At 68.4% G+C, this 109,727-nt stretch carries 113 protein-coding genes and 16 pseudogenes (1 of these 129 running past the window's edge); 56 read left to right on the forward strand and 73 right to left on the reverse strand.

Features of this window, described 5'->3' with window-relative positions; translation table 11 throughout:
• Positions 1–410 precede the first annotated feature (410 nt).
• Complete coding sequence (locus tag C7T91_RS23670) at positions 411–593, reverse strand: hypothetical protein (protein WP_108261772.1); 183 nt, start codon at positions 591–593, stop codon at positions 411–413.
• 59 nt (positions 594–652) lie between these two features.
• On the opposite strand from C7T91_RS23670, the pseudogene C7T91_RS38100 reads away from it, so the two are divergent.
• The 3 genes and pseudogenes from C7T91_RS38100 to C7T91_RS23680 form a co-directional block, all read left to right on the forward strand.
• Positions 653–757, forward strand: a pseudogene (locus C7T91_RS38100) (LacI family DNA-binding transcriptional regulator); the annotation flags it as partial.
• Positions 734–1,261 (forward strand): type 1 periplasmic-binding domain-containing protein, encoded by a 528-nt coding sequence (locus tag C7T91_RS23675; protein WP_269102507.1) that lies wholly within the window; start codon positions 734–736, stop codon positions 1,259–1,261. The pseudogene C7T91_RS38100 and the gene C7T91_RS23675, both read left to right, overlap by 24 nt.
• A gap of 289 nt (positions 1,262–1,550) precedes the next feature.
• A complete protein-coding gene (locus tag C7T91_RS23680; protein WP_145963001.1) occupies positions 1,551–1,970 on the forward strand; it encodes a hypothetical protein in 420 nt (139 codons plus the stop codon).
• 458 nt (positions 1,971–2,428) lie between these two features.
• On the opposite strand, the gene C7T91_RS23685 is transcribed toward C7T91_RS23680, so the two are convergent.
• Positions 2,429–3,022: an N-acetylmuramoyl-L-alanine amidase gene (locus tag C7T91_RS23685; protein ID WP_236638464.1), complete on the reverse strand. Its 594-nt coding sequence runs from the start codon at positions 3,020–3,022 to the stop codon at positions 2,429–2,431.
• Between C7T91_RS23685 and C7T91_RS23690 the strand changes: the two genes are divergently transcribed.
• Complete coding sequence (locus C7T91_RS23690) at positions 3,014–4,042, forward strand: anhydro-N-acetylmuramic acid kinase (RefSeq protein WP_236638465.1); 1,029 nt, start codon at positions 3,014–3,016, stop codon at positions 4,040–4,042. The two genes, C7T91_RS23685 and C7T91_RS23690, sit on opposite strands and share 9 nt — an antisense overlap.
• On the opposite strand, the pseudogene C7T91_RS23695 reads toward C7T91_RS23690, so the two are convergent.
• Positions 3,979–4,812 (reverse strand): annotated as a pseudogene (locus C7T91_RS23695) (PhzF family phenazine biosynthesis protein); the annotation flags it as partial. The gene C7T91_RS23690 and the pseudogene C7T91_RS23695 sit on opposite strands and share 64 nt — an antisense overlap.
• Positions 4,813–4,816: 4 nt before the next feature.
• Positions 4,817–5,518 (reverse strand): DUF533 domain-containing protein, encoded by a 702-nt coding sequence (locus tag C7T91_RS23700; RefSeq protein ID WP_108261782.1) that lies wholly within the window; start codon positions 5,516–5,518, stop codon positions 4,817–4,819.
• A gap of 445 nt (positions 5,519–5,963) precedes the next feature.
• On the opposite strand from C7T91_RS23700, the gene C7T91_RS40465 reads away from it, so the two are divergent.
• On the forward strand, positions 5,964–6,311 hold the full coding sequence (locus C7T91_RS40465) for a protein adenylyltransferase SelO family protein (RefSeq protein WP_456237860.1): 348 nt from the start codon (positions 5,964–5,966) through the stop codon (positions 6,309–6,311).
• 399 nt (positions 6,312–6,710) lie between these two features.
• On the opposite strand, the gene C7T91_RS23710 is transcribed toward C7T91_RS40465, so the two are convergent.
• Genes C7T91_RS23710 through C7T91_RS23720 form a run of 3 tightly spaced genes read right to left on the reverse strand, consistent with a single transcriptional unit; the run spans position 6,711 to position 8,643 of the window.
• Positions 6,711–7,334 carry a DMT family transporter gene (locus C7T91_RS23710; protein WP_108261786.1) on the reverse strand — a complete coding sequence of 208 codons (624 nt, stop codon included), beginning with the start codon at positions 7,332–7,334 and terminating at the stop codon, positions 6,711–6,713.
• Positions 7,335–7,373: 39 nt separating this feature from the next.
• Complete coding sequence (locus C7T91_RS23715; RefSeq protein WP_108261788.1) at positions 7,374–8,264, reverse strand: DMT family transporter; 891 nt, start codon at positions 8,262–8,264, stop codon at positions 7,374–7,376.
• 4 nt (positions 8,265–8,268) lie between these two features.
• Complete coding sequence (locus tag C7T91_RS23720; RefSeq protein WP_236638493.1) at positions 8,269–8,643, reverse strand: Fur family transcriptional regulator; 375 nt, start codon at positions 8,641–8,643, stop codon at positions 8,269–8,271.
• 168 nt (positions 8,644–8,811) lie between these two features.
• Between C7T91_RS23720 and fucP the strand changes: the two genes are divergently transcribed.
• Positions 8,812–10,107: an L-fucose:H+ symporter permease gene (fucP, locus tag C7T91_RS23725; protein ID WP_201742240.1), complete on the forward strand. Its 1,296-nt coding sequence runs from the start codon at positions 8,812–8,814 to the stop codon at positions 10,105–10,107.
• Between the two features lie 481 nt (positions 10,108–10,588).
• Here the strand turns inward: fucP and C7T91_RS23730 are convergent, their stop codons facing one another.
• The 4 genes from C7T91_RS23730 to C7T91_RS23745 form a co-directional block, all read right to left on the reverse strand.
• Positions 10,589–11,698 (reverse strand): MATE family efflux transporter, encoded by a 1,110-nt coding sequence (locus C7T91_RS23730; RefSeq protein ID WP_236638466.1) that lies wholly within the window; start codon positions 11,696–11,698, stop codon positions 10,589–10,591.
• Positions 11,699–11,817: 119 nt separating this feature from the next.
• Positions 11,818–12,942 (reverse strand): helix-turn-helix transcriptional regulator, encoded by a 1,125-nt coding sequence (locus tag C7T91_RS23735; protein WP_108261794.1) that lies wholly within the window; start codon positions 12,940–12,942, stop codon positions 11,818–11,820.
• A 473-nt stretch (positions 12,943–13,415) separates the two neighbouring features.
• Positions 13,416–14,519, reverse strand: coding sequence for an ester cyclase (locus tag C7T91_RS23740; protein WP_236638467.1), 1,104 nt, complete (start codon positions 14,517–14,519; stop codon positions 13,416–13,418).
• A gap of 48 nt (positions 14,520–14,567) precedes the next feature.
• Entirely contained in the window at positions 14,568–14,879 is a 312-nt protein-coding gene (locus C7T91_RS23745) for a hypothetical protein (RefSeq protein WP_145963003.1), read from the reverse strand.
• Positions 14,880–15,191: 312 nt separating this feature from the next.
• Here C7T91_RS23745 and C7T91_RS23750 point away from each other — a divergent pair, with 312 nt between their 5' ends.
• The 3 genes from C7T91_RS23750 (at position 15,192) to C7T91_RS23760 (ending at position 17,447) form a co-directional block, all read left to right on the forward strand.
• Positions 15,192–15,551, forward strand: coding sequence for a rhodanese-like domain-containing protein (locus tag C7T91_RS23750; RefSeq protein ID WP_108261798.1), 360 nt, complete (start codon positions 15,192–15,194; stop codon positions 15,549–15,551).
• A 125-nt stretch (positions 15,552–15,676) separates the two neighbouring features.
• Positions 15,677–16,198 (forward strand): peptidoglycan-associated lipoprotein Pal, encoded by a 522-nt coding sequence (gene pal, locus C7T91_RS23755; RefSeq protein WP_108261800.1) that lies wholly within the window; start codon positions 15,677–15,679, stop codon positions 16,196–16,198.
• A 1-nt stretch (position 16,199) separates the two neighbouring features.
• Positions 16,200–17,447 (forward strand): putative bifunctional diguanylate cyclase/phosphodiesterase, encoded by a 1,248-nt coding sequence (locus tag C7T91_RS23760; protein ID WP_108261802.1) that lies wholly within the window; start codon positions 16,200–16,202, stop codon positions 17,445–17,447.
• Between the two features lie 1,474 nt (positions 17,448–18,921).
• On the opposite strand, the gene C7T91_RS23765 is transcribed toward C7T91_RS23760, so the two are convergent.
• Positions 18,922–19,122 carry a CsbD family protein gene (locus tag C7T91_RS23765; RefSeq protein ID WP_108261804.1) on the reverse strand — a complete coding sequence of 67 codons (201 nt, stop codon included), beginning with the start codon at positions 19,120–19,122 and terminating at the stop codon, positions 18,922–18,924.
• A 588-nt stretch (positions 19,123–19,710) separates the two neighbouring features.
• Here C7T91_RS23765 and C7T91_RS23770 point away from each other — a divergent pair.
• The 3 genes from C7T91_RS23770 to C7T91_RS23780 all read left to right on the forward strand — a co-directional run bounded on the left by C7T91_RS23770 (position 19,711) and on the right by C7T91_RS23780 (position 22,108).
• Positions 19,711–21,093: an SLC13 family permease gene (locus C7T91_RS23770; RefSeq protein WP_108261806.1), complete on the forward strand. Its 1,383-nt coding sequence runs from the start codon at positions 19,711–19,713 to the stop codon at positions 21,091–21,093.
• A gap of 78 nt (positions 21,094–21,171) precedes the next feature.
• A complete protein-coding gene (locus tag C7T91_RS23775) occupies positions 21,172–21,762 on the forward strand; it encodes a hypothetical protein (RefSeq protein ID WP_108261808.1) in 591 nt (196 codons plus the stop codon).
• Positions 21,755–22,108: a cell division protein ZapA gene (locus C7T91_RS23780; RefSeq protein ID WP_108261810.1), complete on the forward strand. Its 354-nt coding sequence runs from the start codon at positions 21,755–21,757 to the stop codon at positions 22,106–22,108. The genes C7T91_RS23775 and C7T91_RS23780 overlap by 8 nt, the downstream gene beginning before the upstream one ends.
• Positions 22,109–22,212: 104 nt before the next feature.
• On the opposite strand, the gene C7T91_RS39935 is transcribed toward C7T91_RS23780, so the two are convergent.
• The 4 genes and pseudogenes from C7T91_RS39935 to meaB all read right to left on the reverse strand — a co-directional run.
• On the reverse strand, positions 22,213–22,872 hold the full coding sequence (locus tag C7T91_RS39935) for a transposase (RefSeq protein WP_407943336.1): 660 nt from the start codon (positions 22,870–22,872) through the stop codon (positions 22,213–22,215).
• An 86-nt stretch (positions 22,873–22,958) separates the two neighbouring features.
• A pseudogene (locus tag C7T91_RS36795) lies at positions 22,959–23,069 on the reverse strand (IS5/IS1182 family transposase); the annotation flags it as partial.
• Between the two features lie 234 nt (positions 23,070–23,303).
• Entirely contained in the window at positions 23,304–24,566 is a 1,263-nt protein-coding gene (locus C7T91_RS36800) for an ATP-binding protein (protein WP_330848887.1), read from the reverse strand.
• Between the two features lie 147 nt (positions 24,567–24,713).
• Positions 24,714–25,577: pseudogene (meaB, locus tag C7T91_RS36805) on the reverse strand (methylmalonyl Co-A mutase-associated GTPase MeaB); the annotation flags it as partial.
• Between the two features lie 106 nt (positions 25,578–25,683).
• Here meaB and C7T91_RS36810 point away from each other — a divergent pair.
• The 5 genes from C7T91_RS36810 to C7T91_RS39940 all read left to right on the forward strand — a co-directional run bounded on the left by C7T91_RS36810 (position 25,684) and on the right by C7T91_RS39940 (position 28,351).
• Entirely contained in the window at positions 25,684–26,394 is a 711-nt protein-coding gene (locus C7T91_RS36810) for a DUF3108 domain-containing protein (RefSeq protein WP_161556083.1), read from the forward strand.
• A 2-nt stretch (positions 26,395–26,396) separates the two neighbouring features.
• Positions 26,397–26,972 carry a PD-(D/E)XK nuclease family protein gene (locus C7T91_RS23805; protein WP_236638468.1) on the forward strand — a complete coding sequence of 192 codons (576 nt, stop codon included), beginning with the start codon at positions 26,397–26,399 and terminating at the stop codon, positions 26,970–26,972.
• Between the two features lie 62 nt (positions 26,973–27,034).
• Positions 27,035–27,355, forward strand: coding sequence for a thioredoxin (gene trxA / locus C7T91_RS23810; RefSeq protein WP_108261820.1), 321 nt, complete (start codon positions 27,035–27,037; stop codon positions 27,353–27,355).
• 4 nt (positions 27,356–27,359) lie between these two features.
• Positions 27,360–27,914: an ATP-dependent protease subunit HslV gene (gene hslV / locus C7T91_RS23815; protein WP_108261822.1), complete on the forward strand. Its 555-nt coding sequence runs from the start codon at positions 27,360–27,362 to the stop codon at positions 27,912–27,914.
• A 230-nt stretch (positions 27,915–28,144) separates the two neighbouring features.
• Entirely contained in the window at positions 28,145–28,351 is a 207-nt protein-coding gene (locus C7T91_RS39940; protein WP_161556084.1) for a hypothetical protein, read from the forward strand.
• Between the two features lie 79 nt (positions 28,352–28,430).
• Here the strand turns inward: C7T91_RS39940 and betI are convergent, their stop codons facing one another.
• Positions 28,431–29,006 (reverse strand): choline-binding transcriptional repressor BetI, encoded by a 576-nt coding sequence (gene betI / locus C7T91_RS23825; RefSeq protein ID WP_108261824.1) that lies wholly within the window; start codon positions 29,004–29,006, stop codon positions 28,431–28,433.
• A gap of 80 nt (positions 29,007–29,086) precedes the next feature.
• Here betI and C7T91_RS23830 point away from each other — a divergent pair, with 80 nt between their 5' ends.
• The gene (locus C7T91_RS23830) at positions 29,087–30,004 is read left to right on the forward strand and encodes a choline ABC transporter substrate-binding protein (RefSeq protein ID WP_108261826.1); all 918 of its coding nucleotides are present in this window, start codon (positions 29,087–29,089) and stop codon (positions 30,002–30,004) included.
• Between the two features lie 1,777 nt (positions 30,005–31,781).
• Here C7T91_RS23830 and C7T91_RS23840 read toward each other — a convergent pair.
• Positions 31,782–32,204 (reverse strand): helicase-related protein, encoded by a 423-nt coding sequence (locus C7T91_RS23840; RefSeq protein ID WP_108261830.1) that lies wholly within the window; start codon positions 32,202–32,204, stop codon positions 31,782–31,784.
• A 14-nt stretch (positions 32,205–32,218) separates the two neighbouring features.
• Between C7T91_RS23840 and C7T91_RS23845 the strand changes: the two are divergent.
• A pseudogene (locus C7T91_RS23845) lies at positions 32,219–32,639 on the forward strand (DEAD/DEAH box helicase); the annotation flags it as partial.
• Positions 32,584–32,730, forward strand: a pseudogene (locus C7T91_RS39945) (hypothetical protein); the annotation flags it as partial. The pseudogenes C7T91_RS23845 and C7T91_RS39945, both read left to right, overlap by 56 nt.
• On the opposite strand, the gene C7T91_RS23855 reads toward C7T91_RS39945, so the two are convergent.
• From C7T91_RS23855 to C7T91_RS23905, 11 genes are all read right to left on the reverse strand, one after another.
• Complete coding sequence (locus tag C7T91_RS23855; RefSeq protein ID WP_108261834.1) at positions 32,681–33,997, reverse strand: FAD-dependent oxidoreductase; 1,317 nt, start codon at positions 33,995–33,997, stop codon at positions 32,681–32,683. The pseudogene C7T91_RS39945 and the gene C7T91_RS23855 overlap by 50 nt on opposite strands.
• A complete protein-coding gene (locus C7T91_RS23860; protein ID WP_108261836.1) occupies positions 33,918–34,892 on the reverse strand; it encodes an amidohydrolase family protein in 975 nt (324 codons plus the stop codon). The genes C7T91_RS23855 and C7T91_RS23860 overlap by 80 nt, the downstream gene beginning before the upstream one ends.
• Positions 34,893–34,962: 70 nt before the next feature.
• Positions 34,963–36,246: a TRAP transporter large permease gene (locus tag C7T91_RS23865; protein ID WP_108261838.1), complete on the reverse strand. Its 1,284-nt coding sequence runs from the start codon at positions 36,244–36,246 to the stop codon at positions 34,963–34,965.
• The gene (locus C7T91_RS23870; RefSeq protein ID WP_108261840.1) at positions 36,243–36,746 is read right to left on the reverse strand and encodes a TRAP transporter small permease; all 504 of its coding nucleotides are present in this window, start codon (positions 36,744–36,746) and stop codon (positions 36,243–36,245) included. The genes C7T91_RS23865 and C7T91_RS23870 overlap by 4 nt, the downstream gene beginning before the upstream one ends.
• A gap of 22 nt (positions 36,747–36,768) precedes the next feature.
• A complete protein-coding gene (locus C7T91_RS23875; protein WP_108261842.1) occupies positions 36,769–37,779 on the reverse strand; it encodes a TRAP transporter substrate-binding protein in 1,011 nt (336 codons plus the stop codon).
• A gap of 77 nt (positions 37,780–37,856) precedes the next feature.
• Positions 37,857–39,068, reverse strand: a complete 1,212-nt coding sequence (locus C7T91_RS23880) for an ABC transporter substrate-binding protein (RefSeq protein ID WP_108261844.1) — start codon at positions 39,066–39,068, stop codon at positions 37,857–37,859.
• A 75-nt stretch (positions 39,069–39,143) separates the two neighbouring features.
• Positions 39,144–39,848, reverse strand: coding sequence for an ABC transporter ATP-binding protein (locus C7T91_RS23885; protein ID WP_108261846.1), 705 nt, complete (start codon positions 39,846–39,848; stop codon positions 39,144–39,146).
• Positions 39,838–40,611 (reverse strand): ABC transporter ATP-binding protein, encoded by a 774-nt coding sequence (locus tag C7T91_RS23890; RefSeq protein WP_108262218.1) that lies wholly within the window; start codon positions 40,609–40,611, stop codon positions 39,838–39,840. Before C7T91_RS23890 ends, C7T91_RS23885 begins: the two co-directional genes overlap by 11 nt.
• Complete coding sequence (locus C7T91_RS23895; RefSeq protein WP_108261848.1) at positions 40,608–41,528, reverse strand: branched-chain amino acid ABC transporter permease; 921 nt, start codon at positions 41,526–41,528, stop codon at positions 40,608–40,610. Before C7T91_RS23895 ends, C7T91_RS23890 begins: the two co-directional genes overlap by 4 nt.
• Entirely contained in the window at positions 41,525–42,391 is an 867-nt protein-coding gene (locus tag C7T91_RS23900) for a branched-chain amino acid ABC transporter permease (protein WP_108261850.1), read from the reverse strand. Before C7T91_RS23900 ends, C7T91_RS23895 begins: the two co-directional genes overlap by 4 nt.
• A gap of 268 nt (positions 42,392–42,659) precedes the next feature.
• Positions 42,660–43,175 (reverse strand): MarR family winged helix-turn-helix transcriptional regulator, encoded by a 516-nt coding sequence (locus C7T91_RS23905; RefSeq protein ID WP_108261852.1) that lies wholly within the window; start codon positions 43,173–43,175, stop codon positions 42,660–42,662.
• A 179-nt stretch (positions 43,176–43,354) separates the two neighbouring features.
• Here C7T91_RS23905 and C7T91_RS23910 point away from each other — a divergent pair, with 179 nt between their 5' ends.
• Genes C7T91_RS23910 through C7T91_RS23920 form a run of 3 tightly spaced genes read left to right on the forward strand, consistent with a single transcriptional unit; the run spans position 43,355 to position 47,339 of the window.
• Positions 43,355–45,700 (forward strand): xanthine dehydrogenase family protein molybdopterin-binding subunit, encoded by a 2,346-nt coding sequence (locus C7T91_RS23910; RefSeq protein WP_108261854.1) that lies wholly within the window; start codon positions 43,355–43,357, stop codon positions 45,698–45,700.
• Positions 45,697–46,518 (forward strand): FAD binding domain-containing protein, encoded by an 822-nt coding sequence (locus C7T91_RS23915; RefSeq protein ID WP_108261856.1) that lies wholly within the window; start codon positions 45,697–45,699, stop codon positions 46,516–46,518. Before C7T91_RS23910 ends, C7T91_RS23915 begins: the two co-directional genes overlap by 4 nt.
• The gene (locus tag C7T91_RS23920) at positions 46,515–47,339 is read left to right on the forward strand and encodes a (2Fe-2S)-binding protein (protein ID WP_108261858.1); all 825 of its coding nucleotides are present in this window, start codon (positions 46,515–46,517) and stop codon (positions 47,337–47,339) included. The genes C7T91_RS23915 and C7T91_RS23920 overlap by 4 nt, the downstream gene beginning before the upstream one ends.
• 296 nt (positions 47,340–47,635) lie before the next feature.
• Here C7T91_RS23920 and C7T91_RS23925 read toward each other — a convergent pair whose 3' ends face one another.
• The 7 genes from C7T91_RS23925 to C7T91_RS23955 form a co-directional block, all read right to left on the reverse strand.
• Complete coding sequence (locus C7T91_RS23925; RefSeq protein WP_108261860.1) at positions 47,636–49,186, reverse strand: GMC oxidoreductase; 1,551 nt, start codon at positions 49,184–49,186, stop codon at positions 47,636–47,638.
• A gap of 6 nt (positions 49,187–49,192) precedes the next feature.
• Positions 49,193–50,281, reverse strand: a complete 1,089-nt coding sequence (locus tag C7T91_RS23930; protein ID WP_108261862.1) for an ABC transporter ATP-binding protein — start codon at positions 50,279–50,281, stop codon at positions 49,193–49,195.
• Positions 50,282–50,285: 4 nt separating this feature from the next.
• Complete coding sequence (locus C7T91_RS23935; protein ID WP_108261864.1) at positions 50,286–51,158, reverse strand: carbohydrate ABC transporter permease; 873 nt, start codon at positions 51,156–51,158, stop codon at positions 50,286–50,288.
• Positions 51,148–51,987 (reverse strand): carbohydrate ABC transporter permease, encoded by an 840-nt coding sequence (locus C7T91_RS23940; RefSeq protein WP_236638495.1) that lies wholly within the window; start codon positions 51,985–51,987, stop codon positions 51,148–51,150. The genes C7T91_RS23935 and C7T91_RS23940 overlap by 11 nt, the downstream gene beginning before the upstream one ends.
• A 170-nt stretch (positions 51,988–52,157) precedes the next feature.
• Positions 52,158–53,411 carry an ABC transporter substrate-binding protein gene (locus C7T91_RS23945; protein WP_108261868.1) on the reverse strand — a complete coding sequence of 418 codons (1,254 nt, stop codon included), beginning with the start codon at positions 53,409–53,411 and terminating at the stop codon, positions 52,158–52,160.
• 67 nt (positions 53,412–53,478) lie between these two features.
• A complete protein-coding gene (gene hisD / locus C7T91_RS23950; protein ID WP_108261870.1) occupies positions 53,479–54,798 on the reverse strand; it encodes a histidinol dehydrogenase in 1,320 nt (439 codons plus the stop codon).
• 214 nt (positions 54,799–55,012) lie between these two features.
• On the reverse strand, positions 55,013–56,815 hold the full coding sequence (locus tag C7T91_RS23955; protein ID WP_108261872.1) for a thiamine pyrophosphate-binding protein: 1,803 nt from the start codon (positions 56,813–56,815) through the stop codon (positions 55,013–55,015).
• Positions 56,816–56,979: 164 nt separating this feature from the next.
• Between C7T91_RS23955 and C7T91_RS23960 the strand changes: the two genes are divergently transcribed.
• The 3 genes from C7T91_RS23960 to C7T91_RS23970 all read left to right on the forward strand — a co-directional run bounded on the left by C7T91_RS23960 (position 56,980) and on the right by C7T91_RS23970 (position 59,970).
• Positions 56,980–57,813, forward strand: coding sequence for a helix-turn-helix transcriptional regulator (locus C7T91_RS23960; protein WP_108261874.1), 834 nt, complete (start codon positions 56,980–56,982; stop codon positions 57,811–57,813).
• A 91-nt stretch (positions 57,814–57,904) separates the two neighbouring features.
• Positions 57,905–58,600 carry a hypothetical protein gene (locus tag C7T91_RS23965; RefSeq protein ID WP_108261876.1) on the forward strand — a complete coding sequence of 232 codons (696 nt, stop codon included), beginning with the start codon at positions 57,905–57,907 and terminating at the stop codon, positions 58,598–58,600.
• 2 nt (positions 58,601–58,602) lie between these two features.
• Positions 58,603–59,970, forward strand: coding sequence for an aspartate ammonia-lyase (locus C7T91_RS23970; RefSeq protein WP_108261878.1), 1,368 nt, complete (start codon positions 58,603–58,605; stop codon positions 59,968–59,970).
• A gap of 16 nt (positions 59,971–59,986) precedes the next feature.
• Here the strand turns inward: C7T91_RS23970 and C7T91_RS23975 are convergent, their stop codons facing one another.
• Positions 59,987–60,862: a sugar phosphate isomerase/epimerase family protein gene (locus C7T91_RS23975; RefSeq protein ID WP_108261880.1), complete on the reverse strand. Its 876-nt coding sequence runs from the start codon at positions 60,860–60,862 to the stop codon at positions 59,987–59,989.
• Between the two features lie 255 nt (positions 60,863–61,117).
• Here C7T91_RS23975 and C7T91_RS23980 point away from each other — a divergent pair, with 255 nt between their 5' ends.
• Together C7T91_RS23980 and C7T91_RS23985 are read left to right on the forward strand one after the other, a co-directional pair.
• A complete protein-coding gene (locus C7T91_RS23980; RefSeq protein ID WP_108261882.1) occupies positions 61,118–62,704 on the forward strand; it encodes a GMC family oxidoreductase in 1,587 nt (528 codons plus the stop codon).
• Between the two features lie 86 nt (positions 62,705–62,790).
• The gene (locus tag C7T91_RS23985) at positions 62,791–62,970 is read left to right on the forward strand and encodes a hypothetical protein (RefSeq protein WP_108261884.1); all 180 of its coding nucleotides are present in this window, start codon (positions 62,791–62,793) and stop codon (positions 62,968–62,970) included.
• Positions 62,971–63,415: 445 nt separating this feature from the next.
• Here the strand turns inward: C7T91_RS23985 and C7T91_RS23990 are convergent, their stop codons facing one another.
• Positions 63,416–63,835: a hypothetical protein gene (locus tag C7T91_RS23990; protein WP_108261886.1), complete on the reverse strand. Its 420-nt coding sequence runs from the start codon at positions 63,833–63,835 to the stop codon at positions 63,416–63,418.
• Positions 63,836–63,842: 7 nt separating this feature from the next.
• Positions 63,843–64,478 carry a hypothetical protein gene (locus C7T91_RS23995; protein WP_108261888.1) on the reverse strand — a complete coding sequence of 212 codons (636 nt, stop codon included), beginning with the start codon at positions 64,476–64,478 and terminating at the stop codon, positions 63,843–63,845.
• Between the two features lie 2 nt (positions 64,479–64,480).
• Between C7T91_RS23995 and C7T91_RS24000 the strand changes: the two genes are divergently transcribed.
• Together C7T91_RS24000 and C7T91_RS24005 are read left to right on the forward strand one after the other, a co-directional pair.
• Entirely contained in the window at positions 64,481–64,681 is a 201-nt protein-coding gene (locus C7T91_RS24000; RefSeq protein WP_108261890.1) for a hypothetical protein, read from the forward strand.
• A gap of 82 nt (positions 64,682–64,763) precedes the next feature.
• Positions 64,764–64,961, forward strand: a complete 198-nt coding sequence (locus C7T91_RS24005) for a hypothetical protein (RefSeq protein WP_108261892.1) — start codon at positions 64,764–64,766, stop codon at positions 64,959–64,961.
• On the opposite strand, the gene C7T91_RS36830 is transcribed toward C7T91_RS24005, so the two are convergent.
• Entirely contained in the window at positions 64,941–65,351 is a 411-nt protein-coding gene (locus C7T91_RS36830) for an EamA family transporter (RefSeq protein WP_236638471.1), read from the reverse strand. The two genes, C7T91_RS24005 and C7T91_RS36830, sit on opposite strands and share 21 nt — an antisense overlap.
• Before the next feature lie 435 nt (positions 65,352–65,786).
• Between C7T91_RS36830 and C7T91_RS24015 the strand changes: the two genes are divergently transcribed.
• From C7T91_RS24015 to C7T91_RS24035, 5 genes and pseudogenes are all read left to right on the forward strand, one after another.
• Positions 65,787–66,059, forward strand: coding sequence for a cupin domain-containing protein (locus C7T91_RS24015; RefSeq protein WP_145963004.1), 273 nt, complete (start codon positions 65,787–65,789; stop codon positions 66,057–66,059).
• 108 nt (positions 66,060–66,167) lie between these two features.
• Positions 66,168–66,380 (forward strand): annotated as a pseudogene (locus C7T91_RS24020) (heme exporter protein CcmB); the annotation flags it as partial.
• Positions 66,381–66,428: 48 nt separating this feature from the next.
• Positions 66,429–67,181, forward strand: a complete 753-nt coding sequence (locus C7T91_RS24025; protein WP_201742241.1) for a heme ABC transporter permease — start codon at positions 66,429–66,431, stop codon at positions 67,179–67,181.
• Positions 67,181–67,333 carry a heme exporter protein CcmD gene (ccmD, locus tag C7T91_RS24030; protein ID WP_108262222.1) on the forward strand — a complete coding sequence of 51 codons (153 nt, stop codon included), beginning with the start codon at positions 67,181–67,183 and terminating at the stop codon, positions 67,331–67,333. The genes C7T91_RS24025 and ccmD overlap by 1 nt, the downstream gene beginning before the upstream one ends.
• A complete protein-coding gene (locus C7T91_RS24035; protein WP_108261898.1) occupies positions 67,326–67,862 on the forward strand; it encodes a DsbE family thiol:disulfide interchange protein in 537 nt (178 codons plus the stop codon). Before ccmD ends, C7T91_RS24035 begins: the two co-directional genes overlap by 8 nt.
• 58 nt (positions 67,863–67,920) lie before the next feature.
• Here C7T91_RS24035 and C7T91_RS24040 read toward each other — a convergent pair whose 3' ends face one another.
• Positions 67,921–68,346 (reverse strand): cupin domain-containing protein, encoded by a 426-nt coding sequence (locus C7T91_RS24040; RefSeq protein ID WP_108261900.1) that lies wholly within the window; start codon positions 68,344–68,346, stop codon positions 67,921–67,923.
• Between the two features lie 2 nt (positions 68,347–68,348).
• Entirely contained in the window at positions 68,349–69,308 is a 960-nt protein-coding gene (locus C7T91_RS32885; protein WP_161556086.1) for a glycosyltransferase family 2 protein, read from the reverse strand.
• Between the two features lie 156 nt (positions 69,309–69,464).
• Between C7T91_RS32885 and C7T91_RS32890 the strand changes: the two genes are divergently transcribed.
• The 5 genes and pseudogenes from C7T91_RS32890 to C7T91_RS36845 all read left to right on the forward strand — a co-directional run bounded on the left by C7T91_RS32890 (position 69,465) and on the right by C7T91_RS36845 (position 72,787).
• A complete protein-coding gene (locus C7T91_RS32890; RefSeq protein WP_161556087.1) occupies positions 69,465–69,893 on the forward strand; it encodes a PRC-barrel domain-containing protein in 429 nt (142 codons plus the stop codon).
• Between the two features lie 88 nt (positions 69,894–69,981).
• The gene (gene eno / locus C7T91_RS24055; protein ID WP_108261906.1) at positions 69,982–71,262 is read left to right on the forward strand and encodes a phosphopyruvate hydratase; all 1,281 of its coding nucleotides are present in this window, start codon (positions 69,982–69,984) and stop codon (positions 71,260–71,262) included.
• A gap of 78 nt (positions 71,263–71,340) precedes the next feature.
• Positions 71,341–71,640, forward strand: a pseudogene (locus tag C7T91_RS38105) (exopolysaccharide biosynthesis protein); the annotation flags it as partial.
• 22 nt (positions 71,641–71,662) lie between these two features.
• Entirely contained in the window at positions 71,663–71,899 is a 237-nt protein-coding gene (locus C7T91_RS36840; protein WP_236638472.1) for a hypothetical protein, read from the forward strand.
• Positions 71,900–72,499: 600 nt separating this feature from the next.
• Positions 72,500–72,787 carry a hypothetical protein gene (locus C7T91_RS36845; RefSeq protein WP_407943340.1) on the forward strand — a complete coding sequence of 96 codons (288 nt, stop codon included), beginning with the start codon at positions 72,500–72,502 and terminating at the stop codon, positions 72,785–72,787.
• Positions 72,788–72,968: 181 nt separating this feature from the next.
• On the opposite strand, the gene C7T91_RS24065 is transcribed toward C7T91_RS36845, so the two are convergent.
• A complete protein-coding gene (locus C7T91_RS24065; protein WP_108261908.1) occupies positions 72,969–73,895 on the reverse strand; it encodes a LysR family transcriptional regulator in 927 nt (308 codons plus the stop codon).
• 161 nt (positions 73,896–74,056) lie between these two features.
• Here C7T91_RS24065 and C7T91_RS36850 point away from each other — a divergent pair.
• The 3 genes and pseudogenes from C7T91_RS36850 to C7T91_RS24085 all read left to right on the forward strand — a co-directional run bounded on the left by C7T91_RS36850 (position 74,057) and on the right by C7T91_RS24085 (position 77,573).
• Positions 74,057–74,548, forward strand: a pseudogene (locus C7T91_RS36850) (sugar dehydrogenase complex small subunit).
• A 23-nt stretch (positions 74,549–74,571) separates the two neighbouring features.
• A complete protein-coding gene (locus C7T91_RS24080; protein WP_108261914.1) occupies positions 74,572–76,191 on the forward strand; it encodes a GMC family oxidoreductase in 1,620 nt (539 codons plus the stop codon).
• Complete coding sequence (locus C7T91_RS24085) at positions 76,191–77,573, forward strand: cytochrome c (protein WP_108261916.1); 1,383 nt, start codon at positions 76,191–76,193, stop codon at positions 77,571–77,573. Before C7T91_RS24080 ends, C7T91_RS24085 begins: the two co-directional genes overlap by 1 nt.
• A gap of 374 nt (positions 77,574–77,947) precedes the next feature.
• Here C7T91_RS24085 and C7T91_RS24090 read toward each other — a convergent pair whose 3' ends face one another.
• The 11 genes and pseudogenes from C7T91_RS24090 to C7T91_RS36860 form a co-directional block, all read right to left on the reverse strand.
• Entirely contained in the window at positions 77,948–78,730 is a 783-nt protein-coding gene (locus C7T91_RS24090; RefSeq protein ID WP_108261918.1) for a TIM barrel protein, read from the reverse strand.
• Positions 78,731–78,742: 12 nt separating this feature from the next.
• Positions 78,743–79,672, reverse strand: coding sequence for a TIM barrel protein (locus tag C7T91_RS24095; protein ID WP_108261920.1), 930 nt, complete (start codon positions 79,670–79,672; stop codon positions 78,743–78,745).
• Positions 79,665–79,949 carry a putative quinol monooxygenase gene (locus tag C7T91_RS24100; protein ID WP_108261922.1) on the reverse strand — a complete coding sequence of 95 codons (285 nt, stop codon included), beginning with the start codon at positions 79,947–79,949 and terminating at the stop codon, positions 79,665–79,667. The genes C7T91_RS24095 and C7T91_RS24100 overlap by 8 nt, the downstream gene beginning before the upstream one ends.
• Before the next feature lie 55 nt (positions 79,950–80,004).
• Entirely contained in the window at positions 80,005–80,946 is a 942-nt protein-coding gene (locus C7T91_RS24105) for a sugar phosphate isomerase/epimerase family protein (RefSeq protein WP_108261924.1), read from the reverse strand.
• 11 nt (positions 80,947–80,957) lie between these two features.
• On the reverse strand, positions 80,958–82,157 hold the full coding sequence (locus C7T91_RS24110; protein ID WP_108261926.1) for a Gfo/Idh/MocA family protein: 1,200 nt from the start codon (positions 82,155–82,157) through the stop codon (positions 80,958–80,960).
• A 76-nt stretch (positions 82,158–82,233) separates the two neighbouring features.
• Positions 82,234–83,256, reverse strand: coding sequence for a Gfo/Idh/MocA family oxidoreductase (locus tag C7T91_RS24115; protein ID WP_108261928.1), 1,023 nt, complete (start codon positions 83,254–83,256; stop codon positions 82,234–82,236).
• Entirely contained in the window at positions 83,253–84,158 is a 906-nt protein-coding gene (locus tag C7T91_RS24120) for a sugar phosphate isomerase/epimerase family protein (protein ID WP_108261930.1), read from the reverse strand. Before C7T91_RS24120 ends, C7T91_RS24115 begins: the two co-directional genes overlap by 4 nt.
• Before the next feature lie 59 nt (positions 84,159–84,217).
• Positions 84,218–85,060, reverse strand: a complete 843-nt coding sequence (locus tag C7T91_RS24125; protein ID WP_108261932.1) for an ATP-binding cassette domain-containing protein — start codon at positions 85,058–85,060, stop codon at positions 84,218–84,220.
• A 10-nt stretch (positions 85,061–85,070) separates the two neighbouring features.
• Complete coding sequence (locus C7T91_RS24130; RefSeq protein ID WP_108261934.1) at positions 85,071–86,075, reverse strand: ABC transporter permease; 1,005 nt, start codon at positions 86,073–86,075, stop codon at positions 85,071–85,073.
• A gap of 4 nt (positions 86,076–86,079) precedes the next feature.
• Positions 86,080–86,988 (reverse strand): ABC transporter permease, encoded by a 909-nt coding sequence (locus C7T91_RS36855; protein WP_407943337.1) that lies wholly within the window; start codon positions 86,986–86,988, stop codon positions 86,080–86,082.
• Between the two features lie 6 nt (positions 86,989–86,994).
• Positions 86,995–87,549 (reverse strand): annotated as a pseudogene (locus tag C7T91_RS36860) (nicotinate-nucleotide adenylyltransferase); the annotation flags it as partial.
• Positions 87,550–87,721: 172 nt separating this feature from the next.
• Between C7T91_RS36860 and parA the strand changes: the two are divergent.
• A complete protein-coding gene (parA, locus tag C7T91_RS24140; RefSeq protein WP_108261938.1) occupies positions 87,722–88,360 on the forward strand; it encodes a ParA family partition ATPase in 639 nt (212 codons plus the stop codon).
• Positions 88,361–88,460: 100 nt separating this feature from the next.
• Positions 88,461–88,631 (forward strand): hypothetical protein, encoded by a 171-nt coding sequence (locus C7T91_RS32895; RefSeq protein WP_161556088.1) that lies wholly within the window; start codon positions 88,461–88,463, stop codon positions 88,629–88,631.
• Between the two features lie 103 nt (positions 88,632–88,734).
• On the opposite strand, the gene C7T91_RS24145 is transcribed toward C7T91_RS32895, so the two are convergent.
• The 3 genes from C7T91_RS24145 to C7T91_RS24155 all read right to left on the reverse strand — a co-directional run bounded on the left by C7T91_RS24145 (position 88,735) and on the right by C7T91_RS24155 (position 90,994).
• Positions 88,735–88,941: a cold-shock protein gene (locus C7T91_RS24145; RefSeq protein ID WP_108261940.1), complete on the reverse strand. Its 207-nt coding sequence runs from the start codon at positions 88,939–88,941 to the stop codon at positions 88,735–88,737.
• A gap of 605 nt (positions 88,942–89,546) precedes the next feature.
• Positions 89,547–89,825, reverse strand: coding sequence for a hypothetical protein (locus tag C7T91_RS24150; RefSeq protein WP_108261942.1), 279 nt, complete (start codon positions 89,823–89,825; stop codon positions 89,547–89,549).
• Positions 89,826–89,932: 107 nt separating this feature from the next.
• Positions 89,933–90,994, reverse strand: a complete 1,062-nt coding sequence (locus tag C7T91_RS24155; protein ID WP_108261944.1) for an AI-2E family transporter — start codon at positions 90,992–90,994, stop codon at positions 89,933–89,935.
• Between the two features lie 327 nt (positions 90,995–91,321).
• Between C7T91_RS24155 and C7T91_RS36865 the strand changes: the two genes are divergently transcribed.
• Entirely contained in the window at positions 91,322–92,530 is a 1,209-nt protein-coding gene (locus tag C7T91_RS36865) for a S8 family peptidase (protein ID WP_330848889.1), read from the forward strand.
• On the opposite strand, the pseudogene C7T91_RS24165 reads toward C7T91_RS36865, so the two are convergent.
• Positions 92,500–93,072: pseudogene (locus C7T91_RS24165) on the reverse strand (LysR family transcriptional regulator); the annotation flags it as partial. The gene C7T91_RS36865 and the pseudogene C7T91_RS24165 overlap by 31 nt on opposite strands.
• A gap of 64 nt (positions 93,073–93,136) precedes the next feature.
• Between C7T91_RS24165 and C7T91_RS24170 the strand changes: the two are divergent.
• Together C7T91_RS24170 and C7T91_RS24175 are read left to right on the forward strand one after the other, a co-directional pair.
• On the forward strand, positions 93,137–93,445 hold the full coding sequence (locus C7T91_RS24170; protein ID WP_108261950.1) for a putative quinol monooxygenase: 309 nt from the start codon (positions 93,137–93,139) through the stop codon (positions 93,443–93,445).
• Entirely contained in the window at positions 93,442–93,681 is a 240-nt protein-coding gene (locus C7T91_RS24175) for a DUF2798 domain-containing protein (protein WP_108261953.1), read from the forward strand. The genes C7T91_RS24170 and C7T91_RS24175 overlap by 4 nt, the downstream gene beginning before the upstream one ends.
• A 57-nt stretch (positions 93,682–93,738) precedes the next feature.
• Here the strand turns inward: C7T91_RS24175 and C7T91_RS39950 are convergent, their stop codons facing one another.
• On the reverse strand, positions 93,739–94,053 hold the full coding sequence (locus C7T91_RS39950) for a nucleoside hydrolase (protein ID WP_407943338.1): 315 nt from the start codon (positions 94,051–94,053) through the stop codon (positions 93,739–93,741).
• Between the two features lie 61 nt (positions 94,054–94,114).
• Positions 94,115–94,601: pseudogene (locus C7T91_RS39955) on the reverse strand (nucleoside hydrolase); the annotation flags it as partial.
• A gap of 18 nt (positions 94,602–94,619) precedes the next feature.
• Between C7T91_RS39955 and C7T91_RS33895 the strand changes: the two are divergent.
• Both C7T91_RS33895 and C7T91_RS24185 read left to right on the forward strand, forming a co-directional pair.
• The gene (locus tag C7T91_RS33895; RefSeq protein ID WP_269102509.1) at positions 94,620–95,024 is read left to right on the forward strand and encodes an IclR family transcriptional regulator domain-containing protein; all 405 of its coding nucleotides are present in this window, start codon (positions 94,620–94,622) and stop codon (positions 95,022–95,024) included.
• A 91-nt stretch (positions 95,025–95,115) separates the two neighbouring features.
• Complete coding sequence (locus tag C7T91_RS24185) at positions 95,116–95,862, forward strand: SDR family NAD(P)-dependent oxidoreductase (protein WP_108261955.1); 747 nt, start codon at positions 95,116–95,118, stop codon at positions 95,860–95,862.
• Positions 95,863–95,915: 53 nt separating this feature from the next.
• Here C7T91_RS24185 and C7T91_RS24190 read toward each other — a convergent pair whose 3' ends face one another.
• Positions 95,916–96,611 (reverse strand): EthD domain-containing protein, encoded by a 696-nt coding sequence (locus C7T91_RS24190; RefSeq protein WP_108261957.1) that lies wholly within the window; start codon positions 96,609–96,611, stop codon positions 95,916–95,918.
• Between the two features lie 74 nt (positions 96,612–96,685).
• Between C7T91_RS24190 and C7T91_RS38695 the strand changes: the two are divergent.
• Positions 96,686–96,817, forward strand: a pseudogene (locus C7T91_RS38695) (hypothetical protein); the annotation flags it as partial.
• 1,219 nt (positions 96,818–98,036) lie between these two features.
• Here C7T91_RS38695 and C7T91_RS24200 read toward each other — a convergent pair.
• The 3 genes from C7T91_RS24200 to C7T91_RS24210 are packed head-to-tail and all read right to left on the reverse strand — an operon-like array spanning position 98,037 to position 99,658.
• A complete protein-coding gene (locus tag C7T91_RS24200; protein ID WP_108261959.1) occupies positions 98,037–98,693 on the reverse strand; it encodes an SDR family NAD(P)-dependent oxidoreductase in 657 nt (218 codons plus the stop codon).
• Positions 98,694–98,703: 10 nt separating this feature from the next.
• Positions 98,704–99,165 (reverse strand): DUF1178 family protein, encoded by a 462-nt coding sequence (locus C7T91_RS24205; RefSeq protein WP_108261961.1) that lies wholly within the window; start codon positions 99,163–99,165, stop codon positions 98,704–98,706.
• A gap of 55 nt (positions 99,166–99,220) precedes the next feature.
• Positions 99,221–99,658, reverse strand: coding sequence for an NUDIX hydrolase (locus tag C7T91_RS24210; protein ID WP_236638474.1), 438 nt, complete (start codon positions 99,656–99,658; stop codon positions 99,221–99,223).
• A 210-nt stretch (positions 99,659–99,868) separates the two neighbouring features.
• Between C7T91_RS24210 and C7T91_RS24215 the strand changes: the two genes are divergently transcribed.
• Together C7T91_RS24215 and C7T91_RS24220 are read left to right on the forward strand one after the other, a co-directional pair.
• Complete coding sequence (locus C7T91_RS24215) at positions 99,869–100,390, forward strand: glutathione peroxidase (protein WP_108261965.1); 522 nt, start codon at positions 99,869–99,871, stop codon at positions 100,388–100,390.
• 71 nt (positions 100,391–100,461) lie between these two features.
• Positions 100,462–101,292 (forward strand): annotated as a pseudogene (locus tag C7T91_RS24220) (acetoin utilization protein AcuC); the annotation flags it as partial.
• Positions 101,293–101,552: 260 nt separating this feature from the next.
• Here the strand turns inward: C7T91_RS24220 and C7T91_RS24225 are convergent.
• A pseudogene (locus C7T91_RS24225) lies at positions 101,553–101,892 on the reverse strand (MazG nucleotide pyrophosphohydrolase domain-containing protein); the annotation flags it as partial.
• Between the two features lie 385 nt (positions 101,893–102,277).
• On the opposite strand from C7T91_RS24225, the gene C7T91_RS24230 reads away from it, so the two are divergent.
• Both C7T91_RS24230 and prfA read left to right on the forward strand, forming a co-directional pair.
• Positions 102,278–102,529 carry a DUF1499 domain-containing protein gene (locus C7T91_RS24230; protein ID WP_108261967.1) on the forward strand — a complete coding sequence of 84 codons (252 nt, stop codon included), beginning with the start codon at positions 102,278–102,280 and terminating at the stop codon, positions 102,527–102,529.
• A 44-nt stretch (positions 102,530–102,573) separates the two neighbouring features.
• Positions 102,574–103,476: pseudogene (gene prfA / locus C7T91_RS24235) on the forward strand (peptide chain release factor 1); the annotation flags it as partial.
• A gap of 53 nt (positions 103,477–103,529) precedes the next feature.
• Here prfA and C7T91_RS31840 read toward each other — a convergent pair.
• From C7T91_RS31840 to C7T91_RS33905, 8 genes are all read right to left on the reverse strand, one after another.
• Complete coding sequence (locus C7T91_RS31840) at positions 103,530–103,982, reverse strand: hypothetical protein (protein WP_145963007.1); 453 nt, start codon at positions 103,980–103,982, stop codon at positions 103,530–103,532.
• Between the two features lie 262 nt (positions 103,983–104,244).
• A complete protein-coding gene (locus tag C7T91_RS24245; RefSeq protein ID WP_108261971.1) occupies positions 104,245–105,021 on the reverse strand; it encodes a transglutaminase-like domain-containing protein in 777 nt (258 codons plus the stop codon).
• Positions 105,022–105,146: 125 nt separating this feature from the next.
• Positions 105,147–105,368, reverse strand: a complete 222-nt coding sequence (rpmE, locus tag C7T91_RS24250) for a 50S ribosomal protein L31 (protein WP_108261973.1) — start codon at positions 105,366–105,368, stop codon at positions 105,147–105,149.
• Positions 105,369–105,379: 11 nt separating this feature from the next.
• Positions 105,380–105,772 (reverse strand): 50S ribosomal protein L19, encoded by a 393-nt coding sequence (gene rplS, locus C7T91_RS24255; RefSeq protein ID WP_108261975.1) that lies wholly within the window; start codon positions 105,770–105,772, stop codon positions 105,380–105,382.
• Positions 105,773–106,040: 268 nt separating this feature from the next.
• A complete protein-coding gene (locus C7T91_RS38700; RefSeq protein WP_330848883.1) occupies positions 106,041–106,649 on the reverse strand; it encodes a hypothetical protein in 609 nt (202 codons plus the stop codon).
• A 40-nt stretch (positions 106,650–106,689) separates the two neighbouring features.
• Complete coding sequence (locus C7T91_RS36890) at positions 106,690–107,829, reverse strand: capsular polysaccharide export protein, LipB/KpsS family (RefSeq protein WP_108261979.1); 1,140 nt, start codon at positions 107,827–107,829, stop codon at positions 106,690–106,692.
• A gap of 68 nt (positions 107,830–107,897) precedes the next feature.
• Positions 107,898–108,350 carry an NAD(P)H-binding protein gene (locus tag C7T91_RS24270; RefSeq protein WP_201742244.1) on the reverse strand — a complete coding sequence of 151 codons (453 nt, stop codon included), beginning with the start codon at positions 108,348–108,350 and terminating at the stop codon, positions 107,898–107,900.
• Positions 108,296–108,766, reverse strand: a complete 471-nt coding sequence (locus tag C7T91_RS33905; RefSeq protein ID WP_269102472.1) for an NAD(P)-binding domain-containing protein — start codon at positions 108,764–108,766, stop codon at positions 108,296–108,298. The genes C7T91_RS24270 and C7T91_RS33905 overlap by 55 nt, the downstream gene beginning before the upstream one ends.
• 270 nt (positions 108,767–109,036) lie before the next feature.
• Between C7T91_RS33905 and C7T91_RS24275 the strand changes: the two genes are divergently transcribed.
• A protein-coding gene (locus C7T91_RS24275) for a 2-hydroxyacid dehydrogenase (protein WP_456237857.1) crosses the window boundary here: on the forward strand, positions 109,037–109,727 show its 5' portion. 395 nt of this gene lie beyond the right edge of the window; only the first 691 of its 1,086 coding nucleotides appear in the window; its start codon is at positions 109,037–109,039; the stop codon falls past the right edge of the window.

The following is a 109,727-nucleotide window of genomic DNA, read 5'->3' on the forward strand; positions in this document are numbered from 1 at the left end:
GGACTTTCGCCCGGCGGCACGGCTGCGCTGCGGCTCTCCCTGAAGCAGCCGCTCAGCCGTAGCCGCAGCATCCTCGCGCCACCGAATTCACCCTTCGCGCACTTAACGGTCCTTCAACCGTGCAACATTTTCTTGCTGTTGACGCCAAGTGGCCGACGGACGCCGGACGGAGAGGGTTTCCGCACCGCAGCAGTTTTCCCGGTAGCAGACACGCGCAGCTCCCTGCCGATCGCTGTCGTGACGACCAGAAAACCCGACACGTAAAAAGCCGGCTTCCTGCGATGAAGCCAAGGCCTAGTACGGCCTCCTGCACCACCCGAAGGAGCACGATCCCCCACGATCGGCGTCATGCGCGAGCCAGTTGGCTCGAAAGGACCGACGCCTCTATCTCACGCCGGCAACCAGCGTTTTCACGCAGCCAAGCGGTGTTTTTCCCTATGCTCGGCTTCCGCGCGGATCCAGTCGCGCCATGTCTCCGCGAAATCCTGGGCCTGTTCCGCAAGGGAAAACCGTACCGAACCGAGCGATTCGTCCTCTTCGCCGAGATGCCTCACGAGAAAGGCGCCGCCGTCCCGAATGATATCGACCGTCATATGCCTGCTCCGGTTCCGGCTGAGACGCTGCGTTTTCCTCCGCCGCCGAAGTCGCGCGGCTCGCGGGCGTGTCGCGCTCGGCCGTGTCGCGCACCTTCACCGACGGGGCGAGCGTGTCGGACCGCACCCGCGCCAAGGTCATGGCCGCGGCGAAGGAGTTGAACTACCACGTCAACCACCTGGCCCGCGGCATTTCCAAGGACGAGAGCCGGCCGGTCTGCCTCTTGGCCTCGAACATGACCAAGCCCTATCACGGGATGCTGCTCGACGCGCTGACCCGGCGGCTGCAGGCGGCAGGGCGGATGGCGATGGTGATCAATGTCACTGCCGATCCCGAAAGCGCGCAGGAGGCGCTGGAGCGCGCTCTGAGCTACCGCGCCTCGGCCAGCATCGTGATGTCGGGCACGCCGCCCGGACAGATGGTGCAAAGCTGCGTCGACGCCGGACAGAAGGTGATCCTGATCAACCGCGGCGAGGCCGGGCCGGGCGTGCACCAGGTCCGCATCGACTACCGAGACGCGATGGCGGACGCGCTGCACATGCTCCTCCGCGCGGGCTGCCGCCGGATCGGGCTGGCGGGGTCGTCGAAGGGCACGCCGAGCCTTGCGTCGCGCGAACGGATGTTCCTCGGGGCGGCCGCGGCAAGCGGACTGGATCCGGCGGTCTGACAGCGCGGCGCTTTCCGGCGCAGCCCGGTCCCCGACACAGGCTGCACAGCTTGCGTGATCCATCGCCATGGCCGCCGCCGGAGCAGCCGGCAGGAGCCCCGCAACGAGCAGGACCGCAAGGATGGCGAGGCGGATGGCGTTCACGGGCTCTCCTTTTCAGGCCCGGCATATCGCAGGCGGAGCGGCGCTGCGTCAAGCCCGGCGGCGCCTGACGGCAAACGATGCCGCAGGCACGCGAATCCCGTTGCCATTGCCCGGCGTTTGCGCTCTGATCCCCGCCATGCGCCGGATGACCTGGACCAGAGCCTGCCGTTTCGTGGCCGCGCGGATCGTCTCCGCCGCGCTGGTCTTGGCCGTGCTGCTGCAATCCGTGCCGATGGCCCATGCAGCGCCGCATGGCGAGGCTGCGCCGATGGCGGAGATGCACGCGGAAATGCACCATGGCGGCCATGCGATGCACGCCTCCGGCCCGGACGCGGCCGCGCTGCCGTCGAAGAACCTGCCGGGCTGCGCCGGAACCGTCTGCTGTGCGGGCTGCAGCTTCGTGCTTGCGCCCGCCGAGGGGCCGGTCTCCTGGATCGCCTTCGCCTATTGGGTGCCAGAGCCGGTCCCGCATGTTCCCGGCCCGCCCGGACCGGCCGCCGCTCCGCTTCGGAACCGGCGGGCAGGTGCCGGAGATGCGGGGGAGGCTTTGGCAGCGATGGCGTGAGCGGCCCGACGCTGCCGGTCCGGCGCGCGGCGGCCCCGAACCGCTCCACGGCCTCCCGGTCGCCAGACCAGAAGGAGACCAGCGCCAAGAGCAAGGCGAATGCCGGAGATCAACTGGCCTGCCCACGACACCCCGCTGGCCTGGCGACGGGAAAACCCCATCCCTGCGGTCTCCGCACCGAAGATGCCCCCGGGGACAGGCCCGTCCGGACGGCGAGGCCGGCCTGCGGTCCGTGGAACAGCATGGACAGCTTGCCGGTCCGGCCGGAGGCGGGGCCAATGCCGGGCCTCGCGACGCGGCCGGTCGCCGGATGACCGGCCTCAAAGGCGGCTGGTCCGCCCGTACGCCCCCGCAGCCATCGCGGATTGCAGCCCCTTCACTCCCAACCTCGACAGCTGATCCGTTAAGTAATTGATATTATTTACACCGAAATGGCGTTTGTGTGACTGCACGAAGGCTCAGGCGGGTTTTGGAAGGCTCAATGCATCGAAAAGCTCCAGTTGCTCCGGGATGGTCCTGCTGGTGCCGTTGAAGCTGCGCTTGTCGATACGGGCTGTTTGAAGCCCCTTCCGCGCCAGGCGCGGCCAGGGGAAATACCGCCCCGGATCCTGCTTGCGCCCGGGCGCCATGTCCTGGTGGCCGATCACCCGCTCGGGCGGGATCGACCAGCGCGCCAGGATCTCCGCCAGCAGCCGCTCCAGCGCCTCGAGCTGCGCCACCGCGAAGCTGCCCTTGCCGCGGTTGTCGAGCTCGATGCCGATCGAACGGGAATTGACGTCTGCGGCCCCGCCCCAGCTGCCCTGCCCGGCATGCCAGGCGCGCGCCTCCTCGGCCACCAGCTGCCACAGCGTGCCGTCGGCGCCGATCAGGTAATGGCTCGACACCTCGTGCGGCGGCGAGCAGAGCCGCTCCAGCGCCTCCCCGGCGCTTTCCATGGCGGTGTAGTGCAATACGACCATGTCGGGCACGGCGCCGCCGCGGCGCGGCCCGAAATTCGGCGAGGGATGCCAGATGGCCCCCTCCGCCTCGGGGAGATCACCCTCTTGCGGCACGGCGGTAGGGCTCGGGATCGAAGCCGCAGGCAAAGCCGTCGCCATCCGGGTCGACGCCCAGACGGTCGGATTGCGGCCCGCCGGCCTGCAGGAAGGCCTGCTGCGCCGCCACGCCGGAGCTGTAGCGGCCGCAGGCGCCGGAGGCGGCCCGAAAGCGGCAGGCCGTGCAGCGCCCGCACCGGGGGCGAGGGCGCGCCGCTGGCGCCGGTCTTCCACTGGGCGCTGGCGCGCTGGATCAAGGCGGAACGGCCTGTCGCCTTCCTCAATCTCGGCGGCGTCGGCAACCTGACCTGGGTCGACCCCTCCGCCGGGGATCCCTTCGCGCCGGGGGCACTGCTGGCCTTCGATACCGGACCCGCCAATGCGCCGGTCAACGACCTGGTCGCCCGGCGGCTCGGCTGGAGCCAGGACCGCGACGGCGCGCTCGCGGCATCGGGGCGGGCGCATGTCAACACGGTGGTCGACATGCTGGCGCACCGCTTCTTCCAGCGCACGCCGCCGAAGAGCCTCGACCGCGACGCCTTCCCCGATCTCGCCGACCGGGTGATGGGGATGAGCGATGCCGATGCCGCCGCGACGCTGGTGCGGATCGCTGCCGAAGCGGTGGCGGCGGGGATCACCTGGTGCCCCTCGGTGCCTGCGCAGCTGCTGGTCACCGGCGGCGGGCGGCACAACAAGGCGATGATGGCCGCGCTGTCCGAGCTTCTGCCCTGCGAGGTGGTGCCGGTCGAGGCGGTCGGGCTCGACGGCGACATGCTGGAGGCGCAGGCTTTCGCCTATCTCGAGCGCGCGATGATCCCGTCCGCCATCTTCCGTCCGTCCGTTCGAATGCCCACCGGTTCTAGTCCATTGCGGCTGATACGGCCAGACGGTTCGGGTTTGCAACCGCCTCAGAGGATTGCGAATTGCCCGTGCATCACGGCCCGGGCGCTTCCGCCGACCGTGACCCGTGACCGGCCCGGACCGGGAGCCTCGGCCGTCGCGCGGATCAGGCTCGGGCGTCCCATGGCGACGCCTTGAGAAATCTCCAAGCTTTGCGGTTGGCCGGTCAGGTCGCAGAGGAAAGCGGCGAGCGCGGCTGCGGCGCTGCCGGTCGCGGGATCTTCGGGAATGCCGTCGAGCGGCGCGAACATCCGCATCTCGATCTGTCCCGGCCCGCGGTTGCAATATGCAACCAGCGCGAAATCCCCTTCGCAGTCCGGATGCCGCGCAGCCGCCTCGGCAAAGGCTCCGGCATCGGGCGCGATTGCCTCGAGGGCCGCGGTCCCGTCGATCTCCGCCAAGGCGAAAAGCAGACCCTTCGAGGCCAGGCGCGGCGGGTGGTTGCAAAGCGCAACCTCCTCGGGCTCCAGCCCGAGGCAGCGCGCGACCAATTCCGGATCGACCACCGTGCCCAGATGCAGCGGCACCTCCGTTGCCAGTTCCGCGCAAAGCATTCCGTCCTGCCGCCCGATCCGGCAGGGGATCGGGCCGACGGCTTCCTCGAGGACAATCTCCGCAGGCAGGGGCTCCCCGCGTTCCAGCGCCATTTCCGCCAGGCAAACCGCCGTTCCGATGGTCGGGTGCCCGGCAAAGGGCACCTCGCGGCCGGGCGTGAAGATCCGGAGCTTCGCCGTGCCGCCGCGCTCCGGAGGAAGGACGAAAACGGTTTCCGAGTAGTTGAACTCGCGGGCAATGGCCTGCATTTGCGCGTCGGCGAGCGGGCCGGACGGGAACACCACGGCCAAGGGGTTGCCCCCGAAAAGCCGGTCGGTGAAGACGTCATAGGTGCGGAATTCCGGCCCGGCCATGTGTTCAGCCCTGGTTCACGCCCATCCGGGCATGGATCGCGTCCCGGGTGGCGGGATCAAGCCGCAGTGCGGCGGCCAGCGTGTCGAGATACTGGGTCTCGGCCTTGCTGTCGACGGTGATCGCCATCAGCGACATGGCATAGACCTGCGCGCGGCTCTGTTCCGACGCGTCGCGGGCCAGCCCCATCGGGTCCACCGGTGCGGCCAGCTGTTCCTTTACGAAGGCGACCTCCTCGGGCGTGGCATCGCCCAGATGCTCCATGATCTTCGCCTGTTCCTCGGCATCGATCTCGCCATCGGCCTTGGCCGCCTGGATCATCGCGCGGATCATCAGCTTGGCATTGTCCTCGGCCAGCTGGCCCGCGGGCGTGCCCTGGGCCATGGTCGCGAACATGTCCGCCGCCGTGCCGCCGGTCGCCGCGGCCATGCCGGAGAAGGCATTCATCATGCCCCCCAGTCCGGCCATCTCGGCCGGGTTCTTCCGGGCGGCGACGCCGAAGCGGGACATCATGTCCTCGACTGCCTTGCCGCCGCCGGGCAGCCCCATCTTCTCGGCCATGACCGACATCTGCGTCGCCATGTCCGAGCCGGATTTCTCCATCGCTTTGCGCACCCCATCCATGCCGCCCATGGTCTGGTACTTGCTCAGCCCCTTGGCGGCCGCGAAGCCGATCCCGACGCTGACCAGGGTTTTCATGAAGCTCATGACCTCTCTCCCGTCCTGAACCCGGTTGCAGGATGCAACCGGGCACCTCCCGCACAGGGTTGCACTTTGAAACCGGGGTTTCCAAGGAAAAACGCGGGCCTGCGCAGCCTTGACTTGCCCGGCGAAACAGCCTCTGGGGGAACACGTATAGACATAAGGGGGCAGGGCGATGCGCAGGGACCGGATGGACATGGCAGGGGCAGCGGGGCTGGTCCTGTTCGCCGCGATCTTCGCGCTGAACCAGGTGGTCATCAAGATCACCAATGGCGGCTTCCAGCCGATCTTCGGCGCCGGGCTGCGCGGCCTTGGCGCAGCCGCCTGCCTGATGCTGTGGATCTGGTGGCGCAAGATCCCGATCCGGCTGCCGCGCGAGGCCAGGCTGGGCGCGGTGCTGATCGGACTGTGCTTCACCACCGAATTCCTCTGCCTCTTCCTGTCGCTCGACATGACCAGCGTGTCGCGCTCGGTGGTCGGCTTCATCCATGGCGTGATGAATACCGACAACTGCCATGTCGGCGGGGAAACCATCGACTATGGCCCCTGCGCCTTCATGGACACGTTCAAGTCCGGCATGGTCTATTCCTCGATCGACCATTACGGACGCTACGCCTATGACGCCCAGCCCGGCATCGCCGCCTGGAACCTCGCGCAATTCGCCACCTGCCTGCTGCCGCTGATCGACGAGGACCGCGACCGTGCGGTGGAGCTGGCGACCGAGGCGGTGCACNCGGTTCCCGCCGCTCTACGAAGGCGCNGTTCCTCGACCGGTTCCGCGCCAAGCTGGGGCTGGTGACCGAGGAAGACGGGGACTGGCAGCTGGTCCTAGATCTGCTCGATGCGCTCGAGGCGGGCCAGGCCGATTTCACCAATGCCTTCCGCGCGCTGAGCNCGCGGCCGGGCGCAGGACTGGTTCACCGACCGCGCGCCCTTCGAGGCTTGGGAGCCGCGCTATGCCGCACGGCTGGAGCGCCAGGNGCGGTGCCGACACGGGCTTGATGGAGCGTANCCAATCCGGCGGTCATCCCGCGCAACCACCAGGTCGAGGCCGCCATCGTCGCGGCGACCGCAGGCGACCTCGCGCCCTTCGAGGCGCNTGCTGGNCCGCGGTCACCGATCCCTATGTGCAACCGCCCGCCGGTTTCGATCTGCCACCGGAGCCGGATCAGGTGGTTGCCCGGACATTCTGCGGCACCTAGGCGGTGCGCACCCCGCGGACGGGCCGGTTGATCAGCAACAGCCCGGCCGCGACCAGCACCAGCGCGACGAAGATCTCCGGCCCCAGCCGCTCGCCCAGGATCGCCCAGCCGAGGAGCACGCCGAAGACCGGCGTCAGGAAGCTGAAGCTGGCGACCGAGCCGGCCGGATAGATCGACAGCACCCAGAGCCAGAACAGGAAGCCGCCCGAGGCGACGATCACCGCCTGGAAGCCCAGCCCCCAGAGATGGATCGGCGCCAGGTCGCGCAGGAAGGGGCCGAAGAGCGGCGACAGCGCCAGCAGGATCACGGTCGAGATGGAGAGCTGGCAGAGCAGCTGCACCTCGGGCGCCACCTCGCGCAGCTTGGTCACCCGCGCGCAGAGCGCGATGCCGGTCCAGCCGAGCGCGGCACCGAGCGCCAGCAGGTCGCCCAGGAGGCTCGTCTGCCCGCCCGAGCGGTTCGCCAGCGCAATCCCGACCCCCGCCACGGCGCAGGCCAGGCCGAGCGCCTTGGTGCGGGTGATGCGCTCGCCAGGGATCAGGAAATGCCCCGCGAGCGTCAGCCAGACCGGCATGGAATAGAAGATCACCCGGCCGATGATGTCGATGATCGTGCTCATGGTGCTGCTCCCTCTCGGAAAAACCTGTCCGCGACCCTGTTAGCTTGCCTTCAGGGCCGAGGAAAGTGGGCGACTGCGCGCATGCCGCTCGCGATGCAGGGTGTAGAGCCCCGAAGCGAGGATCAGCCCGGCCCCCGCCAGCATGGGCAGGTCCGGCCTTTCTCCGAAAACCAGGAAGCCCAGGGCGATTGCAAACAGCAACCGGGTGTAGCGGAAGGGCGTGACAACGGCGACCTCGCCGATGCGCATCGCCTGCGTGATCGCGAAATAGCCGCAGATGCCGCAGCAGGCCGCAAGCCCGAGAAACACGAGGCTGCGCGGCGCCAGATCGGTCGCGGCGCCGAGGAAAGGCACGAGGATCGCCCCGGCCACCGCCATGGCACCGAAACCGTAGAAGGCAATCAGCAGCGACGGCACCTCGCGCGGGATGGCGCGGGTGGCCAGGTCGCGGCTGCTCATGCAGACCGTGGCCGCCAAGGCGAGGAGCGAAACCGGCTGGAACCCGTCCAAGCCGGGGCGGATGATTACGAGGACGCCGGCAAACCCGGTCGCAAGCGCCAACCAGCGCCGCCAGCCGAACACCGCGCCGAAGAACAGCACGGCACCGAAGCCGACGATCAGCGGCGCGGCCTGCATGATCGCGGAGGCGGTGGACAGCGGCATGTTGACGATGGCCGCGACCATGAAGCCGGTGCCGGCCACCTCGGCCAGGTTGCGCAGAACCAGCGCGCGGCTGAAGAAGACCGGCGAGAGCACGCGGATGCGCCGCGCCCGGCAGATCGCGCCGAAAACCGCCAGCCCGCAGAGCCCGACGAAGATCATGACATAGCCGATCGGCATCGCCGCCGCGAGCGTTTTGACCAGCGCGTCTTCGAGCGCGAAGCTTGCCATGGCCAGGATCATGAAGCCGATCCCGCGCAGATTTTCCAAGATGTTACGCCTTCGGTTTCTTGACGGGCACGCCGTAGAGTTCCAGCCGGTGGCCCTTTAGCCGATAGCCCAGCTTCGCCGCGATCTTCTCCTGCAGCGCCTCGATCTCGGCATCGACGAATTCGATGACTTCGCCGGTATTCAGGTCGATCAGGTGGTCGTGATGGTCGCGGTCCGCCGGTTCGTAGCGGGCGCGTCCGTCGCCGAATTCGCGCTTCTCGAGGATGCCTGCTTCCTCGAAGAGCTTCACCGTGCGGTAGACCGTGGCGATCGAGATGTTCGAATCGACCGACTGGGCGCGGGCATAGAGCTCCTCGACATCGGGATGGTCCTGCGTGTCCTGCAGCACCATCGCAATGATCCGCCGCTGTTCCGTCATGCGCAGGCCCTTGGCCTCGCCTTCGGTGGCTTTCCCCAGAATATGTGACGCAGATATCCCGGCGCTTCGGCGCAGCGGGATTTTTTGCGTCTGCATTCATCTTTCCTCGAGGGTTGCGGGTGTCGTCCCCATTAGTCTACAAAGTTGACTAATTGAGGGAGGGGATGCATGCCGCAGGAATCCGCAATTGCCATGGGCCGCCCGGCGGCGAAGGCCGGGGGAGGCAGGCTGGCCTTTGTCCTGGTCGTCATCTGCTTTGCCGCTTGGGGCGTGGCCGCGAACATGACCGACCCGCTGGTGCAGGTCTTCAGCCGGATTTTCTCGATGGGAACGCTGCAGGCCTCGCTGGTGCAGTTCGCCTATTACGGGGCGTATTTCTGCCTGGCGCTGCCTGCCGCCTTCATCAACCGCCGCTTCTCCTACAAGACCGGGCTGCTGACCGGGCTGGGCTGCGCGATCGCGGGGGCGGTGATGTTCTGGCCGGCAAGCCTCGCCATGACCTACGGCACCTTCCTGGCCGCGCTCTTCCTGCTGGCCGGGGGGCTGTCGATTCTCGAGACCTCGGCCAATCCGCTGGTGATCGCCATGGGCCCGGCAGAGACCGCGACGCGGCGGCTGAACCTGGCGCAGGCCTTCAACCCGGTGGGCACCAATATCGGCGTCTTCCTCTCGGCGGCGCTGATCCTGCCGCATCTGGACCCGGCCACCGCCGAGGACCGCGCCCGGCTGGGGCAGGAGGCCCTGCTTGCGATGCAGTCGGCCGAGCTGCAGGCGGTGATGCTGCCCTATGTCGGCTTCGCCGCGGTGCTGGGAGCGATCTGGATCGCCATTGCGCTCTGCCCGATGCCCGCCTCCGGCGAAAGCACCGCCGCCCGCGACCACGAGGTGCATTTCGCCGCCACGCTGAAGCGCCTCGCGGCCAACCGCCATTACGTTTTCGGCGTGGCGGCGCAGTTCTTCAATGTCGGCGCCCAGACCTGCGTCTGGACCTTCACCATCCCCTATGTGATCGCCGCGGTCGGCGGCACCGAGGCCCGGGCGGGCTGGGTGCTGCAGGCCAGCCTCGCGGTCTTCCTCGTCTCCCGCTTCGCCATGACCTGGGCGATGGGGCGGGTGCGGCCCGCCGGCCTGCTGGCGGCGATGGCGCTTTTCGGCGCCGGGCTCTGCGCGGTGGCGGTGCTGCTGCCGGGCTGGACCGGCATTGCCGCAGTGGTGCTCTGCTCTGCGGCGCTGTCGCTGATGTTCCCGACGATCTACGGCATTGCGCTCGACGGCCTGGGCGAGGACACGAAATTCGGCTCGGCCGGGCTGGTCATGGCGATTCTCGGCGGCGCGCTGATGCCGCTGGCCTTCGGGGCGGTCTCGGACGCGGCGGGGCCGGTGGCGGGCTATGCCGTGCCGGGGCTCTGCTTCCTGATGGTCGCCGCCTATGGGGCCTTCGACCTGCGCGCGGCGCGGCGCTGAGAATTTTTCGCGCCTGCCGCAGCGAAAGCTCTTGCCCGCTCCGCCGGGCAGGGGGGGACGGGGCGGAGAGGTGGCGGACGATCACCACGGAGCCCGGGCTTCGCTGTCCTCCCTGAGAGGCGCGCTTTCCGCGCCGCCGCCCTCCGGGTCCGGCGGAAGCTGCTGTCCGCCGCCCCGCCCTGTTCCGGCTTGCAGTCCTCGGGCACGATGTTGTCCGCCAAGGCGGCGGCGACCGCCACCGACAGGGAGCCCGAAGCGGCATAGGTGAACGAACTGCCGGTGACGTCAGCGTTGCGGTCGCCGAGCGTCGGAGCTTCGGCGAATTCCGCCGTGAATGCTGGGGGCCGGCAGCCGCTCGTCACGTTCCGATCCTCGGAATCTGTCTTGTCACACACGGGTCCCGGCCCGCAGCGGCAACCTGCCGGGACAAGACGGGATCCACGCTACCGGCACGGACAATGTATTTCGGTTCAAAAACGGTTCAGCGCCAGCCGGCCGCCGCCCGCTCCAGCGCCGGATAGCGCGCGCCCAGCGTCGCGGCCCGCGCGGCATAGGACACGCAGAGCGCCGCCCAGAGCCCGTGATTGCCGAAGGCCGGGATCAGCGCGAAGGCGGCGGCGAAATAGATCGCCGTGGCGATGACCATCATGTTGCGCATGTCCCGCCCGCGCGTCGCGCCGATGAAGATGCCGTCGAGCATCCAGGGCGCCACGCCCAGAAGCGGCACCGCCACCATCCAGGGCAGGTAGGCCCGCGCCTCGTCCCGCACCAGCGGCGCCGTCGCCATGAGGTCGATCACCGTGCCGCCGAAGACGCCGAAAACCAGCGACAGCGCCAGCCCCGCCACCAACCCCCAGAAGCTGCACATCAGCGCCGCGCGCCGGATCCGCAGCGGATCGCGCGCGCCCATCGCCTGGCCGACCAGCGCCTCGACCGCGAAGGCCAGACCGTCGAGCGCGAAGGCCGTGATGGTGATGAACTGCATCAGGATCTGGTTCGCCGCCAGGGGCACCTCGCCGAAGGCGGGCGAGAAGAAGAACGCGAAGCTCAGCACGACTGAGAGCATCAGCACCGAGCGGATCATGATGTCGCCGTTCACCGAAGCCATGTTGGCCAGGCGCGCCCGGTCGAAGACCCGCGCCCGGTCCCGCCAGGCGGTGCCGCGGAACGCGTCGCGGCAGAACCAGAGCCCCGCCGCCAGCCCGCACCATTCGGCGGCGAAGGTCGCCCAGGCCACGCCCTCGACGCCCCAGCCGAGGCCCAGCACGAACCACAGGTCGAGGAGGATGTTGACCGCGTTCACCGCGATCTGGGAGATCAGCACCGCGGTGGCGCGCTCGTTGGCGATCAGCCAGCCGATGATGCCGTAGCTGGCGATCATCGCCGGCGCCGACCAGATGCGGATCGCGACATAGCCGCGGGCCAGGTCCTGCACCTCCGCCCCCGCCGTCGAGACGCCGAAGGCCAGATGGAACAGCGGCAGCTGCAGCGCAATCAGCGCCAGCCCGGCCAGGCCGCCGATCAGCAGCGCGCGGCTGAGCAACGCGACCAGCTCGGCCCGGTCGCCCGCCCCGAGCACCGCCCGCCGCAAAGCCAGGCGCCGAGGCGGTGCCTCCGGTCGGCCTCCGGATGGCGGACGGTCAAGCAAGGGCGGCAGCGCGGGAGGATATGCTCCGGGGTGCTGCGCAGCACGCCGCGCCTGTCGCCGGTTCAGCGCCTGACCACGCCGAGTCCCGCCAGCATCCGCGCCAGCTCGGCTTGGCGGGCTGCTCCGGTCTTTGCGAAAAGCGCTTTCAACTGGGTGCGTGCCGTGTTCAGGCTGACCCGGCGCGCCGCGGAGAACTGTGCCAGGGTCAGCCCGCGGCCGAGGGCCAGGGCCAGCTCCGCTTCGGCCGGGCTCAGATCGAAGAGCGAGCGCAGGAGGCTGCCATCGGCCGCTGCCGGACCGCGGCCGTCCCGCAGGACAATCAGGGACAGCCTTTCCCTCTGGGGATAGCCCAGAGCCGCCGCACGCGCCTCGGGCAGCGGAGAGGCAAGCAGCCAGGTGCCCCACGGACCAGCTGTTCCGAGGGCCGCGCTGGCGCCGATGCCACGCGCCAGACTGTCGAACACCGTGTTCAGCCGGCCGCGGTCGGCGGGGTCGTGCGCCGCCAGCTTGCCGAAGGACAGCATCAGCTGCGGCGAATCGTGCAACGCCTCCTCTCCGGACCGGTTGGCATGGATGAGGCGGCGGGCTGCATCAACGACGAGCAGCGGCAGGGCCAGATGGTCCAGCGCATCCTCGAAAAGGTCCGCGCGCGCCCGTGCTCCCTCGACCATGGCCCGCAGCTTCACCGCCCGGCGCAGATGCGGCGAGAGAATGCCGGCGACCCGGCGCGACCGGCTGCCGTGGCATCCGTCCTCGCCGGGCCGGAAGAAGGCGAGCGACGATATCCCGCCGCGGTCCCGGACGAACAGGATGCCGAGGCACTGGTGCAGCCCCGCAGGTTTCCAGACCTCTTCGTACAATTCGAGGCCACGCCAATCCTCGCGGCGGATCAGATCAATGTCGCAGACCGGGTCATCGACCTGCACCAGGTGCATGCGCTGCGCAAGCAGGTTCTGGTGCATGAACCGTGCCATCGGCACGTCATAGGCCGGGTCTATGCCCCAGCTCATTTCCACCCCGCTGCCGTCGGCGCCGCGCTGGCAGAGGATCGCGCTCCGGCTCGCAGTCATGCGGCTCATCAGCTCGAGCAGGCGGGGCATGCCCTCCTCGGCAAAGGCAAGGTCGTAAATTTCTCCAATGACGTCTTCAAGCCCCGGAAACGGGGACAGGTCGGGACGGAAAGCCATGCGGGTCTGCCTTTTCCGGTGGCGCGTGCGATCGGGCCGCGCGGGGCGCGGCAGCAGTGGCCACAGGGTACCCCGAGTCGCCCTTCCGGCAAAGCGCGCCGTCCCTTGCGGCATCACCCGGCCGGGTGATGCGGACCAGATGGCATCGCGGCAGGCTGGATCCCGTTCCGCAGCAAGGAGGCAGCAAGACATGGACCATCGCGATGATTTGCGGCCAGCCACCGCCGATGCCGCGCCCCGGAGGACCGCCCGCCGCGGCGGGGCCGCGGCATGACCCGCGAAATGCCGATCGAGCGCGTTGCCTGGCCTTAGCTGGCGAATGGCCGATCCCGTCCTGAGACCGGCTACTGCAGAAATGCCGGTTCGATGCGCAGCGTGCCGCCGCGCTCGGGAACCGTGTGAGGGGCATGACCCGCTTCGCCGCGCGCTGCAGTTGCCGCATGAGCGTGTTGGCCCAGCGCGGACTTCTGCCGTCAACCGCTCTGCGCAACGGCACCGTCCGTCGCCAAGAGCAGCTGTTTCCAGATCGCGACCTCGTCGATCAGCGTCCATTCCCGGCGCAGCCCGCGCGGGCCGAACTCGGCATGGGTGATCCCCATCACATAGGCGAAGCACCCCGTCGGCGCGCCGAAAATGCCCGGGCCGTCATGCTTGCCGTAGAGCGACCAGCGCAGCGCGGCGCGGGGCATTTGGCCGTCTTCCTCCATGCCGCTGACATGCTCCACCCGGAAGGCCGCCGACGGAAAGGCCGAGCGGAGCCCCAGCCAGAACCGGTCGGCCGCCGCATGGCCCTGGCGGATGTCGCCTCCGGGATAGGCCAGCTCGCAGGCCCGGTCATAGCGGTCGGGAATGACCGAGAAGGCGCCGTTCATCAGTTCGCGCAGCAGATCCTCCAGCTCGGCGCCCGGCGCACTCTTGTTGCCGCGCGCGTAATAGGGGCCCTCGGGGTCGTTGTCCGGGGTCAGCGGCGGCACGCAGCGCTCCGGCCCGCCCTCCGCCACGATCAGCCGCTCGGCCACCGCCCGCGGCGTCAGCCCGGTCTGCAGCGCCAGCGCAGCGCTGTCCTCGACCCGCCAGATGTCGTGGATGCGGTTCTCGCCGCACCACATGTCGGTCAGCACCCGCGCATGGGTGCGTTTGCCGCTGCCGCTGCCATGCGGCCCCTCGCCCATATGGGTGCCGCGCGCATGGCTGCGCAGCGAGGCGTGGAAGCCCGCGGTGATGTCCTGGCCCAACGGCGTTTCGTGCCAGATCACGTCCTCGCCCAAGAGCTCCCGGTCGGGGAACTCGGCCAGCGAGGACAGCGCGTCCGACAGGATTTCGCGCGCCCCCGACAGCACCCGGGCCGGGCTGCGCAGCAGGGCGGCCTCGCCGTAATGGTCGAGGATCGAGGCGACCCCGCGACCTTCGCAGGTTTCCCAGCACACTCCGAGGACAAATTCGGGGACGCTGTCCCAATGATGGGAAAAGCCGGGCGCGATCGCGCCGGGAATATGGGAAATCTCTGCCATGGGCGTCCCTTTCTGGATACGCGGAACCGCCAGCCCGACCGGGTCGCCCGAGTCGGTCCTGGCCACCCATCCTTGCTAGGGCGGCATGGTTAACATCGCGCTACGTCCCGCCGGTCACGGCGCCAGCCACCGCCCTGCCCAGCCATCTCTGGCCGCGAAGACCGCGCGGCGGTGCAGATCCGCCCCAAGATGCAGCACCTCCAGCTCCGAGAGGTCGCACAGCAGCGCGAGATGCCGCGAGATCACAGGTGCCGCGCGCCACTCCCCCGGGTCCGCCAAAGCGGTGCCGGGCGGCGGCGTGCCGCCATAGGCCGCGCGGGCAAGCCCGGGGACCTGGGTCACCATCGGCGCGGCGGCCGGGTCGGCGTGGGTCATGTGGGCGGCCATCGCGCCGGTGACGGCGATGGCGAGAGCGAGTTTCTTCATGGCGGCCTCCAATGCCGGTTACTCTGGACATGGACCGCCGCTGCGGACCGGCACGGGCAGCCGGTCCGCAGCGGCGGTCTCCGTCGCGGAAGGTGCGCGCCGCGTCCTCAACAGGGCGTAAACACCGGGCCGGGCAGCGGCAGCGGCGGCCAGGGAAGTAGATGGCATTTTAACCATCTTTGCCGCGATCAAGCCGGACCCGGCCGGTCCGGGGCGCGACAGCTTGCACCTGTGCAGCCCGCGCCACGCGTCCTATCTGGGAGGCATCGCCGCCGCCGCGCGGGCGGCAGCGCCAAGCGGAAAGGAAGTCCCATGTCCCAGCTGGAAAACTGGAGCCCGGCCCAGGTCAAGGCGGCGCTCGATGCACAGGAGATCGTGCTGATCGACGTGCGCACCCCGGCCGAATACGCGCTCGAGCATGTCGAGGGCGCGTTCCTCATGCCGATGGCCTATTTCGTCCCCGGCGCGCTGCCGACGCAGGACGGCAAGCGGATCGTGCTGCATTGCGGTTCGGGCATGCGTTCGGGCAAGGTCGCGGCCAGGTGCATGGCGGCGGGCATCGCGCCGCTGGCGCATATGGAGGGCGGATTCGGCGCCTGGAAGGCGGCGGGGCTGCCCTATATCGGCACCGACATGGCCACGGGCGGGCCGCAGCGCATGCCGGGCGCCTGAGAGCGGGCGGAACCGGCGGAAAGGCGCCGCGGTCAAGCCATCGTGACGCATTCCGGCAGTGGTGGGCCTTCCGGGGATCTGCTAAACAGCGTGTTAATACGAGCAGTGGAATTAAGGGTCCATTCATGAATCGCATCGCTTCCCTGGGCCTGGTCGCAGCCCTGGCCCTGACGGCCGCCTGCAGCAACCGCGCCGACAACCTGGCCGGCGGCACGGGCCTGAACGGCGACCGCTACGGCTATGGCAGCGGCAGCGGCGCGGACGGCGTGTCGAACCCGGCCTCGCCCGCCTATTTCCAGGCCCGCGTCGGCGACCGGGTGCTGTTCCCGGTCGACCAGTCGGGGCTGACCTCCGAGGCGCGCGGCATCCTCGACGGCCAGGCGCGGTGGCTGGCGTCCAACCCGTCCTTCTCGGCGGTGATCGAGGGCCATGCCGACGAGCAGGGCACCCGCGAATACAACCTCGCGCTCGGCGCGCGCCGCGCAAGCGCGGTCTATGACTACCTGATCTCGAAAGGCGTGTCCTCGTCGCGCCTGCGCACCGTCAGCTACGGCAAGGAGCGCCCGATCGAGGTCTGCTCGGAAGAGAGCTGCTATGCCAAGAACCGGCGCGCGGTGACCTCCGTCTCCTCCGGCGCGGGGGTCTGACATGCGCCGCGCGCTGCTGCTGACCGTCCTGCTCCTGCCCTCTGCGCTGATGGCGCAGGACCGCACCGCGACCCTGGCCGATATCCGGCTGCAGCTGCGGGCGCTGAGCACCGAGATCCAGGGCCTCAAGCGCGAGCTGGAGCCCCGCCTGCGCGAGGTCGCGCCGCCCGGCGCGCTGGTCGCCCGGATCGGCGGCGACGAATTCGCGATGATCATCGAGGAACGCGCGCTGGGAGAACGCTCCTCGGAAATCGCCGAGGCCTGCATCGAGGCCGCGAGCCGGCCGATCGAGTTCCACGGCATGAAGCTCGCCGTCGGCGCCAGCGTCGGCATCGCCCACCTGTCCGCCCAGAGCCAGGGCCAGGATGCCGACCGCCTGCTGGCCGATGCCGACATCGCGCTCTACCAGGCCAAGGAAGCCGGGCGCGGCCGCCTGGCGCTGTTCGACGGCGAGGCCCGCGACTCGCTGGAAAAGCAGGCCGATCTGGAATTCGAGCTGGCGCTCGGCCTCGAATACGGCGAATTCGTTCCCTTCCTGCAGCCCCAGGTCGATGCCGTGACCGGCGAGGTGATCGGCGCCGAGGTGCTGGCGCGCTGGATGAGCCCGTCGCGCGGCCTGCTGACGCCCGGGGCGTTCCTGCAATCGCTGCGCAACCCGGAGCTCGAGGAACGCATCACCTATGCGGTGCGGGCGGCGGCGCTCGACTGGATGAGCCGGTCCGAGGCCGGACGCCCTCCGGCGATCAGCATCAACCTCTCCTCGACCGAGCTGACCCGCGTGGACTGCGCCAGCGACATGGACTGGGAGCTGACGATGCGCGGCCTCTCGGCCCGCAAAGTGTCGATCGAAGTCCTCGAAGACGTGGTGATCCACGAGAATGACACCGAAATGGAGCGCACGATCTCGGCCCTGCGCGCCGCCGGACATCCCTTGGAGCTGGACGATTTCGGCACCGGGAATTCCGGTCTGGCGAACCTGGTGCGGCTGTCCGTCGAGCAGCTGAAAATCGACCGCAGCTTCATCTCCGGCATCGATGCCGACCGCTCCCGCCAGGCCATCGTGCAGGCGATGATCGGCATCGGTCAGGCGCTCAACATCAAGGTGCTCGCGGAGGGCGTCGAAACCGATGCGGAGCGCAAGATGCTGGTCTCGCTCGGCTGCACGCGCATGCAGGGCTTCCATTTCGCGCGCCCCATGGACACGGGCTCCTTCGAACGCTGGATGGCCAGCCGCAGCGCCGCAGCCTGATCCCGCCCGCACCGCAAGGCACATCGGCGTCCGGAAGCTGGCGGATGACGCTTGCATGGACGCCAACATCCGACGCGCGCCCGGGAAGACCGGATCGCCGCTGCCATCGGCATGTGCCGTGGCTTCTGCGGATGCCGAACGGGATCGCGCGGCGCCGGCGATGGACATGCGGGCCGCCGTGCCGGGACGGCAAATGGGGCGGCGACACCGCGTTCGGACCGGAGGAGCGGGCGGATTGGATCGAGCACCCGACCCTGCAACGGAGGAGCCTCCGGCGCAGCAGGCACGGCTCGGCATCCGACCGAAAGGCCGCTTCGCCGCCGACCATGCAGGCAGCGTCGGCACGGCGCCCCTGCCCTTCTGCCCTGCCCGTCTGCCGGGCCCGGGGCCGAAATCGCTGCCCGAACGGCGTTGTTGGACAAATCAGCTGGCGACGGCAGTCCCCCTTTCCCCGGACAGACCTATCCCATTCCTCTCCTCGGGACACGATCGGGCGATGGAAGCGCATCGCCTCTTTAGGTTGCATCGAACCGGCACGAAGCCAGCGGGGACGAGCGCTCCGGCGAAGCTGCGCCCGTCGGGGCAGATGGGTCCGGTCTGCGGGATGGCCGGACCTGAATCGGCAAAGAGGTCCGGCAAAGACCGCAGCCGGGGGCGGTTTGCGGCAGGGCGGGCGCGCCGCCCATTTCCTGCGGAGCCGCTGCGATGATGCAAGCTGAACTGATGTCAAACCTGCGCTGGACGGCAGAACACGGGCTGCTCATCCGGGAGGGCCGCGTCGCTGCCTTTGCGCTGTCGCCCGGCTTCGTTCCGCACCGGTCTCGGCAGACTGGCCGGGCCTGAGGAGAGCCTCGGGGGAATCCGCAAAGCGGGGCCGACCGGACAAGCCTGAATGAAACCCGGACACGATTCCTGCCCGGTGCCGTGGCAGCTGCCGTGCAATTCCCCTTGGCGGTCCCGCATCTCGCGCCTGTTCGGCCGGGCTGCCCTTCGCCCTTGGCGCCGAACTCCGGCCAAACTCAGGAATGCCGCCGTCTCTGCCGGCGAGGGCGCAAAATCCGGGGGGCGGGCGCCCGCGGGGGCCGCCATCCGGGGTTGCCGAGGTTGCCGTTGCCGCTGCCAAGGCGCTCGGGCGATCCGCGATTGCGATGCGCCGGGATGCCGGAGGACGCCTGCTCCGAATTTTTCGGAAACCGGCGGAACTTTCTCCGGACCGGGAGGTTGTGCAGGGGTGACCACGGCGGCGGGCGGACGGTGTCCCCCGAAAGCTCCTGCCCGCTGCCGGGTTCACATCTCCCCTCGCGCCTCGTTCCGCCCTGGTCCCCGCCAGGGCGGATGCGCTGCGGCGAAGGCCGCGCGGAGGTCTTCGGGCCCGGTCCCGGAACGTCTGGCCGGCCGCGGGCATGGGCGCGGAAACGCAGCCGCGCGCGGAGCGGGCTGCTCCGCGCGCGGGTCTGTCATGGCCGTCCGGAGATCACGAGGCCTTGGCGAGGAATTCGTCGATCTTGGTCTCGGCCTCGTCCTTGGCCAAGCCGTATTTTTGCTGCAGAAGGCCCTTGAGCTCCTCGCGGTCGCCCTTGGCACGGGTCAACTCGTCATCGGTGAGCTTGCCCCATTCCTGCATGACTTTGCCCTTCCACTGGCCCCAGTTGCCTTCGATGATATCCCAGTTCATCGCTGTCTCCTTCCGTTGCTGTTTCATGTAGACAACGCTGCCGGGCGCGCCACGTTCCGCAGCGCACGAATTCGTCAACTGCCCGGATTTCCGGCAACGGCGGCGTGTCCGTCCCCAACCTTTCCGGGAATTGGATCGGGACCAAGGCTGCCCTGCCAATCCAGCTGGCTCCATCAGGCAACAGCCGCATTTCCGAATGGTCCCGACATGGAGCTGGGAAATCGCGATGCCATCGGCCGCAGGGGCCCGCCCGGCGAGGCCGGACGGGGATGCCGGGGACGGGCGGTCTGCCTCCTGCCGCTGCCGGGCAGCGGACGGCTGGCGGTCGAGAAGATGGAGCGCCGCCCGATCGAGACGGGATTCATCGAGGGGGTCGAGGGGCGTTGTTGCACAAAGATGCTCCGGGACCGCGGCCGCCGGAAGCAGGAGCGGCCGTGGCGCTTGGCTTGTCCGGATGCGCCATCGCCTTGCCGTCCCTGCGCCCCGGACGCCCATCCGTCAGCCCCCCGGCCCCGCAATCCTGCCGCCGCACTTCCGCATCGGCGGCTGCTTGGCTATCCAGTCCAGACAGAAGACGGGGAAGAGTGCATGAGTTTCGGAACATACGGCAGACAGGCCTTGATGGCCGCCATCGCTGCGGGGGCGGCGCTCCTGGCGCTCTGGCCGCCCGCCCCGCTCGAGCCGCAGCAGGCGCGGACCCTCGCAGTGGTGATCGTGACGCTCGGCTTCTGGGCCACCTCGCTGCTGCCGCCCTTCCTGACCGCGATGGGGTTCTTCGCGGCGCTGCTGATCTCGGGGCTGGCCCCGCCCGACCTGGTGTTCTCCGGATTCACCTCGGCGGCGATCTGGCTGATCACCGCCGGTTTCGTGATCGGCAAGGCGATCCAGGTCACCGGCCTCGGCCAGCGCTTGGCCGAGGCGGTCGCACCGCACCTGTCGCGCAGCTATCCGATGCTGATCGGCGGGCTGATGCTGATGGGCGCGGGTCTGAGCTTCCTGATGCCCTCCTCGGTCGGGCGGGCGATGCTGCTGGTGCCGATCGGCATGGCGCTGGCCGACACTCTGGGGCTGACGCCCGGCAGCAGGGGGCGCACCGGCGTCGCCGTCTGCGTGGCCTTCGCCGCCAATGTCCCGGGCTTCGCCGTTCTGCCCGCCAACCTGCCCAACATGGTCCTGACCGGGGCGGCGGACAGCATCCTCGGCATCCATTTCGGCTATGCCGACTACCTGCTGCTGCATTTTCCGATCCTCGGGCTGGTCCGCTGCGCCCTGCTGGTCGTGCTGATCCTGCGGATCTTCCCGGCAGAGGCGCCCGAGCTGGGCCGCGCAGCCGCCGCCGCGCCCGAGCCCGGCGGGCGGCAGCTCTGGCTGATGGCGATCCTTCTGGCCACGCTGGCGCTGTGGACCACCGACCGGCTGCACGGGATCAACCCGGCCTGGGTCGGGCTGGGGGCGGCCGTGCTGATCCTGCTGCCGCGCATCGGCTTCGTTTCGCCGCCGCAATTCCGCGAGTCGGCCGATTTCCCGACGCTCCTGCTGGTCGCGGGCGTGCTCGGCCTCGGCGCGGTGGTCAGCCATGCCGGGCTGGGCGTCGTGCTGGCCGATCTGGTCAGCGGCGTGCTGCCGATGGCGCCGGGGCAGGATTTCGCGAATTTCGTCTCGCTGTCGCTGCTGGCGACGCTGACCGCGGTGATTTCCACCATGCCGGGCGTGCCGGCCGTGCTGACGCCCCTGGCCGAGCAGCTGGCCGCGCAGACCGGCCTGCCGGTGGAGACGGTGCTGATGACCCAGGTGATCGGCTTCTCGACCGTGCTGCTGCCCTATCAGGCGCCGCCGGTGCTGATCGCGCTGGGGCTGGCGAAGGAGCCGCCGCGTGTGATCGTCAAGATGCTGCTGATCCTCGCGGCGGTGACGTTCCTCGTGCTGGTGCCGCTCGACTTCCTGTGGTGGCGGATGCTCGGCTGGATCTGAGCCGGACGGTCGACCCTCCGGCGCCAAGCCCCCCGGAGACGCTCCAGCCCGCGCCCGGAAAACGCTGCGCCCGGGCGCTTGCCGGCCTCCCGCCGGGCTGCCCTGCGCACGGCCCGGCATTACGGGGCGCAGGCCCAGACCGAGCGGCTTGCCAGCGAAGTCCAGCAATGGAGCGCCGAGGCCGAGCAGGTCACCGAGGAACTCGAGCGGCTGCGCGCCGAGGGCGAAGCGCTGGCCGCGCTGAGCGCCGAGCTCGACGAGCTGAAGCCCGAGCTTGGTTCGGCACGGGCGCGGGCGGAGCAGGCCGAGGCCAATCTTGCCGCAGCTCAGGAAGAAGCCGCGGAGCTGGCTGCCCAGCTTGCCGAAGCGAAATCCGGCGACAAGGCGCTGTCGATGGCCTCGCGCGCCGAAGCCGAGGCGCTGCAGGCGGTGCTGACGCGCACCGAGGCGGCGGTGGCCGAATTGCAGCGGGTGAATGCCCAGCTCAGGACCAACAATGCGGCGCTGCGCGGCGCGATCGAGGCCGGGCTCTCCGAGGCGGCGCTGGTCGACGAGGCGCTCAGGGCCGACCTGCAGGCGCTGGAGGCGGCCCGCGCCGCCGACCGCGCCGAACTCGACAGCATTCTCGCCGCGCTGGCGCCTGCGCTGAAGGAAGACGGACATGCCTGAAGTTACCATTTCCATCGGCGGCCGCGGCTTCGACGTCGCCTGCCAGGAGGGCGAACAGCCCTTTCTCGAAACCGCCGCGCGGCTCCTGGATGCGGAGGCGCAGATCCTGGCCGAGCAGATGGGGCGCATGCCCGAGCTTCGGATGCTGCTGATGGCCGGGCTGATGCTGGCCGACAAGACCGCAGGTCTCGAGGACGAAGTCGCCGAGCTGGCCGGCAAGCTCGCCAGCCAGGAAGCGCTGATCGAGGAGCTGCGCGCCCGTGCGGCCGAGCCGGGACCGCTGAGCGACGACATGGCGGTCCGGCTCGAGGCGCTGGCCTCCCGGGCGGAGGCCTTGGCAGACTAGCCCGGAATGCCGTCCCGCCGCAGGGCGGGGCCGCCGCCGTGTTTCGGCGCACATGTCAGGATGCCCCCTCGATGCAAGGGGCTCCTGCGTTTCAGGGCGGCGGATCAAAGCTGCGGGCGATCCCGTGCCGGATCATGGCCATCATTTGCGCCTGCTGGTCGCCGTCCGCCTCGCATCGCCGCCAATGCGGCGGCTGCGGTCAGGAGAGCCCGCCGGCCGGATCCCGGCATTCTCCATTGCGCGGAAGCATGGGCCCGGAGGTTCCGGGCGGCCTTGGGTGCCAAGGCGATGTCGGCCCGCATGCGCGGCTTGCGTGTCAGCATGCACGCAGGCCAGCTCCCGGGCCTGCCGCCGTTCCGGCCCCGCCAATGCATGACAGACATTGCCCCTGCGATCAGCAGGCGCCGGAGGTGCCAGTGGTTGCGCCACCGGTCCAAGCGGCCATTGGCGACGCGCTGTGCCGTCCAGGACGTTTTGGACGTTCGGCCGAGCTTCTGCCTGCCGCCCGTGGCATGCGGGCGGGAAACATGCCCGCTCCAGGCTGCGACATCCCGGCCGCGCGCGACTGGACCCATGGCAGGTGCGAAGGCCACGACTGCCATGGCGGTGACTGCCCCGAAGCCCGGGATCGCGCGGAGCCGCCATGCCGCCCATGCCCGCCTCTTCGCCGATGCGGCGGTCCAAGCTCTCGATTCCGCCTGCCGTCCGGGCGATCCGCCCGAGATACGGGGCAGCGGAGTCGCGACCCTGACCGGGCAGGCCACTGTCCAGGCCGCCGGGAGCCCTGGCGAATGGATCGGCCGACCGGCGACCCGGGAAATTACACCTCGTTGACGGACGCTATCGCCTTTCCGGTCTTCGGCGCGCGCCTGCTCATGTCCTTGTCCAGCCAGACCAGCAGGGAGCCGCGCCGCTCCGGCGCGTTCGCCTTGCGGGCGCGGGCAGGCCCGGACTTAGCCATGGAAGGCCAATAACCCGCAGGATTTCATAGGGAATCCCGATCATCGGAGAGATCTCCAACAAGGTCCGCTGCCGCCAGTCTTCGGGGACGCCTTTGCGCAACAGGACCTAGCAGGCTGCAAGCCGGCTCCTACTTGGGAGCCACGAGCGGAGTCCCGGAACCCCTTTGCACAAAAAGGCCCCGCCGACGGGAATCCTCGTGGCGCAGGAAACGGGATGCGGCCCGCAGCCGGGGTCATGGCACGGCTGGCGGCCCCAGGCGGGCGACGGCGCCCGGCCTGGCCGCCGGGCATCGGTCGGCCATCGCCCGGCCTATCGCGGAAAGAAGCTCCGAGCGGCTCACCGGCTTGGCCAAACGGATATCCGTCGGCTGCAGATCGCTGCCCCGGATGGCGGAATCCGCGGCATATCCGGACATGAAGATGACGGGCAGGCCAGGAACGCGCTTGCGGATCTCCGCGGCCAGCGCGGGCCCCATCAGGCGTCCCGGCATGACGATGTCCGTCAGCAGCAGGTCGAATTCGCCGTCGCGGAACAGCTCCAGCGCGACATCCCCGGACCCCGCAGGCGTGACCGTGCAGCCCGCCCGCTCGAGCATGGCCTTGATGACCAGCAGGACCCCCGGCTGGTCTTCCGCCACCAGCACGCGGCAGCCGGCGCAGGGACTGCCCGCGGCCTCCGCAGCGCCGGTAGCGATGCTGCCTTCCCGGACACGAGCCGGAAAATACAGTATGAAGTCCGTTCCCGCCCCCGGTTCCGATGCGACCTGGATCGTGCCGCCGCTCTGCTTGATGAAGCCCTCGACCATGGCCAGGCCAAGCCCGGTGCCCTTGCCCTGTTCCTTGGTGGTGAAGAAGGGCTCGAAGATGCGCGCGGCCACCTCCGGAGCCATGCCGGTCCCGGTGTCCCGCACGCAGAGCCGGACATAGCGGCCGGGCTGCAAATCCTCGCGCGCGGCCCGGTCCGGGCCGATGTCGAGGTTCTCCGTCGACAACGTGATCCGGCCGCCTGCGGGCATCGCATCGCGGGCGTTCAGCAACAGGTTCAGCACCGCGCTCGAAGTTGCATCGACATCGACATCGACCTGCCAGAGGTCCCCGGCCAGCGCCGTTTCGATCCGGATATTCGACGGGATGGTCCGCGCCGCCCAGCCGATGGTTTCCTCCACCAAAGCGTTCAGATCGCAGGCCTTCGGGTCGAGCCGGGCCTTGCGGGCAAAGGCCAGCAGGCTGCGCGTCAGCCCTGCCCCCCGCTGCGCCGCCTGGATTGCCGGCGCGATCAGCTCGCGGGACAGCGGATCCTCCGCGGTTTCGTCCAGCAGCTCGAGGCTGCCGAGGATCACGGCAAGCAGGTTGTTGAAGTCATGCGCCACACCGCCGGTCAGCTGGCCGAGGCTCTCGAATTTCTGGGCCTTGCGCGCCATCGCCGCCTGGCGCTCCGCCTCTGCCTGGGCCTCGACCTCGGCCGAGACGTCCAGGACGATGCAATCCGCCCGCATCTGGCCGCCCTCCGCGGCGCGGGTGCTGCCGCGGAGCTCCAGCCATTTCTCGCGCCCGCCCGCGGTGCGCACGAGAAACCGCCCCGCGACCTCGGCCACCTGATCCGACAGCGCAGCCTGGAGCTGCACCAGCTGCGGGTCCGCCGAGAGCCGTGCCAGGAGCCCGTGCTGCAGCTCCTCGCGGAACCAGTGGCGGGCCTGCTCGGCGCGGCGCGCGTCCCAATGGCCGCTTTCCCGCCGCCAGGCATCGAGCGCCTGCATCTCGGCCCAGGCCTCCTCCAGCCCGGTCTCGGCCATCGCCGAAACCATCAGCGCCTTGGGGAAGCCCGGCGGGTCCTGTGGCCGCTTCCTCAACAGCCGGAGCGCCCCGGCATAGTCGGCGCAGGTCCGGGTCGCCACCGGCTTCAGGTCGCCGTCGGCCTTGTTGACGAGAATGATGTCGGCAATCTCCATGATGCCGCGCTTGACCCCCTGCAGCTCGTCGCCGCCCGCCGGCGCCATCAAGAGGAGGAACAGGTCGCACATTTCCGCGACCATGGTCTCGGACTGGCCGACGCCGACGGTCTCGATCAGCACCACGTCGAACCCCGCCGCCTCGCAGAGCGCCACCGCCTCGCGGGTGCGCCGCGCCACGCCGCCGAGCTGGGTCTGCGACGGCGAGGGCCGGATGAAGGCCATCGGATCGCGCGACAGCCGCTCCATCCGGGTCTTGTCGCCGAGGATCGAGCCGCCCGAGCGTGCCGAGCTGGGATCGACCGCCAGCACCGCGACGCGCAGCCCCTTGGCGGTCAGCATCATGCCGAAAGCCTCGATGAAGGTCGATTTGCCGACGCCCGGCGTGCCCGAGAGCCCGATCCGGAGCGCCTTGCGGCCCGACCTGCGCAGTTCCTCGACCAGCGCCACCGCCTCTTCGCGGTGATCGGCGCGGCCGCTTTCGACCAGGGTGATCGCGCGGGCAAGCGCGCGGCGTTCCCCGCCGAGGATGCGGCGGGCAAGGTCGGAACGGTCCATGGCGGGTCTCCGCTTCATCTGGCGCCCGTGGCCGGGCCGGTTGACGATCACCGCGGTTTTCTGCCTTGTGCCGGGGAGTGATGGCAAGGGCTGGAGGGCGCGAAGAATGTCACATGCGGGATTTGCAGGGCTTCTGGCCGGGCTCCTGCTCGCCGGAGCGGCAGCCGCCGAGACCGGAACCTTCGACCTGAGGCTCGGCCCGGTGCGGGCCGGAACGCTGCAATATTCGGCCGAGGCGCGCGGCGGGCAATACGCCGCCGCAGGCGCGGTGCGCTCCGCCGGGCTGGCCGGGCTCTTCCTCGACTCTTCGGTCGACGCGAAGTCCCGCGGCCGGGTCGACGGCAACCGCTACCGCCCCCAAAGCTTCTCTTCGACCACCACCGAGGGCGGCGAGACCGAGCGGCTGGCCTTCCGCTATGCCGGGGGCGTGCCTCAGGTCAGCCGCGACCCGGAACGGAAGAAGCCGCCGAAACACGCCGCGCCGCCCGCGCAGCAATCGGGCACCGTCGATCCGATGACCGCCGCTTTCGCCATCCTGCGCGACCGCCCCGCCGCCGAGGCCTGCGACCTCCGCATCGACCTCTATGACGGACGGCGGCGCGCGGATATCCGTCTGGTCGGCGGCACGCCCACCGCCGATGGCGGGCTCGACTGCCGCGGCGAATACCGCCGGGTGGCGGGCTTCTCGCAGAAGGAGCTGGCCGAGAAGCCGGTCTGGCCCTTCGCCGTCACCTACGCCCCCGCCGGCGATGCGCTGCGGGTGACCGAGTTGCGCGTGCCCACCAGTTTCGGCAATTTCCGCATGGTGCGGCGCTGACCGTGAGCTTCCCCCTTCCGATTGACGACGCCCTGCCCGGGCTCCGTGCCGCGCTTGCAACCGCGCTGCGGGTCGGCCGCCAGATCCACGTTCTGCTCGAACATCTGGCAGGCCACCCCGCCGCCGGACGTGCCGAGCGGGCCGCACAGCTTCTGTGCGAGGGACCGGATGCCGCCGAGGGCGCGGCGCTTGCCGCGCTTCTGGACGAAGCCTCCGCCGTGCTCGACCATCCCGCGCTGGCACCGTTCTTCGCCCCCGAGACCCTGGCCGAGGTGCCGCTCTCGGCCTGGCTGCCCGTGCTCGGCCGCGTCGCCTATGGCACGATCGACCGTCTGCAGGTGACGCAGGACGCTGTTCTTGCTGTCGATTTCAAGACCAACCGGACGGTGCCCGCGACCCCCGACGAGGTGCCCGAGGGGCTGTTGCGCCAGATGGGCGCCTACCAGGCGATGCTCGAGGCAATCTACCCGGAGCGGCGGGTCTCGACCGCGCTGCTCTGGACCCATGGCGCAAGGCTGATGGAGCTGCCGCACGATCTCGTGATGGCGGCCCTGGCGCGTGCGACCCCAACATCTTGATTGATGGACCCGGCTCGCCTAGGTAGGGGGCCAGTCCGAAATTAACGCCTCAGGAGGCATCCATGGCAACCGTTGCAGTCACCGACAACACCTTCGACTCCGAAGTCGTGAAGTCCGACGTCCCCGTCGTCGTCGACTTCTGGGCGGAATGGTGCGGCCCGTGCCGCCAGATCGGCCCGGCGCTCGAAGAGCTCTCCGCCGAATATGACGGCAAGGTCAAGATCGTGAAGATCAATGTCGACGAGAACCCGGTCTCCCCGGCCAAGCTCGGCGTCCGCGGCATCCCCGCCCTGTTCCTGTTCAAGGACGGCCAGGTCGTCTCGAACAAGACCGGCGCGGCGCCGAAGGCCACGCTGCAGAGCTGGATCGACAGCGCGCTCTGATCCGATGAGCGAGGACTTCCCCGGCTGGCACGGCACGACGATCATCGGCGTGCGCAAGGGGAACCAGGTCGTCGTCGCAGGCGACGGCCAGGTTTCGCTCGGCAACACGGTGATCAAGGGCACGGCCCGCAAGGTGCGCCGCCTGTCGCCCGGCGGCCATGACGTGGTCGCGGGCTTCGCGGGCTCCACGGCAGATGCCTTCACGCTGCTCGAGCGGCTGGAGGCCAAGCTCGAGGCCACCCCCGGACAGCTCGCCCGCGCCGCGGTGGAGCTGGCCAAGGACTGGCGCACGGACAAGTACCTGCAGAAGCTGGAGGCGATGCTGATCGTCACCGACGGCAGGGATCTCTACGTGATCACCGGCGCCGGCGACGTGCTGGAGCCGGAACATGACGTCGCGGCGATCGGCTCGGGCGGCAATTTCGCCCTCGCCGCCGCCCGCGGCCTGATGGAGAGCGATCTCGACGCCGAGACCGTGGCGCGCAAGGCCATGGCGATCGCGGCGGATATCTGCGTCTTCACCAACGGCAAGCTAACGGTCGAGGCGATCTCCGCCTGACCCGCGGGGAGAGGGATGCCCTCTCCCCGCCCCCCTCTCCCACGCATCGCAGCATCGGCAGGACCCGTCTGCCCTGACAGGCTTTCCGGGCCATCCCGGCAAAAGAGCCGGAGCCCTGCCGGGAAAGCGCCATGTCCTGTCCCTGACCGGAGACCCTGCCGCCTCTGCCAAGCGGTTCGACCCCGGCCCCGCGGCTACTTCTCCGGCAAATTCGCCGCCATGCTCGGGAGGTGCTTGCCGCCGGGCATGACGGCGGCGTGCTGCGGGTCTTCGCCTGCGGCGCGCCGATCTGGACCCCGGAATGCGCCGCCGACCGGGCCCGCCGCGCGGTTGCACCGGACTCCGCCTGCGCCGCCGCCGCCGAGGCCACCGCCTGCCCGACGATGGCGGGCGTCCCGGCATGGAGCCGCGCCACGACCTCGCCGGTGGCCGGATAGATCACCTCGATCGGCGCGCCTTCGGCATCCTCGACATACCGGCCGCCGATGAAATGGCTGGCCTTCGGTTGCAGATCGGTCATGCGGTCCTCAATTCGTTGTCCAGCGCCTGCAGCGCATGGGCATTGGCAATGGCGGCGGTCGTCTTCGGATTGAGCGCCGCGTGAAGGTAGAGCCCGTCGATCAGCCCGGCGATGCGCTCGGCGATGCCGTCGGAGGCCGCGCCGGCCAGCGGCCGCAGGTCATGCACCAGATTGGAATGCAGCCGCCGGTGATAGACCCGCAGCAAGCGGTTCGCCTTGGGAGAGGTCTGGGCCAGGACGTAGAAGCTGAGCCAGGCCGAGACCGATTCGTGCCGGAAATTGACCGGGGTGAAGCCCGCCGAGATCACCGCCTCGAGCCGTGCCCGCGGCGAGCCGGCGGCGTTCAGAAGCCGGCAGACCTCGGCACCGTAGAGGCTGAGGATATGGCGCATCGCGGCCAGGAAAATGTCTTCCTTGGAACCGAAATAGTGATGCGCCAGCGCCGGCGACATGCCCGCCCGCTTGGCGATCCGCGACACCGGCACGTCGAGGCTCCCGGCCGCGCCGATCTCCTCGATCGCGGCCTGCACAAGCGCGCGGCGTCTGATGGGCTCCATTCCGACTTTCGGCATCTTTTCGCTCTTTTTGGTTGCATCTTCACGATAGGGCGTTCTTAATTGACTCGTCAATCAACAAAACGACGGGGACCAAAATGAAACTGACCGCTTCTCTCCTGGCCCTGGCCTGCGCCTCCGCGGCCCATGCGGATTGCGGAACGGTCGTCTTCTCGGATGTGGGATGGACCGACATCACGGCCACCACCGCCGCGACGACGGTCGTGCTCCAGGCGCTCGGCTACGAGACCGACATCAAGATCCTGTCGGTGCCGGTGACCTACACTTCGATCGCCAAGGGCGATGTCGATGTCTTCCTCGGCAACTGGATGCCGACCATGGAGGGCGACATCGCCCCCTATCGCGAGGCCGGCACCGTCGAGACCGTCCGCGCCAATCTCGAAGGCGCGAAATACACGCTGGCCGTCAACAAGGCCGCGCATGAGCTCGGCATCGCCGATTTCGCCGAGATCGCCAATTTCGAGGACGAGCTCGACGGCAAGATCTACGGCATCGAGCCGGGCAATGACGGCAACCGCCTGATCCAGGAGATGATCGACCAGAACGCCTTCGGGCTCGACGATTTCGAAGTCGTCGAAAGCTCGGAACAGGGCATGCTGGCCCAAGTCGCCCGCGCCGACCGCCGCGGCGAGCCGGTCGTCTTCCTCGGCTGGGAACCGCACCCGATGAACGCCAATTTCGAGATGTCCTACCTGACCGGCGGCGATGACTGGTTCGGCCCGGATTTCGGCGGCGCGACGGTCTATACCAATGTCCGCAAGGGCTATGCGGGCGAGTGCCCCAATGTCGGCCGGCTGCTCGGCAACCTCGCCTTCACGCTGCCGATGGAGAACGAGATCATGGCCGCCATCCTCGATGACGGCACCGATCCCGAAGAGGCGGCAGAGGCCTGGCTGAAGGCCAATCCGGCAATCATCGCAGGCTGGCTCGACGGCGTCACCACGCTCGATGGCGGCGACGCGACGGCTGCGGTCAACGCCAAGCTGGGGCTCTGAAAACTGCCGGCGGCGTCATCCCTGCCCGGCAGCCGCCGCGTCGTCGCGCGCGGCGGCGCGCCGGAACAGACGGCCCCGAACAGGAACGACGGACCCGGAAATCCATGAGGCAAGGCAGGAACGGCCGTCGCCAACGGTGCTCGAACCGGCGGCGCATCCGCTGGCAACTCTGCGGCAACCCTCCGGCTCGCTTCCCCGATGGGAATCTGCGGCAGCAGCTCCGGCAGGAACGGGGTGCCACCCTGGCGGCTTGAGGCGAACTGGACCGCGCGGATAGCGTCGGTGGCGACATCCATCGCCAGATGCACCTTGCGCCTGCGCGTCGCGTGTCACGGAATCGGAGGACCATTCGGCGCTGTACGCGGACCAGTGGCGGTTGCGCGTCATTGTCGATCAGCAGGTTCACAGGCTGGCCGGATCAGCGGCATGGGAACTGCACCGCGATCCGTGCCTGACGCCGACAGGGCGTCGGGAAAACCGGCTCCGGCCCGTCGGGCCCGGCCATCTCGATCAGGCCGGTGAGCAGCCGACGGTCCGGCCAGGCGGCAGGCCGGACCGAATCTTCTAGGCTAGGCAAGTCTGCATCGCATTCGCCGGGCAGGGTTCCGCCCGGCGGGCCTTCGAGTTCTCCGCCGGAGGATTTGCCGGTTCCGGGGACCGGTCCGAACTTCTCCGGACGGTTGCCTGACCGGCCCATTCGGAACGGTCTCGGGCTGGCCTCGATTGCCCGGATCCTGGGCATTCCACGCCATCGCGGGATCGAACCAGACCGATGGCGATCCACGCCACCTCAGCGGAAACCGGCAATCTGACTGGTTGGCCGCGCGGTCTCGGGCGGGGCGGGTTTCGGCATGTGGCCGACCTAACCATCACGGGGCACGCCTGAAGCTCTCACCGATACTTGCAGGAATCCTCCCCTGCGGCCTCTGTGGCGGCCAGACCGGCCTGGCCGCACCGGTATGGTCGGCCGCCGCGCTCTGTCGGCGCCGATTTGGCCGGGAGCGATCATTGCCTGGGTGCAATCCGGCGCGCCGCGCGGATGGATTTGCCCTAGCGTCCTGCAGCGGGCTGTGCCGTGTCGGTGCATCGGGAAGGCGCGCGTCCTGCGTCCCGCCGCCGGGTCAGTGGCATCCGGTGATCGGCGCAGGGACCGCAGCGGCGCCGCAGCCGGGAGTTGCGCCCATGTCCGCTGGCGGCGTTTCCGCCCCTGCAGGACTGCCGCAGCTTCCGCCATTCCAGTGTCCTGCGAGCCCGCACAGTCTTGTTCCCGCTGATCTCGGCGTTGCGCTTCGGCCGCCGGGACGCGGTGCCGGGGAGCCGGCATTGGTGCTTGGAGAGCGGCACGGACGACATGCTTTCGGCGGGCGATGCTTCGAAGCGCCGGATTTGGAGCAGCTTTCGATGTTCCGGCGCCGCAGGACTGCGCATGGGCTTGGCTCCGCTGCGCCGGTCCCGATTCATGTCGGCAGGTGCGGGCGTGCGGATGCCGCGCGGACATCGATGCCCCTGCCTGTGGACCGCAGCAGGCTCGGAGCGGTGACCACGCCGCGCCTGGCCAGCCATGTGGCCGCCGCAATGCCGGACCCGCCTCCGGCCGTCCCGTGATCCGGGGCACCGCATGGTCTTGGCCCGGCACGGCGCGTTCCGTCCCGGTCCCGTCCGGAAAGGCGTTTTGCTGATGCCGGCGCAACCGGCGCGTCGTTCTCGGGGCAGGGTTGAGCGGGAAGTGCTGCCGCAATGTTGCGGCTGCTCCGTTGGTCTGCGGCGATCTTCGGCGCTACGGGATGGCGCGCGGCGGCGGTTCGGGGCGTCGAGGTCCGGTCGGTCCGGCCAGGGCGTTGCGCTGCCTGTCCTGCATTGCGTTTCCGGCCCGCGGCGGCGGCGGCTTGGGCGCGCCGGAAGGCTTGCCGCCGCGGCCGCCGCCGCCGGATTTCGCCGGGCGGTGGGTTGCGCCGAGCGGGCGCTCGCCGAAGCTGGTTTCCAGCTGGATGCCGATCAGCTTCTCGATCTGCTTCAGTTCCTTGGTCTCCGCCGAGGAACAGAAGGCCACGGCGCGGCCGTCGCGGCCGGCACGGGCGGTCCGGCCGATGCGGTGGACATAGTTGTCCGGCACGTTCGGCAGGTCGAAGTTGTAGACATGGCGCACCTCGGGAATGTCGATCCCGCGGGCGGCGACGTCGGTGGCGATCAGAACCTTCAGCTGGCCGGTGCGGAACGCCTTTCCTCGTGCTCGACGAGGCCGACCAGATGCTCGACATCGGCTTCATCCACGCCCTGCGCCGCATCGCGTCGCTGCTGCCGAAAGAGCGCCAGACCATGCTGTTCTCGGCCACGATGGCCGACCAGATGGAGGAAATCGCGCAGGCCTACCTGACCGATCCGGTAAAAATTTCCGTCACGCCTCCGGGCCGGACCGCCGACCGCATCGAGCAGGAAGTCCGCTTCATCGAGCAGTCCGAGAAGACCGGCCATCNTGATCGACCTGCTCGGCGCGCATCCCTCCGAGCTGGCGCTGGTCTTCACCCGCACCAAGCACGGCGCCGACCGGCTGGCCCGCGCGGTGGAGAAATCCGGCTTCGATGTCGGCGCGATCCACGGCAACAAGAGCCAGGGCCAGCGCGAGCGCGCGCTGCGGCGCCGATGTCGCGCGCTGGCGCCCGGCCGACAGCCTGGCGATCATGAAGCTGATGGGGCTGCAGCTCTCCACCCATCTTTCTGCCGAGGTGCAGCGCGCCCGCACCGCCCTCGCCCTGCCGCCGGACCGGGTGCGCGACATCCTCCCCGACAGCCGCCGAGCGGCAGGCCGGCCTCGCGGGCCAGCGCGTCATTCGGGCTGGCGCCGATGCCCGCGAGGATGAGATCGGCCTCGATGAGCCGGCCATCGGCCAGCGTCACGCCTTCGGGCGACACGCCCGCGATGGCCGTGCCCAGATACAGCGCCACGTCGTTCTGCCCGGCCACCCAGGCGAGGAACTCGCCGGCTTCCGAGGGCAGCAGCCGCTTCAGAAGCCGGTCCTGCGCCTCGATCACCGTCACCTTTTTGCCGAGCGCACGGGCGGCGGAGGCGATCTCCAGCCCGATGAAGCCGCCGCCGATCACGGCCACCTGCGTGGCAGCCCGGAGCGCCGGGCCGAGCCGTTCGGCATCGGCGGCATCGCGCAGATAGTGGACCGTCCTGTCCTCGGCGCCCGGCAGCGACAGCCGCCGCGCCCCGGCCCCGGTGGCCAGCACCAGAAGGTCATAGCCCAGCTCCGTCCCGTCGCCGAGCGTGACCCTGCGTGCCTCCCGGTCGATGGCGGTGACGGCGGTGCCGAGCCGCAGCGCAATGCCCAGACGCTCCGCCTCGCCCGAATCGAAGACATGCGCCTCGGCCAGCGTGGTGCGCCCGAGGAGCAGGTCCTTCGACAGCGGCGGACGTTCATAGGGCGGATGGCGCTCCGCCCCGATCAGCACGATCTCGCCGCCGAAGCCCTCGGCGCGGGCCGCCCGCGCGGTCTCGGCCCCGGCCTGCCCGGCACCCGCAATCACCAGACGGCGGCTGTCGCTGCGCCTTGCTGCTGCGGCGGCCGCCGGAGCCTCGCCGCCCGCGGCGGCTGCCGGTTCGGTATCGACCCAGACGAGGCCATCCTCGACCTTCGCCGGATAGGTGGCGAGGTCCTTGGTGACCGGGGCGCCCTGCGCCTTGCCGGTGCGGATGTCGAACAGGCCCTGATGCAGCGGGCACTCGACGCAGCCGCCCTCGACATGGCCCTCGCTCAGGAGCGCAAAGGCATGGGTGCAGATATTGCCGGTGGCGAAGACCTCGCCGTCAAGCGCATAGAGCGCGATGCGCAGCCCGTCGATCTCGACCCCGGCCACGCCCTTCGCCAGAAGCTCGGCCTCGGTTATGGAAGAATGCCAGCTCATGGCCGCCTCACACCGCTTCGGCCAGGAGCGGCAGCCCGAGGAGCCGCGCCGCACTGTCATGGCAGACCATTGCCCTTGTGGCGGCATCCATCAGCGCGCTCTCGATGAACTCCGCCGCGGTGGCGGTGTCCTCATAGGGATAGTCGATCGAGAACATCACGCCCTCGGGCCCCATCTCGCCGAGCGCCCCCATCAGCGCGGCATGCGAGCAGACCCCGGTCGTGGTGATCAGGATGTTGCGGGTGAAATATTCGGAGGGCTTCAGCTTCAGCTCCACCCCCATCGGATAGGCCCCGAAACGCGAGTCGAAGCGCCAGCGCAGATAGGGCAGCGCCTCGCCCATATGGCCGAGCACCAGCTTGACCCCCGGAAAGCGGTCGAAGACCCCGGAGAAGAGCAGCCTGAGCGCATGGCTGCCGGTATCGACGCCCCAGCCCCAGGTCGCACCCTGCAGCACCGGCATGTCGGCAAAGACCGGCGGCGCGGCGCGGGCATTCGAGGGGTGCAGGTAGAAGGGCACGCCGAGCGCCTCGACCTCGGCCCAGAACACGTCGTATTCCGGCGCATCGAAATAGCGGCCATGGACCGGGCTGTTGGCGAGGCAGCCGAGAAAGCCCAAATCCGTCACTGCGCGGCGCAGCTCGGCGGCGGCCAGCTCGGGGTCGTGCATCGGCAGCGCCGCAAGCCCCGAGAGCCGCGAGGATAGCGGCGCGATCTTCTCGGCGAGGAAGTCGTTCGCCCCCTTCGCGGCATCGGCGGCCAGTTCCGGCAGCTCGCCCTGCGGCCCCGGCCCGGTCAGCGACAGCACCGAGCGGGTGATCCCGTAGCGGTCCATCAGCTCGATCCGCTCGCCGCCGAAATCATCGAGCCGCCGGGTCAGCTCGCGGGCCTGCGCCTCGGGGATGAGCTTGAGGAAGGCGGCCGAGTGCTTCTCGAAGCCGGGCGCCATGAAATGTTCCTCGAAGGTGATCTTGGGTATCATTGAACCCTCCTGTCGTCTGCCGGCCGTGCTGGCCGGATTGTCTTGTGTCTTGGTCCAGCGCCCTGCCCGCTCAGAGCAGCAGCGAGGGCGCCAGCGTTGCAATCCCGGGGACGTAGGTGACGAGCATGAGCACCAGCAGGTTGACCAGGATGAAGGGCCAGATCCCCGCGATGATCTCGGTCACCGGCGTCTGCAGCGTCGAGGAGGCCACGAAGAGGTCGAGCCCGAAGGGCGGCGTCACCATGCCGAGCGTCACGTTGACCGCGACGATCATGCCGAAATGCACCGGGTCGATGCCGAGGCTCGTGGCCACCGGAAAGAGCGCGGGCACCAGGATCAGCTGGATCGAGTTCGGATCGACGAACATGCCCGCGATGATGAAGGCGATATTGGCGGCCATCAGGAACAGCACCGGCCCGGCATGCAGGCTGTCGAGCCCGGCGATCAGAAGGCCGGGGATCTGCGCCAGCGTGATGAAGTGGGACAGCGCCGTGCCGAGCGCGAGCAGGAGGAAGATCACCGCGTTCTGCACGGCGGATTTCTCGGCGATGGCGATCAGCCCCTTCAGATCCAGGCTGCGGTAGACCCACATCTCGACAAGGATGGCATAGACCACGCTGACCACTGCGGCCTCGGTCGCGGTGAAGAGCCCACTGTAGATCCCGCCCATGATGACCACCGGCAGGCCGAGCGCCCAGCCCGCGCGGCGGAGGGCCAGGCCGATCTCGGCCAGGCTGGCGCGGGGATCGCCCGTCACCCCGGTGCGGCGCGCCTCGACGGCGGTGAGCAGCGCGAAGGCCAGCCCCAGCACGAGGCCGACCGACAGCCCGGCCGCGAAGAGCGCGGTGATCGAGGTGCCGGTGATCCAGCCATAGACGATCAGCGTGATCGAGGGCGGGATCAGGAGCGCGGTTTCGGCCGAGGAGACGATCAGCCCCAGAGAGAAGCGGTCGCGGAACCGCGCGCGGCGGAGTTCGGGATAGAGGATGTGCCCCATCGCAGCGACCGTGGCCGGGGCCGAGCCCGACACCGCGCCGAAGCCCATCGCGCCGCCGATCGTAGTATAGCCGATGCCGCCGCGGGCATGGCCGACCAGCGCCCGCACCAGCCCGGTCAGCCGTCCGGCGATCTGGCCATGGCCCATCAGCTCGGCCGCGAAGAGGAAGAACGGGATCGCCAGGAGCAGCGACTGATTGATCCCGCCGGCCATCTTCTGGGCGATGACCATGTCGGGCATCCGCTCGAAGAAGCCAGCCTTGATGGCCAGCGTGGGAAGCCCCAGCACCATCAGCATCTCGAAGCCCGCCACCAGAAGCAGGACGGCCATCAGGGCGATTGCGAGGCCGGGGATCATTCCGCGGCCTCCGCTGCGGCGCCAAAGCGGTCGATGGTGCCCGCGAGACTGGCGCCGTAGCGCAGCGCCAGCAGAAGGAACCCCGCGCAGGGCGCCACGTAGATCCAGCCGATCGCCAGATCGAGCGTGGCGCTCTTCTGGCCGGTGCCGAAGACGAAATCCGCCATGTCCAGCGCCAGCCAGGCCATCCAGAGCGAGAAGCAGAGCCCCGCGGCATCGATGATCCGCCGCAGCGGCAGGCGCAGGCGCTCCGCGATCCGGTCGCGCCAGCTGTCGACTGCCACCTGCTTGCCGCGTTCCAGCGCCAGCCCGGCAGCGAGGAACACGAGGTAGAGGTTCATCAGCCGGACCACCTCGTCGATCCAGCCGAAGGAGGAGGCCAGCGCCCCTCCGAACAGCCGGACCGCGACGTTGAAGGCGAACAGCCCGGTCATGCCCAGCAGCAGCGCGACGAGGCAGCTGCGCTCGAGCAGGCGGATGATATGGAGAAAGGCGTGCATGGCGGGATCTCGCGGGCCGGGATCAGTTCGCAACTGCGCCGTAGGCCGCCTCGTAGGCCTCGAAGAGCGCCCTGCCCTCCTCGCCGGAGCGGGCCAGGAACGCGTCGCGCGCCGCCGGGAACATGGTCTCTCGCAGCGCGGCAATCTCGTCGGCTGAGGGCTCCGTCACGGTGACGTCGGCGGCGCGGATCGTCTCCAGCGCACGTGCCCCGGCCGCGGCCTTGTGCTCGATCATCTCGGGAATGACCTCGTGCAGCGAAGTGGAGATCGCCTCGCGCCATTCCGGCTCAAGCCCGTCCCAGACCGCCGGATTGAACAGCACGACATTCTCGATGGCGCCGTGGTTCGACAGGGCCAGGTATTTCTGCACCTCGTAGAACTTCATGTTGAAGATGGTGTCGAGCGGGTTTTCCTCGCCGTCGACCACGCCGGTCTGCAGCGCGGTGTAGAGCTCGCCGAAGGGAATCGGCACGGCGGTCACGCCGATGGATTTCAGCGCATCGACCAGCACGGCGGATTCCATCACGCGGAAGGTCTGGCCGGCGAAGTCGCCGATCGAGGCGATCGGCGCGTTGGAAGTGAACTGCTTGGTGCCGTTGGGATAGAGCGACACGCAGGTCACGCCGCGGCTGTTGAAGCTGTCGCAGAAAGCCGTGCCGAAGCCGCCGTCGCGGATCGCCTGGGCCTGCTCCGGATCGGCCGGGTAGAGGAACGGGATGTCCATGATGGAGGCAAGCGGATTGAAGCCGCCCATGAAGGCGACCGGCCCGGAAGTGGCGTCGAGCGCGCCAAACTGCACGGCCTCGGTCATCTCGCGCTGGCTGCCGAGCTGGCTCTGCGGGAAGATCTGCAGCTCGACGGCGCCGCCGGTCTTCTCCGAGACCATCCCGGCAATCTTCTCGAGCATGACATGGGTGGTCGAGGCAGGGGCTTCGACATGGCCGATGCGCAGCGTGAGCTCCTGGGCGAGGCCCAGCTGCGGCAGGGCGGCGAAAAGCAGGGCGGCGCCCAGCGGGCGGAACATGGCGGACATGGAGATACCTTCCTGTCGGCTGTGACTTGCGGAACTGGTGAAGGGGACCGCCCGCATGGCGCGGGCGGTCGGCCGGATCACTCGAAGGCGGAGGCGGGCAGGAACTTCTCGTCGGTCCAGGCGCCTTGGACGGCCTTCTTGATCATGTAGGCCCCTGCGGGCGTGCCGCTTTCGTCCAGCGTCAGCGGACCCGAGGCGCCTTCGTAGTCGATGTCCTTGCCCTCGGCGAGCGCCGCCTTGGCCGCCGCGAAGGTCGACACCTTCTCGCCGCCCTCGCTGACATCGCGCAGGACCGCGTTGATCCCCTCGCCAGTGCAATCCGCGGCGGCCTCGAGCGAGATCGCCGTCAGCATGGCCATGTCATAGGAATTGGCGGCGAAGGGTCCCGGGGCCGCGCCGGTTCTCTCCCGGGTCAGGTCGGCGAAGGCCTTGAACTCCGGTAGCGTGCTGTCGGCCTCGGCGATCTCGACATAGGCGCGATCGTTGAGGATGCGCGGATCGACTGCCTCGAAGACCTCGGGCACGGCGAGGTCGGCGGTCAGCAGCCATTCGCCCCCGTATCCGCCCGCGGCGGCCTCCTTGAGAACGGTCACGCCGGATTCCTGTCCGCCCGCCAGGTAGATCGCGTCCGGATCGTGCGACAGGACCGAGATCAGCTCGGCCTGGTAGGAAGGCTGGCCGGGATTGTAGATGATCATGTCGGTCAGCTCGATCCCCGCCGCGGTGACGGCGTCGCGCGCGACCTGGGCCGGAGAAATGGTGGATTCCTCGTTCTGGATCAGGAAGGCGACCGACTTGTAGCCCTTCTCCGCCAGCCACATGCCCGAGGCCGCGCCGTCGCCGAGATCGGACGAGACTGTGCGGTAGACATAGTCGCCGCCGATCTCGTTGAGGGTGATCGTGCCGGCATAGGGCGACATCATCACGGTCTTCTTGCGCTTGGCGAGATCGACCAGCGCCACCATCTCGCCCGAGGCCGGGCCGAGGATCGCGACCGCCCCCTCGCTGTCGATCATCTTGTTGGCCTCGCGGATCGCCTGTTCCGCCGAACCGCCGGTATCGGCGACGACGGTGCGCAGCGGCCCGCATCTGGTGCCCCCGGCGGCATTGACCTCGTCGACGCCCAGTTGCACGGCATCGGCAACGATCTTGCCGAATTCGCCGAGTTCGCCGGTCAGAGGCACGAGCACGCCCAGCGTCACCCCGTCGGCTTGCGCGAAGGCAGGCTGGACGGCGGTCAGGGCGGTGGTCAGGGCGGCAAGCGCTGCCGCGGATCTTGCATGTCTCATCGTCTGTCTTCCTGTTGGCTAGCGTTTCTTCTTCCGTGTCGCGCCACCCTGCCGCGGATGGAGCGGGGGGCAGGCTCAGTGCTCCTGCAGGAGCATCTCCTCCAGCCGGCCCGGTTCCAGCAGGTCTTGGCTCGGCAGGGTCTCCCGGTTGCGCCCGGCATCGAGCATCCAGGTCGTCCGCGAAATCTTCAGGATCTTCTCGGGGTTCTGCTCCACCACCCAGATCACGCTCATGCCCTGCCGCGAGAGCTCGGTGATCCAGGCGATGATCTGGTCGACGAAGATCGGCGCCAGCCCAGCGGTCGGCTCGTCGAGGATCAGGAATTCCGGCGAAGCCAGCAGCGCGTTGGCGATGGCCAGCGTCTGGCGCTCGCCGCCCGAGAGCGTGGCGGCCAACTGGTGCGAGCGCTCCTTCAGGATCGGGAAGCGGCGATAGGTCTCCTCGATCAGCGCCCCTGCCCCCTCGAAGGCCAGCGCCGAGGCCAGTAGGTTGTCGCGCACCGTCATCCGAGCGAAGGTGTTCCGCTCCTGCGCGACATAGCCGATACCGGCCCGCAGCGTCTCCAGCGCTCCGAGCGGCGCGACCGAGCGGCCGTCGAGCAGGATGTCGCCGCCCGAGACCGGCAGATGGCCCGCGACGGTCTTCATCAGCGTCGATTTTCCGGCACCATTAGGGCCCAGCACACAGGTGATCTCGCCCGGTTCCGCGACCAGGTCGACCCCGTGCAGGATCGTGACCTTGCCGTAGCCCGATTGCAGCCCCGTGACCTCAAGCTTCATGATCCGCCCCCAGATAGGCCGCGATCACGGCAGGATCGCGGCGGATGTCATCGGGCGTGCCTTCGGCCAGCAGCGCCCCGTTCTGCAGGACCACCACGCTGTCGGCCAGCGACATCAGGAAGCCCAGGTTGTGTTCGACCACGATCAGCGTGGTGCCCGCCGCATGCAGCCCGGCAAGAATTTCAGACAGCTTGCCCTGAAGCGCCGGATCGACGCCGGCGGTCGGCTCGTCGAGCAGCAGGATCCGCGGCTCGCGCACCAGCTGGCGGGCGACCTCCAGCATCCGCAGCTCTCCCCCCGACAGGTTCGACACGCTGTCATGGCGCCGTCCGGCCAGCCCGACCCGCTCCAGTGCCGCCTCGGCGCGGCCGAGGAACTGCCGCTCGGCGGGCTTCCAGCGCCCGAGCATCGCCGCCAAAGGTCCCTCCTCGGGATGGGCGAGCCCGACCATGACATTGTCGATGATGCTGAGGCTGCCGAAGGCACGCGGCGTCTGGAACGTGCGGCCGAGGCCGAGCGCCGCTGTCCCCGCAGTGGAGAGCTGCGAGATCTCGGCACCGTCCAACGTCACGCTGCCCCTGGTGGGCGGCATCACCCCCGAAATCAGGTTGAAGGTGGTGGACTTGCCCGCGCCGTTCGGCCCGATCAGCCCGAGGAAGCCGCCGCGGCGCACGCCGAAGCTCAGCCCCTCCGGCCCGCCCACCGCGCGGAACCCGGCGAATTCCTTCACCACGCCGTCGAGTTTCAGGATCGTATCGGTCATGAGCCTGCCTTCCGTGACAGCCGGTCCCAAGGCTGCCAGCGCAGCACGAGGATGAAGAGGATGCCGGTGATCACCTCTTCCGCAGAAGCCGCGATCTGGGCGCCGCGCACGGTCTCGAAGGGGATGACCCGGACGAGTTCCTGGAAGAAGACCAGCGCCATGGTGCCGAGGATCGCGCCCAGGATGGTCCGCTCGCCGCCGAGCGCCAGGGCGATCCAGACGAAGAAGGTGACCTCGGCCGAGAACAGCGCGGGCGCGACCAGCGTCGTGATCATCGCGTAAAGAGCCCCGGCGAAGCCGATCGGGATGGCGGAGATCACGAAGATCTGCAGCCGCACCCTCGCGGTGTCCTTGCCGACGGATTCCGCGGCGATCTCGTCGTCTCGGGTCGCGTCGACCAGGCGGCCATAGGGCGAGGCCAGCAGCCGGTGGAACAGCCATGCAGTCAGCAGCATCAGCGCGCAGGCCGCCAGCGTGTAGCCCAGCGTGTCGCCGAGGCCGATCGCGGCCGGGTCGGGACGTTCGACATTGGCCATGCCGACGCTGCCGTTGCCGATGCGGCGCTCGTTCAGCAGGATCGAGTGGAACACCTCGGCGAAGGCGAAGGTGGTCAGCGCCAGGTACTCGCCGCGCAACCGCAGCGTCGGCCAGCCGGTGATCAGCGCGAAGAGCATCGCCGCCGCGCCCGCCGCCAGGAAACCCGCCCACCAAGGCATGTCGAAGCCGAAGGCGTACTGGTCGAGCCCCGAGGGCGGTTCCTGCGTGAAGATCGCATAGGCATAGGCCCCGGCCGCGAAATAGGCCACGGTGCCGAAATTGATCATGCCGCCGCGGGCATATTGCAGGTTCAGCGACACGGTCAGGACCGAGAACATCGCGCCGAACATCAGCGTGGAGAGGATCAGGGACTGGATCATTTTCCGGCAGCGCTCCCTGCGATGCCCTGCGGGCGGAAGAGGAGGACGAGGATGACGACCGCGAAGGCGACGAGCGGCCGGTAGCCAGCCGGGATCCAGAAGACCGAGACATCCATGGCGACGCCGACGATCAGCCCCGAGACGATCACCGCATAGAGCGAGCCGAGACCGGCCAGGATCGCTACGGCGAGAATCTGGAGGATCTGGTGGAAGGCGATATCGGTCGAAAGCGTGGCGATCACGCCCAGCATCACCCCCGCGACCCCGGCCAGGCCCGAGGAGATCAGCCAGGTTGCGCGGCTGGTCTTGCGGACATCGATTCCGCGCGAAGCGGCGAGTTCGGGATTGGCCGACATCGCGCGGATCGCCAGCCCGGTGCTGGTGCGGTTCAGGAATAGAGCCAGCGAGGCGCTGGAAACGATGGCCAGCGCCACGACGAGCAGTTGGTAGTCGGTGATCCTGAGGCCCCAGAAGCGGTAGCTGGTGGCCAGCGGGATATCGAGCGTGCGGATGCCCGTGCCGATCAGCGCGTCGATCGTGCCGCCGATCACATAGGCGACGCCGACCGAGGTGATCAGCATTACGGAGGGGCCGAACCTGCGGATCGGGTCATAGACGATGCGGCCGATGGCAAGCCCGGCAAAGGCCGTCACGATGATGCCGACCGCCGCGGAGGGCAGGATATGCCAGCCGAGCAGCTTGTTGCAGCCCCAGGTGACGAAGGCGGAAACGCCCAGTAGCTCGGCATGCGCGATGTTCAGGAATCCTTCCACCCTGCGGGTGAAAGAGAAGCCGATCGTCGCCAGGATCAGGAAGCAGCCGGTCACCAGACCGGTCAGGACGAACTGCAGGAAGAGCGTCATCTCCGCCGCTCCGGGAGCGTGGCAAGCTCTTGCAGACAAAGGAAATTCGTTCGGCCGCAGAGCCCGCGGCCGTCGATACGTGGGTAGGTCATTGTCCCTCCGTGTCTTATTTTATGGAGTATGCTTCTCTTTTTTTCGTGACTCAAAGGGATATCTGCGATTCAGCTTCCGCGAATTCGGATTCCCGCATCGTTGCCGAAAAATTATGCAGTAGGCTCCCTATTTTTTGCGGCCCCGGTCCGGGACCGCCCCAGCAGGGCAGCCGGCGCTATTTCATGGGCGCGCGGGAATGCTCGTTATTGGCCCCGATCAGCTTGCGCAGCAGCTGCATGAACATCTCGTGCTCTTCCTCATCCAGCGGCGAGACCAGACGGTCCTGCGCGGCTTCCATCTTCGGCCGCACGCTGCGCACGAAGCGGCGCCCCTCCTCGGTGATCCGCACGACGCGGGCGCGGCGGTCCTCGACCGACGGTTCGCGCGTGGCCAGGCCGCGGCGCACCAGCCGCTTGATCACGTCGGCGCCGCTGGTGCGGTCGATGCCCACCGCCTTGGATAGCGACAGCTGGTCGAATCCCTCACCGGAATAGAGCACCGAGAGCACTGCATACTGCACCGCGGTCAGGTCGAGCCCGTCGCAGGCCTCGGCGAAAAGGCCCATGTGGATCTGGTGCAGGCGGCGCACCAGATAGCCCGGGCGCCCCCAGAGATCGTCATATTTCGCCTGGCCGAAGGGGCTGTCACCGTCGTCAGCCGGCGTCGTCTGGTCGGGCGTGTCCTGCGCCATGGAAATCTCCGTTAGTGGAAGCTCGGCGTCGTGTCCTCCGGCGCGCAAAGACAGCGCCGGTGCACTGTTCCCCTTGCTCCGCCAAAGTTAAGACGTATACTTCCCATTAAAGCGGGAATGTGCGGAGACACGCAATGGCAAAACCCGCGCCTCCAGAACAGCAACAGGGAACAGGCGAGATGACGTCCGGAATAGGCGCGCGAGTCCTGCGCAAGGAAGACGCCAGGCATCTGAACGGCAAAGCGCAATTTGTCGGGGACATTAAGATTGCGGGCTGCTGGGAGGCTGCCTTCGTGCGCAGCCCCCTTGCCCATGCCCGCATCCGCGGAGTCACCAAGCCCGCGGGATTCGAGGACCGGGTCTTCACCATGGAGGACATGCCGGACCTGCGGCCGATCCGCTGCGAGTCGACGCTGCCGAGCTACAAGGTCTCGGACTATCCGGCGCTGGCGACTGACAAGGTCCGCCATGTCGGCGAATGCATCGCAATCTGCATAGCGCCGACCCGCGCCGAGGCCGAGGACCTGGCCGAGGCGGTCACGGTCGATCTCGCCCCCCTTCCCGTCCTTGCCGATATCGACACGGCCCTGGCCCCCGGCGCCGCGCGGCTGCACGAAGACTGGGACGACAACCTGTTCCTGACCACCCGCCACGACGGCGACCTTTCCGGCGCGAAGGCCCGCGCCGCCGTGGTGGTCGAACGCAGCTTCGAGACTGCGCGCCAAGCGATGAATCCGATGGAAGGCAAGGGCGTGCTCGCCCGCTGGGACCACCGCGCCGACCAACTGGTGGTGCATACCTCGACCCAGGTGCCGCATCTGATCCGCACCGGCCTGTCCGACTGCCTCGGGCTCGACCAAGCGCAGGTCCGCGTCATCGCCCCCGATGTCGGCGGCGGATTCGGCTACAAATGCGTGCTCCAGCCTGAGGAGCTTTCCGTCTCCTGGGTGGCGCGGAAGACCGGCCGGGCGATCCGCTGGACCGAGGACCGGCGCGAGCATCTGACCGCAGGCGCCAATACCCGCCAGCACCGCTACAAGCTGACCGCCTATGCCGATGGCGAGGGACGCCTGCTGGGGATCGATGCGGATATCTGGGTCGATATCGGTGCCTATTCGGTGTGGCCCTTCACCGCCTGCCTCGAGGCCGCCCAGGCCGGCGGAAACCTGCCCGGCCCCTATGACCTCGGCGCCTATGCCTGCCGCACCTGGTCGGTGGCGACCAACAAGCCGGGCTTCACGCCCTATCGCGGCGTGGCGCGCCCCGGCGTCTGCTTCGCGATGGAGCTGACAATGGATGCAATCGCCCGAGCCGTCGGCAAGGACCCGCTGGAAGTTCGCTGCCTCAACCTCGTGCCCGGCGCAGCCATGCCCTATACAAATGTCACCGGAAAGTTCTACGACTCCGGCGACTATCCCGCCGCCGCCCGCGCTGCAGCCGACATGATCGGCGCAGGGAACTTCGCCGCGCGCAAGGCCGCCGCCGCCGCCGAGGGCCGCCTGATCGGTCTCGGCTATGCCTGCTTCACCGAGCAATCCGCCCATGGCACCAAGGTCTTCGCCGCCTGGGGCCTGCCCTTGGTGCCGGGCTACGAACAGGCGACAGTCAAGCTCGCGCCCTCCGGCGCGGTGGAGGTCCGCTCGGGCAACCATTCCTTCGGACAGGGGCTGGAGACCGCCATCGCGCAGGTCGCCTGCGACTGGCTGAAGCTCGACATCTCGCGGGTCAAGGTGACTATGGGCGATACCGCGCTGACTCCCTATTCCACCGGCGCCTATGCTTCACGCGGCATGGTGATGGCCGGGGGCGCGGTCTCGAAGGCCGCCGAAGAGCTGGCCCGCCGCCTCCGCATCCACGGCGCGCATCTGCTGCAATGCGCCCCCGAGGACACGGAGATCCGCGGCGGCGCGGTCTGGAACGGCCAGGCCTCTGCCAGCTTCGCCGAAATCGCCGCTGCCTGGTACCTGCATCCCGACCGGCTGCCCGACGATGTCGACACTGCCGGGCTGGAGGTCACCGAGGGCTACAAGCCCGCAATCGACACCGGGCTGTTCACCTATGCCACCCATGCCGCCATCGTCGAGGTCGATCCGGAAAGCGGCCGCACGGAGATACTCGACTACGTCATCTTCGAGGATTGCGGCCGCCGGGTGAACCCGATGATCCTCGAGGGCCAGTCCTATGGCGGCGCGGCTCAGGGCATCGGCTCTGCGCTGTTCGAGGAGACGCTCTATGACAGCGCCGCGCAGCCGTTGACCTCGACGCTCGCCGACTACATCCTGCCGGGCCCGGCAGAGCTGCCGCATTTCCGACTGGGCCACTCCGAGACGCCCTCGCCCTATTCGCGCCACGGCATCAAGGGGGTCGGCGAAGGCGCCGCCATCGCCCCCGCGGGCGCCATCGTCAACGCGATCAACGACGCGCTCGCGCCGCTCGGCGCCGAACTGACCCGCATCCCCGCCACGCCGCACCGGGTCCTCGGCGCGATCCTCGAAGCCGACGCCGCCAGGGAGGCCGCCGAATGAAACCCGCCGCTTTCGAGCATCTGCGTCCCGACACCGCCGAGGCCCTGGCAGGGCTGCTCTCGCCAGAAGCCAAGCTGATCGCCGGCGGCCAGTCGCTCGGTCCGATGCTGAACCTGCGCCTCGCCCGCCCCGCACGGCTGGTCGGGCTGTCCGCGATCCGGGCCCTGGGCGAGATCCGCGAACAGGACGGCATGATCGTGCTCGGTGCCGCCGTCACCCATGCCCGGATCGAAGATGGCGACAGCCCGGTTCCGCTGCCGCCGATGCTGCGCCATGTCGCCCGCGGCATCGCCTATCGCGCGGTCCGCAACCGCGGCACGATCGGCGGATCGCTGGCCCATGCCGATCCCGCCGCCGACTGGATCACCGCGCTGACGGCGCTCGGCGCGCGGGTCGTGCTGCGCTCCGCTGCGGGCACGGAACGCCGGGTTGCCATGCCGGGCTTCGTCCGGGGCGCCTACCGCACCGCACTGAGCCCGGACGAGATCATCGCCGCGGTCGAGATCCCGGCCGCGATGCGCGACGCGATCTGGGGTTATGATAAAATCTGCCGCAAGGTCGGCGAGTTTGCCGATGCTATCGGGGCCCTCGCGCTTCATCCCCCAACCGGCCATGTCCGGCTGGTCGCGGGTGCGACCGGTGCCGCACCGCTGGTGCTGGCCGAAGCCGGGGCGGAGCTTGCCCGCAGCGCCCGCCATCCCGCCATCCCAGCTCTACGGGATGCACTCGCTGCCGCCCTGCCCGGCACGGATCCGGTCAAGCTCCGCCTCCTCGCCACCTCGCTGTCGCGCGCCATCGCAAAGGTCCTTCCCGCATGAACGCCCTGAGCCCCGTCTCCGAGACCTCCACCGCCGCGGCGCCGCGCGCCATCCCGGTCCGCCTGACCGTCAACAGCGTCCCGGCCGAAGTGCTCGTGCCGCCGCGCACCCAGCTGGCCGAAATCCTGCGTGACCGGCTCGACCTGACCGCCACCCACCTGGCCTGCGAGCAGGGCGTCTGCGGCGCCTGCACGGTCATGGTCGACGGTCGGCCGGTCCGTTCCTGCCTGACCTTCGCCGCCGATTGCGAAGGCGCCGTGGTCGAGACGCTGGAGGGCTGGCAGGGTGACGCGCTGATGGAGAAGCTGCGCTCCGCCTTCTCGCGCAACCATGCGCTGCAATGCGGCTTCTGCACGCCGGGGATGCTGGCGACCGCGCGCGACCTAGTGGCCCGGCTCGACAGCGATGACGAGGCGCGGATCCGCAACGAACTCTCGGGAAATCTATGCCGCTGCACAGGCTATGTCGGCATCGTCGCGGCGATCCGCGAGGTGATCGCCGAGCGGGACGCCGCAGGGATCGCGCCCCTGGGCGCCTCCCTTCCCGACCGGAGCCCGGCGGCAGGTTTTGCACCATTCGAGCCCGCCGCGGCGGCGGCAGGGCCCGGAGCCGCAGGCCGCGGCCACGGCGACGCCCGGCAGCTGGAGGGTGGCGAGACAGGTGGCCGCGAGCGCCCCGGCCAGGCCGCCGATGCTGAACATCGCGTGAAAGCCGGACATCAGCGGGCGACGCTCAAGGACCTCGACCTGCGAGCCGCTGATATTCATCGCCACGTCGAGCGCTCCGAGCGCCGCGCCGAAAAGCATGAGGGAAAGTCCTAGCCACCAGCCATTGCCGGCCAGGGCAGCCACCGGAAGCGCGAGGGCCGCCAGGGTCCCGGCAACGGCGATCACCGGCCCGGTGCCGATGCGGGCGGCGATGCCGCCGGCGGCCAGCATGGACATCAGGGAGCCCGCCCCGAGACAGAGCAGGGCCAGCCCGAACTGCGCATCGTCCAGTCCGGTCGCAGCCTTGACTCCGGGAATGAGCGGCGCCCAGGAGCCGATCAGGAACCCGCCTGCAAGGAAGGCCAGCCTGGTTCCGCGCCGGGCCAAGGGAAGCCGTGTCATGGCCTGTGTCATCGGGTTTTACCTATGATCTCTTCCGCCGGCATGCCTTCTGCGGCGGCTGGCAATACGAGGGCCTCGCGGATGCCGTCCGCGGCCCGCAGCGCCAGTGCGCAGACCGTCAGGGCCGGGTTCACCGCGGCTGAAGTCGGCAGCACCGAGGCATCGGTGATCCAGAGATTGGCAATCTCGTGGCTGCGCAGCTGCGGCGTCACCACCGAAGTGCGGGGATCGGTCCCGAGCCGCGCCGTGCCGCATTGATGCGATGTGACCCGCATCCCGAAGGTCCGCACCAGCACCAGCGGAAAGCCTGCCTTGCGCATCAAGGCGCGGGTGCGGCGGATCAGGCTGCGATGTGCCTGCATGTTGCTGCGCTTCCAGTTTATGACGATGCGCCCCTTCTCCCAGGTCACCCGGCTTTCGGGATCGGGCAGGTCCTCGCTCTGGAGGAACCACCCGAAGGCATAGGCCGCCAGCAGGCGGGCCAGCGGCATCGGCAGCCAGGGCATGTTGGCCTTCAGCACCGGAGCGGTGATCCGTCCTAGTCCCTGCACATTGCCGAGCGGCTGCCGCCCTTTCGGATCGGCATCGTAGAAGTCGTTCAGGCCGAGGGTCTTCTGGTAGACCGACGTGTTCTTCATCCGCGGATCCAGCGTTAGCATTGCCGAACTGTTGTGGTTCATGAAATTGCGCCCGACCTGGCCAGAGCCGTTCGACAGGCCGGCCGGATGCGCGGCATCGGCAGATTTCAGCAGCAGCGCTGCCGACTGGATCGCCCCGGCAGCCAGCGCAAAGCCTCTGGCCGCCAGAGGCTTCTCCCGCCCGTCCATGCGGATGATCGCAGCCGAAATCCGCGTGCCGCCTGCCCCGGTCTCCAGCCGGACCACCTCGGCCCCGGCCAGCAGCGTCACGTTGGGACAGGCCAGGGCATCGGCCAGCGGACCGGTCTCGGCATCGATCTTGCCTCGGCCTGTGTTGGGGAAGGCATCCCAGCCTGTCTGCCCTCCTGCCAGCCAGGTGTCGATGTCGATGGCCAGCGGAAGCGACGCCGGATGTGCCCCGGCTGCAGACAGGCGGCGGCGGACCGTGGCAATCGCAGGCTCGTCTGGCACGGGCGGGAAAGGATAGGATCCACTGCGGGGCGGTTCTGTCGGATCCTCGCCTGCAGCACCGCGCACCCGGAAGAGCCGTTCCGCCCGGTCATACCAAGGCGCCAGGTCCGCATAGGCAAGCGGCCAGCCGGGGCTTGTGCCCCCGGGATGACGGCGCGGCGCGAAATCGGCCTCGCGGTAGCGGTACATGACGCCGCCGTAGAACTTCGAGTTGCCGCCGACGGCATAGTGGTTGCCCGCGACGAAGGGCGTGCCGTCCGACCCCATCCATAGCTCGGTTGGCGCGAAATACCGGCGCAGGAAGATGGCCTCGTCGTCGCGCGCCTCGGGACAGGGCAGCAGGTGCCTGCCCTTCTCCACGACGAGGATGCGCAGCCCGCTTGGGGCGAGGGCTGCCGCCAGGGACGCCCCGCCCACTCCCGAGCCGATGATGATCAGGTCGGCATCCATCCCGGCTCAGTCCAGCCGCGTCTCGGTCGCGGGATCGAAGAGGACGACCTTCTCGGCCTTGACCGAGAACCGCTCCTGTCGGCCCACCTGGGCGTCGAAGGGCTCGAGGCGGGCAACCACCTCCGTGCCCCCGGCAGCAAAGACGATCAGCGTGTCCGGCCCGGTCGGCTCCACGACGTCGACGCCGACCGGCACCGTGCCGGAGGGGTCGAGGCCGAAATGCTCGGGACGGATGCCCACCAGCACGTCCCGTCCCGCGAAACGGTGCGCCGTTTCGGCCGACAGCGGCACGCCGCGCACCACGGCCTCGCCCTGGGGCGTGTCGAAGGCCACCGTTGGCACCCCGTCCGACGCGAGCAGCCAGCCCGGGATGATGTTCATCGCCGGCGAGCCGACGAAGCGTGCCACATAGGTGTTGGCCGGCCGGTCATAGACCTCCTGCGGCGGACCGAAATGCTGCACCACCCCGCCTTTCATCACCGCAACCTTGGTCGCCAGCGTCATCGCCTCGATCTGGTCGTGCGTGACATAGACGATCGTGGTGCCAAGGCGCTGGTGCAGGCGCTTGATCTCCGTGCGCATGTCCACGCGCAGCTTGGCGTCGAGGTTCGACAGCGGCTCGTCGAAGAGGAACAGGTCGGGATGGCGCACGATGGCACGCCCCATGGCGACACGCTGGCGCTGGCCGCCGGAAAGCTGGCTGGGCTTGCGGTCGAGAAGGCCCGTCATCTGCAGCATCTCGGCGGCGGCATTGGTGGCTTTCGCCCGTTCCTCGGCCGGGATGCCGCGGATCTTCATGCCGAACTCGATGTTCTGGCGCACCGTCATTGTCGGGTAGAGCGCATAGCTCTGGAAGACCATGGCGATGTCGCGGTCCTTTGGCGGCAGGTCATTGACGACGCGGTTGCCGATCAGGACCTCGCCGCCGGTGATGTCCTCCAGCCCGGCGATGATGTTGAGCAGGGTGGACTTGCCGCAGCCCGACGGTCCCAGCAGCACCAGGAACTCGCCGTCGCCGACGGAGATGTTGACTTCCTTGAGCACTTCCAGGTTGCCGTAGGCCTTGCGGACGCGGTTGATGTCGAGAGTTGCCATGGGATTATCCTTTCACGGCGCCAGCTGTCAGGCCGCGGACGAAGTAGCGGCCGGCGACGACGTAGACGAGCAGCGTGGGAATGGCCGCGATCATGGCCGAGGCCATGTCAACGTTGTACTGCTTGCGGCCGGTGGTGACGTTGACGATGTTGTTCAGCGCCACGGTGATCGGGGTGTCGGAGCCGGATGTGAAGGAAACTCCGAAGAGGAAGTCGTTCCACACCTGGGTGAACTGCCAGATGCAGCTGACCACGATGATCGGCAGCGCCGCCGGAAGCATGATCGAGAGGAAGATGCGGAAGAATCCGGCACCATCGATCTGCGCGGCCTTCGTCAGCTCGTCCGGTATGGTGATGAAGTAGTTGCGGAAGAACAGGCTGGTGAAGCAGATGCCGTAGACAGTATGCACCAGGACCAGGCCAGGGATCGAGCCCGAAAGGCCCAGCCGGCCCAGCACCTGGGCCATCGGCAGGATGACGGCCTGGTAGGGCAGGAAGCAGCCGAACAGCATCATCCCAAAGACCAGGTTCGCCCCCTTGAAGCGCCATTTCGTTAGCACATAGCCGTTGAGCGCACCGAGACCGGTCGAGAGCAGCACCGCAGGCACGACCATCATGATCGAGTTGACGAAATAGGGTCGCAGCCCGGTGCATTCCGTGCCGATGCAGGCCCCCGACCAGGCCTTGGACCAGGCCTCGAAGGTGATTTCTTGCGGCAGGCCGATGAAGGATCCGGAGTAGATCTCGTCCAGCGGCTTCAGCGACGTGGTGACCATCACCCAGAGCGGCATCAGGTAGTAGAGAGCCAGCAGGATCAGCGCGCTGTAGATGAACAGGCGGCCCAGCATCTGCTGGCGGGCGAGCGACTTAGTGGCCATGGGTGTCCTCGCGCAGTTCGGAGTAGAGGTACGGGATGATGATCGCGGCGACCGTCATCAGCATCATGATCGCGCTGGCCGCGCCTACGCCCATCTGGTTGCGCTGGAAGGTGTAGGCGAACATGAAGGTCGAGGGCATCTCGGTCGAGCCGCCCGGACCGGCGTTGGTCAGTGCCAGCACTAGGTCGAAGCTCTTGATCGAGATGTAGGAGAGCAGCACGATGACGCTGAGGAAGGCGGGGCGCAGCAGCGGCACGATTATGCTGGCATAGATGCGCGGCAGCGAGGCTCCTTCGATCTGCGCCGCCTTGATGATGGAGCTGTCGATCCCGCGCAGCCCGGCAAGGAAGATCGCCATGGCAAATCCGGTCGACTGCCAGACCGCCGCGATGACGACGCAGTAGATGGCCGTCTCGGGCCGGGTGATCCAGTCGAAGGCGAAGGTGTCCCAGCCCCAGGACTGCACGACCTTCTCTACGCCGAGCTCCGGGTTGAGGACCCATTTCCACGCGGTGCCAGTGACGATGAAGGACAGCGCCATCGGATAGAGGTAGACGGTGCGCAGCACGCCCTCGGCCCGGATGTTCTGGTCGAGCAGGATCGCCATCAGCAATCCCAGCGCGATGGTGACGGCGAGGAAGAGGCCCGTGAAGAGGAACAGGTTGATCACTGCCGTGTGCCATCGCGGCGTGTTCCACAGCCGGACATACTGCTCGAGCCCGACGAAATCATAGCGCGGAAGCATCGCCGAGGAAGACAGCGAGATCCACAGCGTCCAGGCGATGAAGAGATAGACGCCGATCAGCACCACGAGAAAGCTCGGGGCCATCACGAGGCGCGGCAGCCATCGGGCGAGCCGGGCGGACAGGGTCGCGGCTGGGCGCTGCGGGGCGGTACCAGGAACCGCGGCGGATTGGGAAATGTCGGTCATGGTGTCTCCTTGCCGAGCGTGGAGCCGTGCCGGTGCGCGGGGGAGCGCCCCGCACCGGCAGGACTTCGTCACATCGCGTTGGCGATTCCGTTCACAAGCATGTCCACCGCCTGCTGCGATGTCATGTCGGTGACGAAGAACTGGCCCACGACGTCCGCGAAGACGGCGGCGAATTGCGGCTGGCTGGCAAATCCGTGGGTCAGCGCCCCCAGCATGGCGCCGTTTCCGATGGCGGCGGCGCGGTCCTCGAAGCTCTTGACGGCACAGCTGTCAAACCCGTCGACCGACACGTCGGACCGGGCCGGGATCGAGCCCTTGATCCTGTTGAAGGCGCGCTGGACTTCCGGATCCATGATGGTCTCGGCCAGGGCGGCCTGAGCCGCGGTTGTGGCGGCGTCACGGGTCGTGAAGGCACCGAAGCTGTCGATCAGGAACAGGTAGCTTGGCGTCTTCGACGGGGTGGCGAAGCAAAGGAAATCCTCGCCTTCCTTCAGTCCATGCGCGAGGAACTCGCCCTTGGCCCAGTCGCCATGCACCTGCATCGCCGCCTCGCCCGAGGCAACCATGCCGGTGGCCACGGCCCAGTCCCGCCCGACGAAACCGTCATCGACCAGTCCGCGCACCTCGCGCAAGGTGTCGAAGACGGCGATCATGCCGGGACTGGACAGAGCCTCGGTGTCAAGCTCCACCAAGGCCTTGCGGTAGAAATCCGGGCCGTTCAGGTCGGTTACCAGCGCATCGAAGATCAGCTGGATCTGCCAGGCCTCGTCGCCCGTCGCCAGCGGAACGACGCCAGCGGCCTTCAGCTTCGGCCCCATGGCGATCAGCTCGGCCCAGGTCTGCGGCACCGACAGGCCATTGGCGTCGAACACCTTCTTGTTGGCCCAGATCCAGTTCTGGCGATGCATGTTGATCGGCATGGCGAAGAACTTGCCGTCGGCCGTGACGAATTCCGCCACCTCCGGCTCGATGGCGTCGAACCAGCCCTTCTCGTTCGCAGGCTCCGAGAAGTCGCGGACCACGCCTTCGGCATTCCAGTTTAGGCCCTCGTAGCCGAGGAACTGCATCGCCCCCGGCGGGTTGCCGGACGCCAGCCTCGTGCGCAGCGCCTGCGTGGCATTGGCCCCGGACATGCCGCCCACAGCGCTGTCCTGCCAGCCGAAGCCCTGCTCGGCCATCCTCTCGCGCACCACGTTCAGAGCGGCGGATTCGCTTTCGGACACCCAGTGATGCAGCACCTCGATGGTGCCCTTTTCCTGCGCCAGGACCGGAAGCGGCAGGGCCAGCGCTGTGGCCAGCAGGAGGGTCTTGTATTTGGTCATGATTTCTTCCCTGTTGATTGGTTATGGATGGGCGTGGTCCCGGACGGGACCACGAGTCGCGAGGGGATCACTCCGCAGCTGCGGCGGCCCCGTACTCCAGATTGCGGCGGCCATGGCGGCGGACGCGGATGTTGGCCTGTTCGGCATGGCCAACGAACCCTTCGAGATGGCATAGCCGCGACCCGTAGGCACCGATCAGCGCGCTGGCCTCGTCGGTCGTTACCTTCTGGAAGGTGCAGGTCTTGAGGAACTTGCCGACCCAGAGACCGCCGGTGTAGCGCGCCGCGCGCATTGTCGGCAGCGTGTGGTTGGTGCCGATCACCTTGTCTCCGAAGGCGACATTGGTGCGCGGGCCCAGGAACAGGGCGCCATAATTGCGCATGTTCTCGAGAAACCAGTCGTCGCGGTCGGTCATCACCTGCACATGCTCCGAGGCGATCTCGTCGGCCTGCGCCAGCAGTTCGTCATAGGTGTCGCAGACGATTACCTCGCCATGGGTCTCCCAGCTGGCGCGGGCGGTCTCGGCCGTCGGCAGGATCTTCAACAGCCGCTCGATCTCGGCCAGTGTGGCCAGGGCCAGGGCCGACGAATTGGTGAGCAGCACGCAGGGGCTGTTGTACCCGTGCTCCGCCTGCCCGAGCAGGTCTGTCGCGCAAAGCTCGGCATCGGCAGCCGTCTCGTCGGCGATCACGAGGGTCTCGGTCGGGCCGGCAAAGAGGTCGATGCCGACGCGGCCGTAGAGCTGCCGCTTGGCCTCGGCGACGAAGGCGTTGCCAGGCCCGACGATCATGTCGACGGGGGCGATGCTCTCGGTCCCCAGCGCCATGGCGCCGATCGCCTGGATGCCGCCGAGCACGTGGATCTCGTGCGCGCCGCCGAGCTTCATCGCAGCGATCACCGCGGGGTTCGGCTCGCCCCGGAACGGGGGAGTGCAGGCGACAATGCGCGGCACTCCGGCAACCTTAGCCGTCGCGACGGACATGTGGGCCGAGGCGACCATGGGAAACTTGCCGCCGGGCACATAGCAGCCGACGGACTGCACCGGGATGTTGCGATGGCCGAGGATGACGCCCGGCAGGGTCTCGATCTCCAGATCGCCCATCGTTGCCCGCTGCGCCCGGGCAAAGCCGGTCACCTGGTCATGGGCGAAGCGGATGTCGGCCATGTCCCGGTCCGGCACCCGCGCGATGATGGCCGCGATCTCGCTGTCGCTTAACTGGAAGGACGTCGGCGTGTAGTTGTCGAACCGGGCCGACAGCTCGCGCACGGCGCTGTCGCCCCGGGCCTCGATGTCCTTCAGCGTCGTTTCGACGACAGCACGGGTCTTCTGGTCCGCATCGGCGCGGGCATCGGCGGCCTGGCCGCGCTTGAGGTACTGGATCGCCATGTCATCGGTCTCCTGTGACGGCGGTCGCTCTGGCCCGCGGGACGACGGGAGACGGCGACGATGAGGGGATGGAGGCCCCGGATCCCCCAGGGAAGAGGAGGAGGGACCGGGGCCGGGACGGCGGAGGCGTGGCACGCTCCCGCCCTGCGGCCCGGTGGAGGGCACCGGGCCGGAGTCCTGTCAGGACCGGGATCTTGCGACCCCTCGGGAGATGTCAGAGATGCTGTTCCTTTGCCCGCATCGCGGCGTAATCCGCCTGTTCCTTCTCGTAGTAGGCGGGCGACGGGAAGTCCCACCAGCCGGTGGCGAAGGGGCCTGCGGCATCGCGCGAGACGATGACCTCGACCAGGGCAGGGCCGCCGCAGGCCAGCGCCGCCTCGAGGCTGCTTTCCAGTTCCTCGTCCTTCTCGACCTTCCAGGCCTGGAGCCCGAAGGCCCGCGCACTGGCCGCGATATCGGCCGAGTAGGGCTCGCCGTTGCCTGCGTGGTGGTTGAACTCGGATGCGACGTGCCTGCCCATGAACTTGCGCTGGCCGCCGCGGATCGACATGTAGCCTTGGTTGTTGAGCACCAGGAACACCACGTTGATGCCGTTCATCACGGCGGTTCCCATCTCGGGCAGCGACATCATGAAGTCGCCGTCGCCGACGATGGCCACGACCGGAGTATCGGGCTTGGCCAGCTTGGCGCCCATGGCCGCCGGAACGGCCCAGCCCATCGGCGAATACGACCCGGAGGTCAGGTGCGTGCGCGGCTCGTAGACCGGGAAGCTCTGCTTCACCGAGCCCTGCGTGTTGCCCGATCCGACCACCACGATGCCGTCGCGCGGCAGAACCTTGCGGAGCGCCATCAGCGGGCGCTGCGAAGTGAAGGGCGTCTCGCGGCTCTGCTCGCGCGGTTCCACCTGGGCGCGCCATTTCGCCTTGGCCTCGGCCACGTCGGCGCGGAAGCTGTCGCGCTTCGCCTGCATCGCGGCGCTGTCGGACTCGGAGATCGCATCCAGGATGCCCTGGAGCGCGATTTTCGCGTCAGAGACAATGCCTACCTCGGTCGGATAGGTCTTGCCGATCTCGCGCGGGTCGAGGTCGATATGGATCAGCTTGCCCGGCGGGAAGGAGAAGGACACGCCCTTCGCGTAGGACGACGCCGACCAGTCGGTGAAGCGGCAGCCCACGGAAATCACGACGTCGGCCGAGGCGGTGATGGCGTTGCCGCAGGTGGTGCCGGTCTGGCCCACCGCGCCGATGAAGGCCTCGTGATCCTCCGGGATCGCGCCCTTGCCGTTCCAGGTGATCGAGACGGCCGCGCCAAGCCGTTCCGCCAGCCGCGTCAGCTCCTTCGACGCGTTCGCCGTGATCGCGCCGCCACCGGCCACGATCACCGGGCGCGCGGCGGTCTTCAGGAGCGCGACCGCGGCTTCGATCGCCTTCGGATCGGGGTGCGCGACGCCAATCGGCAGCCGCTGGGACAGCGGATGGATGGTGACGTCATCCGCCTCGACCTGCACGTCCATCGGCACCTCGACATGCACCGGGCCGGGCCGGCCGGTCATCATCTCGTTGAAGGCCCTGTGCATGATCGACGGCAGAACCTTGACCGAATTCGCCTGCCAGGCCCGCTTTGTCACCTGCTCCGTGATGCGGCCGAAGGCGTTGTCCTGCCGGCGCTCCAGCTCCTGCATGGTGCCGTGCCCGTGCATGTAGGTCTGCGGCGAACCCGAGACGTAGAAGACAGAGGTCGAATCGACATAGGCCGTGGCGAGGCCGATGACCGTATTTGCCGCGCCGGGGCCGACTGAGGTCGAGCAGGCCATCGGCTTTCCACTAGCACGGAAGTAGCCATCCGCCATATGCACGGCGCTCTGCTCGTGCATAACTTGGATGAAGGGAATGTGGCTCTCCTCCTGGAGGAAGGCGTCGAACAGCGCCCAGATCCCGTGCCCCGGCACGCCTGCCACGTACTCGACGCCATAGTCCTTCAGCGCCCGTGCGACGACTTCTCCGCCTGTCAGCTTCATCCTGGTCTCCCCGTTCCAATTTGGGTTCTGCCGGAGGCGACATCGTTCACGGCGCCGTCCGAATTGGAGCAAAACTCGATATTTCGGGGTTGAAAAACAATTTCGCATGACCCAGAAACCTGACGCAACCTGACGCACCCACATGCGACACCCTGGAGGACACCTTGACCGAAGCGCCGCTCCCGGACCCGAGACTGCTGGCATTTTCGGCGAACCTGCGCCGCCTGTGCGAGCAGCAGGGCTCGATTTCCCGGATCTGCCGCAAGATCGGAATCAATCGCCAGCAGTTCAACAAGTACCTGGCCGGGCGTCACACGCCCTCGACGGCTAACATCCGCGCCATCGCCAACCATTTCGGTCTGGATCCCGAGGTGATGTTCTCGCCCGAAGAGGAATTCCGCGCCCTGATCGACGGCGATTTCTTCGACACCTTCAACCGGATGCGCCGGATGCCTCAGGTGGCGGCCTTCCTGTCGACGGCCATGGCAGTGCCGGACTCGGTACGCCAGTCGCTTGTCGGCGTCTACGACCGCTACCACTACTCGTCGATCTACCCGCGGCGCATCCTGCGCGCGAGCATGTGCATTTATGCCGGGGCCGACCTGCTGCAGCATGTCTATGTCGAACGCTTTCCCCACCAGGACGACCGTAGCAGGACGGCCTACCGCTTCCGCTACCATGGCTTCGTCCTGCCGATCGAAGGACGCATCTTCACGCTCGACTTCGAGACGGAGCAGCGCAACGAGATGACTTTCGGCATCTATTCCCAGATCCAGCGCAACACCAAGTCAGTGCTGCTCGGCATCACCTCGGGGATCGCCGCCAACATGTACCGGCAGCCATTTTCCACCCGGCAGGCGCTGCACTACAGGCGCCCGGGCCTACTGTCGCGGCAGGATCTCGCGCGGACCTCGGCGCTCGATTTCACCGATCCCTCGATTCCCGCCGAGGTCCGCGACTATCTCGGCACCGAACCGGAGATGATCAAGCCCGGCTGACTTGCGTCAGTCTGCGTCAGAATTTGCATCGCCGCGAAATGGCGCGGCCGCAGTGCCGGTGCTGATATGCCCTCGTCACAGGAGGGCAACCATGCCGAACACAAAGCGAAATCTGGCCTTTGCCGACGATTTCATTCACGCCGAACTGGTCGAGGATGTCCGCGGCTACAAGGTCGAAGACGCCATAGCGATCAACCTCTCGCCGCGCCGGATGATCACCGGCAGCGATCATCCGGCAATCGTGCCGGCGTGGAAATCGACGTGGCTCAAGGGCGGCACGATCGCCGAGGCCGAGCGCGTCGCACTGATCAAGGTGCGTCGGCGCACCAATCTCGGCGGCGCCGGCCTGCGCGGCTGGGACTGGCTGGGCGACCGCATCCGCAGCTTCCCGCGGGACACACCGCTCTACATCTCGCCGTTCGACCATTGCGGCGAGGTCGTCACCGATCCCCTCGTCTTCACCAACGAGCGCAGCACGGCGCAGGCGGAACAGACCTTCGACCTGAGGCTCAACCTCTGGTGGTCGCCCGGAGACACCGACTGCTTCATTCACAACGAGCACCCCTTCCTCGAGGTGCACACCCAGATCCATGGCACCGGACGGATGCAGAAATTCCACGGCTGCAATGAGGCCTCGATCTACGAGGACATCCCGATGAGCCCGGGCGCCACGCATGACCCCTTCTGCCGGGTCACCGGACACAACCAGTGGACGTATCCATGGCATCGGTACTACGCCGATACCGACTGCGTCTGGCTGGCCATCGAACTGCATCCGAAGGGCTGATCATGGGCGATACCGTCAAATGCTCGGACCTCCGCCGCGAGTGCGACGCGCTTGGGCCCCTGGATGTGCCGGCGTCTGCGCTCTACGGGGCCCAGACTGCGCGGGCAATCCGGAACTTCCCGATCTCGGGAATTCCCATCGGGCAGTTTCCGCACCTGATCCGCGCCTTCGCCCAGGTCAAGCAGGCGGCGGCCCTTGCCAACGCAGAGCTCGGGCAGATGCGTCCCGAGAAGGCAGGGATCATCGCGCGGGTCTGCGATGAGCTGATCGCCGGGCACCACCTGCACCATTTCCCGATCGACGTGCTGCAGGGCGGCGCAGGGACCTCGACAAACATGAACGTCAACGAGGTCATCGCCAATCGCGGGCTGGAGCTGATGGGCCTGCCGCCCGCCGCCTACCAGCATCTCCATCCCAATGACGACGTGAACCGGGCGCAATCCACCAATGATGTCTACCCCACGGCCCTGAGGGTGGCACTGATGTCCGCAGTGCCGGAACTGGTTGCGGCACTGGACCGGCTGGCGCAGGCCTTCGAGGAGCGCGGCGCGGCCTTCGCCGATGTCATGAAGCTGGGACGGACCGAGCTGCAGGATGCGGTGCCTCTGTCTCTGGGCGACGAGATGCGCGCTTATGGCGTCACCCTGCGCGAGGACATGGCGCGGCTGGAAGCGGCGATCAGCCTGCTGGCCGAGGTCAATCTCGGCGGCACGGCCATCGGCACGCGCGTCACCGCCACCCCGGAATTCCAGGCCCGCGCCGTGGCAGAGCTGGCCCGGATCACCGGGCTGCCGCTGCGCCCCTCGGGCGACCTGATCGAGGCCAGCTGGGATGTCGGCGTCTTCGTCCACCTCTCCGGCAACCTCAAGCGGCTGGCGACCAAGCTGTCGAAGATCGCCAACGACCTGCGCCTGCTGTCTTCCGGTCCTCGCGGCGGCCTGGGCGAGATCGGCCTGCCGCCAATGCAGCCGGGCTCGTCGATCATGCCGGGCAAGGTGAACCCGGTGATCCCCGAGATGGTGAACCAGGTTGCGTACCAGGTCATCGGGATCGACGTTAGCATCACCTTCGCCGCCGAGGGCGGACAGCTGCAGCTCAATGCCTTCGAGCCGCTGATCGCCTACGGGCTCCTGCATGCGATCACCCTGCTGCGCAACGCTTCCGACGCCTTCCGGGACCGTTGCATCACCGGCATCGCCGCCCGGCCGGAGCGCTGCGCGCAGAACCTGTCGGCCAGCACGGCGAACTTCGCGGCACTGGTTCCGGCCATCGGCTACGACCGCGCCTCCGCACTGGCGAAGCAGATGGTGGAGAGCGGCGAAAGCTGGGACACCTTCGCCGCCTGTCACGGACTGCCTGCAGTGCCATGACCAAGGGATGCGCCGGTCAGAGGATCGTCCGGCGCATCAGGTCATGCAGCTCGCGCGCAATGGCGAAGCTGTTCTCCTGCTGCTGACGGCGGCAGAACAGTTCGCAGCTCCACCATCCCTTGTAGCCGGTCGATTTCACCGCGTCCGACCATTCGCGCAGGTTCAGCACCCCCTGCCCCGTCGCCACGTCCCGCAGCACGGACTCGTCCGGCACCCCTCCGCCATGGAAGCGCGAGTCGCAGAAATGCACCCCGTGGATCAGGCGCGGGTCCAGCCGGGCCACATCCTCCGGCGTGTCGCCGGAGGCATGGCAATGCCAGAAGTCCACCACCACTCGGAGATTGCCCCGGTCCGCGCGGGCTATCGCCTCGACCTGGTCGGCCAGCCGGTTCAGCGGCAGCCAGGCCAGGGCCTCGAGGTAGATCAGCAGGCCATGCGCCGCGGCGGCATCAGCCAGCCGCGCCAGGCTCGCCGACAGGATACGCATCTGCTCGTCCCGCGGCAGGCCCAGCACCCCGGCATAGCCCGGCCAGGCGCGTCCCTCGCCGAGGGACTTCACGGCCTCCAGCTCTACCGGACCGGTGATGACCTGCACGCCCTCCGCCCCGGCGATGCTGGCGAGACGGAACATCTCCTCGGCGTCGGACATAAGCGCGTCCGCGTCCGTCCCATGCCGCTCGACATCGAGGAGGAAACCGATGCCGGGCACCCGCACGTCGCGAAACCAGCTCCGCAGCTCCTCCCCGGAGATGCCGGCATCGAGCGCCGCCTTCATCTTGGCGGCCGAGACCTCGAGTCCCTCGAAGCCGGTCTGGCGCATGATCTCGAGGTCAGTGGACAGGGTCGAATGCCGCGACACGAGGCCGTGGTAGATCAGCTGCTGGTCAGCCATGGGAGTCTCCTGTGATGACAATTGCCGGGAATCTGGCAGCGTGTTATCCGGACCGGGACTTTCCAGGCAAGTGGAATATAAAAAATTATCGATTTTTATCATATACTTGACGCAATCCGGCTCACTCATTGCGTCACATTGCGAAGACAACCGTTTCGATGCGAAATTGAAGGGAGCCCCGCGCCACGGATAAAACCCGCTCCATCGCGACAGCGCCGATGACCGGCAGCGGCGGGCCATCAGGAAGGGGGCGTCATGGAGAGCGTCGACTATATCGTCGTGGGGGGAGGATCGACCGGCTGCGTCCTGGCGTCGCGCCTGAGCGAAGACGCCTCCTGCCAGGTGGCGCTGCTCGAGGAAGGCCCGCGCGACCGCAATCCCTACATCCACATTCCGGGCGCCTACTACAAGACAGCCCAGGGGCCGCTGCTGAAACGCTACGCCTGGGAGCCGCGTCCGGAACAGCAGCGCCCGGAGGGCGAGACCATGGTGCAGGCCCGCGTGCTGGGCGGCGGCAGCTCGGTCAACGCGATGATCTACATCCGGGGAAACCCGGCAGACTACGACGGCTGGGCCGCGGCAGGGGCAACCGGCTGGAGCTATGATGACGTGCTGCCCTATTTCCGCCGCTCCGAGAGCAACAACCGCTTTGCCGGCGAGGCGCACGGCACCGACGGGCCGCTGAAGGTCTCGGACATTGACGGCATCCATCCCCTGACCCGTGCCTGGCTCCAGGCCTGCCAGCAGCAGGGCCTGCCGGTGAATGCCGACTTCAACAGCGGCGACCAGGCGGGGGCCGGGCTCTACCAGATCACCGCACGGGGACGGCGGCGGTCCTCGGCGGCGGTGGCCTATATCCACCCGGCACTGGAACGGCCGAACCTGGCCCTGGCCACCGGCGCGCAGGTGACGCGCATCGTGATCGCAAACGGCCGAGCCACCGGAGTCGAGTATGTCCGGAACGGCAAGATAGAGACGCTGACCGCGCGCCGGGAGGTCATCCTCAGCGCCGGCGCCATCGCCACGCCGCACCTGATGATGCATTCGGGGCTCGGGCCTGCTGCAGCGCTGGAACGCCACGGAATCGCCGTTGTGCAGGACCTGCCCGGCGTCGGCCAGAATCTCCAGGACCACATCGAGATCTCGCTGGTCTACCAGCTCAACGGGCCACACAGTTACGACCGCTACAAGAAGCCGTTCTGGAAGGCGATGGCCGGGCTGGAATACCTGGCCTTCGGCAAGGGTCCGGCGACATCGAACCTCATCGAGGGCGGGGCGTTCTGGTGGGGCGACCGGACCGAGGCGCTGCCCGACTGCCAGTTCTTCCTGGTCTGCGGCGCGGGCATCGAGGAAGGCGTCGACGGCGTGCCCGGCGGCAACGGCTGCACGGTGAATCTGGGCCAGATCCGCCCGCATTCGCGCGGCGACGTCACTCTCCGCAGCGGCAACCGTCAGGATGCCCCGGTGATCCGCCCGAACTATTTCGGCGATCCGCGCGACTTGGAGGCCGTCACAGACGCGACCCTGCTGGCAATGGAGATCATGGCCCAGCCGGCAATTGCCCAGTACATTGCGTGCCGCATCGTGCCTGAAGGCCCGGCCCCGACCCGTGACAGCGTCCGCCAGTTCTGCCAGCGGGAGGCCCATGCCGCGCTGCACCCATGCGGCACGGCACGGATGGGAACTGACGGGGGCTCGGTCGTCGATCCGGAGCTGCGGGTGCATGGGATAGAGGGCCTTCGGGTGGCGGATGCCTCTGTCATGCCCAACATCACTTCGGGCAACCTGAATGCCGTCTGCATCATGATCGGCGAGAAGGCGTCCGACTTGATCCGGGCATAGGGCAACCGCGGGCGAGAAAGCTGCAGAAGCGATCCTGGGAAATGGCGCTCCCTGCACGGGAGTGGAAAGAAAGCAAGGAGGTAGTCATGACACTCTACATTGCCGAGAATGATGGAGCTGGGGACGTTATCCATGTCTGGGTCCAAGACGTCCCAGGGCACACAGCGCGCCCGGTGGCCGAACGTGCGGCACATGTTGACATGGCCGAGTACGCGGATATTTCCGGTGCGTCACGGGCTGACATCCGCGCCTGGCTTGAAACCTGATCGCATGGCCCTCGCAGAGGGATGCGTCAGACACAGGTGTCTCCCGCCGCCTTCTTGCCCTTGGACCGGAGTGGCGGAACGGATCGACTTGATCGTGTGCCAGCGCCAGCATCGTCAATGTTTCGATCACGCTGGCATATTTCATGCCCGACCTGGGGATATCGCCGCCGAAATACCCGGTCGAGTGTCCAGGGCGGCACCAGACCCCTGCTGTCTACCCGGAGTTCGGTCTTGCCGCCCGATGCCCGGCCAGGGACTTCAAAGCCGAGTGCGATCCCCTCGACGCAGGGCTTCCGCGGCTGCAGCTTGGCCCACGACGCCCGGGCGGGCCTGCCGCTGATCGCGGTCTCCACCATCGTTGCCATGATCCTCCTGCACCTCCTCTTCCCCTTCTTCCCCTGAGGACGCACCGGAAACCTGGCCCCGCGCGGGGCCGGAAGACGTCTCAGTCCCGGTCCGGGCCTCCCAGCACGGCCCAGAGGGTGACAGCCGCCATCAGGCAGGCGGCGGCGGAGAGGGCCGCGGAGACAGGAGCCACGGCGAGGATGGCGCTGGCTCCGATGATCCCCAGCGCATGCGCGGTCCGCTGCAGCGCGAAGACCTCGGGCTTGCGGCCTTCCGGCGCGAGATGCTCGAGCGCCAGCGAGCCGGCGGTACCCAGCGGCGCCAGGCAGAGGCCGACAAGCACCGCCCCGAGAACCGTCAGGCCCAGCGCCCCCCCAAGTGCGGACAGGCCGCCGCCCGCCGTGGTGAGCGCGAGCGCAGCGAGACTCCGGATCCTGTCGAGTGGGCGCTTGCGGACACTCACCCAGAGACCGCCGGAGACCGATGCCACGCAGAGCGGGAGAGTGAACAGGACGGCCATGGTCGCGTCATGCCCATAGCGGAGCGCCAGCGCGACGGCCCCGATCTCGAAGGCCGCGACGGCGAAGCCGCCAGCGGCGGCGACGGCCAGCCAAAACAGGACCGGGCGCGTGAGAACACGTGCCTTTCCCGGCGCCGGCCCCTCGGGCTGCAGGTCGGGCCGGATGTCCGGGACCAGCAGGACCGGCAGCAGTCATGGCTGCCAGCGCGACAGCGGGCGACGCCCCGCCCAGCAGCGATGCGAGCACCGGCGAGATCACGAAGACCAGCTCGTTCAGCGTTGCCGCGATCCCGAGGGCGCGCGGGAAGCCTGATCCCGGAACGATCCCCGCAAGCAGCGACCGGAGGATGCCATGGGCCGCCCCGTGGACCGATCCGAGCAGGAGGGCCGCGACGAGAAGCCAGCCGAAGGCCGCCCCGGTCACTGCCGCGACGGTCATCGCAACGAGCGCCGCCACGCGCACGGCCACGAGGATCCGGAAGCAGGAGAGCGGCGCAAGGCGCCGTCCTGCCCGGGTGATCGGAACCGCCCCGAGAACGCTCGCGGCAGTCATGGCCAGGATCATCGCCGCGCCGCCGCGCACGTCGCCGGTCGCGGAAAGCGAGACGAGGGAGAAGGCGACCGGCGCCGCCGCCAGCGGCACGCTTGACAGGGCAGTCGCCGCGCACCGACCGCTGGCTGCGCGGCCTCGCGGGCGACAGGGCGCCATGGATGCGCTGCAGCTACGGGATAGGCATCTTCGACGGCGTCATCCACGGGGCGGGACTCGGCGTGCTCGCGACCTTCCTCGCCGGGGAGAGCGCGGCCCTCGACGTGGTCATTCCGCACATCCCCGAGCTCGACTAGGAGGTCTGGCTGTCGATGCACCAAGGGCTGCGCAGCAGCGCCCGCGTCCGCGCCGTGACGGATTTCGTAGCCGGACTGTTCGATGACGAGCGGAAGCGGCCGGACTGAGCTGTTCCGGCAGGATTCAGATCAGCCCAAGAAGATGGAAATGCCGGAGCGCGTTGCCGCCTCGGCGCTGGCTGCGGAGATTTACACCATGGCCATCCACGGAACGGCACTGTTGACGGCAGACACTGTGCCAACGGTTTTCACGATCGGGTCAGCAGCGTTGGTCTTGTGACTGGTCGAGGGCAAAGCGGACAAACTGGGTTTCGCTCCGGAAGGATGGCGGGCGGGATTTGGCGGGATCAATCATATCTGCCTGGCCGGTGGCGCCGCCGATGGCGGCGGCGGCGGTGCCGGTCCTGCGGCGGGCCTGGATCAGCTCGTGGCCCTGCACCACCGCCATGCCGGAGAGCAGCAGCGCCCCGCCCGCCAGGAATCCCGGCGCCAGCTGCTCGCCCAGGAGGAGAGCGCCAAGCGCGGCGCCGAAGAGCGGCGTCATCAGGCTCAGCACCCCGAGACGCGAGGCCGGGTAGATCTGAAGCAGGCGGAACCAGACGAGGAAACTTGCCGCGCAGACGATCAGCGTCTGGAAGCCGCGGCTCGCCCAGAGAAGCTCGTCCGGCACGAATCCGGTCTGGCCCGTGAGCAGGGCGAAGCCGAGCGCCGCCGCCCCGCGACCGAGAGCTGGCAGAAGAGCGTCTGCGCCGCCGTGCCGCCGGGACCCGGAACGAGGAACATCGCCGCAACCCCGGGCCCAGGAAGATCCCCGGCAGCCAGCGCGCCCCGCCCCGCCAGCGGCTCCAGCCATAGACCAGCGCCGCAGCGCTCAGCGAACGCAGGGCGATCTGCAGCACCGGGTCCATGCCCGGCGCCGCCGCCTTCATGGAGACCTGCTGCATCCCCCAGACGAGGCAGAGGACAAGCATCGCGGACAGGGCCGCGGCATCGACGGGTTTCTTCATGGATCACCTGGGGAAAGTCGTTTTCCCGGCCTGTCTATCCCGGCGCATCCGTGGCATATAGCGCAGAACTGCCACACGCTTGCGCGAAAGGGCCAGAGATGCCGCAGCGTTCCCCGCCGCATGAGCGGCACTCGCCCGTCACGCGCCTGCCCGGCCCTGTGCTGCACCGGGTGGAAACGATGCCGGCCAACGGGCTCTGGTCCGAGGCGTCGCATGACTGGGGCGAGTTCGTCTATTCCCATGCCGGGGTGACCGAGGTGGCAGCGATCGGCACGCATCTGATCGCGCCGCCGCATATGGGCATCTGGATCCCGCCGGGACTGGCCCATACCGGCACCAACCGCGAGGCGACGGAACATTGTTCGGTCTAAGTCGCGCGCGCGCTCTGCGCGGCGCCGCCCGGGCGGTTCTGCGCGCTGGTGGTGACGCCGCTCCTGCGCGCGATCCTCGAGGAGCTGCGCGCCGCTCCATGGGACGGCAGTGTCGGGCTGAAGCGCGGCGGCCTGCTGCTGTCGCTGCTGGTGCTGCCGCTCTACGTGCCGACGCTGATCTTCGGCGCCGAGGTCGCGCGGCGCGGCGCCGAAGGCCTGGAAACGCAGGTGCCGCTGATGCTGCTCGGGGCGATCACGCTGGGGGTGCTGGCCGCAATGCCCTTCGCGGCCGCGGCGGCGCTGCGGATCAACCTCAGGTGATCGGGGCGTCTATTGTGCGGCGGGAAACAGGGGGGTAACAGGATCGGCATGGGATCTGTCTGGGAATATGCGAATCCGGTGAAATTCAGCCGGACGGTGACGAAGGTGCTGCCCTTCTTCGCCATCACGGCGCTCGGCTGCCTGGTCGTCGGACTGGTCTGGGGCTTCTTCTTCACGCCAGAGGATTACCGCCAGGGCTCGACCGTCAAGATCATCTACCTGCATGTTCCGGCCGCGATGGTCGCGATCAATGCCTGGCTGATGATGCTCGCCGCCTCGCTGATCTGGCTGGTGCGGCGCCACCATGTCAGCGCGCTCGCCGCCCGCGCCGCGGCGCCGGTCGGGCTGGTCATGACGCTGATCGCACTCGCCACCGGGGCGATCTGGGGCCAGCCGATGTGGGGCACCTGGTGGGCCTGGGACCCGCGGCTGACCTCCTTCCTGATCCTGACGCTGTTCTACCTCGGCTACATCGCGCTCTGGGAGGCGCTGGAGGACCCCGACACCGCCGCCGACCTGACCTCGGTGCTGTGCCTCGTCGGCTCGGTCTTCGCGGTTCTCAGCCGCTACGCGGTGAATTTCTGGAACCAGGGCCTGCATCAGGGCGCCTCGGTGATGCGGGTCGAGGCGGTCACCGGCGCCGATACCGAGGAAAAGGTGTCGAACATCTTCTTCGCGCCGCTGATGGTCTGCATGGCGGGATTCGTCCTCCTGTTCCTGGCGCTGGTGCTCCTGCGCACCCGCACCGAGATCCACCGCCGCCGCCTGAAGGCGATCGAGGCAAGGGAGCGGATGGCATGATGCCCGAGCTTGGAAAATACGCAGGGACCGTGCTCTCGGCCTATGCCGTGTCGCTGGTCCTGCTGGTCCTGCTGGTCGCAGGCAGCGTGCTGGCCGCGCGCCGGGCCGCGAAACAGCTCGAGGACGCAGAGGAGCGCCGCAAGAATGGCTAGGATTCCCCCGCTCGTGATCTTGCCGCCGGTGCTGTTCGCCGGTCTGGCGGTGGCCTTCTATGTCGGCATGACGCGCGAGAACCCCGATGCGCTGCCCTCCGCGCTGACCGGGCGCACGGCCCCCGAGGTCACGCTGGAGCCGCTGGGCGGCCTGCCGGAATTCGACGTCTCGATGCTGAAGGACGGGCAGGTCAAGCTGGTCAACTTCTGGGCCTCCTGGTGCGCGCCCTGCCGGGTCGAGCACCCGAACCTGGAGGCGCTGGCCGCCGAGGGGCTCACGATCTACGGCATCAACTACAAGGACCAGCCGCAGAAGGCGCTGGCCTTCCTGCAGGAGCTCGGCAATCCCTATGCGGCCGTTGCCGCAGATGACAGCGGCCGCGCAGGCATCGACTGGGGCATCTACGGCGTGCCCGAGACCTTCGTGATCGATGGCGAGGGCACGGTGATCCTGCGCTTCCCGGGGCCTGTCACGGAGCGGGTGATCGAGGAAACCATCCGTCCGGCACTGGCCCAGGCGGCAGGTTGAACTTCGCCTTTCAAGCCATTGTTCGAAAAGGGCGGTTGCGCGATGCAACTGCCCTTTTTCATGCCGGGATATCGAAGCCCGGCGGGGCCAGCTCGAAGCCCGCGAAATGGAAGCCCGGGCTGACCGCGCAGCTGACCAGCGTCCAGTCTCCGGCGGTCTCCGCAGCCTGCCAGTGATGCGGCGGCACCAGCAGCTGCGGCTGCGCGCCGCCTGCCAGATCCGGCCCCAGAACGTGCCGCAGCGCCGGACCTTCGGCGGTCGCGGCGACCCGCAGCTGCAGCGGCGCACCGGCATGCCAGAGCCAATGCTCGGCGGCATCGACGCGGTGCCAGTGGCTGCGCTCGCCCGCTGCCAGCAGGAAATAGATCATCGTCCCCGCGGGGCGCTCTCCCGCGGCAGCCTCCGCCCGCCATGTCTCGCGGAACCAGCCGCCCTCGGGATGGCGCTCCAGCCCGAGGGCGGAGATGATTTCGTCGGCGGTCATGCTCATATCCCGGTCTCCACGAAGCGGTCGGGGATGACCCGGCGTTCGGAGGCGAGCTGGCGGTCGAGCGCGGGCGGCACGAAGTCGATCACCCGGTAGCGGTCGAGCTTCTTCTCGCGGACCCGCTCCGGCCCCTTCAGCCCGCCTATCCGCACCGCGGCTTCGGCACCGAACAGCCGCTGCATCACGGAGCGGCCGGAGAATGGTTCAAGATCGACCGGCATCTCATTGTATTTCTTCAATTCACCCATCGCCCGGTCGCCATCCCAGAGCCAGAGCTTGCCGGTATTCCGCGCCACGCTGGTGCGGAAGGCCCGGCGCTCTTCCTGGCGGGACAGAAAGCGGTTTCCGTCTATGAATTTCATGTGCACCAGGTAGAGGTCCGGGTCGAAAACGAAGGGCCGGTCCGCGGCATGCGGCCAGATCCGGCTGCCCGTGCCGAGCACATGCGGCTTGGTGTAGAGCAGCGAGCAGAAGAAGTTGCGGCGCTGCGCGAAAACCGGGCGGGCCGGATCGAAATCCGCTTCGCTGCCGATGTCGTGGAACATCTCAAGCCCGAGCCCGGCAGTCACCCGGTTGTCGGCCGCGCGGGCTTCGACATAGGCGCGCAGATCGCGATAGCGTGCCGGGTCAGGGACATAGATCTCGTCGGCATCATTGAAGATCACGACATCATAGAAGGCCAGAAGCCCGTTGAGCATGTTGCTGATCAGCTCGAAGCGCTTGGCATCGAAGCGGCCGCCGCTGCGCGCCTTGGACAGGCTGTCGAGCGCCGGGATGCGGAACACGTTGAGCCGCTCGGCCCCGGGCTCGCCAGGCAGCATCCCGGCCGGATGCTGCGCCGAGCAATGGTCGAGGATGAACAGGTTTTCCGCCCCGAACAGGCGCGAATAGTACCGGAACCAGATCGGAAGGAAGAAATCCTCGTCCTTCATCATGGTCACGCAGGCGATGTTGGTCATGGGGTCCCCAAGAAACGTCGGGCAGAACCGTTAACGGTGCTGGCGACTTTGCACCGGCGGATGCCCGCTCATCAACCGGTCATTGCGCCGCCGCCGGAACAGGAGGCCCGGGCCGGGCATTGTTCCGCCATGAAACGCCAAGCGAAGGAGCTTTCCATGACCTGTTCCGCCATTCCCGCCCTGGCCGCAGCCGCTGCAATCGCCGCAGCCCCGCTCTGGGCGCAGGAGACCGAGATCGACCCGGGCCAGCTGATCCTAGCCTCGGATCTGCAGGGCGCCGAGATCTATTCGGATTTCGAGAGCGGAAGCTGGACGCAGGAGCCGAGCCTGTCGACCATCGGCGATGACTGGAAACCGATCGGCCATATCGAGAATGTCGTGCTCGACATGAACGGCAACATGCATGGCGTGATCGCCGATGTCGGCGGCTTCCTCGGGATCGGCGACAAGCACGTGCTTTTCGCAATGGACCGGGTGATGATCCTGCCGCAGCAGGAGGGCAGCGACACTTACCAGATCGCCGTCCGCGAGACCCAGGAAGAGCTGGAGGCAATGCCCGAAGTCGAGAAGGGCTGGCTGGAATGATCCGCGCGATCTGACCGCAGAAGACAGAAAAGGGGGCCTGCGCCCCCTTTTCCATGTTCAAGGTTGCGGCTTGCAACCGGCGACGCGGTTGCAGCCTACAATCACTTCAAAAATTCTCGACAGCCGCGGCAATCCGACCGTCGAGGTCGACGTCATCCTCGAGGATGGCACCATGGGCCGCGCCGCCGTGCCCTCCGGGGCCTCCACCGGTGCCCATGAAGCCGTCGAAAAGCGCGACGGCGACAAGGCACGCTACATGGGCAAGGGCGTTCTCGAAGCCGTTGCCGCCGTGAACGGCGAGCTGGCCGAGGGCCTCGTCGGCATGGACGTGACCGAGCAGGCCGCGATCGATGCCGCCATGATCGAGATGGACGGCACCGCAAACAAGGGCCGTCTCGGCGCCAACGCGATCCTCGGCATCAGCCTCGCCTGTGCCAAGGCCGCGGCCGATTTCACGACGCAACCGCTCTACCGCTATGTCGGTGGCACCTCGGCGCGCATCCTGCCGGTGCCGATGATGAACATCATCAATGGCGGCGAGCATGCCGACAATCCGATCGACATCCAGGAATTCATGATCATGCCGGTCTCCGCGGGGAATATCCGCGATGCCGTGCGCATGGGCTCCGAAGTGTTCCACACGCTGAAGAAGGAACTCTCGGCTGCGGGCATGTCGACCGGTCTCGGCGACGAGGGCGGCTTCGCGCCGGAACTGGCCTCGACCAATGACGCGCTCGATTTCATCCTGAAATCCATCGAGAAGGCAGGCTACAAGCCGGGCGAGGACATCTACCTGGCCCTCGACTGCGCCTCCACCGAGTATTTCAAGGACGGCAAGTACGAGATGAAGGGCGAAGGCAAGTCCCTGACCTCGGCCGAGAATGTCGACTACCTCAAGGCGCTCTGCGATGCCTACCCGATCATCTCGATCGAGGACGGCATGGCCGAGGACGACTGGGAGGGCTGGAAGCTGCTGACCGACGCGATCGGCGACAAGGTGCAGCTGGTCGGCGACGATCTCTTCGTGACCAACCCGGTGCGCCTGGCCGACGGCATCGCGCAGGGCGTGGCGAACTCGATGCTCGTTAAGGTGAACCAGATCGGCAGCCTCACCGAGACGCTGAAAGCCGTCGACATGGCGCATCGCGCGAAATACACCAATGTGATGTCGCACCGCTCTGGCGAAACCGAGGACAGCACCATCGCCGATCTCGCCGTTGCCACCAATTGCGGCCAGATCAAGACCGGTTCGCTGGCGCGCTCCGACCGGCTCGCCAAATACAACCAGCTGATCCGCATCGAGGAAATGCTGGGCGCAACGGCCGAATACGCCGGCCGCTCGATCATGGCGCGGCGCAGCCAGCGCTGATCGCCTCCGCGCCGCCTGCGTCATCGAACCGTCATGGCCGCGCGGGGAACCGCCCTGCCCGCCCGGCGTTTCCCGGCCATGACACAGCATGACGCACAAACCGGCCCCGCCGCCGTGCCCGAGCTGGTCGACCGGCTCGACCGGCTGGCCGAGGGACAGGACGAGATTTCGATGGACCGGCTGATCGACGAGATCGGCGCGCAGGGGCATGCGCCGCTGCTGATGATCGTGGCCGCGCTGATGATCCTGCCCTTGGGCATGATCCCCGGCATCGGCGGCGCGCTCGGGCTGATCGCCGCGCTGATCGGCCTGCAGATGCTGCTGGGGCGCCGCGGCGTCTGGGCGCCGCGCTTCATCCGCCGCCGCAGCCTCCATCGCCGCCGCACGTCCCGGCGATCCCTTGGTGCTGAGCCGGGACGGCCCGCGCTGGATGCTGCTGAACGCGGCCGGACAGGCGGTCGGACGGCTGTCGGCGAAATACGCGCCCCCCGAGGGCTGCCGGTTCCTGCGCGGCGAGGTCGGCGCGGTGGTCCGCTGGCGCAAGCTCGACAATGCCGAGGAATGGCGCGGCTCGATCCGCCGCGACGACTGGGAGACCATCCTCCCCGAACTGGTCTTCGCCCGGTCAGCGCAATAGCGGCATCCCCGGCCCTCGTCAGTGGCCTTTCTGAACGGCGGCGGCCAAACGCAAAATCATCGCGATCAACCATTGCCTCGCTCCGGTTCATTACGTGTCCGGAAAGATCAATCCATGCCCTGCGCGCCTTCGACGAAGATTTGTGCAAGGCAGGACATCAGGATCGCCAGATGCCGTCGGAGAGCCTCACCCCGGATCAATGTTGCGGCGCAGCATTGCGGGGCCGCCCCCCAAGGAAAAAAGGCAGGTCGAGGACACGCATGGACCGCCTGCATCTCGGTCTCCGTGTCCGTCCCAACGGTCTTGCCCCCAGCACGGAGGCCGAAGCAACCCATGCCGAGGACCTGCGCGCCCGGCAGGCCTCAGGCATGACGCTCGACGCCGCCATTGCAGGCGGCACCGCGCTCTCGGGCGGCTGCGAGAACAAAGGGGCGGGCTGCCGGGGCCATGAGGTGGAATTGTCCGATCCAACCGCCGCCACTGCCCGCCATGAATGGCATGGCGGACAGCGGCTTCCAATCAACGGGAAGCCACAACTCTGGATAAGGCAAGCAATGATGACAGGGCCGATGGCGGAGAGGCCGACTGACAGGCGACGGAATGGCGCGACGGCCGCCGTCTTCGGGCGATCCCGCGGTGCTGCGCGCCCGCGCTCCGGAGATGAGCCTGCTCTCCCGCAGGGTGGCCCGCGGCGGCACCGCGATCGAACTGCAGCCGCGCGAATTCGCCCTGATCGAGCACATGCTGCGCCGCAAGGGTCGGGTGCAGACCCGCACAATTCTGCCGGAAACGGTCTGCACAGCCATTTCGACCGGCAGACGAACGTCGTCGAGAGACATATGGGCCGCCTGCGCATCAAGGCCGACAGGCCTTACGCGACCCAGCTGATAGGGACCCTGCGCGGCGCGGACGACCGGAGTGCCGAATGAGGCCGGTGCATTCGACACCAGCCCGCTTGGCGATGGTGCCGATGCGCGTCTTTGCCGGGTTCCTGGCCGTCGGGCTCGCTGCGGCCGCCATGCCGTCGGCGCCCCTGCCCCGCGCCATGGCGGCAGGCCGGCCAACCCCGTCAGGCAGCACTCCGCCCGGCATCATGGACCAGCCGCGCCGCCTCGATCACATGCTCCTGGAAACGGCTGGCATGGCGCGACGCGGTTCCCTCCCGGTTGCTCGTGATGATGCCCAGGTTGCGCGTCACCGCCGGATCGCAGAGCGGGACCGCGCAGAGCAGCGGGTCATCGGCTGGCGGGCAGGTCAGCGCGGACAGCGCGCTGACGCCCATCCCGGCCGAAACCATCGCCGCCACGGCCGTGAAGTGGTTGAAATCCATCACGGTGCGGGCCGGGCGGTTGATCGCCCGCATCGCTTCGTCGGTGATGAAGCGGGTGCCGCTGCCGGCATTGGCGCCGATGAAATCATAGTCCAGAAGCTCCGCCCAGGTGATCCGCTCGCGGGAGGCCAGCGGGTGGTCCCGGCGCAGCACCGCCATGAAGGGATCCGCCCGGAACTGGGTGAATTCCACGGCCAGATCCTTGTGCGGCAGGTAGCTGGACACCGCGAGGTCCAGCTCGCCGCGATCCACCGCCGCGAAAAGCCCCTCCGCCGTGTCGTCCCGGGCATGCACGGCGACATCGGGAAACTCGGCACGGAACCGGCCGAGGGCATGCGGCAGGTAGCGGGCGGCGGCGGAGGCCAGGAAGCCGAGCCGCAGCGGCACGCCGGGATCGGTGCCAAAATTCCGGGTCCGGTCGAGCGCCTCGCGGAGCGCGGGCAAGAGGCCCGACAGGTGGCTGCGCAGTTCCGCGCCCTCGGCGGTCAGCCGCACCGAGCGGGTGCTGCGCAGGAACAGCGCCATTCCGAGATGCGCCTCGAGCTGGGCGACGTTCTGGCTGAGGGCAGGCTGCGACATGCCCAGGCGGTCGGCGGCAAGGCGGAACGACCGGGCCTCGGCAACGGCGAGGAAGGCCTCGAGCTGTCTGGTAGGCGGAAGGCTCATTATTCTGTTTTTCTTATTGATTCATTTGATACTACGATTTGTCTTATCGGCCATCAAGGACTAACGACTGCGGCGCCACATCGCAGGCGGCGCGGATCAAGCCGCGCCAGATCAAGCAGATACCGAGGTTTACCTTGTTTCCCAGTTCCGATTCCGGCCGCATGGGCCGTCGCCGCTTCCTGCTCGGGACGGCGGCGGCAGCGACCGCGCTCGCCTCTCCCGCGCTCCTGCGCGCCGCCCCCTCCGCCGCCCCAGAAGATGCGTTCCTCGCCGTGTCCCGGCTGCTGGTGAACCACGAGCTGAACCCTGCCGTTTCGGCACGGATGGCCGCCTGGGCCGCGACGGCCTATCCGGGCCTCGAGGGCCTGCTCGGCTAGATCGCGGCCGCCGCCGCGGCGCGCGGCGCCACGCGCGTCGAGGAGTTCTTCGACGACCTGCCCGAGGGCGAGGTCCGCGATTTCGCCTCCTGGGTGATCTCGGCCTGGTACACCGGCTCGTCCTCCCCGGACCGCGACGCGGTGCTCTTCTCCTATGAAGAGGCGCTGCTCTACCGCCCGACGCTCGACATGGTGCCGATCCCCAGCTTCGGCTTCTCCGCCCCGAATGCCTGGGGCCGCGACCTCCATCCGCTGAGCGCGCTGCCGCGGTTCTGACCCCCTTTCCAGAAAGACATGCCATGACCAGTTCCTCGCAAGTCGTGATCGTCGGCACCGGCGTCGTCGGCGCCGTGATCGCCGAAGAGTGCCTCGACGCGGGCCTCGAAGTGCTGATGATCGAAGCCGGCCCCCGGGTCACCCGCGCCGAGATCGTCGAAAACTACCGCAACCTGCCGCTCGGCGCGAAGCCGGACGCGACCGCCTCCTACCCGCCGGCCGACTGGGCGCCGCACCCGTTCTTCGGCCAGGACTACCTGGGCAGCACGGGACCGGACACCTACAACCCGACCTATCTGCGCTATGCCGGCGGCTCGACCTGGCACTGGGCCGGGACCTGCTGGCGGCTGACGCCCGAGGACATGCAGCTGCGCACGCTCTACGGCGTCGGCCGCGACTGGGCCTTCGACTATGCCACGCTCGATCCCTACTACAACAAGACCGAGCGCGCCCTGGGCATCTGCGGCCCCGCCGATCCGGCCGACCAGTGGCCGCCCCGGACCCGCTCGATGGACTATCCGATGCCGCATCTGCCACTGTCGCAGGGCGAGCAGAAATTCACCCGCGTCATGCAGGACAAGCTGGGGCTGCGGAACCTGCCGGTGGCGCAGGCGCGCAACTCCGGCACGCCCTATGACGACCGCCCGGCCTGCTGCGCCAACAACAACTGCGTGCCGGTCTGTCCGGTGGGCGCGAAATACGATGCGGCGACCGCGCTGAAGCGGCTCGAGGCCAAGGGCGCGACGATCCTCGACAACTCGGTCGTCTACCGGGCCGAAACCGGCGAGGGCAACCGGATCGCGGCAGTGCATTACTACGACCGCAACCGCGGCAGCCACCGCATCGCGGGCGAGCATTTCGTGCTGGCCTGCAACGGGATCGAGACGCCGAAGCTGCTGCTGATGTCCGCCGACGACCGCAACCCGGCGGGCCTGGCCAATTCCTCCGACCAGGTCGGGCGGAACATCATGGACCATCCGCAGCAGGGCTATACCTTCACCGTCAGCGAGCCCTACTGGCTGGGCGCCGGGCCGGTGGTCAACAGCGGCATCATGGAGACCTCGCAGGGCGCCTTCCGCAGCGAGCATGCCGGGGCCTATTTCCGCCTGAACAACTTCGCCCGCAACCGCTTCATCGCGCAGCGCGCGCTGAAGAGCGGCAAGGTCGGCCGCGCCCTCGACGAGGAGATCCGCCGCCTGACCGCCACCTCGGTCAACATCGTTTCGGCCCATGAAATGCTGCCCGATCCGGAGAACCGCCTGACGCTCTCCTCCGCGAAGGACTGGCTCGGCCTGCCGAAGCCCAGCGTCCATTGGGATGTCGGCGAATACACGCGGCGGTCGTCGCGGGACTATTCGGAGCCGATGGTCGCGCGCATCGCCGAGGCGATGGGCGCAACCGACTTCACGCCCGCGGGCGGCAAGTTCTCGACCTCGAAGCACATCATGGGCGGCACCATCATGGGCAACGATCCGGCGGACTCGGTCGTCTCCGGCGTCTGCCGCGCCCATGACCACGACAACCTCTATCTGCCCGGCGGCGGCGCCATGCCCTCGACCGCCTGCGGCAACAGCACCATCACCATGACCTCCCTGGCCTTCATGGCCGCCGAGGCCCTGATCTCGGAAGCGAAGGGCGCCTGATGAACATCGTGATTTTCACCCTCTCGGCGGGGCTCGCCCTGGCTGCGGGCGCCGCCTGCGCGCAGGAGACCCCGCAGGCGCTGGCCGAGCGCGGCCGCTACATCGCGACCGCCTCGGACTGCGTCGCCTGCCATACCGGCCCGGGCGGCAAGCCCTTCGCCGGCAACCACGTGATCGCCTCGCCGGTCGGCGGCATCGTCGCCACCAACATCACGCCTTCGGTGACCCACGGCATCGGGAGCTATACCGAAGAGCAGTTCTCGGACGCGGTGCGCCGCGGCATCCGCGCCGACGGGGCGAACCTCTACCCGGCGATGCCCTATACCGCCTTCTCCAAGATCACCGACGAGGACATGCAGGCGCTCTATGCGTATTTCATGACCGCGGTCGAGCCGGTGGACGAAGCCGGCGCGGAAACCGCGCTGCCCTTCCCGTTCGGCATCCGCGCCTCGATGATCGGCTGGAACCTGCTGTTCCGCGACACGGCAACCTTCGAGCCCGACCCGTCCAAGTCGGAGGAGTGGAACCGCGGCGCCTATCTGGCCGAGGGGCCGGGGCATTGCTCCGCCTGCCACACGCCGCGCGGCCTGCTGATGCAGGAAGACGGCAGCCGCTTCCTGGCCGGCGCCCAGGTCGGCCCTTGGCACGCGCCGAACATCACCTCGGACCCGGAGGCCGGGATCGGCAGCTGGTCGAAGGACGAGATCATCGCCTATCTCGGCACCGGCCGGGCCGAGGGCAAGGCCCAGGCCGGCGGCAGCATGGCCGAAGCGGTCGAGCACAGCTTCTCGAAGCTGACCCCGGAGGATCTGGGCGCGATCGCCACCTATCTTGCCGACGTGCCCGCGGTCTCGGGCCCCGCCCGCTTCGGCCAGGGCCGGCCCGGCAACATGGCCGCATCCTTCCGCGGGCTCGACGGCATGCCCGGAGGGCTGGCCCGGGGCGCGCAGATCTATTCGGCCAACTGCGCCTCCTGCCACGGCTTCGACGGCCAGGGCACGGCGGACCAGTACTATCCGAGCCTCTACGGCAATTCGGCAACCGGCGGGCCCGAGGCGGCGAATTTCATCGCAGCCGTGCTCAACGGCGTCGACCGCGAAACGGCAGAGGGCCATGTCTTCATGCCGCCCTTCGGCACCCAGCCGAATGCCTTCAACAGCCTCTCCGATGACGAGATCGCCGCGCTGGCCGCCTATGTTTCGGCCAGCTACGGCGACGGCTCCTTCGCGGTCACGCCGGACGATGTCGCCGAAATCCGCGCCGGCGGTCCGGCCTCCGGCCTGCTCCTCTGGGTGCGCTGGCTGATGGGCGCGGCAGGACTTGCCGTGCTCATCCTCGCCGGAGTTGCGGGCCTCGCCAAACGACGGCGCATGGCGGCCTAGGCCGAGGCAGGGCGCCCCCCGGCAAGGGGGCGCCATCGCAGCGGCAAAGGGCGGAACCGGTCTTTTGCAAAGCGGCGCGCAAGAACAGCCCTTTGCGACGGCCCATGCACCCAGAGCATCCGTCGCCCAGGATCGGAGACGGACGCCTCCGGCCGCCGCGCAGTCCGGCGGACAGCCCGGCTCCCGCCGCGCACGGCCATCCCGACGGATCTCCGCGGCAACCGGGTGCGGGACCATTTCCTCCGGGAACCAGGGCTTCCTCACGACCGGGAGACTGCAGGCCCCTCGCGACCCTCCCCTGCAATGGAACAGCCGCGGCAGGGCAGGCGTCCGGTTTGCGCGCCGGAGACCGCCATGGCAGCGGGACCCGCGGATCAGGCGTGCAGCGCCGCCTCGATCAGGCCGAAGGAGGCGCGGATCGCCTGCTCCAGGTCGGGGCGGTCCCAGACCGCGGCCGTCGTGCATTCGAAGGACAGCGGCCCGGCGCAGCCGCCCTCCCGCAAGGCACGGATCTGCGCGAGGGTCCGGCAGCGGTCCCCCGCCTCCAGCAGGATGCGCCGGGCATCGCCGCTGTCGTCGAGCGGCACGGCCGGATCCGAAATCCCCGAGATATGGATCATCGCGGTTTCCGACGGGAACAGCTGCGCCTCGCCGGAAATGGCATGCTGGAACGTGTCGTGGACCATGCCGAAGCCCGGCACCTCTGCCATCGCCTCGGCCAGCGGGCGCTTGCTCCTGAGCGATGACGCGGCGAAGCCGATCGGCTCGATCAGCGGCAGGACCGGCGATCCTTCGAAGAGCCGCGCGATCCGCGCCATCGCCGCGGCGAGCGGCAGCACCGGGCGGCCGTCGACGCAGGGGATCAGGCTCAGCGTCTCGGCCCCCGACGCCTCGGCGAGGTCGCGCAGCGCGCAGATCTGCGCCTCCCGCTCCGCATCCCAGACGTTGAAGCCGTAGACTTCGGACAGGCCCAGCAGCCTGAGGCCGCGGTCGCGCGCCATCCGTCCGGCGAGATCCGGCGCGATGCCGTCGAACATCGGCCGTCCCAGATCGCCGCGCGGTTCCACGCCGGCGCAATCCAGCCGGGCGGCGAGATCGAGGAAGGCCTCGAAACCGAGAGTGCGGGCGGTCTTCTGGTTGAGGGCACGGTCGATCACGGCAAGGTCCTTTCAGAAACCGGTGCGGGCGAGGAAGGCGCGGCTGGCGGCAAGGTCGCCGAGAATGCTGCCGGCATTCTGCGGGTCGCGCTCCTGCTCGATGGTAATCCAGCCGCCATAGCCCCGGCGGGCCAGCAGGTCGCGGATCGCCGGATAGTCGATGCGGCCCTTGCCGATCGGGCACATGACGCCGAGGGCGCAGGCCCCGAAGAAGCGGATGCGGCGGGACATGACCTCGGCATGCACATCCGCGTCGATATCCTTGAAATGGATGTAGTCGAGCCGGTCCCACCAGCGATCGAGCGTCGCGACCGGGTCCATGCCGGAATACTCCATATGGCCGGTGTCGAGACAGAGCCCGGCGAGATCGCCCGGGATGTCGGCCATGATCCGCTCCAGCTCGTCGGCGAACTCGACATGGCCGCCGGCATGGGGATGGATCACCGCGCGGACGCCGTGATCGCGGGCCAGCTCCGCGATGGCGCGGATATTGGCGACCATCCCGTCCCAGTCGGCATCGCAAAGGCGCGGCGCGCGGTCCGGATGGCCCGCAGCGAAATCGCGGTCGTCATGGCCCCAGTCCATCACCGTCAGATAGGGCGCGGCGAAGCGCTGGCCATCGTGCCGGGCGGGCGGCGGCAGGGCGGTGATCAATGCGCAGATCTCCCGCGTCTGGCGCAGCAGGCCGGCGCGGTTCACCGGCGAAACGAGATCGTCGAAGATCGTGCCCGCGACGATGGAGAGACCCCGCCGCCCGAGTTCCGCGGCCATGAGCGCAGGATCGAGCGGCATGTAGCCGTAGGGGCCGAGTTCGAGTCCGCCGAAACCGGCGGCGGCGGCTTCGTCGAGGACCCGGTCCCAAGGCGGCAGATGCGGGTTTGCCACGTCATCGACGCCCCAGCAGCAGGGCGCGCAGGAGACGGTGATGCGCGGATCAGCCATCGGCAGCGACCGCCAGGAAGGTCAGCGACAGGTGGAACGGCTCGTGGAAGGCGATCCAGTCCCTGGTGTGCTGTTCCTGCATATGGGCGGCATGGGCGGCCTCGTCCGCCCAGATCTCGACGAAGACCAGCCGGTCGGGATCGTCGGTGCAGGTGAAGAAGTCATAGGCGATGCAGCCGGGCTCGGCGCGGGTGGCGGCCTGAACCGCGGGGGCGCGCGCGAGGATGTCCGGCAGCGTGCCGGGGCGCAGGGCGATGTCGATCACGAAACGGTACATGGGCGCTCCGGCGGAAAGGGGGAGCCGCCCGGTCAAGCCGGGCGGGGGACAGGGCTCAGCGGCTGATCGTGGCTTGCAGCGCGTCGATGGAGGAGCGGATGCCGGCCTCGGTCGACATGGTGAAGTCCTCCATCTCGAGCGAAACCCAGCCGTTGTAGCCCGACATGCGCACGACGGAGAAGAACTCCTTCCACCATTGCAGGTCGCGCCCCGCGCCGACGGCGACGTAGTTCCAGCTTCGGTTGGCGACATCGGTGACCTCCTTCAGCTCCAGGAGGCCGTTGACGTCGCAGAGGCCGCGCTCGATGCGGGTGTCCTTGCCGTGGCAGTGATGGATCGCCGCCCCCAGCGCACGCGCCGTGGCAATCGGGTCGGCGCCCATCCACATCAGGTGCGAGGGGTCGAGATTCATGCCGACCATCTCGCCCACTTCGTTGCGCAGGCGGAACAGCGTCTCGGGGTTCCAGACCAGCATCGCCGAGAAGTTCTCGAGCGCATAGCGCTTGATCCCCGCCTTCCGCCCGAACTCCACGAGGTCGTGCCAGAGCGGGAAGGCGCGGTCCTCCCACTGGTAACGGTCGCGCTCGGGCATCTCGTCCGGCCAGGACTTGGTATAGACCAGCCAGTTCGGCACGCTGTCGCCGGGCGCCGCCTCGGGCAGGCCGGACATGGTGACGACGGTCTCGACGCCGATCTCGCCGGCGAGCGTGACCGTCTCCTTCATCTCCTGCAGGTGCCGGGTCCCCATCGCCCCCGGATCGAGCGGGTTGGCCGAACAGTTCAGCGCGGCGATCTCCAGCCCGCGGGCCGAGATTTCCGCCAGCTTCTGCTTCAGCAAGCCCTTGTCGGCCAGAAGCTCGCCGGCGCGGAAATGCGGACCCTTGGACCAGCCGCCGCCGGTCATCTCGATGCCTTCGACGCCGAGCGCCACGCATTTGTCGAGCATGTCGGTGAAGGAGAGATCCCCCATCACGTCGGTACAGATGGACAGTTTCATCGCCAGTCTCCTCAGGCGGCAGCCTCTGCCGATGCGGCAGGGTCGTAGGTCACCCATTGCGCGCCGGCATCTGCCGAGCGCACGCAGGCCTCGAGCCAGCGCACCCCTTCGGTGCCGGCCTCGATCCCCGGGTAGCGGTGGGTCTTCAGGAACGCCTCGTCGCCGCGCGCCTTGGCGTCGATGGCCTGGGCGATCCAGAGATAGATGTTGGCCCAGCTGTCGCCGAGGCCTTCGGCATGCAGCGCGCCCATGCGGTCGACGGCGAGCGACTCCTCCTCGAGATAGGGCATGCCGTGATGCAGGATGCGGGCCGGCTCGCCCTGGACTTCGTAGACCAGCTGGTCGGGATGGCTGTCGGACCATTCCACCGAGGCTTTCGAGCCGGTGAAGCGGTAGCGCTGGGAGCCCATGTTCCCGGCATTGACCGAAGACACCCAGAGCCGCCCGCGGGCGCCGTTGCCGTAGTGCATCAGCACGGTCGCATGGTCCTCGAGCGGCGCGCGCGACGGAATGAAGGCCTTGCGGTCGCAGAGCAGCTTCTCGATCTTCAGCTCGGGCAGCACCACCTCGGAGAGATAGTAGAGATGGGTGCCGATGTCCCCGAGCACGAAGGTCGACCCCGCGGTGGCCGGGTTGGTGCGCCACCTGACCGCCTCGCCGACATTGCTGTCGTCGCCCGCGTTGAAGCCGTGGGTATACTGCATGTCGACGATGCGGATCTCGCCCAGCATGCCCTTCTTCACCATGGCGGCCATCTGGCGGACCAGGGGGTGGCCGGTGAAGCCGTAGGTGACGCCGACGATCAGCCCCTTCTCGGCGGCGAGTTTCGCCACCTCGCCGCATTCCGCGACCGTGAAGAACAGCGGCTTCTCGCAGATCACGTGGATGCCGGCCTCGAGAAGCGCCTTGGTGATCTCGAAATGGGTGAAGTTCGGGGTGGCCACCGAGACCACGTCGACCTTGTCCTCGCGGTCCTTCTCGCCCGCGATCAGGTCCTGATAGGTCGCATAGCAGCGGTCCTCCGCCACGCCGAGCTTCATCCCGAAGTCGCGGCCGCGCTCGGCATCCAGGTCGAAGGCGCCCGCCACCAGCTGGTAGGTGCCGTCCCGGAGCGCGCCGGTGCGGTGCTTGTAGCCGACCTGTCCGGTGCGGCCGCCGCCCACCATGCCCCAGCGGAGCGGGCGGGCGATCGTCATTTCGCCGTTGATCATCTGCTTGATCCTTGTGGAATGGGTCAGGGAAGGCGCGCCGCGGAAAGAGGCGCGCCCGGAGACGGTCCGGCGGCGCTCAGGCGGCCTGCTGCAGGGGCAGGTCGTAGAGCCCGGGCTTCTCGCCCATCTCGATCCTGGCGAGCTGCCCGGTTTCGGCGGCCTCGAGCGCCGCATCGGCCACCAGCGTCGCGGCGTAGCCGTCCCAGGTGGAGGGGCCGGTCGCGGTGCCCTGCCCGGCCGCGGCGATCCATTCGCGGAATTCCTGGTCATAGGCCTCGATGAAGCGCTCGCGCCAATCCTCGGGGATCGCCTGGCGGATGCCATGCGCGTCGGTGATGACGGTCGCGGGACGGTTCGGCAGCGCCGCGATGCCGGTCTCGCAGGAGACCTCGCCGCGGATGTCGTAGCCATAGGCGATGTTCACCGAGATCTCGACATCGACGATTGCGCCCGAAGCCATGTGCAGGAGCACCATGTGCGGATCGCGCAGCTCGCCGCCCTGGCGCGACCGGCGCGGCAGCCTGACCTCGACGCCGGTGACCTCGTCCGACAGGAGCCAGCGCGAGATGTCGGCGTCATGCACCAGCGTGTCGTTGAGCGGCATCTCCGAAGTGTAGAGCCCCGGCGGCACCGAGGCGTTGCGGTGCACCGATTTGTAGATCAGCGGCAGGCCGAGCGTGCCGCCGTCGATCACCGCCTTCAGGCGGCGGTAATCGGCGTCGAAGCGGCGCATGAAGCCGACCTGCACGAGGCGGCGGCCAAACCCGACCTCGGCGTCCATGACGCGGCGCGCGGCCTCGGCGGAGGTGACCAGCGGCTTCTCGCAGAAGACCGGCTTGCCGGCCGCGATGCAGTCGAGAAGCTGTTCCTCATGGGCCGGCCCCCAGGAGCAGATCACCACCGCATCGATCCTGTCCGAACGGATCAGCGCCTGCGGCGTGGCGAAGACTTCCGCGCCCTGCGGGGCGGCAGCAGCCGCGCGGGAGGCGTCGATATCGCTGACCCCCGTGACCTCGACCCCCGACAGCACCTGCGTGAGGCGGCGGATATGGTCCTGACCGATCATGCCGGTCCCGATGACTCCGACTTTCAGGCTCATTTCGTCCCCCAATGCTTGTCGATGTAGCGCTGCATTTCCGTGCGCATGAAGGTGCCGCTTTCGTCCATCCGGTCCTCCCAGGCGAAGACGCAGGCGGTCATGATGCCGTCGAAGCCGATCTCGGCGAGCGTGCCGAAGAAGTCGTCCCACGGCACCTCGCCCTGGCCGATGTCCAGGTGCTGGTGGATGCGGGCATTGGTGCCCGGCGGGTTGAGGATGTAGCGCAGCCCCGAGCTGGCCTTGTGGTTGAACGTGTCGGCGACATGGACATGGGCCAGAACATCGGCGCATTCGCGCAGCATCGCTTTGGTGTCGTCGCCGAAATAATAGGTATGCGGCGCGCAGTAGAGGAACTTGACGTGTTTCGAGTTCACCGTGCGGATGATGTCGACGGCCGGCTTCAGCTCCTCGACCCAGTCCTCGGGATGCGGCTCGATATGCAGGCTGATGCCTTCGCGCTCGACCACCGGCACGAGTTCCTCCATCGACCGCCACCAGGCGTCCTCGCAGGTCTCGATCATGCTGCCGGTATGGCAGCAATAGCAGCCGCCCTTGTCGGGATGCGGGCCGCGGCCGAATTCCGAGTTCATCGTGTCGACGCCGAGTTCCACGGCGATCTCGACGGCGCGCTTCCAGTGCTTCACCGCGGCCTGGCGCTCGGCCTCGTCCGGGCTGGCCCAGCGGTACATCGGCAAGAGCGACGAGATGCCGACGCCCGAGTCCGACAGGGCGCGCTTGAAGGACTTGATCCGGTCGGGGAAGACGCGCGGCGCCTTGAACCATTCGAGGAAGTCGGCGCGGGGGCTCAGTTCGATCCACTCGTAGCCGAGCTCGGCGACCTTCGAGGGCAGCTCTTCGAGGCTGAGATGACGGTGCATGAAAGGGTCGAGCGCGATTTTCATGGCTCGGGTCTCCGTGGTCTGGAATGTCGGGGGCTTCGGCGGCGGCCGGGACGGATGTGTCAGGCGACCGGTTCGGCCTTGGGCTGCGGCTGAGGCTGGGGCGCGTGGCCGTCATGGGTCTCCATGTAGTCCTCGACCTCGGCATCGAGCGACGCGAGCGCCTCGCCCCCGGCCATCAGGTCGGTGATCTCCTCGCGGGTCTTCTCGCCGCGCATGAAGTTCGCCGCCACCGCACCGCGGATCAGCACCGCGAAATGATCTCCCACAGCCATGGCATGGGTCACCTGGTGGGTGATGAAGATCACCGCGATGCCGCGCTTGCGGGCCTCCAGGATGATGCGCAGGACGTGGCTCGACTGCTTGACGCCGAGCGCCGCGGTCGGTTCGTCGAGGATCAGCACGCGGGCGCCGAAATGCACGGCCCGGGCAATGGCCAGCGACTGGCGCTCGCCGCCCGAGAGCCCGCCGATCAGGCGGTCGCCGTCGTCGATCCGGGTGATGCCGAATTCGCGCACGGCCTTCACCGCGGTCTCGTTGGCGGTCTTGCGGTCGAAGATCCTGAAGGGACCGATCTTCTTCACGGGCTCGACGCCGACGAAGAAACTGCGCCCGATCGACATCAGGGGGAAGGTGCCGCCGAACTGGTGCACCGTGGCGATGCCCTGCTCGGCCGCGTCCTTCGGCTTGTCGAAGAGCACCGGCTTGCCGTCCATGAACATCTCGCCCGAGGTCGGCTTGTGCACGCCCGCCAACGTCTTGATCAGGGTGGATTTGCCGGCGCCGTTGTCGCCCAGGAGGCAGAGCACCTCGCCCGCGTTGATCTTCAGGCTGATGTCGTGGAGGACGTCGATCGGCCCGAAGGACTTGTTGACGTTCCGCAGTTCGAGAACAGGATGGGTCATGTCCGGGGCCTCACTTCTTGGCGGATTTTGCGGAGGGCGCGGTCAGCGCCAGCTTGCGGAAGACATTGTTCATCAGCACGGCCAGCAGCAGCATCACGCCGATGATCAGGCTCGACCAGTTGCGGTCGATATCGGTGAAGTAGATCCCCTGGCTGACGATCGCGAAGGTGACCGTGCCGAGGAAGATGCCGCCGATGGAGCCGAAGCCCCCCGTGAGCAGCACGCCGCCGACCACCACCGCGACCACGGCGTTGAAGATGTAGTTCATGCCGCCCGAGACCTGCGCCGAGTTGAACAGGATCGCGCCGCACATGCCCACGAAGCTGGCCGAGACCGCCGAGAGGATGAAGAGCCCGATCAGCATCCGGTCGGTCGGGATGCCGGCATTGCGCGCCGAGACCTTGTCGCCGCCCATGGCGAAGATCCAGTTGCCGCGGGCCGAATGGTGCAGGATGCCGATGAAGAGCGCGGTCATGCCCAGCCACCACAGGATGATCACCTGGTAGGAGCCCCCGATCAGGTGGCCGAAGAGGAACTTGGCCCAGGCAGGCGCCTCCACCGCGACCGAGGCGGAGCCGGTCAGCAGAACCGAGGCCGAGAGCACGATCCCCTGCATGGCCACGAGCGTGCCCAGCGTGATGATCAGCGTCGGCACCGTGGTGCGCACCGCCAACAGGCCGTTGACCAGCCCGACGAGGACGCCGAGCCCCAGCGCGCCCGCCATGCCGATCCAGATCGGCAGGCCGTAATGGCCCGACAGGATCGCGACGCTCATCGAGCCCGCCGGGATCATCGCCCCGATCGAGATGTCGAGTTCGCCCGCGATCATCAGGAGCCCCATCGGGATCGCGACGATCCCGAGATTGGCGGCGAAGTTCACCCAGCTTGCCGTGGTGGCCAGCGTGCCGAGATTGACGCCGCCGAAGATCACGAAGAACAGCGCGACGGCGACGAGGCTGAGGAAGGAGCCCGCCTCGGGGCGGCGCAGGACCTGCGAGAGAACAGCGTTGTTCATTGGATCAGCCCTTCTTTTTCGTCGCGCCGAGCGCGAGCTTGCGGAAGGTGTCGTTCATCAGCACCGCCAGCAGCAGCAGCGCACCGATGATCACCGAGCCGAGATTGGCGTCGAAATTGGTGAAGTAGATGCCCTGGTTGACGATGGCGAAGGTGACGGTGCCGATGGCGATGCCGAGCACCGAGCCGGCCCCGCCGGTCAGCAGCACCCCGCCGATGACGACGCACATGATGGAGTTGAAGATGAAGGACTGCCCGCCCGCGACCTGCGCGCTCTGGTAGACGATCACCTGGCTGACGCCGACGAAGGCGGCGGCGAAGCCGGAGGTCATGAAGAGCCCGATGCTCAGCCGGTCGGTCGGGATGCCCGCGTTGCGGGCGCTGACCTTGTCGCCGCCGAGCGCGAAGACCCAGTTGCCCCAGGGCGAGAGATGCAGGAAATAGCCGATGGCCAGCGCGAAGGCGATCCACCAGAAGATCGTGACCTGGAACATGCCCGCGATGAACTGGCCGAGCAGCGCGGTGGTCAGCGGGGCGGGGGTCAGCCCGGTGCTGGTCGAGCCGGTGATCAGCACCGACAGGCCCAGCGTCAGTCCCATCACCCCGAACATCGTCCCGATGGTGACGATCAGCGACGGCACCCCGGTCTTGGCCACGAGCATGCCGTTGATCCAGCCGATCGCGAGCCCGAAGGCCAGTCCGGCCAGGATGCCGGCGATGTCCGGCAGCCCCCAGTAGCCCGACACGACCGCGACGGTCAGCGACGAGGCCGGGATCACCGAGCCGATCGACAGGTCCAGCTCGCCCGCGATCATCAGGAGACCGATGGGCAGTGCGACGATCCCGATCTCGGCAGCGACGTTCAGCCAGCTGGCGAAGCCCGCGGGCGAGACGAAGACCTGGCCCGCGACCAGGGCGAAGAAGGCGAAGACGGCGGCGAGGCCGAGCAGCGCCCCTGCCTCCGGGCGCCGCACGAGCTGGCCGAGACCGGCGCCGCTCCGGCCGTGCAGCCGCGCCGCCCGCGCGGTGCGCGCCGAGAGCGACTGTCCGGGCCGCGCCAGCACCCCGATCGGCACGGCCTCGAAAATCGAGCGCCAGCGGTCCCAGCGATGGAACCCGGCAAGGTTGTCCTCGCCCATCAGCCAGACGAAGCGGGTGCCGGGATAGGCGCCGAGAATGCCTTCGAGCGTTTCGGCGGTGTAGCGCGTGCCGAGCCGCGCCTCGATATCGGTCACGGTCACGCGGGGATGGCCGCCGATCAGCGCCTCGGCCGCCGCCAGGCGCCGCGGCATCTCGGCGGGGCCTTGCGTTTTCAACGGGTTGCCTGGAGATACCAGCCACCAGACCTGGTCCAGGCGGAAGCGGCGCAGTGCCTCCAGCGTGATGTGCACATGCCCTTCATGCGGCGGATCGAAAGATCCGCCGAGCAGTCCAATCACCTGTCCCGGCCGCGCGAAGGGCCTGCCGGGTCCGATCACATGCCGCATCGTCCGTCTCCCGAAAGCCCTCCTTCCCGGTATCGCCGGGGGATGTCAACGGCTTGGCGTGCCCGCGGCGGATGCGGCGCTGCGGCGCAACAGCGGCAAAGCCCCAATTCTCCGTTGCGTTCCCCCCAGTTGTAGTGTGTGGTGGCCCAGGAGGTACAAGATGGCAGGATTCACGATCACGGTGGCCCAGCAGAAGGGCGGCTCCGGCAAGACCACGCTGGCCGTCAACCTGGCCGTCGAATTCTGGAAGCGGGGCCATACCGTCGCGGTTCTGGACACCGATCCCCAAGGCTCGCTCGGCCGCTGGTACATGGCGCGCCGCGAGGCGATGAACGGCGAGGCGGGGCTGGAATTCGCCACGGCCAGCGCCTGGGGCGTGTCCTACGAGCTGGAAAAGCTTCTCAAGCACAACGAGATCGTCGTCGTGGACACCCCGCCGAAGGTCGACAGCGACCTGCGCCCGGCGATGCGCGCCTCGGATCTGGTCGTGGTGCCGGTGGCGGTCAGCCAGGTCGATGTCTGGGCGACGGAAAGCGTGCTGGAAATGGCGCAGCGCGAACGCCGCAAGACGCTCCTGGTGCTGAACCGCGCCGCGCCGCGCGCCAAGCTGACGGCGGACATCTCCAGCCGCATCCAGGAGCTCGACAGCCCCGCCGCCGAGACCATGCTGAACAACCGGGTGATCTATGCCGAGGTGCTGGGCGAAGGCCAGGGCGTGGTCGAGAAGGCCGCCAAAGGTCCGGCCGCGGTCGAGATCCGCACGCTCTGCAACGAGATTGCCGACGTTTTGAACAGCTGAGGCGGCTTTCCGCCCATCCCCCCCCTGCGCCCTGCGGCGCGGGGAACGCAGCCGCCTCCCGCGCATTGTCTCCGCGAAACGCCAAACGGAGGAAATGGCAATGTCGCTGAAATCGATGCTGAAATCTGCCGCGAAATCCTATGCCCGCAGCAAGGGCCATGGCAGCGCCCGCCCCGGTCGCTACCGCGCGGGTGCCCGCCGCTCGCCGAAATCCGCCGCCGCCGAACAGGCCGTGCGCGAGGTCGGAAAGCTCCTGCGCAAATCGCGCTGAGCAGTCCCCGCCTGCAGCCCTGCCCGATGAAAAAAAGCCGCGCGGCCCATGGCTGCGCGGCTTCGTCATTCCAGTGCCCGGACCTGTGCCCGGAGCCGCCGTCTCAGAGGACGGTCAGGTCGGTCGCGCTCTCGCGGCCGTCGCGGCCGGTGCGCAGTTCGTATTCGACCTTCTGGTTGTCGTTCAGCCCGGTCAGGCCGGAGCGCTCGACGGCGCTGATGTGGACGAAGACGTCCTTGCCGCCCTCTTCAGGCGCAATGAAGCCGTAGCCTTTGGTTTGGTTGAACCATTTCACGGTGCCCTTCGGCATGATCCCGTGTCTCCTGTCGTAGATGCTGCCCGCGGTATTGCGGCAGCCCGGCCGTGGTCAGTGCGGATCGAGGTCTGACAGCCGGAACGGAGCAGCGGGTCGAGTGCAAAAGACGTATGCGTGCCTGAAAATGACGTGTTTGCCGAGTCGGCGCAAGAGCGTCGTCGCGGCCGACGCGCCACTGCAGGAAAACAACAGTCCGAAACAGAAACGGAGCGCCTTTCGGCGCTCCGGTTTTCTTTTCAGATCATGGCCCAGTCAGTGAATTGGACGGGCTTCGGACGGCTGTCCGGCTTGGGCTTTCCGCCCGTTGAAGTTGTTTTCGGCATCGCTCTGCTCTCCTCCGCACCGGTGCGGATCGGGGATGCCCTTTGCACCGGTTCCTCCGGTGTCGCAAGAGCGGATCCGTCTGGGACCCGGCGCCATAGGCAAGTCTGCGCTCATATTTCTTAAGGCGCGCCTCACGTTTGCGAAGGTTGATTCAAGTTTTCGAAACTGAAACCTGCCGTGACCGCAAAACGTACCGGATTCGCCCGTTTCGGCCGCTTCCTGCCGGATTTCCGCAGCCGGATCGGGCGCCGGCGGGACCGCCCCGCGACTCGCCCTCAGATATCCTCGGCCAGATGATCGAAAAACTCCTCGGCCTGATCGATCGACAGGTGAGTCGCGGCCCAGTTGTAAGCCTCGGTCTCGCCAAGCTCGCGGACCCGGCCCTTGCCCCCCGGCTCCGGCGCGAAACTGCTCGACGGCCCGCCGGTTCCCGCCAGCAGATAGCCCGCGCCGGTGCGGTAGAGACCGGCCGCCCACCAGCCGGGATCGTCCTGCGGCGCCGCGGAGCGGGCCTTTCCGATCAGCTGCGGCGCGGAATGCGGATCTGCGGTCATGGCGGGGCTCCTGCGGCTTGGGCGTGCCTGTTCAGCCTGGCAGCCCGCAGCGACCGCGCAATCCCCATCGCCGGGATGGCACGCTGCCTGCGCCCGGCCGGACCCGGTCAGGACTCGGGCGCCTCCTTTTCGGCCGCTTCGACCCAGGCGGTGACCAGCTCGTAGAACACGGCCAGGATCACCGGCCCGATGAACAGCCCGATCAGCCCGTAGGCGAACATGCCGCCCAGCACCCCGACAAGGATCACCAGCATCGGCGTCTCCAGCCCGCGCGCCATGAGGATCGGGCGCAACACGTTGTCGACGATCATCACCGGCACCATCACCACGGTGAAGAGGACGGCCATCCAGGTATCCATGCCGAACCAGGCCCAGATGATCACCGGGATCAGCACCGGCCCCGGCCCGATCTGGATGATCCCGAGGAACAGCGCCGCCAGCGTCAGCGGACCGGCCAGCGGCACGCCGAAAGCGACCATGATCATCCCCGCCAGCAGCGCCTGGATCACCGCCACGCCGATCACCCCGCGCGAGACATTGCGCACCGTGGCCCCGGCCAGATCGACGAAGCCCGCGCCGCGCGGCGCGAAGATGCGGTTGGCGAAACGGCGGGCATGACCGACCAGCGCCGGCCCCGGCCGGAACAGCAGCCCCATGATGATCACCGAGACCGACAGCATCGCCAGCGCGATCCCGACCCCGGCCACCTTGGCCAGCACCAGCCGCCCGGTGGAGAGCAGCAGCGGCCCGATCTGTGCCAGGAGCTGCGCGAGGTTGCTGCCGAACGCCTCCCAGGCCTGGGCGAGCCGCAGCCCGACGACCGGGACCCGCGCCAGCTTCTCCGCCGAAGGCAGCGCGAAGCTGCCCTCCTGCACCGCCTTCATCCCCCAGGCGGCCGCGTCGATCACCTGGCTGGCCAGCACCGCGATCGGTCCCAGCGTGATCGCCAGCCCCAGGAGCGTGATCAGCACCGCCGAGAGCGTCTCGCGCCCGCCCAGCCGCCGCGCCAGCCAGGCATGCACCGGATAGACCGCCACCGCCAGGATCACCGCCCAGAGCATCAGCCCGAAAAGCGGCGCGACCAGATGCAGGGCGAGGAAGAAGAAGCCGCCGAGAAACAGCAGGCGGATCGCGGTGTCTATCACCTGGGCGTCGCGGGACTGGGCCATGTCAAATCTCCTTTGCGCAGACCCTGCCACGGCTTCCGTGGCCGGGCGCGGCTGTCGTGGTCAATACCCCGAATTTGAATGGAATTGCCGCAATCCGGCAACGCTTGGCGCCGCTTCCGTTAACCAGATTTCCGGCAAGCCGGTGTTGTCTGGACCGGGCAAGTACGAGTGTTTCGGGTCTGGGTGATGCTGACTTATCTGAGCGGTGCGGACACGGCCCCTGCGCCGCGCGCCGAAGACGGGCAGGAATTGGATGGCGGGCAGGAGCTGATCGTGCGCCTCGCCGAGGGGGCCGATCCGCAGGCCCTCGCCGCGCTGCGCGAGGCGATGGGGGCGGACCTGGCCGGCACCACGCAGGCCTGGGGGTTCGAGCTCTGGCGCTGCGACGCGCCGTTCGATGCCGCCGCGCTGGCGGCTTTCCCGGGCGAGGATTGGTACGACGCAGCCGCAGCCAGCGTGACCTATCTGCAGGACAACCTGCAGCTCGATGCCCGGGCCGTCTCCGACGATCCGCGGACCGGCGATCTCTGGGCGCTCGACAATGACCGCGACACCGATATCGACCTGCCCGAAGCCTGGGAAAACAGCCGCGGCGCGGGCGTTCTGGTGGCGGTGATCGATACCGGTGTCGACTACCGCCATCCTGATCTCGCCGAGAACATGTGGATCAATCCCGGCGAGATCCCCGGCAACGGCATCGACGATGACGGCAACGGCTTCGTCGACGACATCCATGGCTATGATTTCGTCGATACCGATGCGCGGCCGATGGACGGCAATTCCCACGGCACCCATGTGGCCGGCACGATCGCCGCGGTGGCCGGAAACGGCATCGGCATCGCCGGCGTCGCCCCCGAGGCGCAGATCATGGCGGTCAAGGTCCTGTCGGACAGCGGCACCGGCAGCATCTTCGACGCAATCCAGGGGATCGAATACGCCGCGCTGATGGGGGCGCAGATCGCCAATTGCAGCTGGGGCGGCGCGGCCTTCCCGACCGCGCTGGCCGATGCGGTGCGGCTGGCCGGAGAGGCCGGGATGGCCATCGTCGCCGCCGCCGGAAACGACGCGAAGAACACCGACATCTCGCCGCATTACCCAGCCGCGATCGACGCGCCGAACATGATCTCGGTGGCCGCGACCGACCGCTATGACAGCTTCGCGGGCTTCTCGAACTACGGCATCCGCTCGGTCGACGTGGCGGCGCCGGGGGTCGGCATCCTCTCCACCGTGCCGGGCGCGGGCTATGCCAGCAAGAGCGGCACCTCGATGGCGGCGCCGCATGTCTCGGGCATCGCCGCGCTGATCCTGGCGAACGAGCCCTGGCTCAGCCCGGCCGAACTGCGCCAGCGGCTGATCGACAGTTCCGACCCGGTGGCAGGACTGGCATCGCGCAGCGCAAGCGGCGGCCGCGTCAATGCCGCCACCGCCCCGCCATCGAGCGGCCTGAGCAGCCAGCGCGGCGCCGCAGCGGTGCCGATGATCCGGTGGCGCTCCAGATCGCCGGGAGACTGCGGCGTGCCATGGCGTTCCAGGTAGCCGGGCGCGCCGGTGACGATCGTGCGGGCCAGCCCAAGCCGCTTGCGGGTCATGCCGGAATCGGGCTGCGGCCCGACGCGCAGCGCGATGTCGGCACCGCTTTCCTGCAGGTTCTCCAGCCGGTTCGACAGGCGCAGTTCCAGCTCCACCTCGGGATAATCGGCGACGAAGGCCGACCACATCGGCCGCAGCGCATGCAGCGACAGGTTGGTCGGCGCCATCACCCGCAGCGGCCCGCGCATCTGCGTCAGGTCCGCCGAGAGCGCGCGCAGCTCGTGGTCGAGCTGCGCCATCAGCGGCCCGAGGCGGCGCAGATAGGCCTCTCCCTCGCCGGTCAGGGAGAACCGCCGCGCCGAGCGGTGGACCAGGCGGCAGCCGAGCCGTTCCTCGAGCTTCTGCAGGCGGCGGGTCACGGTGGCGGGCGGGATGCGCAGGCGGCGCGCCGCGCCCGAAAGCCCGCCGGTCTCGGCAATCGCGACGAACAGCGCAATGTCGTCCAGCATGATTCCATTTCCGGAAATTATCTCTGCGACATTCGGCATATAATTCCTGTTCCGGCATGTCTAGCTTGGCCCAAGTCGCAATTGCCACCGGAAAGGAAGCTTCGTGACCGAATTCTGCATCAGCGCCCGGATCGAGGCCACCGGCGCGCTTCCCCTCTCCGACACCGAGGCCCTGCTGGCCGGGCTGGTCCGGGACACGGCCGGCGAGCCGGGCTGCCTGTCCTTCGAAATCCGCCAGGACCTCGACGACCCGACGCAATTCGTCCTCTGGGAGCGCTGGACCTCGCCGGAGGCGCTCGAGGCGCATCACGCCTACCCCCATACCCGCAAGGTGATCGAGACCGGCGCCACGCGGGTGGTGTCCTTCCGCAAGCTTGCGCCGATCGGCGCCCCCGCACGGAGCCCCGCATGACCCACCGCCTGATCTTCGCCGTCATGATGTCGCTGGTCCTCAGCTTCCTGATGACCTTCTTCGTCACCTGGCTGAATCTCGGCTTCGTTCCGGATTTCGCGTCCCGCTGGATGACCGCCTTCCGCGTCGCCTGGCCCACGGCCGCGGCGATCTCCTTCCTGTTCGGGCCGGCCGTGACGAAGGCCAGCCTGCGGCTCGACGCGATGCTGGCCACCCGCACGGCGCGGCCGCGCTGAACGGGGGCCGCCCGGGTTGCTTTTCCGGGCGGCCGCGGACAGGGTGCGCGCGACCAACTACGTGACGAGGTGCACATGTCCCCCGCCGATGAAGAGCGCATTCGGCTCCCGGCCCGAGACGCCCCACCAGTCGGCCACGGTCATGCCCATGGTCAGCGGCGAGGAGATCTCGATTTCGACATTGATGTGACGGCCCGAGAACAGCTCGGGACGGATCAGATAGGCGATCACGCAGGGGTCGTGCAAGGGCGCGCCTTCGGATCCGTATTTCGCCATGTCCCAGCGCTCGAAGAAGCCGGTCCAGGCGGCGACGGCCTCGCCCGGGCGGGTGCCGAGATCGCGGAAGGCCTGGTTGCGCGCTGGCGAGGTCANGCACCTTGTGGGTCACGTCGAGCGGCATCACGACCAGCGGCACGCCCGCGCCGAAGACCACATGCGCGGCATGCGGATCGGCGAGGATGTTGAACTCGGCCGTGGGCGAGGTGTTGCCGACCTCGAAATAGGCGCCGCCCATCAGCACGATCTCCTGCACGCGGCCGACGATGTCGGGGGCGCGGCGGAAGGCGGTGGCGATGTTCGTGAGCGGCCCGAGCGGGCAGAGCGTCACCGTGCCCGGGGCTTCGCTGCGCAGCGTCTCGATGATGAAATCGACGGCATGCTGCTCCTGCAGAGGCATGGACGGCGCAGGCAGCNTCGATGCCGTCGAGCCCGGTCTTGCCATGGACGTTCTCGGCGGTGCGCGGCGCCGCCAGCAGCGGCCGGTCGGCCCCGGCGAAGACCCGGATATCGGCGCGGCCCGCCAGCTCGCAGACCTTGCGGGCGTTCTCCTGGGTCCGCGACAGGGGCACGTTGCCGGCCACGGCGGTGATGCCGAGCACCTCGATCTCTTCCGGCGAGCCGAGCGCCAGCAGGATGGCCACGGCATCGTCCTGGCCGGGATCGGTGTCGATGATGATCTTGCGTCGGTCTCCGGCACCGCCACGGGCCGCGCCTTCGCCGCCTGGCTGCCCGACGAACTGGTCCGGCCCACGATGCGCGCCAACCTGCCGAAATCCGTCACCGACCGCTTCGTCGGCCGCGCCCAGCCCTGGGAGGAGCCGGATGCCGCGCGGATCCGCGCCGAGGGCATTGCCACCGTCGCGGAACCGCCGATCCCCGGCATCAATGCCATCGCCGCGCCGGTCTTCGACCATCTGGGCCAGGTCTTCGCCGTCATCACGCTGGTCGGCGATGCGCGGCTGCTGGACAAGGCGCCGGACACGGAGTTCGCCGCCGCCCTGCGCGGCGCGGCGCAGGCGCTGTCCGCCGATCTCGGCCATTGGGAGTCTCCCGAGCCCAGCTAACAAGATTATTCTATTGCGAACGCATTATCCTTCGTGCAATCATGAGCGCAGGGGGCATCTTTCGCCATGCCCCGTCGAGGAGGACAATCGAATGAAGCTGGAAGACAGGCTGGCCGTCGTCACCGGGGCCGGACAGGGGGTCGGTGCGTGCATCGCCAGGGGACTTGCCAAGGAAGGCGCCAGGGTGATCGTGGCCGACATGCGCGCCGAAACCGCCGAGGCCACCGCCGCGGAGATCCGCGCCGGCGGCGGCGAGGCCTGGGCCTATGCGCTGGACGTGACCGATGCCGCCGCCTGCGAGGCCTTCGCCGGGACGGTCGCGGACCACGGCGACGTCTCGCTCCTGGTCAACAATGCCGGTGTCTGCCCGAGGAATTCCGTCGACAGCCCCGATGTGCGCGAGACCTGGGCGCTCGGCATGGGCGTCAATCTGGACGGCACGCTGAACATGATCCTGCCGCTGCTGCCCGCGCTGCGCAAGACGAAGGGCGGCATCGTCAACATGGCGTCGATCGCCTCCTTCGTCTCGACCGCGACCTCGGTCAGCTATTCGACGTCGAAATCCGCCGTGCGGATGCTGACGATGAACCTCGCGGCCGAGCTCGCGAAGGACGGGGTGCGGGTCAACGCGGTGGCGCCCGGCACGCTGAAGACGGCGATGACCGAAGCGACGCGCCACAATGACGAGCGCCGCGAGCGGTTCCTGTCGCGCATCCCGATGGGCCGTTTCGGCGAGCCCGAGGAGATCGTCGGCCCGGTGGTGTTCCTGGCCTCGGAGATGTCCTCCTACGTGACCGGCGCGACGCTGGTCGTCGATGGCGGCTACCTGACCGCCTGACGCGCAAAGGCCCGGGGTCTCCCCCGGGCCTTCCCTGCCGCCTGCATCAGGGTTCAGGCGACCTGGCGGGTCTCGACGAAATAGGGCGTGATCGTGTCGAGGAAGACCTTGGCGTGCTCCTGGGTCTCGGCGACGATGTCGCTGGCATAGAGCTTCGCCGCCGTCTCGGTGTCGCGGAACCAGAATTCGACGATCCCGTCCACCGGCACCGCCTCGTGCGGGGCGCTTTCCGTCCGCGAGCCCTTGTAGCGGTCCAGCACGATGTTCTGGTGGTATCCCAGCACGTCCGGCCATTGCCGCACCCAGGCGGCATGGGTTTCCAGCCATTCGCGCCGGAAATCTCCGTCGCTCATCCCCGGCACCCGCTTCAGCAGCGTCATGCGCTTGATGACAGGACCGCCGCCGGGCTGGAACGGCACGACGACATGCTTCTCGCAGGCGACCAGCGCCAGATCGGCGAGGAACGCATCCTCGTCGGCCAGCGCCGGGGCGAAGTCCTCGCCCGAGACCGCCGCCAGCATCGTTTCCATGTCGGGGAAATGCAGCTCCGAGAACCCGTCGAGATCCCAGTCGCTGCCGCGTTCATGGGAAATGCCGAATTGCTGCTTGTCGGTGACGCGGTGCTGGAAATAGGCGCCGAGCCCGGGCAGCCTGGCCGCCAGCGGGCCGTGTCCGCCCTGCCAGTGGCGGTCGAATTCCTCTTCGGTCAGGTCCGCCCGCTTGGTCAGCAGGCCGAAACGCGAAATCATCTCTGTCTCCTCCTTGGTCAGGTCTCTGCGGCGAGCCGGCCGAGCGCGCGCTGGCGGCGCGCCAGCCAGTCGCGGTGCTGCACCGGCCAAGCGCCGAAATCGTCCGGATCGCCGAGCGCCCGCGACGCCTCCGCCGGCCAGTACCCCGGCGCGAGCAGTCCGGAGAGCGCGATATCGTCGGACGGATCACCAAGGCAGGGGATGCCGCGCTGCGAAAGGCGCTCTTCGGCGCCGCCACCGTGATGATGCATCACGCGAGGCCCTGCCGGCTCAAGGCGTGGGGCATGCAGGTTGCCCGGCGCCGCGGCCCGAAGCGCACCGCGGTCGCCATGGCACGGCGGATCGGCGTCCAGGCGCTTTCGCGGCCCCGCAGGGGCCACGGCCGCCTTCACTGCTTCATCGCATGTGGCTGGACGGTACCGAGTTCCGCCTGCAGAGGGATCCGGTCCCGGCCGCCGCCCGAGACTTCAACCGGAACGGGAAAAAGGAGAAGGCCAGCTCTTGGCTGGCTCCGTCCCGCCTCGGCGAAGTCCCTGCCGGGACGCGGTTTCCGGCGACGCCGGATATGGCGCTGCCGCCGGACGTTCCGTCCGGGCGCGTTTTCCAGATGGGCGCCCGGGAACCGATCTCGCCGGCATCATGCAGGCAGCCCATGGGCTGGCCACGGATGGAAGCCTGACACCGGCAAGGGACTGGGAGCGGGATTGACGGCGCCGGGGAAGAAGCACATGGCGCTGCACAGGCCCAACGCGGCTGTCGGCGCGGGCAGCGCTCCGGTATCTGGTGTCTCCGCGCCGCCCGTGCCTCGCGTTCCGCAGCCAGCCCGGCAATTGCGGCAGCCTTGCCGCGCAGATTCCGGATTGACGGCGGGGGCCCCAAGACGGCAACGTCAGGCATCGGCCGCGCTGCACGGTCCATTCCTCGGTCCGCTCCATCAGGATCGCGCCGACGAGGCGCCGGATCGAAGCCTCGTTCGGAAGCGAGCATCCGTCATGCGCAAGTGGCTTTTGGGGTCCACAGCCTATCGGCTTTCACCAGAGCGTTGGCGGTGGGCAGGAGCTTTCGCATGAGCGCGACGATGGCAACTTTGCGGGTTTCCCGGCCTCGCGGAGCTGGGCGCGTCTGGCCTTGAGGCCAGAGTTGCAGCGCATTGCGACGACGGCAGCAGGCAGAGCGCATCCCGCAACGGCTTGCACCGCCCGCTGATGAAGGCCCTGCCTTTCCACTGGCCGGTGCCGGGCAGGCCGGCGCCATCGGCGGATCGGATGTCTTCCGGCCGGTATCTCGCGGGCATGCGCTGCGCCGACCGCGGATCCGGAGGTGCCTGCCGGAGGGCGGGCATTGAAAGGCAGGGGCAAGCAACAGGAACGCCCGCACGGCTGGAGGGGCGTGCCGGAACGCTGCCGGCTGCCGCGCCCGGCGGAGCTAGAACGGCACCGGCGTTCCGTCATGGGTGAGGACGGCCCCGGTGCGGGCGAGGTCGAGTTCTCCGAAGCGCGCGGCCAGCCCTTCGACGCAGTCGGCCAGGTCGATATCGGCGTCCTTGCCGCCCATGTCGGTGCGCACCCATCCCGGATGGTAGGCGCCCACCGCGATGCCGATCGGCTCCAGATCTGCGGCGAGGTTGCGCGCGAGGTTCGTCGCGGCGGCCTTCGAGGCGCGGTAGGCATAGGAATGGCCCGGCGCCCGCGCGCTCGACCCCATCGCCGAGGTGATCACCGCGACGCGCGGCGCCTGCGCCATCTGCAGGTTCGGCAGCAGCGCCTGAACGGTCAGGAAGACGCCGGTGACATTGACGGCGAATGTCTCGGCCCAGAGCGCGGCGGGATAGCCGGTCGCCAGATTCATGCCCTTGTCGCGGTAGACGCCGGCATTGCAGACCAAGAGGTCGATCGGCACGCTGTCGAGCGCTTCGGCCAGCGCCGGGAAGCCGCCGGGATCGGTCAGGTCGAGATGCAGCCAGCTGCCCTCCACGGGAAGCTCGCCGCGGGCGGTGCCGTAGACGGTTTCGCCCGCCGCGACGTAATGGTCGCGCAGCCCCCTGCCGATCCCGCGGTTCGCGCCGGTGATCAGGATGGCCATGCGCGCTCCCTCAATTGGTGCCGCGCCGGTCGCGGAAGGGCAGGGGGACGACCGGAATCCCGTCCTTCAGCAGCGCCCGGGTTTCTTCGGCATTGGCCTCGCCATGGATCGCGCGGCTGGGTTTCTCGCCGTCATGGATGGCCCGGGCCTCGGCGGCGAAGCTGCGCCCGACATAGTCGGAATGCGCCTCGACCTCGGCGCGCAGCTTTTCGATGGCGGTGCGGACCTCCTGCGGCATGGCGGCGCCGGCGGGCATGGTTTCCTCGGCCTGCGGCTGTGCTCCGTCCCCGGCCTCGGATGTCCTCTCGGAGGCCGTCACCCGCGGCGCCATCAGCGCTTTCGCCACCTTGCGGTTGCCGCAGGCGGGACATTCCAGCTGCCCGGCCGCGGCAAGCGACTCGAAATCCTCCGCGGATCGGAACCAGCTTTCGAAGCCATGGTCCTGGGAACATTTCAGGGCGTAACGGATCATTTCGGCACCGGATTGGACAGCAAGAGCGTACTACTTAAGGCAACAAGGTAAAAGATCAACTTCCGGGAACCTTGATCCGTTCGGCCGCCGGCAGCGCCTCGGGGCGGAACCGTGCCAGGATCTGCGCCAGCCCCTCGTCCTCCACCAGCTTGGCGGCTTCCTTCGGCGTGACCCAGCGGCGCTTGCGCTCTCCGGCCTCGGGATAGCGGCGGCGCAGGTCGCTCACCTCGACCGCGTAGAGCGCCACGACGCAGGGCATCCCGGCCTTGCGGCTGCCATAGATGCCGATGCACAGCGGATGGGCCTTGCCCTCGACTCCGGCTTCTTCATAGGCCTCGATCCCGGCCGCTGCCGCCGGGGTGCGGCCCGAGATCGGCCAGCCCTTGGGAATGATCCAGCGCCCCTTTCCGCGCGACGTGATCAGCAGGATCTGCACGCGTCCCTTGCTGCGCCGGTAGCACAACGCCCCGAATTGCGAGCGGACCTCGCGCATTTTCGAGGTATCCAGGGAGATGGGTGCCTGCCCGATGCGGTGGAATGTCATTGTGCCTGCCCGACAGCTCTGCGAGTCGTTGTTGTTTTTGCAGCTGCAGTATGGCCGCAATCCCGGGCCTGTCCATGAGGTATCTGCCTGCGCGGTCACGCCGGCTTGAATTGACCGGAGGCCGGCCTAGGTTCGCAGTCGAGACATGGAGGGCCAGAGATGATCCGCATCCTAGCAGCAGCTGCCGCCGCCCTGGCCGTTCCCGGCATGGCCGCGGCCTTCAGCTTCGCCAATATCGACGGCGGCGAGCTGGACACTTCGGCCTGGACCGGCCAGCCGGTGCTGGTGGTCAACACGGCCTCGCGCTGCGGCTATACCCCGCAATACGAAGGCCTGCAGGATCTGCACGAGCGCTACGGCAATGACGGGCTGGTCGTGCTGGCGGTGCCCTCCGACGATTTCCGCCAGGAGCTGGCCAGCGGCGGCGAGGTCAAGGAATTCTGCGCCGTGGTCTTCGGCCTGACCCTGCCGATGGCCGACATCACCCATGTCCGCGGCGACGAGGCCCATCCGTTCTACCGCTGGGTGCGCGAGCAAACCGGCTTCGAGCCGTCCTGGAACTTCAACAAGGTCCTGCTCGGGCGCGACGGCCGGGTGGTGGCGACCTGGGGCTCGCGGACCGAGCCGCTTTCGCCGGAGATCACCGGCCCGATCGAGGCGGAGCTGGCGAAGGACGGGTGAGCGCGCCGCCTGTCTTCATCGGATCGGAAATCTACCGCCATTCCTCCTACGGGACCTGGCATCCGCTGCGGGTGCCGCGGGTGTCGACGCTGATGGACATGGTGCGGGCGCTCGGCTGGCTGGCGCCCGGCCAGTACCGGCTGAGCCCGCGCGCGACGCCCGCGGGGCTCGCGATGTGGCACGATCCGGACTATGTCGCCGCGCTGGTCCGGGCCGAGGCCGAGCAGAGCGTGAGTCCGGAGGTGCAGGCGCGGTTCCATCTGGGCACTTCGAACAATCCGGTCTTCCCCGAAATGTTCCGTCGTCCGGCGACGGGCTGCGGCGCGGCGATGCTTGCGGCCTCGCTGCTGAAGGCCGGGGGCGTGGTGCATGCGCCGGGCTGCGGCACCCATCACGGCATGCCGGACCGCGCCAACGGCTTCTGCTTCCTCAACGATCTCTGCATCGCGATCCTGTCGATGCGCGCGCAGGGCCTCCGCCGCATCGCCTATATCGACATCGACGCGCATCATCCCGACGGGGTGGAGCACGGCTTCGGCCAGGATCCGGACGTGCTGATGATCTCGGTGCACGAGGCCAACCGCTGGCCGCGCACCGGGCGGCTGGAAGATCGCGGCGCGGGCAACGTGTTCAACCTGCCGGTGCCCTCGGGGCTCAATGACGACGAATTCGCGCTGATCCGCGAGGCGCTGGTGCTGCCCTTGCTCGGCGCGTTCCGCCCCGAGGCGGTGATCCTGCAATGCGGCGCCGATGCGGTGGAGGAAGACCCGCTGTCGCGGCTCGGGCTGTCGAACAACGCCCATGTCGCGATGCTGCGGGCGATCCGGCCGCTGGCGCCGCGGCTGATGGTGACCGGGGGCGGGGGCTACAATCCGTGGTCAGTCGGACGGCTCTGGACCCGGCTCTGGGCGGAGCTCGACGGGCGCGATCTGCCCGGGCGGCTGCCCGGCGGGGCGCAGGAGGTTCTCCGGGAGCTGCGCTGGTGGCGCAACGGGCAGGAGCGGGGCCGGATCGGCCACGCCCGCGGCCGCGAGCCGGGCCATGCCCGCGCGCATCACCTCGCCGACCTTTGCGCTCATGCGTCGAGCTCGGCGAGCCGCGCGGCCTGGTCGGAGGCGATCAGCGCATCGGTGATTTCGGCCAGGTCGCCCTGCATCACCTGTTCCAGCCGCCTTGATCGTCTCCCAGTCGGCGGTCTGCTGCTCGGCGGATTTCTCGCGGCTCTCCCCGCCGAAGACATGCGGATGGCGGTCGATCATCTTCTGCGCGACGGTGCCCGCGACGGTCTGGAAATCGAACAGCCCGGCTTCGTCGGCCATCTGCGCGTGATAGACGGTTTGCAGCAGCAGGTCGCCCAGCTCGCCCTGCAATTCGCCCCAGGCTCCGCGCTCGATCGCGTCGGCGACCTCGTAGGCCTCCTCGATCGTGTAGGGCGCAATGGTCGAGAAATCCTGCTCGATGTCCCAGGGGCAGCCGGTCTCGCGGTCGCGCAGCCGCCGCATGATCTCGAGAAGCCGGGGCAGGCCGTCCTGGGTGTCGAAGATCGGGTCGCGGTCGCNTCATGNGGAAGGCTCCGGCTNGCGTATGGGACAATTGGTCCGCGCCGTCNCGGGGGGGACCGCGCGGCATTTCAGGATAGTCTTGGCGGAACACTTGGGGGTGTTCCATGCGACTCGTGACCATATTCGCGGCCATCGGCGTGGCCNGTGGCCGTCCTCTTCTCGCTNTTATGTCCGGTTCGNCGCCCAGCGATCCGNCGCATCNTGGCANCGTCGATCNCGCGNGGTCGCGGTCGATCCNCGGGGCGGATGGCGGCTTCCTCTTGCGTGACNGAGGCGCCTTCGGACGGGGCGGCGCCGCAATTCGGCGGCAGCCCGGCCNGAGGTCATGGCGCGGCTCGNACGCGGTGGCGATGGCTGCGCNCGCGGGTCGAGCGGCTGGCGGGCAGTCNCCGGCGAGGGCCATGTCACCTATGTGGCGCGCTCGCGGCTCTTCGGTTTTCCCGACTATATCTCGGTCATTGCCTGGCCGGCGGAGGGCGGGGCGAAGCTCGCCGTCTATTCGCGGCTGCGCTTCGGCTCCTACGATCTCGGCGTGAACCGCCAGCGGGTGCTCGACTGGCTCGGCGAGATCGCCTGAGCCGGACTTGACGGCGCCCGCGGGCTTGGGCATTGNCCGATCCNATGATACCCGAAGACAAGCTAGACCAGATCCTCGGCCGGTTCGAATTCCTCGAAGCGAAGCTCGCCAGCGGCGCTGCGCCCGGGGACATCGTCCGGCTGTCACGCGAATACAGCGAATTGAAGCCCGTCGTCGGCCAGATCCAGGCCTGGCGCGGCCTCGTGGCCGACATGGCCGAGGCCGAGGAAATGCTGGCCGATCCCGAGATGCGCGCCCTTGCCGAAGAGGAGCTGCCGCGGCTGAAGGCCGAGCTGCCCGGGGCCGAGCATGCGCTGCAGCTGGCGCTCTTGCCCAAGGACGCGGCCGATGCCCGTCCCGCGATGATCGAGATCCGCCCCGGCACCGGCGGCGAGGAGGCGGCGCTGTTCGCCGGCGACCTGCTCCGCATGTACCAGCGCTTCTCGGAGGCGCAGGGCTGGACCTTCAAGATCCTCGAGGAAAGCCAGACCGAGCTCGGCGGCATCAAGGAAGTCACCGCCCATGTCGCGGGCGAGGGCGTGTTTGCCCGGCTGAAATTCGAATCGGGGGTCCACCGCGTGCAGCGCGTGCCGGAAACCGAGTCGGGCGGCCGCATCCATACCTCGGCGGCGACCGTCGCGGTGCTGCCCGAGGCCGAGGAGGTCGACATCCAGATCGACCCGAACGACATCCGCATCGATACGATGCGCGCCAGCGGGGCGGGCGGCCAGCACGTCAACACCACCGACTCCGCCGTGCGGATCACCCATGTTCCCTCGGGCATCGTCGTCACCAGCTCGGAGAAATCCCAGCACCAGAACCGATCCATCGCCATGCAGGTGCTGCGCACGCGGCTCTATGACCTCGAACGCCAGCGCGCCGACAGCGCCCGCGCGGCGGACCGCAAGAGCCAGGTCGGCTCCGGCGACCGTTCGGAACGCATCCGCACCTACAATTTCCCGCAGGGCAGGGTCACCGACCACCGCATCAACCTGACGCTCTACGACAGCGGCGTGACTTGCCGGGGCGGCAGCAGCGGCGGCTCGCCCTCGAAAAGGTCGGGGTCCAGGAAACGCGACAGCAGCGCATGGTCGGCTTCGGAAATGTCGCCGAGCGCGCGGCCGCTTTCCAGCGTCAGCGCGGCGGTGGTCCAGCGGCCCTCGCGCGCCAGGCAGAAGACCCGGGTCATCGGGTTCGGCACGATGCCCGGATTGGCTTCCAGCGCCGCACAGGCGCGGTCCTCGCTGTCGGTCAGCAGGCTGATGTCGAACCAACGGCGGAACAGGTCGGGCGTGCCGGGGCCGGCGCGCTCGATCAGCGCTTGCGCCCGGTCGAGCGCTCTCGAAGGCCACGCGGCTGTTCGGCACGAGGCCGGCCGGCAGGTCCGAGGCCCGCAGCACGGCTTCGGTGCCGCCTGCGGTGGCGCGGTAGAGCGTGCCGGTCTGGTCGGCAATCCAGAGCCCGGAAGCATCGGCGACCGGCGAGGCAAAATTGTTCGTCGCGCTGGCCGGGCCTGCGCTGCGGGCGTCGCTGATCTGCAGGGTGAGGGCGGAGGGAAGCACCGGCGCGGGCTCCAGCGTGGCGGCGAGTGCGGGGCCCGCCGCCATGACGGCCGGGAAGAGGGCAGAAAATCGCATGATCGGAACTCCCTGGAAATATCTTTTCCCGAGGGTAGTCGAGCCTTGCCGCCGAATCCAGAAGTCTGCGCACCGCGGTCAGGCGGCGCGGACCCCCACGGACTGGAACAGCAGCTGGGCGTTGCCGCGGTTCTCCATGAAGGCGACGTCATAGGCGTCGCGGCCCACCGCGACGATCACCGAGCTTTCCGGGCGGCACATGCCGGTCGGGTCGACGATGTGCCAGCTGTCGTCCAGCCAGACCTGGGCCACGGCATGGAAATCCGGCGGATCGACATCGGGCGCATAGACCGAGACATAGCGTGCCGGAATGTCCGCGGCGCGGCAGAGCGCGCAGACCATGTGGGCGTAGTCGCGGCAGACGCCCTGGCGCGAGGTGAAGGTGTCGACCACGGTCGTCGTCCCGGTGGAGGCCCCGGGCACGTAGCTCAGTTCGTCGGCCACCCATTTCCGGATCGCGGCCACCTTGGCGCCGCCCTCGAGATCGCCGAAGCGGCGCCTTGCGAAGGTCTCGAACACGTCCGACTGGCAGAAGCGGCTGGGCCGCAGATAGGTCATCGCCTCGGCGGGCAGGTCATGCCAGGGCGTGGCGTCCATCTCTGCGAGCGGCCGGTCCTGCCGGGTGATCTCGACCTCGGCGCGATAGGCCAGCCGCATCAGCGGGCTGTCGAGCCGCGCCACGACGCGGGTGCCGATGCCGCTTTCGCCCGGGATGCGCGACAGCAGCGCGCCTTCGATGTCGAGGCGGCTCTCCAGCACGTGCTGGCCGTCGGTGTCGGCCGCCTCGAGGGTCAGGAATACCACGCATTCCTCGCCCAGCTCGTAATCCATGGCCACGTCGATGCCGATCTTCATGCCTGGTCTCCGTTGCTGCTGCCCCCGCAGAGTCTACGTGCGAGGCTGGCAGAGGTTTCGAAATTTGTCGCCCCAAAGCAAAAGGCCGCCCCGGGGGGCGGCCTCGAAATCGGAAGGGGCAGGGCTCAGAAGCCGAGGCCTTCGTATTTCTTCTTGAACTTGGAAACGCGGCCGCCCTGGTCCATCAGGCGGGTGTTGCCGCCGGTCCATGCCGGGTGCGCCAGCGGATCGATGTCCAGCGCCAGCGTGTCGCCTTCCTTGCCCCAGACGGATTTCATCTGGATGATGGTGCCATCGGTCATCTTGACGTTGATGAGATGGTATTCGGGATGGATGTCTGCTTTCATCGGTCCGGTCCTTACGCCTCGGCGCCGGCCTTGGCGGCCTTCGGCTTGTAGTTGGTGACCTCTGCGATACGGGCGGACTTGCCGCGGCGCGAACGCAGGTAGTAGAGCTTGGCGCGGCGCACGCGGCCGCGGCGCACGACTTCGATGCTCTCGATGTTGGTCGAGTAGAGCGGGAAGATACGCTCGACGCCTTCGCCGAAGCTGATCTTGCGGACCGTGAACGAACCGGCAATGCCTGCACCGTTCTTGCGGGAAATGCAGACGCCTTCGTAGTTCTGGACGCGGGTCCGGGTGCCTTCGGTCACTTTGAAGCCGACGCGAATGGTGTCGCCCGCCTTGAAGTCGGGAATGGTCTTCCCGAGGGAGGCGATCTGTTCGGCCTCCAGCTGTGCGATCAGATCCATCTGATCTCTCCTGTCTGGCTCACGGTTATTCCGTGAAGGTGATGCCGTCCCAGAGCTCCGCGCCTTCTGTCGGGTCCGCCTCGGCGCCCGCGGGAGATGGGTCGTCTTGCTTGTTGCAGCTCCGTCCCGGAACTGCCGGTCCGGCGCCGTCAGAAGAAGAGGGCGCGCATCGGATAACGGCACGAGTCGGAAGTGGGCGTGCTATGACACCAAGCGCCCCGGTTTTCAAGCGCGGAATGCCGCAGCCCGGCGGATTTGCCGTGGCTTTTCAGGGGGCGGTGCAGGCCGGGCCGGGCGCGGTGGTGACGCGGGCGACGCGGTCGCGCTCGTACCAGACATGCATGTAGCGCTCGGTGCCCTCCGCGTCGTAGCGGTAGGCGCCGCATTCCGCGATGCCTGCGCCGGGATGGCCCGGGCCGAGCATTGCGGTGACGTCGGCGCGGGCCATGCCCGGGACCACGCCCGCCCGCTGGCCGCCTCCGCCCCGGATGCGATCGGCCGTGCCATCCCCGGCGGCCATCTGGCGCTGCGCTGCGCGGATGGCGCCCTGATCGAAGCGGCGGATGCCGAAGGCGAGCTGGTCTATCGCGGCCCCAACGTGATGATGGGCTATGCCGCCGATGCCGCCGACCTTCTGCGCGGCCCGGAAACGGAGGAGCTGGCCACCGGCGACCTGGCGCTGCGCGGCGCAGACGGGCTCTACCGGATCACCGGGCGGAAATCGCGCATGTCGAAGATCGCCGGTCTGCGGATCGGCCATGACGCGCTGGAACAGGCGCTGGCCGCGGCAGGCACCGAGGCGGCGGTCTGGGGCGACGATGCGCAGCTCTGGGTCGCGGCGGCGGCTCCGGCGGCGGCACGTCCCCCTAGCGGGCACGCCGCCTCAGCGGCGGCACACCTCCGGCTGGCACGCCGCCTCAGCGGCGGCGTGACGCCAGCGCGGCCTCGATCTTCGGCAGGACCTTCTCCGGGGCGACGGAAGCCTTGCCGTCCTCGCGGATCATCTCGGGATAATAGACCCGGTCGAGATAGTTCATGAACACGTCCCGCGCATCCGGGTCGAAGCCCGCCTCCTCGATGGCGGCGAAGCTGCGCATCAGATGGGTCGGGCTCTCGACCGGCGTCACCAGCTCGGGCATGCGGAAGAAGCACTCGCCCAGCACCAGCACCGGCTTGTCGTACCAGAAGGTCTGAAGCCCCACCGAGGAGTTCAGCGTCACCACCGCGCGGCTGGCGGCGACCTGCTGGAAGGTGTCGGTCGAGTTGTCGATGACGATCTTGCCGGGCTGGGCGGCCGCGGCCTGTTCGAGGAACTCGGTCAGCGGGATCTTGGAGCTCGGATGCTCCTTGAAGCGCAGGTGCCAGCCCTCGGGCAGATGCTCGGCCGCCAGCTCGAGAAGGTCGATGAAGCGGTTGATGTTGCGCACCCAGCCGCCGAACATCTTGATCTGGGTGTCGTCCGGCACCTGAAGCGGGCAGAACACAAAGGGCGCCGCCGCCAGATCGGCCGCCGCATCGGTCTGGCCGACATCGCTGCGCTTCTTCGCCTTGCGCGACACCAGGATGTCCTTCAGCGCGCGCCAGCCGCCGCCATGGCCGTTCTCGGCATCCGCCCAATCGCGGTAGAAGCCGATCTCGCGCGCCAGCCCGTTGACCTGGTTCACGCCGGTCTCGTCCACCGTCACCCGGCCCGGCAGCGGCGCGCGCTCCATGTAGATATGCGGCGTGCCGGTATCCTTGGCGGCCGACATGAAGGCGCGGCGCGTGCCCGTCAGCCCGTTCCAGGCGACCGCCACCGCTTCGGGGTCGCGCTCGAACAAGCGGCGGAAGCCGTTGTACTGCGCCGAATAGAGCGCCGTCTTCAACGCCCGCGTGTGCTTGGAACTGCTCTGGTGCTTGGCATGCTTGAGCGACTCCGCCGCCCGCGCCGCCGTCTCGGGATAGTCGGAAAACCGCCAGCGCACCTTGGATACGCAGGCGGTCTTGCCGCCCATCGCGCAGACCGAGGCCATCATCCCGTCGATCTCGGGGTCGCCATCCTTGAGATAGTAGAACATAGCCGGTCTCCGCACTTTGCAATCGGGGGTTAGCAGGCGCGGCGGAAATTGGCAAAGCCTGCGGGCGCTCAATCGCGCAGGATGGCCGCCACCGCCTGATCGACAGGCGTTCCGCCATCGGTCAGCTCCAGGATCTCGCGGCGGATCGCGGGCGTGCCGATCAACCCGGCCAGCACCCGCGCCACGTTCCCGCGCGCCACCGCCCCATAGGTCAGCGCCAGGCCGAGGCTGACATTGCCGTCGCCCTCTTCATGCACCAGCGTGCCGGGCCGCAGGATCACCCAGTCGAGACCGCTTGCCGCCAGGGCGGCATCGGCCTCCTTCTTGATCCGCATGTAGTTCTCGAAGCCTTCGCGCAGCGGCTCCTTGCCGCGCCCGGCATCGGGGAAGGCCGAGACCAGGTAGATGCGGCGCAGCCCGGTGCGGCGCGCCGCCTCGATCAGCTTCACCGGCCCCTGCCCGTCGATCATCTGCGTGCGTTCCGGGCCGCTGCCCGCCGCGCCGGCCGAGAACACCGCCACGTCATGGCCCGCGACCGCTTGGCCGCGCCGCCCGAAACCGGCGCGTCGAGCATGGCGACGCCGATCGCCTCGAGATCGGCGGCCAGCGCCTTGGCGTCCTCGGCGGACTGGGTGCAGCTGACCATGACGGCACCGCCTGCCTTGATCTTGGCCGCTGCGCCCTTCTCGCCCAGCAGCACCGCGCGGGCCTGGGCGGCATTCACGACGAGCACGATCATCGCGTCGAAGCTGCCCTCGAATTCGGCGGCGGAGGCCGCCACGGCTTCGGCGCCTGCGGCCAGGAATTCGGCGCGGCGCGCCTCCGACAGGTCGATCCCGCAGGTCGGGATCCCCGCCTTCACGCAGGACAGCGCGGCGCCCATCCCCATAGATCCCAGGCCGACGACGCAAGCGCGGTATCCGGAAGGCACGTCCATATCGATTTCTCCACCAGTGGCTGATCGGTTCGGCACAGGAAGTAACACAAATTTCACGATTGCAAAGGTATTTTAACAGTTATTCACATGATGTCACACAGAAGGACATTCTCACATCGCTTGCGCCGATAAATAACAGGGTTTTACAGATCGGAGTGAATATCTGTGACGCGCCCCCAAGGCGCGGAGGGACTTGAAAATGGTATACCATTTCGGCTAGTGCTGGTCCTGCCGCGCCAGGCGCGGGCCATGGCAAAGGAGGAGATGACCATGAGCGACCCCGTCCTGCTGATCTGCGGACCGTTCTCCGGCGAAGAGCGCAGCCGCCTCGAGGCCGCCCATGCCTCGGCCTTCGCCGCAAGCCCCGACGAGATTTCCGGCCTGCCCGAAGCCGCGCGCGCCAGCCTTCGCGCCGTGGCCTACAAGGGCCACGCGCCCTTCGGCGGCACGGCCATGGACGCGCTTCCGGCGCTCGGCGTGATTGCCAATTACGGCGTCGGATATGACGCGATCGACGTGGCGGCCGCCGATGCGCGCGGCGTGAAAGTCACCAACACGCCCGGCGTGCTGAACGACGATGTCGCGGACCTGGCGCTCGGCATGATGCTGTCGCTGTCGCGCGACCTGGAGGCCGGGTCGCAGCTGGTGCGCTCGGGAGACTGGGCCGGGCGCGCGCTGCCCTTGAACCGCAAGTTCTCCGGCGGCAAGGCGGGGATCGTCGGCCTCGGCCGGATCGGGCGCGAGATCGCCGACCGGCTGGCCGCCTTCAAGATGGAGATCCACTACACCTCGCGCAGCGAGAAGGACACGCCCGGCTGGACCTGGCATGCCGATCCGGTGTCGCTGGCGCGCGAGGTCGACTGGATGGTGATCGCGCTGGTCGGCGGCAAGGAAACCGAGAACCATGTCGGCGCCGAAGCGCTGGCGGCCCTCGGGCCGCGCGGCGTCCTGGTCAATATCT

The sequence above is a fragment of the Mangrovicoccus ximenensis genome (assembly GCF_003056725.1).
Taxonomy (GTDB): domain Bacteria; phylum Pseudomonadota; class Alphaproteobacteria; order Rhodobacterales; family Rhodobacteraceae; genus Mangrovicoccus; species Mangrovicoccus ximenensis.

Bases quoted from the DNA above. Each gene is read 5' to 3' on its own strand.
- hslV (WP_108261822.1), top strand. From the start codon at position 27,360: ATGAGCGAGGACTTCCCCGGCTGGCACGGCACGACGATCATCGGCGTG.
- C7T91_RS23970 (WP_108261878.1), top strand. From the start codon at position 58,603: ATGGGCGATACCGTCAAATGCTCGGACCTCCGCCGCGAGTGCGACGCG.
- C7T91_RS23745 (WP_145963003.1), bottom strand. From the start codon at position 14,879: ATGAAGAAACTCGCTCTCGCCATCGCCGTCACCGGCGCGATGGCCGCC.
- C7T91_RS23885 (WP_108261846.1), bottom strand. From the start codon at position 39,848: ATGAAGCTTGAGGTCACGGGGCTGCAATCGGGCTACGGCAAGGTCACG.
- C7T91_RS23910 (WP_108261854.1), top strand. From the start codon at position 43,355: ATGACGTCCGGAATAGGCGCGCGAGTCCTGCGCAAGGAAGACGCCAGG.
- C7T91_RS24210 (WP_236638474.1), bottom strand. From the start codon at position 99,658: ATGCGCGAGGTCCGCTCGCAATTCGGGGCGTTGTGCTACCGGCGCAGC.
- C7T91_RS23735 (WP_108261794.1), bottom strand. From the start codon at position 12,942: ATGGCTTTCCGTCCCGACCTGTCCCCGTTTCCGGGGCTTGAAGACGTC.
- C7T91_RS24175 (WP_108261953.1), top strand. From the start codon at position 93,442: ATGACCCACCGCCTGATCTTCGCCGTCATGATGTCGCTGGTCCTCAGC.
- C7T91_RS23940 (WP_236638495.1), bottom strand. From the start codon at position 51,987: ATGGCCCCGAGCTTTCTCGTGGTGCTGATCGGCGTCTATCTCTTCATC.
- C7T91_RS24015 (WP_145963004.1), top strand. From the start codon at position 65,787: ATGCCGCAGCGTTCCCCGCCGCATGAGCGGCACTCGCCCGTCACGCGC.
- C7T91_RS24115 (WP_108261928.1), bottom strand. From the start codon at position 83,256: ATGAGCCTGAAAGTCGGAGTCATCGGGACCGGCATGATCGGTCAGGAC.
- C7T91_RS33905 (WP_269102472.1), bottom strand. From the start codon at position 108,766: ATGGACGTGCCTTCCGGATACCGCGCTTGCGTCGTCGGCCTGGGATCT.
- C7T91_RS23905 (WP_108261852.1), bottom strand. From the start codon at position 43,175: ATGGCGCAGGACACGCCCGACCAGACGACGCCGGCTGACGACGGTGAC.
- fucP (WP_201742240.1), top strand. From the start codon at position 8,812: ATGCCGCAGGAATCCGCAATTGCCATGGGCCGCCCGGCGGCGAAGGCC.
- C7T91_RS23925 (WP_108261860.1), bottom strand. From the start codon at position 49,186: ATGGATGCCGACCTGATCATCATCGGCTCGGGAGTGGGCGGGGCGTCC.
- C7T91_RS24215 (WP_108261965.1), top strand. From the start codon at position 99,869: ATGATCCGCATCCTAGCAGCAGCTGCCGCCGCCCTGGCCGTTCCCGGC.
- C7T91_RS24185 (WP_108261955.1), top strand. From the start codon at position 95,116: ATGAAGCTGGAAGACAGGCTGGCCGTCGTCACCGGGGCCGGACAGGGG.
- C7T91_RS36845 (WP_407943340.1), top strand. From the start codon at position 72,500: ATGGCGCGACGGCCGCCGTCTTCGGGCGATCCCGCGGTGCTGCGCGCC.
- C7T91_RS24105 (WP_108261924.1), bottom strand. From the start codon at position 80,946: ATGAAACTGTCCATCTGTACCGACGTGATGGGGGATCTCTCCTTCACC.
- betI (WP_108261824.1), bottom strand. From the start codon at position 29,006: ATGCCGAAAGTCGGAATGGAGCCCATCAGACGCCGCGCGCTTGTGCAG.
- C7T91_RS23760 (WP_108261802.1), top strand. From the start codon at position 16,200: ATGCGCCGCGCGCTGCTGCTGACCGTCCTGCTCCTGCCCTCTGCGCTG.
- C7T91_RS24095 (WP_108261920.1), bottom strand. From the start codon at position 79,672: ATGGCTGATCCGCGCATCACCGTCTCCTGCGCGCCCTGCTGCTGGGGC.
- C7T91_RS24190 (WP_108261957.1), bottom strand. From the start codon at position 96,611: ATGATTTCGCGTTTCGGCCTGCTGACCAAGCGGGCGGACCTGACCGAA.
- trxA (WP_108261820.1), top strand. From the start codon at position 27,035: ATGGCAACCGTTGCAGTCACCGACAACACCTTCGACTCCGAAGTCGTG.
- C7T91_RS23670 (WP_108261772.1), bottom strand. From the start codon at position 593: ATGACGGTCGATATCATTCGGGACGGCGGCGCCTTTCTCGTGAGGCAT.
- C7T91_RS24040 (WP_108261900.1), bottom strand. From the start codon at position 68,346: ATGACCGCCGACGAAATCATCTCCGCCCTCGGGCTGGAGCGCCATCCC.
- C7T91_RS24205 (WP_108261961.1), bottom strand. From the start codon at position 99,165: ATGATCCGTTACGCCCTGAAATGTTCCCAGGACCATGGCTTCGAAAGC.
- C7T91_RS36810 (WP_161556083.1), top strand. From the start codon at position 25,684: ATGTCACATGCGGGATTTGCAGGGCTTCTGGCCGGGCTCCTGCTCGCC.
- C7T91_RS24110 (WP_108261926.1), bottom strand. From the start codon at position 82,157: ATGATCAACGGCGAAATGACGATCGCCCGCCCGCTCCGCTGGGGCATG.
- C7T91_RS36890 (WP_108261979.1), bottom strand. From the start codon at position 107,829: ATGTTCTACTATCTCAAGGATGGCGACCCCGAGATCGACGGGATGATG.
- C7T91_RS23900 (WP_108261850.1), bottom strand. From the start codon at position 42,391: ATGACGCTCTTCCTGCAGTTCGTCCTGACCGGTCTGGTGACCGGCTGC.
- C7T91_RS24080 (WP_108261914.1), top strand. From the start codon at position 74,572: ATGACCAGTTCCTCGCAAGTCGTGATCGTCGGCACCGGCGTCGTCGGC.
- C7T91_RS24100 (WP_108261922.1), bottom strand. From the start codon at position 79,949: ATGTACCGTTTCGTGATCGACATCGCCCTGCGCCCCGGCACGCTGCCG.
- rpmE (WP_108261973.1), bottom strand. From the start codon at position 105,368: ATGAAAGCAGACATCCATCCCGAATACCATCTCATCAACGTCAAGATG.
- pal (WP_108261800.1), top strand. From the start codon at position 15,677: ATGAATCGCATCGCTTCCCTGGGCCTGGTCGCAGCCCTGGCCCTGACG.
- C7T91_RS23990 (WP_108261886.1), bottom strand. From the start codon at position 63,835: ATGGCCGTCCTGTTCACTCTCCCGCTCTGCGTGGCATCGGTCTCCGGC.
- C7T91_RS23860 (WP_108261836.1), bottom strand. From the start codon at position 34,892: ATGATACCCAAGATCACCTTCGAGGAACATTTCATGGCGCCCGGCTTC.
- C7T91_RS23710 (WP_108261786.1), bottom strand. From the start codon at position 7,334: ATGAGCACGATCATCGACATCATCGGCCGGGTGATCTTCTATTCCATG.
- C7T91_RS23875 (WP_108261842.1), bottom strand. From the start codon at position 37,779: ATGTCCGCCATGTTCCGCCCGCTGGGCGCCGCCCTGCTTTTCGCCGCC.
- C7T91_RS23780 (WP_108261810.1), top strand. From the start codon at position 21,755: ATGCCTGAAGTTACCATTTCCATCGGCGGCCGCGGCTTCGACGTCGCC.
- C7T91_RS23855 (WP_108261834.1), bottom strand. From the start codon at position 33,997: ATGCCGCCACAAGGGCAATGGTCTGCCATGACAGTGCGGCGCGGCTCC.
- rplS (WP_108261975.1), bottom strand. From the start codon at position 105,772: ATGGATCTGATCGCACAGCTGGAGGCCGAACAGATCGCCTCCCTCGGG.
- ccmD (WP_108262222.1), top strand. From the start codon at position 67,181: ATGCCCGAGCTTGGAAAATACGCAGGGACCGTGCTCTCGGCCTATGCC.
- C7T91_RS23765 (WP_108261804.1), bottom strand. From the start codon at position 19,122: ATGAACTGGGATATCATCGAAGGCAACTGGGGCCAGTGGAAGGGCAAA.
- C7T91_RS24025 (WP_201742241.1), top strand. From the start codon at position 66,429: ATGGGATCTGTCTGGGAATATGCGAATCCGGTGAAATTCAGCCGGACG.
- C7T91_RS36800 (WP_330848887.1), bottom strand. From the start codon at position 24,566: ATGCGGGCGGATTGCATCGTCCTGGACGTCTCGGCCGAGGTCGAGGCC.
- C7T91_RS23980 (WP_108261882.1), top strand. From the start codon at position 61,118: ATGGAGAGCGTCGACTATATCGTCGTGGGGGGAGGATCGACCGGCTGC.
- C7T91_RS24085 (WP_108261916.1), top strand. From the start codon at position 76,191: ATGAACATCGTGATTTTCACCCTCTCGGCGGGGCTCGCCCTGGCTGCG.
- C7T91_RS32895 (WP_161556088.1), top strand. From the start codon at position 88,461: ATGTCGCTGAAATCGATGCTGAAATCTGCCGCGAAATCCTATGCCCGC.
- parA (WP_108261938.1), top strand. From the start codon at position 87,722: ATGGCAGGATTCACGATCACGGTGGCCCAGCAGAAGGGCGGCTCCGGC.
- C7T91_RS23985 (WP_108261884.1), top strand. From the start codon at position 62,791: ATGACACTCTACATTGCCGAGAATGATGGAGCTGGGGACGTTATCCAT.
- C7T91_RS23945 (WP_108261868.1), bottom strand. From the start codon at position 53,411: ATGACCAAATACAAGACCCTCCTGCTGGCCACAGCGCTGGCCCTGCCG.
- C7T91_RS23965 (WP_108261876.1), top strand. From the start codon at position 57,905: ATGCCGAACACAAAGCGAAATCTGGCCTTTGCCGACGATTTCATTCAC.
- C7T91_RS23675 (WP_269102507.1), top strand. From the start codon at position 734: ATGGCCGCGGCGAAGGAGTTGAACTACCACGTCAACCACCTGGCCCGC.
- C7T91_RS24120 (WP_108261930.1), bottom strand. From the start codon at position 84,158: ATGAAAATCGCGCTCGACCCTTTCATGCACCGTCATCTCAGCCTCGAA.
- C7T91_RS23955 (WP_108261872.1), bottom strand. From the start codon at position 56,815: ATGAAGCTGACAGGCGGAGAAGTCGTCGCACGGGCGCTGAAGGACTAT.
- C7T91_RS23770 (WP_108261806.1), top strand. From the start codon at position 19,711: ATGAGTTTCGGAACATACGGCAGACAGGCCTTGATGGCCGCCATCGCT.
- C7T91_RS23720 (WP_236638493.1), bottom strand. From the start codon at position 8,643: ATGACGGAACAGCGGCGGATCATTGCGATGGTGCTGCAGGACACGCAG.
- C7T91_RS24245 (WP_108261971.1), bottom strand. From the start codon at position 105,021: ATGAAGATCGGCATCGACGTGGCCATGGATTACGAGCTGGGCGAGGAA.
- C7T91_RS24150 (WP_108261942.1), bottom strand. From the start codon at position 89,825: ATGACCGCAGATCCGCATTCCGCGCCGCAGCTGATCGGAAAGGCCCGC.
- C7T91_RS36865 (WP_330848889.1), top strand. From the start codon at position 91,322: ATGGGGGCGGACCTGGCCGGCACCACGCAGGCCTGGGGGTTCGAGCTC.
- C7T91_RS32885 (WP_161556086.1), bottom strand. From the start codon at position 69,308: ATGACCAACATCGCCTGCGTGACCATGATGAAGGACGAGGATTTCTTC.
- C7T91_RS23890 (WP_108262218.1), bottom strand. From the start codon at position 40,611: ATGACCGATACGATCCTGAAACTCGACGGCGTGGTGAAGGAATTCGCC.
- C7T91_RS24035 (WP_108261898.1), top strand. From the start codon at position 67,326: ATGGCTAGGATTCCCCCGCTCGTGATCTTGCCGCCGGTGCTGTTCGCC.
- C7T91_RS24065 (WP_108261908.1), bottom strand. From the start codon at position 73,895: ATGAGCCTTCCGCCTACCAGACAGCTCGAGGCCTTCCTCGCCGTTGCC.
- C7T91_RS23750 (WP_108261798.1), top strand. From the start codon at position 15,192: ATGTCCCAGCTGGAAAACTGGAGCCCGGCCCAGGTCAAGGCGGCGCTC.
- C7T91_RS23865 (WP_108261838.1), bottom strand. From the start codon at position 36,246: ATGATCCCCGGCCTCGCAATCGCCCTGATGGCCGTCCTGCTTCTGGTG.
- C7T91_RS23880 (WP_108261844.1), bottom strand. From the start codon at position 39,068: ATGAGACATGCAAGATCCGCGGCAGCGCTTGCCGCCCTGACCACCGCC.
- C7T91_RS32890 (WP_161556087.1), top strand. From the start codon at position 69,465: ATGACCTGTTCCGCCATTCCCGCCCTGGCCGCAGCCGCTGCAATCGCC.
- C7T91_RS23870 (WP_108261840.1), bottom strand. From the start codon at position 36,746: ATGCACGCCTTTCTCCATATCATCCGCCTGCTCGAGCGCAGCTGCCTC.
- C7T91_RS23930 (WP_108261862.1), bottom strand. From the start codon at position 50,281: ATGGCAACTCTCGACATCAACCGCGTCCGCAAGGCCTACGGCAACCTG.
- C7T91_RS24005 (WP_108261892.1), top strand. From the start codon at position 64,764: ATGACGAGCGGAAGCGGCCGGACTGAGCTGTTCCGGCAGGATTCAGAT.
- C7T91_RS23915 (WP_108261856.1), top strand. From the start codon at position 45,697: ATGAAACCCGCCGCTTTCGAGCATCTGCGTCCCGACACCGCCGAGGCC.
- C7T91_RS23935 (WP_108261864.1), bottom strand. From the start codon at position 51,158: ATGGCCACTAAGTCGCTCGCCCGCCAGCAGATGCTGGGCCGCCTGTTC.
- C7T91_RS24145 (WP_108261940.1), bottom strand. From the start codon at position 88,941: ATGCCGAAGGGCACCGTGAAATGGTTCAACCAAACCAAAGGCTACGGC.
- C7T91_RS24200 (WP_108261959.1), bottom strand. From the start codon at position 98,693: ATGGCCATCCTGATCACCGGCGCGAACCGCGGGATCGGCAGGGGGCTG.
- C7T91_RS24125 (WP_108261932.1), bottom strand. From the start codon at position 85,060: ATGACCCATCCTGTTCTCGAACTGCGGAACGTCAACAAGTCCTTCGGG.
- C7T91_RS23680 (WP_145963001.1), top strand. From the start codon at position 1,551: ATGACCTGGACCAGAGCCTGCCGTTTCGTGGCCGCGCGGATCGTCTCC.
- C7T91_RS23700 (WP_108261782.1), bottom strand. From the start codon at position 5,518: ATGAGCTTCATGAAAACCCTGGTCAGCGTCGGGATCGGCTTCGCGGCC.
- C7T91_RS23830 (WP_108261826.1), top strand. From the start codon at position 29,087: ATGAAACTGACCGCTTCTCTCCTGGCCCTGGCCTGCGCCTCCGCGGCC.
- C7T91_RS23975 (WP_108261880.1), bottom strand. From the start codon at position 60,862: ATGGCTGACCAGCAGCTGATCTACCACGGCCTCGTGTCGCGGCATTCG.
- C7T91_RS24155 (WP_108261944.1), bottom strand. From the start codon at position 90,994: ATGGCCCAGTCCCGCGACGCCCAGGTGATAGACACCGCGATCCGCCTG.
- C7T91_RS23920 (WP_108261858.1), top strand. From the start codon at position 46,515: ATGAACGCCCTGAGCCCCGTCTCCGAGACCTCCACCGCCGCGGCGCCG.
- C7T91_RS24130 (WP_108261934.1), bottom strand. From the start codon at position 86,075: ATGAACAACGCTGTTCTCTCGCAGGTCCTGCGCCGCCCCGAGGCGGGC.
- C7T91_RS23895 (WP_108261848.1), bottom strand. From the start codon at position 41,528: ATGATCCAGTCCCTGATCCTCTCCACGCTGATGTTCGGCGCGATGTTC.
- hisD (WP_108261870.1), bottom strand. From the start codon at position 54,798: ATGGCGATCCAGTACCTCAAGCGCGGCCAGGCCGCCGATGCCCGCGCC.